99 protein-coding genes and 3 tRNA genes (2 of these 102 only partly in view) are annotated in these 115343 nt (G+C 52.6%); 58 read left to right on the plus strand and 44 right to left on the minus strand.

All coding sequences use genetic code 11. The annotated features are described in order from the left end of the window. On the minus strand, positions 1-506 hold the 5' portion of the coding sequence (locus H2508_RS03345; protein WP_182168959.1) for an SDR family NAD(P)-dependent oxidoreductase. It extends 262 nt beyond the left edge of the window; 506 of the gene's 768 nt are visible here — the first part of the coding sequence; its start codon is at positions 504-506; its stop codon lies beyond the left edge, outside the window. Positions 507-669: 163 nt separating this feature from the next. On the opposite strand from H2508_RS03345, the gene H2508_RS03350 reads away from it, so the two are divergent. After that, positions 670-1113 carry a universal stress protein gene (locus tag H2508_RS03350; RefSeq protein ID WP_182168960.1) on the plus strand — a complete coding sequence of 148 codons (444 nt, stop codon included), beginning with the start codon at positions 670-672 and terminating at the stop codon, positions 1111-1113. 57 nt (positions 1114-1170) lie between these two features. Here H2508_RS03350 and H2508_RS03355 read toward each other — a convergent pair whose 3' ends face one another. The 7 genes from H2508_RS03355 to xrtH all read right to left on the minus strand — a co-directional run bounded on the left by H2508_RS03355 (position 1171) and on the right by xrtH (position 8615). Continuing rightward, the gene (locus H2508_RS03355; RefSeq protein WP_182168961.1) at positions 1171-2634 is read right to left on the minus strand and encodes an SLC13 family permease; all 1464 of its coding nucleotides are present in this window, start codon (positions 2632-2634) and stop codon (positions 1171-1173) included. Between the two features lie 62 nt (positions 2635-2696). Beyond that, the gene (locus tag H2508_RS03360; RefSeq protein WP_182168962.1) at positions 2697-3707 is read right to left on the minus strand and encodes a hypothetical protein; all 1011 of its coding nucleotides are present in this window, start codon (positions 3705-3707) and stop codon (positions 2697-2699) included. A 121-nt stretch (positions 3708-3828) separates the two neighbouring features. Next, positions 3829-4698: a hypothetical protein gene (locus tag H2508_RS03365; protein ID WP_182168963.1), complete on the minus strand. Its 870-nt coding sequence runs from the start codon at positions 4696-4698 to the stop codon at positions 3829-3831. Positions 4699-4790: 92 nt separating this feature from the next. Next, complete coding sequence (locus tag H2508_RS03370) at positions 4791-6245, minus strand: cryptochrome/photolyase family protein (RefSeq protein ID WP_182168964.1); 1455 nt, start codon at positions 6243-6245, stop codon at positions 4791-4793. Positions 6246-6363: 118 nt separating this feature from the next. After that, positions 6364-7380 (minus strand): YbgA family protein, encoded by a 1017-nt coding sequence (locus tag H2508_RS03375; RefSeq protein ID WP_182168965.1) that lies wholly within the window; start codon positions 7378-7380, stop codon positions 6364-6366. A gap of 96 nt (positions 7381-7476) precedes the next feature. Next, on the minus strand, positions 7477-8121 hold the full coding sequence (locus H2508_RS03380; protein WP_182168966.1) for an exosortase H-associated membrane protein: 645 nt from the start codon (positions 8119-8121) through the stop codon (positions 7477-7479). Next, on the minus strand, positions 8118-8615 hold the full coding sequence (gene xrtH / locus H2508_RS03385) for an exosortase H (protein WP_182168967.1): 498 nt from the start codon (positions 8613-8615) through the stop codon (positions 8118-8120). The genes H2508_RS03380 and xrtH overlap by 4 nt, the downstream gene beginning before the upstream one ends. A gap of 75 nt (positions 8616-8690) precedes the next feature. On the opposite strand from xrtH, the gene H2508_RS03390 reads away from it, so the two are divergent. Both H2508_RS03390 and H2508_RS03395 read left to right on the plus strand, forming a co-directional pair. Next, positions 8691-8858 carry a hypothetical protein gene (locus H2508_RS03390; protein WP_182168968.1) on the plus strand — a complete coding sequence of 56 codons (168 nt, stop codon included), beginning with the start codon at positions 8691-8693 and terminating at the stop codon, positions 8856-8858. Continuing rightward, positions 8855-9334 (plus strand): LEA type 2 family protein, encoded by a 480-nt coding sequence (locus H2508_RS03395; RefSeq protein WP_182168969.1) that lies wholly within the window; start codon positions 8855-8857, stop codon positions 9332-9334. The genes H2508_RS03390 and H2508_RS03395 overlap by 4 nt, the downstream gene beginning before the upstream one ends. A gap of 13 nt (positions 9335-9347) precedes the next feature. Here the strand turns inward: H2508_RS03395 and H2508_RS03400 are convergent, their stop codons facing one another. After that, positions 9348-10706 (minus strand): sodium-dependent transporter, encoded by a 1359-nt coding sequence (locus tag H2508_RS03400; protein ID WP_182168970.1) that lies wholly within the window; start codon positions 10704-10706, stop codon positions 9348-9350. 67 nt (positions 10707-10773) lie between these two features. Then, a complete protein-coding gene (locus H2508_RS03405) occupies positions 10774-13977 on the minus strand; it encodes an AsmA family protein (protein WP_182168971.1) in 3204 nt (1067 codons plus the stop codon). 121 nt (positions 13978-14098) lie between these two features. On the opposite strand from H2508_RS03405, the gene H2508_RS03410 reads away from it, so the two are divergent. Both H2508_RS03410 and H2508_RS03415 read left to right on the plus strand, forming a co-directional pair. Further along, positions 14099-14186, plus strand: a tRNA-Leu gene (locus H2508_RS03410). 431 nt (positions 14187-14617) lie between these two features. Further along, entirely contained in the window at positions 14618-16270 is a 1653-nt protein-coding gene (locus H2508_RS03415) for a hypothetical protein (protein ID WP_182168972.1), read from the plus strand. 79 nt (positions 16271-16349) lie between these two features. Here the strand turns inward: H2508_RS03415 and H2508_RS03420 are convergent, their stop codons facing one another. The 4 genes from H2508_RS03420 to H2508_RS03435 all read right to left on the minus strand — a co-directional run bounded on the left by H2508_RS03420 (position 16350) and on the right by H2508_RS03435 (position 19928). Beyond that, the gene (locus H2508_RS03420; RefSeq protein WP_182168973.1) at positions 16350-17822 is read right to left on the minus strand and encodes an FAD-dependent oxidoreductase; all 1473 of its coding nucleotides are present in this window, start codon (positions 17820-17822) and stop codon (positions 16350-16352) included. A gap of 363 nt (positions 17823-18185) precedes the next feature. Then, positions 18186-19172 carry a diaminopimelate dehydrogenase gene (locus tag H2508_RS03425; RefSeq protein WP_182168974.1) on the minus strand — a complete coding sequence of 329 codons (987 nt, stop codon included), beginning with the start codon at positions 19170-19172 and terminating at the stop codon, positions 18186-18188. Between the two features lie 151 nt (positions 19173-19323). Beyond that, a complete protein-coding gene (locus tag H2508_RS03430; RefSeq protein ID WP_182168975.1) occupies positions 19324-19536 on the minus strand; it encodes a DUF3565 domain-containing protein in 213 nt (70 codons plus the stop codon). Positions 19537-19619: 83 nt separating this feature from the next. Continuing rightward, positions 19620-19928 (minus strand): hexameric tyrosine-coordinated heme protein, encoded by a 309-nt coding sequence (locus H2508_RS03435; protein ID WP_220463566.1) that lies wholly within the window; start codon positions 19926-19928, stop codon positions 19620-19622. A gap of 352 nt (positions 19929-20280) precedes the next feature. Between H2508_RS03435 and H2508_RS03440 the strand changes: the two genes are divergently transcribed. From H2508_RS03440 to H2508_RS03465, 6 genes are all read left to right on the plus strand, one after another. Further along, positions 20281-20970, plus strand: coding sequence for a DUF3348 family protein (locus tag H2508_RS03440; RefSeq protein WP_182168976.1), 690 nt, complete (start codon positions 20281-20283; stop codon positions 20968-20970). Beyond that, the gene (locus tag H2508_RS03445) at positions 20967-23648 is read left to right on the plus strand and encodes a coiled-coil domain-containing protein (protein WP_182168977.1); all 2682 of its coding nucleotides are present in this window, start codon (positions 20967-20969) and stop codon (positions 23646-23648) included. The genes H2508_RS03440 and H2508_RS03445 overlap by 4 nt, the downstream gene beginning before the upstream one ends. Then, positions 23648-24280 carry an OmpA family protein gene (locus H2508_RS03450; RefSeq protein ID WP_182168978.1) on the plus strand — a complete coding sequence of 211 codons (633 nt, stop codon included), beginning with the start codon at positions 23648-23650 and terminating at the stop codon, positions 24278-24280. The genes H2508_RS03445 and H2508_RS03450 overlap by 1 nt, the downstream gene beginning before the upstream one ends. A 9-nt stretch (positions 24281-24289) precedes the next feature. Beyond that, positions 24290-25096 (plus strand): DUF2894 domain-containing protein, encoded by an 807-nt coding sequence (locus H2508_RS03455; RefSeq protein ID WP_182168979.1) that lies wholly within the window; start codon positions 24290-24292, stop codon positions 25094-25096. Between the two features lie 100 nt (positions 25097-25196). After that, complete coding sequence (locus tag H2508_RS03460; protein WP_235964787.1) at positions 25197-25826, plus strand: dUTP diphosphatase; 630 nt, start codon at positions 25197-25199, stop codon at positions 25824-25826. A gap of 3 nt (positions 25827-25829) precedes the next feature. Then, positions 25830-26732 (plus strand): hypothetical protein, encoded by a 903-nt coding sequence (locus tag H2508_RS03465; RefSeq protein WP_182168980.1) that lies wholly within the window; start codon positions 25830-25832, stop codon positions 26730-26732. Here the strand turns inward: H2508_RS03465 and trmA are convergent. The 9 genes from trmA to rne all read right to left on the minus strand — a co-directional run bounded on the left by trmA (position 26729) and on the right by rne (position 34403). Continuing rightward, positions 26729-27832, minus strand: a complete 1104-nt coding sequence (trmA, locus tag H2508_RS03470; protein ID WP_182168981.1) for a tRNA (uridine(54)-C5)-methyltransferase TrmA — start codon at positions 27830-27832, stop codon at positions 26729-26731. The genes H2508_RS03465 and trmA overlap by 4 nt on opposite strands. Beyond that, entirely contained in the window at positions 27822-28835 is a 1014-nt protein-coding gene (locus H2508_RS03475; RefSeq protein WP_182168982.1) for a glycosyl transferase family protein, read from the minus strand. Before H2508_RS03475 ends, trmA begins: the two co-directional genes overlap by 11 nt. Before the next feature lie 26 nt (positions 28836-28861). After that, a complete protein-coding gene (locus H2508_RS03480; RefSeq protein ID WP_182168983.1) occupies positions 28862-29182 on the minus strand; it encodes a TusE/DsrC/DsvC family sulfur relay protein in 321 nt (106 codons plus the stop codon). A gap of 12 nt (positions 29183-29194) precedes the next feature. After that, a complete protein-coding gene (tusB, locus tag H2508_RS03485; protein WP_182168984.1) occupies positions 29195-29488 on the minus strand; it encodes a sulfurtransferase complex subunit TusB in 294 nt (97 codons plus the stop codon). A 1-nt stretch (position 29489) separates the two neighbouring features. Next, entirely contained in the window at positions 29490-29855 is a 366-nt protein-coding gene (gene tusC, locus H2508_RS03490; protein WP_182168985.1) for a sulfurtransferase complex subunit TusC, read from the minus strand. Beyond that, positions 29852-30250: a sulfurtransferase complex subunit TusD gene (gene tusD, locus H2508_RS03495; RefSeq protein ID WP_182168986.1), complete on the minus strand. Its 399-nt coding sequence runs from the start codon at positions 30248-30250 to the stop codon at positions 29852-29854. Before tusD ends, tusC begins: the two co-directional genes overlap by 4 nt. Before the next feature lie 72 nt (positions 30251-30322). Next, the gene (locus tag H2508_RS03500; RefSeq protein WP_182168987.1) at positions 30323-31006 is read right to left on the minus strand and encodes a Bax inhibitor-1/YccA family protein; all 684 of its coding nucleotides are present in this window, start codon (positions 31004-31006) and stop codon (positions 30323-30325) included. A 179-nt stretch (positions 31007-31185) separates the two neighbouring features. After that, positions 31186-31275: transfer RNA gene (locus tag H2508_RS03505), tRNA-Ser, on the minus strand. Between the two features lie 116 nt (positions 31276-31391). Continuing rightward, positions 31392-34403, minus strand: a complete 3012-nt coding sequence (gene rne / locus H2508_RS03510) for a ribonuclease E (RefSeq protein WP_182168988.1) — start codon at positions 34401-34403, stop codon at positions 31392-31394. A 585-nt stretch (positions 34404-34988) separates the two neighbouring features. Here rne and rluC point away from each other — a divergent pair. Then, positions 34989-35945: a 23S rRNA pseudouridine(955/2504/2580) synthase RluC gene (rluC, locus tag H2508_RS03515; RefSeq protein WP_182168989.1), complete on the plus strand. Its 957-nt coding sequence runs from the start codon at positions 34989-34991 to the stop codon at positions 35943-35945. A gap of 6 nt (positions 35946-35951) precedes the next feature. Continuing rightward, positions 35952-36599, plus strand: coding sequence for an HAD family hydrolase (locus tag H2508_RS03520; protein ID WP_182168990.1), 648 nt, complete (start codon positions 35952-35954; stop codon positions 36597-36599). On the opposite strand, the gene H2508_RS03525 is transcribed toward H2508_RS03520, so the two are convergent. Beyond that, positions 36596-37174, minus strand: a complete 579-nt coding sequence (locus H2508_RS03525; protein WP_328799303.1) for a Maf family protein — start codon at positions 37172-37174, stop codon at positions 36596-36598. The two genes, H2508_RS03520 and H2508_RS03525, sit on opposite strands and share 4 nt — an antisense overlap. 104 nt (positions 37175-37278) lie before the next feature. Between H2508_RS03525 and H2508_RS03530 the strand changes: the two genes are divergently transcribed. The 22 genes from H2508_RS03530 to H2508_RS03635 all read left to right on the plus strand — a co-directional run bounded on the left by H2508_RS03530 (position 37279) and on the right by H2508_RS03635 (position 59028). After that, positions 37279-37818, plus strand: coding sequence for a YceD family protein (locus H2508_RS03530; RefSeq protein WP_182168991.1), 540 nt, complete (start codon positions 37279-37281; stop codon positions 37816-37818). A 3-nt stretch (positions 37819-37821) separates the two neighbouring features. Further along, entirely contained in the window at positions 37822-38004 is a 183-nt protein-coding gene (rpmF, locus tag H2508_RS03535) for a 50S ribosomal protein L32 (RefSeq protein ID WP_182168992.1), read from the plus strand. A 253-nt stretch (positions 38005-38257) separates the two neighbouring features. Then, on the plus strand, positions 38258-39211 hold the full coding sequence (gene fabD / locus H2508_RS03540) for an ACP S-malonyltransferase (protein ID WP_182168993.1): 954 nt from the start codon (positions 38258-38260) through the stop codon (positions 39209-39211). Between the two features lie 17 nt (positions 39212-39228). Next, complete coding sequence (fabG, locus tag H2508_RS03545) at positions 39229-39972, plus strand: 3-oxoacyl-ACP reductase FabG (RefSeq protein WP_182168994.1); 744 nt, start codon at positions 39229-39231, stop codon at positions 39970-39972. 146 nt (positions 39973-40118) lie between these two features. Further along, positions 40119-40355, plus strand: coding sequence for an acyl carrier protein (gene acpP, locus H2508_RS03550; protein ID WP_182168995.1), 237 nt, complete (start codon positions 40119-40121; stop codon positions 40353-40355). Positions 40356-40454: 99 nt separating this feature from the next. Continuing rightward, on the plus strand, positions 40455-41696 hold the full coding sequence (gene fabF / locus H2508_RS03555) for a beta-ketoacyl-ACP synthase II (RefSeq protein WP_182168996.1): 1242 nt from the start codon (positions 40455-40457) through the stop codon (positions 41694-41696). An 11-nt stretch (positions 41697-41707) separates the two neighbouring features. After that, positions 41708-42556, plus strand: coding sequence for an aminodeoxychorismate lyase (pabC, locus tag H2508_RS03560; RefSeq protein WP_182168997.1), 849 nt, complete (start codon positions 41708-41710; stop codon positions 42554-42556). Then, complete coding sequence (gene mltG, locus H2508_RS03565; RefSeq protein ID WP_182168998.1) at positions 42553-43596, plus strand: endolytic transglycosylase MltG; 1044 nt, start codon at positions 42553-42555, stop codon at positions 43594-43596. Before pabC ends, mltG begins: the two co-directional genes overlap by 4 nt. After that, a complete protein-coding gene (gene tmk, locus H2508_RS03570) occupies positions 43596-44252 on the plus strand; it encodes a dTMP kinase (protein WP_182168999.1) in 657 nt (218 codons plus the stop codon). Before mltG ends, tmk begins: the two co-directional genes overlap by 1 nt. Further along, entirely contained in the window at positions 44249-45259 is a 1011-nt protein-coding gene (gene holB / locus H2508_RS03575) for a DNA polymerase III subunit delta' (protein WP_182169000.1), read from the plus strand. The genes tmk and holB overlap by 4 nt, the downstream gene beginning before the upstream one ends. After that, a complete protein-coding gene (locus H2508_RS03580; protein WP_182169001.1) occupies positions 45256-45609 on the plus strand; it encodes a PilZ domain-containing protein in 354 nt (117 codons plus the stop codon). The genes holB and H2508_RS03580 overlap by 4 nt, the downstream gene beginning before the upstream one ends. A 324-nt stretch (positions 45610-45933) precedes the next feature. Then, a complete protein-coding gene (locus H2508_RS03585; protein WP_182169002.1) occupies positions 45934-47010 on the plus strand; it encodes a beta-N-acetylglucosaminidase domain-containing protein in 1077 nt (358 codons plus the stop codon). 3 nt (positions 47011-47013) lie between these two features. Then, positions 47014-48309, plus strand: coding sequence for a hypothetical protein (locus H2508_RS03590; RefSeq protein ID WP_182169003.1), 1296 nt, complete (start codon positions 47014-47016; stop codon positions 48307-48309). Positions 48310-48471: 162 nt separating this feature from the next. After that, positions 48472-48556: transfer RNA gene (locus H2508_RS03595), tRNA-Leu, on the plus strand. 92 nt (positions 48557-48648) lie between these two features. Further along, a complete protein-coding gene (gene tig / locus H2508_RS03600; protein WP_182169004.1) occupies positions 48649-49971 on the plus strand; it encodes a trigger factor in 1323 nt (440 codons plus the stop codon). A 74-nt stretch (positions 49972-50045) separates the two neighbouring features. Next, the gene (gene clpP / locus H2508_RS03605) at positions 50046-50687 is read left to right on the plus strand and encodes an ATP-dependent Clp endopeptidase proteolytic subunit ClpP (RefSeq protein ID WP_182169005.1); all 642 of its coding nucleotides are present in this window, start codon (positions 50046-50048) and stop codon (positions 50685-50687) included. Positions 50688-50799: 112 nt separating this feature from the next. Further along, on the plus strand, positions 50800-52089 hold the full coding sequence (gene clpX / locus H2508_RS03610) for an ATP-dependent Clp protease ATP-binding subunit ClpX (protein WP_182169006.1): 1290 nt from the start codon (positions 50800-50802) through the stop codon (positions 52087-52089). Positions 52090-52239: 150 nt separating this feature from the next. Continuing rightward, on the plus strand, positions 52240-54651 hold the full coding sequence (gene lon, locus H2508_RS03615) for an endopeptidase La (protein ID WP_182169007.1): 2412 nt from the start codon (positions 52240-52242) through the stop codon (positions 54649-54651). 216 nt (positions 54652-54867) lie between these two features. Beyond that, complete coding sequence (locus H2508_RS03620) at positions 54868-55143, plus strand: HU family DNA-binding protein (protein ID WP_182169008.1); 276 nt, start codon at positions 54868-54870, stop codon at positions 55141-55143. 123 nt (positions 55144-55266) lie between these two features. Next, positions 55267-57147: a SurA N-terminal domain-containing protein gene (locus tag H2508_RS03625; protein ID WP_182169009.1), complete on the plus strand. Its 1881-nt coding sequence runs from the start codon at positions 55267-55269 to the stop codon at positions 57145-57147. 72 nt (positions 57148-57219) lie between these two features. Then, positions 57220-58422 (plus strand): phosphoglycerate dehydrogenase, encoded by a 1203-nt coding sequence (locus H2508_RS03630; RefSeq protein WP_182169010.1) that lies wholly within the window; start codon positions 57220-57222, stop codon positions 58420-58422. A gap of 51 nt (positions 58423-58473) precedes the next feature. Beyond that, positions 58474-59028, plus strand: coding sequence for a DUF1285 domain-containing protein (locus H2508_RS03635; protein ID WP_182169011.1), 555 nt, complete (start codon positions 58474-58476; stop codon positions 59026-59028). A 60-nt stretch (positions 59029-59088) separates the two neighbouring features. On the opposite strand, the gene H2508_RS03640 is transcribed toward H2508_RS03635, so the two are convergent. Then, positions 59089-60741 (minus strand): electron transfer flavoprotein-ubiquinone oxidoreductase, encoded by a 1653-nt coding sequence (locus H2508_RS03640; RefSeq protein WP_182169012.1) that lies wholly within the window; start codon positions 60739-60741, stop codon positions 59089-59091. A 301-nt stretch (positions 60742-61042) separates the two neighbouring features. On the opposite strand from H2508_RS03640, the gene H2508_RS03645 reads away from it, so the two are divergent. Then, positions 61043-61792 (plus strand): electron transfer flavoprotein subunit beta/FixA family protein, encoded by a 750-nt coding sequence (locus H2508_RS03645; protein WP_182169013.1) that lies wholly within the window; start codon positions 61043-61045, stop codon positions 61790-61792. Then, positions 61792-62721: an electron transfer flavoprotein subunit alpha/FixB family protein gene (locus H2508_RS03650; protein WP_182169014.1), complete on the plus strand. Its 930-nt coding sequence runs from the start codon at positions 61792-61794 to the stop codon at positions 62719-62721. The genes H2508_RS03645 and H2508_RS03650 overlap by 1 nt, the downstream gene beginning before the upstream one ends. A gap of 212 nt (positions 62722-62933) precedes the next feature. Here the strand turns inward: H2508_RS03650 and H2508_RS03655 are convergent, their stop codons facing one another. Then, positions 62934-63200, minus strand: coding sequence for an Lrp/AsnC family transcriptional regulator (locus tag H2508_RS03655; protein ID WP_182170753.1), 267 nt, complete (start codon positions 63198-63200; stop codon positions 62934-62936). 3 nt (positions 63201-63203) lie between these two features. Between H2508_RS03655 and H2508_RS03660 the strand changes: the two genes are divergently transcribed. Next, positions 63204-63950 carry an aminotransferase class V-fold PLP-dependent enzyme gene (locus tag H2508_RS03660; protein ID WP_182169015.1) on the plus strand — a complete coding sequence of 249 codons (747 nt, stop codon included), beginning with the start codon at positions 63204-63206 and terminating at the stop codon, positions 63948-63950. A gap of 100 nt (positions 63951-64050) precedes the next feature. Here the strand turns inward: H2508_RS03660 and H2508_RS03665 are convergent, their stop codons facing one another. Both H2508_RS03665 and H2508_RS03670 read right to left on the minus strand, forming a co-directional pair. Further along, entirely contained in the window at positions 64051-64521 is a 471-nt protein-coding gene (locus tag H2508_RS03665; RefSeq protein ID WP_182169016.1) for a DUF934 domain-containing protein, read from the minus strand. After that, complete coding sequence (locus H2508_RS03670) at positions 64505-66169, minus strand: nitrite/sulfite reductase (RefSeq protein WP_182169017.1); 1665 nt, start codon at positions 66167-66169, stop codon at positions 64505-64507. Before H2508_RS03670 ends, H2508_RS03665 begins: the two co-directional genes overlap by 17 nt. A 345-nt stretch (positions 66170-66514) precedes the next feature. On the opposite strand from H2508_RS03670, the gene H2508_RS14860 reads away from it, so the two are divergent. Continuing rightward, on the plus strand, positions 66515-66631 hold the full coding sequence (locus H2508_RS14860; protein ID WP_220463567.1) for a methionine synthase: 117 nt from the start codon (positions 66515-66517) through the stop codon (positions 66629-66631). 39 nt (positions 66632-66670) lie between these two features. On the opposite strand, the gene H2508_RS03675 is transcribed toward H2508_RS14860, so the two are convergent. Together H2508_RS03675 and metH are read right to left on the minus strand one after the other, a co-directional pair. Beyond that, positions 66671-66913 carry a DUF2970 domain-containing protein gene (locus H2508_RS03675; RefSeq protein ID WP_220463568.1) on the minus strand — a complete coding sequence of 81 codons (243 nt, stop codon included), beginning with the start codon at positions 66911-66913 and terminating at the stop codon, positions 66671-66673. 10 nt (positions 66914-66923) lie between these two features. Then, a complete protein-coding gene (gene metH / locus H2508_RS03680) occupies positions 66924-70613 on the minus strand; it encodes a methionine synthase (protein ID WP_182169018.1) in 3690 nt (1229 codons plus the stop codon). Between the two features lie 197 nt (positions 70614-70810). Here metH and nfuA point away from each other — a divergent pair, with 197 nt between their 5' ends. Continuing rightward, positions 70811-71386 (plus strand): Fe-S biogenesis protein NfuA, encoded by a 576-nt coding sequence (gene nfuA / locus H2508_RS03685; protein WP_182169019.1) that lies wholly within the window; start codon positions 70811-70813, stop codon positions 71384-71386. Between the two features lie 102 nt (positions 71387-71488). On the opposite strand, the gene H2508_RS03690 is transcribed toward nfuA, so the two are convergent. After that, on the minus strand, positions 71489-72562 hold the full coding sequence (locus tag H2508_RS03690; RefSeq protein ID WP_182169020.1) for a 3-deoxy-7-phosphoheptulonate synthase: 1074 nt from the start codon (positions 72560-72562) through the stop codon (positions 71489-71491). Between the two features lie 167 nt (positions 72563-72729). On the opposite strand from H2508_RS03690, the gene H2508_RS03695 reads away from it, so the two are divergent. Next, a complete protein-coding gene (locus tag H2508_RS03695) occupies positions 72730-75447 on the plus strand; it encodes a PD-(D/E)XK nuclease family protein (RefSeq protein WP_328799332.1) in 2718 nt (905 codons plus the stop codon). Beyond that, on the plus strand, positions 75444-78794 hold the full coding sequence (locus tag H2508_RS03700; protein WP_182169022.1) for a UvrD-helicase domain-containing protein: 3351 nt from the start codon (positions 75444-75446) through the stop codon (positions 78792-78794). The genes H2508_RS03695 and H2508_RS03700 overlap by 4 nt, the downstream gene beginning before the upstream one ends. 68 nt (positions 78795-78862) lie before the next feature. Here H2508_RS03700 and H2508_RS03705 read toward each other — a convergent pair whose 3' ends face one another. From H2508_RS03705 to gloB, 3 genes are all read right to left on the minus strand, one after another. Continuing rightward, entirely contained in the window at positions 78863-80020 is a 1158-nt protein-coding gene (locus H2508_RS03705) for a methyltransferase (RefSeq protein WP_182169023.1), read from the minus strand. A gap of 3 nt (positions 80021-80023) precedes the next feature. After that, positions 80024-81331, minus strand: a complete 1308-nt coding sequence (locus H2508_RS03710; protein WP_328799305.1) for a LysM peptidoglycan-binding domain-containing protein — start codon at positions 81329-81331, stop codon at positions 80024-80026. A gap of 133 nt (positions 81332-81464) precedes the next feature. Then, positions 81465-82244 (minus strand): hydroxyacylglutathione hydrolase, encoded by a 780-nt coding sequence (gene gloB, locus H2508_RS03715; RefSeq protein ID WP_182169025.1) that lies wholly within the window; start codon positions 82242-82244, stop codon positions 81465-81467. Positions 82245-82359: 115 nt separating this feature from the next. Between gloB and H2508_RS03720 the strand changes: the two genes are divergently transcribed. Genes H2508_RS03720 through dnaQ form a run of 3 tightly spaced genes read left to right on the plus strand, consistent with a single transcriptional unit; the run spans position 82360 to position 84280 of the window. Continuing rightward, the gene (locus H2508_RS03720; protein ID WP_182169026.1) at positions 82360-83115 is read left to right on the plus strand and encodes a class I SAM-dependent methyltransferase; all 756 of its coding nucleotides are present in this window, start codon (positions 82360-82362) and stop codon (positions 83113-83115) included. After that, positions 83112-83555 carry a ribonuclease HI gene (gene rnhA / locus H2508_RS03725; RefSeq protein ID WP_182169027.1) on the plus strand — a complete coding sequence of 148 codons (444 nt, stop codon included), beginning with the start codon at positions 83112-83114 and terminating at the stop codon, positions 83553-83555. Before H2508_RS03720 ends, rnhA begins: the two co-directional genes overlap by 4 nt. Continuing rightward, a complete protein-coding gene (dnaQ, locus tag H2508_RS03730; protein WP_182169028.1) occupies positions 83552-84280 on the plus strand; it encodes a DNA polymerase III subunit epsilon in 729 nt (242 codons plus the stop codon). The genes rnhA and dnaQ overlap by 4 nt, the downstream gene beginning before the upstream one ends. Before the next feature lie 124 nt (positions 84281-84404). Here dnaQ and nhaB read toward each other — a convergent pair whose 3' ends face one another. Continuing rightward, the gene (gene nhaB, locus H2508_RS03735) at positions 84405-85913 is read right to left on the minus strand and encodes a sodium/proton antiporter NhaB (protein WP_182169029.1); all 1509 of its coding nucleotides are present in this window, start codon (positions 85911-85913) and stop codon (positions 84405-84407) included. A gap of 169 nt (positions 85914-86082) precedes the next feature. Between nhaB and nudC the strand changes: the two genes are divergently transcribed. Together nudC and sohB are read left to right on the plus strand one after the other, a co-directional pair. Beyond that, on the plus strand, positions 86083-86907 hold the full coding sequence (nudC, locus tag H2508_RS03740) for an NAD(+) diphosphatase (protein ID WP_182169030.1): 825 nt from the start codon (positions 86083-86085) through the stop codon (positions 86905-86907). Positions 86908-86922: 15 nt separating this feature from the next. Further along, a complete protein-coding gene (gene sohB, locus H2508_RS03745) occupies positions 86923-87993 on the plus strand; it encodes a protease SohB (protein ID WP_182169031.1) in 1071 nt (356 codons plus the stop codon). A gap of 76 nt (positions 87994-88069) precedes the next feature. On the opposite strand, the gene H2508_RS03750 is transcribed toward sohB, so the two are convergent. Beyond that, on the minus strand, positions 88070-90370 hold the full coding sequence (locus H2508_RS03750; RefSeq protein WP_328799306.1) for a fatty acid cis/trans isomerase: 2301 nt from the start codon (positions 90368-90370) through the stop codon (positions 88070-88072). Beyond that, positions 90348-90566: a hypothetical protein gene (locus H2508_RS03755; RefSeq protein WP_182169032.1), complete on the minus strand. Its 219-nt coding sequence runs from the start codon at positions 90564-90566 to the stop codon at positions 90348-90350. The genes H2508_RS03750 and H2508_RS03755 overlap by 23 nt, the downstream gene beginning before the upstream one ends. A 72-nt stretch (positions 90567-90638) precedes the next feature. Here H2508_RS03755 and H2508_RS03760 point away from each other — a divergent pair, with 72 nt between their 5' ends. The 6 genes from H2508_RS03760 to H2508_RS03785 all read left to right on the plus strand — a co-directional run bounded on the left by H2508_RS03760 (position 90639) and on the right by H2508_RS03785 (position 97449). Continuing rightward, complete coding sequence (locus H2508_RS03760) at positions 90639-91265, plus strand: trimeric intracellular cation channel family protein (protein ID WP_182169033.1); 627 nt, start codon at positions 90639-90641, stop codon at positions 91263-91265. 73 nt (positions 91266-91338) lie between these two features. After that, entirely contained in the window at positions 91339-92487 is a 1149-nt protein-coding gene (locus tag H2508_RS03765) for an exonuclease SbcCD subunit D (protein ID WP_182169034.1), read from the plus strand. Next, the gene (locus H2508_RS03770; protein WP_182169035.1) at positions 92484-95579 is read left to right on the plus strand and encodes an AAA family ATPase; all 3096 of its coding nucleotides are present in this window, start codon (positions 92484-92486) and stop codon (positions 95577-95579) included. Before H2508_RS03765 ends, H2508_RS03770 begins: the two co-directional genes overlap by 4 nt. Positions 95580-95603: 24 nt before the next feature. After that, entirely contained in the window at positions 95604-96278 is a 675-nt protein-coding gene (locus H2508_RS03775; RefSeq protein WP_182169036.1) for a DNA-3-methyladenine glycosylase I, read from the plus strand. A 51-nt stretch (positions 96279-96329) separates the two neighbouring features. Continuing rightward, a complete protein-coding gene (locus H2508_RS03780) occupies positions 96330-97259 on the plus strand; it encodes a phytanoyl-CoA dioxygenase family protein (protein ID WP_182169037.1) in 930 nt (309 codons plus the stop codon). A 31-nt stretch (positions 97260-97290) separates the two neighbouring features. Continuing rightward, positions 97291-97449 carry a YqaE/Pmp3 family membrane protein gene (locus tag H2508_RS03785; RefSeq protein WP_182169038.1) on the plus strand — a complete coding sequence of 53 codons (159 nt, stop codon included), beginning with the start codon at positions 97291-97293 and terminating at the stop codon, positions 97447-97449. A gap of 108 nt (positions 97450-97557) precedes the next feature. Here the strand turns inward: H2508_RS03785 and H2508_RS03790 are convergent, their stop codons facing one another. The 3 genes from H2508_RS03790 to H2508_RS03800 all read right to left on the minus strand — a co-directional run bounded on the left by H2508_RS03790 (position 97558) and on the right by H2508_RS03800 (position 104933). Then, entirely contained in the window at positions 97558-99810 is a 2253-nt protein-coding gene (locus H2508_RS03790) for a TonB-dependent receptor (RefSeq protein WP_182169039.1), read from the minus strand. A 335-nt stretch (positions 99811-100145) separates the two neighbouring features. After that, entirely contained in the window at positions 100146-102401 is a 2256-nt protein-coding gene (locus H2508_RS03795) for a TonB-dependent receptor (RefSeq protein ID WP_182169040.1), read from the minus strand. A gap of 279 nt (positions 102402-102680) precedes the next feature. Next, positions 102681-104933: a TonB-dependent receptor gene (locus H2508_RS03800; protein ID WP_182169041.1), complete on the minus strand. Its 2253-nt coding sequence runs from the start codon at positions 104931-104933 to the stop codon at positions 102681-102683. 342 nt (positions 104934-105275) lie between these two features. On the opposite strand from H2508_RS03800, the gene H2508_RS03805 reads away from it, so the two are divergent. From H2508_RS03805 to H2508_RS03815, 3 genes are all read left to right on the plus strand, one after another. Continuing rightward, complete coding sequence (locus H2508_RS03805) at positions 105276-105719, plus strand: MarR family winged helix-turn-helix transcriptional regulator (protein WP_182169042.1); 444 nt, start codon at positions 105276-105278, stop codon at positions 105717-105719. Positions 105720-105966: 247 nt separating this feature from the next. Next, positions 105967-107073 carry a Rieske 2Fe-2S domain-containing protein gene (locus H2508_RS03810; protein WP_182169043.1) on the plus strand — a complete coding sequence of 369 codons (1107 nt, stop codon included), beginning with the start codon at positions 105967-105969 and terminating at the stop codon, positions 107071-107073. A 350-nt stretch (positions 107074-107423) separates the two neighbouring features. Continuing rightward, complete coding sequence (locus tag H2508_RS03815; protein WP_182169044.1) at positions 107424-109724, plus strand: heavy metal translocating P-type ATPase; 2301 nt, start codon at positions 107424-107426, stop codon at positions 109722-109724. 175 nt (positions 109725-109899) lie between these two features. Here H2508_RS03815 and H2508_RS03820 read toward each other — a convergent pair whose 3' ends face one another. The 4 genes from H2508_RS03820 to H2508_RS03835 are packed head-to-tail and all read right to left on the minus strand — an operon-like array spanning position 109900 to position 113512. Further along, positions 109900-110460: a c-type cytochrome gene (locus H2508_RS03820; RefSeq protein ID WP_182169045.1), complete on the minus strand. Its 561-nt coding sequence runs from the start codon at positions 110458-110460 to the stop codon at positions 109900-109902. An 18-nt stretch (positions 110461-110478) separates the two neighbouring features. Beyond that, on the minus strand, positions 110479-110778 hold the full coding sequence (locus H2508_RS03825; RefSeq protein ID WP_182169046.1) for a hypothetical protein: 300 nt from the start codon (positions 110776-110778) through the stop codon (positions 110479-110481). A 53-nt stretch (positions 110779-110831) separates the two neighbouring features. Continuing rightward, a complete protein-coding gene (locus H2508_RS03830; protein ID WP_235964798.1) occupies positions 110832-111707 on the minus strand; it encodes a copper resistance protein B in 876 nt (291 codons plus the stop codon). Continuing rightward, positions 111704-113512, minus strand: coding sequence for a copper resistance system multicopper oxidase (locus H2508_RS03835; protein ID WP_182169047.1), 1809 nt, complete (start codon positions 113510-113512; stop codon positions 111704-111706). Before H2508_RS03835 ends, H2508_RS03830 begins: the two co-directional genes overlap by 4 nt. 174 nt (positions 113513-113686) lie before the next feature. Between H2508_RS03835 and H2508_RS03840 the strand changes: the two genes are divergently transcribed. Further along, the gene (locus H2508_RS03840; RefSeq protein ID WP_182169048.1) at positions 113687-114364 is read left to right on the plus strand and encodes a heavy metal response regulator transcription factor; all 678 of its coding nucleotides are present in this window, start codon (positions 113687-113689) and stop codon (positions 114362-114364) included. Positions 114365-114387: 23 nt separating this feature from the next. Then, positions 114388-115343 carry the 5' portion of a heavy metal sensor histidine kinase gene (locus H2508_RS03845; protein ID WP_182169049.1) on the plus strand. It continues 496 nt past the right edge of the window, so the window shows 956 of its 1452 coding nt (coding positions 1-956); it begins with the start codon at positions 114388-114390; the stop codon falls past the right edge of the window.

The raw sequence follows: 115343 nt of genomic DNA on the forward strand, positions 1-115343 counted from the left end.
GCTGCTTTGGTAATTGAATACAAAGCCGCGCCATTGCCGTCGTATTGGAAGGCCATGACCGAGGAGATGTTGACAATTTTGCCTGGCATTTTAGCTTCAATCAGTGGTCGAGCGAATTCATTAGACAAAATATAGGCACTGCGCAGGTTACTATCGAGCAGGTTGTCGATAAATTCTGTCGACATCTTAATGGCTCGTTGGCCATCTGGGATACCAGCATTATTGATTAAGATATTGGGCTGGCCCAAGGCCGCTGTAACCGTGGGAATAATGTTTTTGAGTTGTTCGGCATCGCGTACATCGAGAGTAAAGGCTTGGGCTTGGCCACCTTCGGCTGTGATTTCAGCAACCACCTGCTCCAGTTTATCGCGTCGTCGCGCCGTGCAGGCCACCTTGGCTCCACAGGCGGCTAGCACTTTGGCAAAACGCTGTCCCAGGCCGGAGGATGCTCCGGTCACAATTGCGGTGTGGCCACTTAAGTCGATAGAAAAATTTACAGTGCTCATAAAGAGGTGTCCTTATGTTGTTATTGGCACAGCATGCCCTAATAGATAAGCGAGGGACAAGTTTGACTGATTGCTGTTAGAGCTACCAAAAATGCTTATGCTAAAGCATACTTAGCTAAGTCTGTCTTATTAGACGCTTATGTGTAGATATAAGGAGTGTATCGTGTACGACTCAATATTAGTGGCGGTCGATGGCTCAGAGGAAGGCAAGAAAGCCTTAAAACTAGCATGCACATTAGCCCGTCAAGAAAACGCCCAGCTGCATATATTGCATGTACCGGAGCCTTTGTACTACCCAACAACCATGGTTTGGGGCATTGGCCCAGTAATGCCAATGTATGATGATCGCAGCGAGCTAGAAGCAGCCGCTAAGAAAATCATTGAAGGTGCTGCAGCCCATGCTCGCGAGCTTGGCATTGAAAAGGTTCAAGCTGAAGTGATTCAGGGCGATCCTGCGCGCACCATTATGACTCAGGCCGAAACCCTCAATGTTGACACTATCGTTATGGGTAGCCGCGGCTTGGGTAATTTGAGTGGCTTTATCATGGGCAGTGTTTCACACAAGGTTAGCAATAGTGCCAAGTGCGGCGTGATTGTAGTGCGCTGAGGCCTTACTGCGAGGGTAGGGCGACAAGCCAGAGGCTGCCCATTTATGTCCTAGCTTCTACAGGGTGAAAATAAAGTCCATGAAGAGGTAAGACATCAGTGTAACTACCACAATCCCTAGGATATTGAGCACAAAGCCGGTCTGGATCATGTCTGATATTTTGATATGGCCGCTGGAGAACACAATAGCGTTGGGCGGTGTTGCCACTGGCATCATAAAAGCACAGCTAGTGGCAATGGCTGCAGGAACCGTTAGCAGCAGCGGTGAGGCCTCTTGAGATAGCGCCAGAGCTCCCAGCAGTGGCAGAAAAGCAGCAGCAGTCGCTGTGTTGCTAGTGACCTCAGTGAGAAAAATTAGCACGCTGACAATGACTATAAGCAGAACGAGCAGCGACATTGTGCCTGTGGCTGCGATAGTAGTGGCTATCCAGTCTGCTAGGCCCGAGCTGCTGATAACACTGGCCATGGCAAGGCCGCCACCGAACAAAAGAAGAATGCCCCAGGGAAGCTTTTCAGCACTTTGCCAGTCAAGAACAAAGCTTTGTTGACGCAGGTTAACGGGAATCATAAACATTGTGATAGCTGCCGCGATGGCAATGCCAGTGTCACTCAGCCAGGGCATTAAACTAGCTGAAAGCAGCGGTCGAAAAATCCACGCACAGGCGGTTAGCACAAATATACTCGCGACAATTTTTTCCCCGCGGCTCATTTGTCCCATTTCGGCCAGCTCAGCTTGTATCACTAGAGCGGAGTTCTGTTGGTCGCCTAGTCCAAAATCCTTGCGGCTTAGCCACCACCAGGTAAACACCAGCATTAGCGACGCCACTGGGATTCCCAATAGCATCCACTGGGCAAACCCCACAGATAGGCCATGAGTGTCATTGAGGTAGGCGGCCAATAAAGCATTGGGCGGCGTACCGATTAAGGTGGCAATGCCACCGATGTTGGCGGCATAGGCTATGGCTAGTAGTAGTGCCGTGGCATAGCGCTGGATATTTTGTGGCTCGCTTTTGCCTATCATCGCAATGACCGACAAAGCGATGGGTAGCATCATAATGGCTGTGGCCGTATTACTGACCCACATGCTCAGAAAGGCAGTAGCCATTATAAAACCTGCAATCTGCCGTTTAGGTTCATAGCCAACAGCGCTAAGGGTGAGTAGTGCGATACGGCGGTGTAATTTCCAGCGTTGCATCGCTAAACCCAAGGTAAATCCGCCAAGAAACAGGAAGATAATCGGATGGGCGTAAGAAGATGTTGCCTCCGAAATACTGCCAAGACCGAGGCTGGGCACCAGTACGATCGGTAACAGCGCTGTAGCTGGGATAGGAATGGCTTCGCTTGACCACCAAGTGGCCATGATCAGCATAAGGCCTAAGGCTGACCATGCTTCGGGGGACATCGTCCCAGGTGGATCTGTAAACAGTGTTAAAAGTAAAAAGCCTAGGCCGAGGAACAAGCCAATCAGGCGACTTTTAGGGAAGCCAGCCGCAACGTGCTTGTTCTGTAGCAGTTCAGACATGGGGAATGTATTGCCTCGTTTAAAGCGCTATTTAAGACGAGGCAATGCTCCTCAGTCTAGCGTTAAGAAGTTGTGGCGATGCCAGTTTCTGTAATGGGTGTTGGATTGGGGTCTTCCATTTTCAAATACCCGTCTAGCTCTCCACGAATTTCTGGAATGATATCTTCACTGTGGGTAATTCGCATGTAGAAAATAGAAAAATAGATGACTTTTACCGATGTAGTGATTCGCTCCAGTATCGCGCTGCCAAGCTTACCTAGCCAGAGCACTATAAATAAGGGCAGTAAAGAAAAGTGCAGATTTGTTGGGAGATAACCATAATCCTGCACATTAAAGGTTTTTACCAAGTCACCGACATAAAACGGCGTGACTGCATCACCTAGCATCAGTCCTAAGCACAGCGCTAACACAATCAAGGCAAAGTAAACAAAACCCATAATTGAACCGACTGCCCGAGCAGCGATATCGATACCGAAAACACCTACTAGGGTCTCGGGTACGTTTTGCTGCAGTGTTTTCATCCGCGCGATACCGTCTTTTATTCCGTAAGCATCGACGGCGGCGGAGGGCAGCAGGTAGTGGTTGAGTAAGTCCCAAACCTCTTCAATGCCCTTCATTAAAAAGCGCAGTAGGCCGCTGCTCTTGTCATTGTTTTTACTTAGCAGTATCAGCCCGGATACCAGCATGTCGATCAGAGCGATACGGCGCACAGTGGCGCTGAGCTCGGCGACCCTAGCACCGGCCTCATCAGCGCTGCGCTGACGGCCCTGTAGGGTCTCGCTGACCAGCCAGCTTTGTCGCATTTCTTGTCGAGTGTAATAGAAGTGTTTATAGAGAAACATTGAGGCCGCAGAGAGCAGTAAGATGATGGCTAGACTTTTAACGCCCAGCACTACGGCTAAAATGCCAAGAAAAAACAGGTTGCTCATGATCAGCGCATAGACAGTCATTCGGGCCCATGGGCGAATAATGCCGGGATCCTTACCGACCAGTGTAAAAGTGTGTTTTAAGAGATAGCCAAGCTGGCTTAGGCGGTCTTTAAAATTAGGCTGCTTTAGCTGCTGTTTCACCATGCTGAGTCATGGGCTCCTTATGCCTAGGAAGCTACTTTATTATTGGCCTTAAGATTTGGTCGCAGCTGCTGGCCGCTAGCTAAAGTATTAGTAGCGGCCAGAGCGGACTATCTCAAAATACTTACTTACCGAAGAGCTTATTGATGGCTTCGCCGACAGCCTTGCCCACTGCTTCACCAGCAGAAGGTTCTTCTTTATCACTAGTAGGCTGCTTTTTCTCGGCTTTGTCTTGGTCGCCGCCAAAAATCGCCCCCAATATACCGCCCTCAGAATCATCAGAGCCCTGAATCCCACCGAAGGCTTCGCTTAACATGCCGCCAAGATCTGTGGGCTGAGCCGGTAACACAAAGCGCTGTGGGTCGACTTTGGTGTCTTTGAGTGAGCGCAGTTCCATGTCTTGACCATAGCGCAAGACACCTTTATTTAAGGCGCTCAGCTGGTCCTGGAGGTTTTCACCAGCCTTCATCTGTTTTTTGAAGGTATCTTTATCCAGTGAGTTGGCCAGGGTCATTGCCATGTTCTGAATGGCATCGCGGAAGCCACGGGCTAGTGCGTTGTCCGACAGCACCATATCTGCACGCTGTTCCTCGCCCTCGTGGTCGATGTAGTGCAGTTCATAGACCTCGCCCTTTATGCCAGCCAGTGTTTCACTTTTGCCGGTGGCTTTCAGGGAAATCACCTTAGTCTCAACGGTACTAGGGGTGGCACTTTCAGCCATGCTGCCAAACATCTTCATGGCAGAGCTCATATCAAAAACCATTGGCTGCCCGTCACTGTCTGTGACGACATACATTTTGTTGTCGCGCATCAGCATGTAACCCTGATCGCTTTGACCAGAATTAATCCGTAGCATGTTGCCTTCGTATTCAAAGGTCATGACATCACCTTCAGAAGTGACGACCTCAGCAATATCTGCGTAAGCAATACTATGACAGAGACTCATCGTGGCAAGTGCAATGCCAGCAGTTAAGGATTTAAGTGGCGTTGGCATATAGAACTCCTTTAGTTCAATGCAGGTTGTTTGTACTTATGTTCAGCAGCTAGTATCGGCCTTATTGAAAGCTATTTCCAGCATACGAAAAATCAAAGATTGAATGACTCGCGCGCGACAGCATAGGCGGAAAGGGCCTGCTCCCTAGCGCTGCTGTGCTCGACTATAGGCAGAGGGTAGTTTTCACCTAAGACTAACCCCGCTTGTTCTAGTACCTTAGCAGGTGCTTTAGAAGGCTGGTGAAGATACTTGTTGGGCAGCCCAGCGAGTTCAGGAACCCAGCGGCGAATATAGTCACCTTGTGGGTCAAATTTTTCCCCTTGAGTCGTGGGGTTGAAGATACGAAAGTAAGGAGAGGCATCGGCGCCGCTGCCAGCCACCCACTGCCAGCCACTGGCGTTGTTGGCTAAGTTGGCATCGACCAAACAGTCCCAAAACCAGCGTTCGCCTAAGCGCCAGTGCAGCCGCAAGTGTTTGGTCAAGAACGAGGCCACTATCATTCGAAGCCGGTTGTGCATATAGCCGCTCTGCCACAATTCGCGCATACCGGCGTCAACCATTGGGTAGCCTGTTTGGCCTTGTTGCCAAGCCTGAAGTGCAGTGGGATTACTCTCCCAGGGGAAGTGAGCAAACTGCGCCTTGAAGGGCTCCTGCGGTAGTTGCGGAAAAAAGTGCAATAGATGGTGACTAAATTCCCGCCAAGCCAACTCACTGAGAAACTTATTGCTCTGCTCAAGCAAACTGTGCTCTTGGGCTACTTTAGCCTTTGTGGCATGCCAGACCATGCGCGGTGATATTTCACCGAAACTCAAATGTGCTGAGAGTAAGCTAGTGCCTACTTGTGCCGGGATGTCTCGTGCATCTTGGTAATCATCGATGGCAGCATTTAGAAACTGCTGTAGCCGCTGCGCAGCGCCTTCAGCACCCGGTTGCCAGAGTGTTTCCCATCCCGCTGCCCAGTTGGGGCTGTCGGGCAAAAGTTGCCAATCTGTCAAAGTATCAGATGCCAAGCCCGTCCTAAGGCTCTGAGGGGCTTTTGGCAGTCCTAAGGGCAGTGCTGGTTCGGGGCCGCTGCGGCAGCGGCGCCAGAATGCGGTGAAAACCTTAAAGGGGCCGCCAGCTTGGGTCAGTATGCTGCCCGGTTCAAACAAGAGGCTGCCAGCAAAGCGTTTAAAGCTAATTGCCCTGTATTGAAACAAGTGATGCAGATCTTGTTCAAGCGCTGCCGCCCAGGGCTCGTACTGACGGCTGCAAAAAACCGCATCGGCGCCAGTCTCATCACAGAGCTTGGGCAGCAGCGTTTTAGCCGAGCCCCTTCGCAGTATCAGTTCAGTGCCGTAATGCTGCTTAAGCTCTTTATTTAAAGCACTCAGGCTGTGATGTAGCCACCAGCGGCTGGCTTGTCCCAAGCGCCACTGGCTAGGACTTTCATCGTCTAAAATATACACTGGGATAAGCGCTTTTCCGCTGGCAATGGCAGCGTCTAAGCCCGGGTTGTCTTTTAGTCGCAGGTCTTGCCTGAACCAAAATATAATCGCTTCATTCATTGCCTAAGGCTGCCTTTTGCTAGTAGATAAACTCACTGCTGTCATAGCTTAGATGATACTCCTAGGTACTTGGCGGGAGCTTTTATCAAGCTGGCAGGGGCTTGAACTGGGTTAATGCTTAGAGCTCGTTGCGTAGCTTTAGCTGATCGGGGTAGGGCTGCATAAACACCTGCTGCTCAATGTAGCGGTTGGGGTTATTAGCAAAGTGATGTTTCAGCATAGTGATTGGCACGATCAGCGGAACCTCACCCACACGGTATTGATCGATCAGACTGCTCAAGCGCTGGCGCTCGGCAGTTCCTAATTGCTTTCTGAGGTAGCCCGCCAGATGAAATAGCACATTACTGTGTGAACGCTGGGTTGCTCTTTCACTTAATGCCGCCATCAAGCCGGCAATAAATTCCTCGGCCAATGTATCAATGTCCTGCTTGCCGGCGTCGGCGAGTAGGCGTCCTAGTATTTTGTAACTAGGGATATGATGTGCCATGACAAGGTATTTATAGCGGCTGTAAAAAGCGACTAAACGCTGCGCAGTTAAGCCTTGGCGGCACAGAGTTTGCCAGTCATGGTAGGTATAGACTCGAGTCACAAAGCTTTCCCGCAAGCCGGGGTCATTCAAACGACCGTCATCCTCAAGGGGCAGCAGTGGCTGTGCTTGGCTCAGCGCGCTAGCAAAAATTCCGCGGGTATCTGTGGCGACACTGTGTCCGTTAGCTAAATAGCGTTTGACCCGGTCATAGCCACAGCTTGGGCTACCTTTCACCAAAATATAACCGCTGAGATCTGGATTTTTGGCGATAAGCTCGGCGCCATAGCGGGCTAAGCGCTCGGTATAATCCTGTTGCTGGGTGGCCACATCGAGGGCGCGTACACTGTCAGCTTCGCTGCCTACTAAGTGGATTGGCGGCCGGGGGATTCCCATACCAATACCCACTTCCGGGCAAAATGAACGGGTGTCAAAGGCCTCCATCAAGGCGCGAACATGCTCGTTAGCATTTTTACTTTGGCCGTTATAACGGACTTCTTGACCAGTTAGGCAGGCGCCAATGCCCACTATCGGCTTGTTGTTTGCGGGCTTGTCGGCTATCGCTTTAGCGGACTTTTGCGGTGGGCTGTTGTGTGGCAACTCAGTCATGGTCATGTGTTCAAGGTGAGGCAGATAGACGTTAGCCTTGTCTTGAGACGAGTGCAAGGTGGTAAATTGAGGGCTCTAGCTGAAAGAGCCCTAGCTTTAGTCCTGTTCTTTCTGCTGCTTGTTTGCCGCTGTTGCTGCGGGGCCATAATAAGCCCAGATACGCTGCAATAGCGCAGAGTCTCGAGCCATCCACATCCACAACAAGACCGGTGCCAGTGTGGGCACGATCAAGGTATTGAGTTGATACAGAATTGCCACCACGGGTGGTGGGGGTAGGGGGACTGTGCTTGCGCTATACAAGGTATCGCCCAAGCCTAGCATCAGGTTCTTCAGGCTAATACTGATCAAGCCGATCGTCATTAATAACCATAGAATTAACACACCGCGGCTGAGGCGCTCCAGGGGTTGACTGACCCGTGAGGCAAACAAGAGGGCGGCGAAAAATGGAATAGAGAATGACAGCAAGCGAGTGTCTACGGGAAAGGCCATCTGATAGCCGGCTTGCACGGCGGGAACGATTCGACCATCTTCCATATCGCCAAACTGAGAGACAACTAGTAAGCGCGTGCCATCGAGGCTTACGCTGTTAACAAGCTCTGGCAGCCCCCATTCCAGCAGGATTTTACTGAGATAAAAGGCTGGGGCAGCTGGTAGGGCACCACTGGCATACCACAAGCCGAAACAGGGCACCATGACCACAAGCACCCAGGCCATATAACGATAGGGGGAAGATTCACTCATGTCGCAGTGGGCAGTGGCTGCCGGTTGAGATAACGCAAATAAATCAAGAACACGATTAATACGTCGAGCATAATCAACACCGGCCAAAGGTAGAGGTGGGTGAAGGTAAATACTGTTTCGCTCCACTGACCGAGATAAAACAGGCTGATTATTCGGCCAATGTTTAGTACTTGAATGGTAAAAAAGCCCAGCACAATAGCGCTGACACGCTGCTTCCAGTTAGCGGGAAAGGCGAGGATCCCGGCGATTAAAACAATAGCTGCTTCGACACCGTTACACCCGGCTTCTATAGACACCGCAAAGCGATTTACAGTGTGCTCGATAATCCGACCATAAGCGATAACATCGGCATCGAAGGGTAAAATTAATGCGGCACTCAAAGTAGCCAGAGCAGCGGTAAAGGGTTGAATCACCTGCTCTTGAACTGGCTGCAGCATTTCCACGGTGAACAAGGTCACCAGTGTCAGTAAGAAAATTAAAATAAACTTTTTCATAGCAGTAGTATTATGGTTTAGCAGTGCTTCACTTGGAAGTGCTCTAGTTCACAGTTTACGGGAGTTGAGCTGATTATGACACGGACCGGTCGAACTATCGGTATAGTATTGACCCTTGCTATGTTTGTATTTAGCGCTTGGATGTACCTGCGTACTTCCGATTGGGTAGCACTGATCTTTGCTATTGGCAGTTTTGGCTATGCCATCGTATTTCTTAAAGTCACACCAGGGAGTAAACCATGAATTCTCTTGGCAGCATGGCATGGCGCGTAGCCAGATTTCCACTATTGCTGATAGCAGTACTAAGTTTAAGTGCTTGCGCCACTTTATTTGCCGACATAGACCCGCCAAAAGTGTCAGTGGACAGCGTGCGTTCCTTGCCGAATGCGGAGGGTGGGCCGCGCTTTGAGATTACGCTGCGCATTGCTAACCCCAATAAGCAGGCACTAAATATCACGGGTATTAGTTACGCAGTGGATTTACTGGGCCGTGAACTGGTGAGTGGGGTAAGCAATGATATCCCCCGGATTGCTGCCTATTCAGAGCAGAAGGTAAAACTGGAGGCAGGGGTCAATTTGCTTCAAGTGCTGCGCTTAATCACAGAATTAGGGCAGACAAGCACTGACAACCTAGATTACCGTTTCTCAGCTAAAATTGATTTTGCTGGCTTGATGCCCACTTTGCGAGTGAGTGAGAAGGGCAGCCTGTCGCTCAATTAAGGGCGCTGGCGTCTTAGCCAGCTCCCCACAGTGATTGAGCGAAGATCGCTAAAATAATCACCGGACAGACAACGCGCACATACAGCGGCCATATCTTCCAGAAGGTACTGTGCTCAGCGCCGGCATTGCCTTTTTGCAGTTCTTGCAGGACCTGATCGCGGCGCCATACCCAACCGGCATAGATACAAAACATAAAACCTAAGAGAGGCTGGCTGTAGCGAGTGGTCACTGTGACCACTAGGCCAAAGAGCTCGCCAAAATTCAGCAAAATCACTGTGCTAATGCCGGTGATGGCTAAGCCAATTAAGACCACAGCAAGTTTGCGGCTGACACCATGTTCTTCAATGGTATAGGCCACCGGTACCTCCAGCATGGAAATAGAGGAGGTTAGCGCGGCAATACTCATCAGGAAGAAGAAGGTAAAGGATACCACTATGCCCGCTATGCCCATGGTTTGAAACAGCTCTGGGAGCACGGTAAAGATCAAGGTGTCTTCGGAGATAAGACCGCCGCTGGCGTTAAAAATCTCTACGCCATTATTCAGCGCAACGTACATCGCCGGCAATACCAAAAAGCCAGCCATCACTGCGATAGAAATATCGACTAAGGTAACCATTCCCCCGAGTACTGGCAGGTTTTCGCGGTCGGATATATAGGAGCCATAGATCAGCATCGTACCTACGCCCAAAGAAAGCGAGAAGAAGGCAGCGCCCAAGGCTTTAATAATCAGGGATGGCGATAGGGCTCGGTCAAAATCGGGTAGGAGATAGATTTTCAGGCCCGTGGCGGCTCCCTCTAGTGTCAGCACATAGCCCACTAGAATCAGTAGCGTAATTAGCAAGATGGGCATCAAGCGACTAGACCAGCGCTCAATACCTTGCTGCACACCCTCAGAAATAATGCCGATAGTGAGTGCCATGAAAAGCATCATAAACAGAAGATTGCGACTAAAACTGAAGCTAGTTAGCCAGCTGGCGAGAGCATCCATAGCGAGTAACTCGGCCACTGAGCCGAGGCAGTGGGCGATCATCCAACCCGCTACAATGGCGTAGAAACTGAGAATCAAACTGGCCACCACTAAACCGATGATGCCAGTGCCAGCGCCAATGCGCCGGCTCAGACTGCCCGGTGAAATTAAACGCAGGGCAGTCACCGCATTGCCATGGGCATGGCGACCAATAATCAGTTCGGCCATCAGTGCAGGATAGGCCAGTGTAAAGGCCAAAACTAAATAGACTAGGAGAAATGCTGCACCGCCGTTGCTAGCGGCCTGGGTAGGAAAACCCCAGATGTTCCCAAGACCTACTGCGCTGCCTGCTGCAGCCATAATAAAACCAAAGCGTGAGCTGAACTCGCCCCGAGTTGAAGCCATAAATAATGCCCGTTTGCGTTGTTATTGCGCCAGCGAGTGTAACTGAAGCGCTTGTGTGACGGCCAGTTTAATTGCCTAAGCTGGCCTGGCAGGGGCGTTTACCTTTTTGTTTATCCGCTTTAATGCCAAAGAGTTTGAGGGCTAGCTCGGGGATCAGCATCAGCGCTTCTGCAGAGGCGTTAGCGGTTGTCATTATGGGCGATACGCTAGTTTTAGGGCTTTTCATCGGGCCGCGCAAGGATACAGAGGAGGGGATTTGTACTAAGCGGTTTTTAGAGCGCGGAGTGAGCGTGATATCCAGCCGTTGACGCACTAAATCTAGCTCACCCTCTCCCTTAGCTATCATGCGTGGCGATTCAACATATAAGTTGTCAGTCTTTGCCACACCTGATTTCACTGCGAACTGAGCCATCGTGCAGTCTACATAGGTTGAGCGCTCCAAGGCGGCACCGGAGAACATCCAGGCCAGTAAGTCGGTTGCTAATACATCATAGGCTGCGCCTTCGATCACCGCGTCTTCAAGTGCTAAGGCTAAACTGCCGTCAAGGGATTCAATCCACTGCTGTCCGGTAATGCCTCGGGATGTTAAGCCGCCCCGTATGTTTAACACACCCTCGACATCGCTATCGATATCAAAGTCGCGTATCAAGCGCACCATATCAATGGCTAGGGCCTGGCCACCAATACTGATGGCAGCAGGTTGTGCTTGTAGGTCAATGATGCCGCGAAATTCCGCCAGAGCATGCTCGTAATTGACGTTGAGCTCACGTAGCAAGTATTGGCCATTGCTACCGATGATCTCTAACTCTAGGCCTTGGATTTGGCTTTGTTCACCTCGTATCCCACCAAGATCTAGGCTCAGATCGATAGGGTAGCTGGGCAGTCGCTCGATCAAGGCTTCCAGTGGGTTGCGCTTTTCGCTGGCGGGCACCTGCTCTTTAACTTTGTTGGGGTCCGCTGCTTGTATGCCAAGGTCTGTTAACCAAAGTAGGGGGGAGCTGAGCGCCAAGCTAAGCCCTGTGATTGCCTTATTCTTGTGTTTAATTTCATTGTGTAGCTGCCACTGCGTGCCACCAGTGACGGCAGAGACCTCAGTCACTATGTTCTCAGTGCCAGCTTTGCTCTGCAGTCGAGCGCTGAAACTAGGGATGGCCCGGCCGCTGATATTTTTAATGAACTGTTGATCCTCGCTGTAGGCACTTAGTTCAACATTGCCATTAGGAATTCCGCCAAGGTCATCAAGATGGCCTTTAGCGTGCATCATGAAGCTATCATTGTCATGGCTATCGAGCATGATGTCATGCAAGTTCCAGCGCTTACCATCTTGGATCAACTGGCCACTGCCGCTTAGGCTGCCTAGCGGTCCCTGATAGGGAAAGTTATCAATGTAGGTGTGGACTAGGGTAGCCGTATCAACATGCGAAAATTGCAGCGCTAGCGAAGTGCCGCTGAAGGCCAGTAAGTCATTAATTTTGCCACTGGCTTGCAGTTGAAGCTGTTGGCTGTTGATGCTTAGCGCAATGTCCTGCAGTGAATAGCGCTGCTTGTTTTGGCGGATATTAGCGCTGGCCCTAACTTGCCCCATTACGGGAACAGCCAGTTCCAAATACTGAGACAGGGCACTGCTGTCACTCATGCTGCCATTGAGCTTAGCCTGAAGGCCTTCGATCAGCCATTGCTCGCGGTGATTCACTGTGGCCTTGAGCTGGGCCAAGTTGAGCTGCAGATCGCTGCCCTGAATCTCTATATCCGCATCACTGATTTGCAGCGAATCGCCACTGCCATTGATTGAAGCCTGCCCATGGAGCTGATGTTCAGGGGGGAGGCTCAGTTTTAGCCATTGGTTAATTTGATCTAAAGAGGGCGCCTCTACTTGCCACTGGCTTTTTAGCCCTGAGATTGAGGCAAGGCTAATGGGGGGCCTAAGATCAATCAGCTCTATGCCACCGCTCACAGTGAGATGAGACTGGGCAGGGTCCCCCAAACGACCTTGCACTGCCTCGAGCTGAAGTGCATCGGCGTTGCCACTGAGGAGACCCTCGAGCTGCCAGGGGCCAGGCTCAAAGGGCAGTTCGCCAAGCCATTGACTGAGCACCCCAAGCTTGGGGCCATGGAGCTTGATTTGAACTTGATTGCCCCCGGTATTGCTCTTTCCCGATAGGGCACCAGGCGCCAGGCTGCCAGATACACTGAGCTCCAAACCTGCCTCATGCAGCGTTGTCAGCTCAAACTGACTGACAGCGATATTATCCAATGGGCCGCTGACACTCAGGCGGGCATTCGCTGTGCCCAATGAAGATAGGTCTAAGTCGATCCAGTTGACTATATAGCCTAGCTCAGCCAAGTGTCCTTCGGCCTCAAGGTTCAGCATCGTGTGCTCAGGGCTCTGGTAGCTAAAGTCACCAGTGGCGGTAAGAGAATAAGCGGGTGGGTTATAGAGCATGAACTGAGCATCACTTAGCTCGTAGCCCTGACTATCCCCCTGTAAGCGACCCTGTAACTGTAATGAGCCTTGCACCGCGGGTGCATCTTCAATCCCCGCTAGTAGCTTTTCGATGTCGGGAATTGCGGCGCTGAGGGAAAAGTCATAACTAAAGGTCTCTATGCCCCCTTTGAGCTCACCTTCCAATATTGCTAAGCGAGAACTTTCTGTGGCATGAAACTCGCCGCGTAATTCGATGCCCTGAAAACCTTCCTCGCTGCGCATGGCGTAGAGATAAAGCCTGAGATCTAGGGGCTCGCCTTCATAGTCGGCTGCCGCAGTTAAACGATATTTATCGGAGGCAATACGCTCTCCATCGATGTTTTTAAGAGGGAAAATACGCGTATCAGCGCCATGGGTAATCAGGTGTAGTGAGCCTACTTGCAGCTTGGCCGGTAGCCACTTTAAGTGGCGTAGCCAGTTTGAGGGGCTGGGATCCTCCGTCTCATCTTGTTGGGCGATGTAGATGATGACACTGCCAGCTTGCAGTGCAGAGCCCTGCAGTCGCTGCCAGAGCATCTGCCAGAGGTTTATACGGGCATTGAAATCCAAGATGGATAAGAGGGGCGCGCCCTTACTACCGTCTTGATAGAGGTGAATTTGTTTAGCAGTGATCCGCCCCTGCTGTATATCGAGCACAGGCTCGCGCAAGTCCAGATGGAGTAGCGTGAAGTCGTCCACTAGCCATTCAACCGTGCGCAGTAGTCTATCTGGCGAATGCAGCAGTAAATAAGAGCCCAGCGCAGTGCCCAAAACCAGCAATAACAACACAGATAACAATACGCGCATCGGCTACTCGAAGGGCCTAAATGAGACTTCAAAGTGTATCATGTGAGAGATTGCTTGCCCCGAGCCCATATGACTGTGTTATTATGCGCCGCCTCGTTAGTCGAGACCTTCCCCATACCCTGCCCGGATGGTGAAATTGGTAGACACAGGAGACTTAAAATCTCCCGCCTATTGCTGGCGTGCCGGTTCGATTCCGGCTCCGGGCACCATATAAATCAATAGCTTACAGCTTAATAGTGATTTTCAGGTATTTGCTAAACATTATTTATGTAGCAAATATCTAGCCATTTACGAAGATTGGCTCTGTGCCATAAACACGGAATGAGCGTTCATCCCTCCCGCTTGATAATGCCATTCCGCCCGCAGAGAGTCAGTACCCTCAAGCGCTAGTGCTCAAGCCCCTAAAACTATTAATTATCCCATGTGGCCTCTCACGAAAAATTAACACATGAGCCGATCAGTTTATAATTTTATGACTCTTGCGATTTATTGACGAAGCGAAATCAGTTCATATAGTATCCATACAAAAGTATACAACTGTATACCTTTGTGGCTATCCTAGTCCCTCACTAGACCTGATCAGGCTCTTAGTCTCGACACATTTGAGCAAAAACAATAAGTAAAGGATCAAAGCGATACTATGAATAAAAATGCGATCGATACAAACACTAAAAAGAAAGGGCTGTCTTATTTAAGGCTGTCTATAGCCTGCTTATGTGCTCCGCTAGTATCCCTATCTTCAGCCTTCGCTCTGGACGAGTCCGCTGAAAAGGATGCCCAGGCCTTTTGTACAACCTTAAAAAAAATAAATGATGGGGGTATTGATACACGTGGTCTGCCGGAGCTCGATGGTCATGCCAAAGTTTTAAAAGCATTATTAGATGTATCTCCGGCTGCTATTCAAAAGGATATGCAGCAATTTCATGATGCTTTTGAGGCTTGGGCTGCAGCGGTTGACGGCAAAAGACCTATGATCAAAACATTCGCTGAGTTAAGTGACCCTTCTTTAGCCGGCGCGGAAGGGCGGGTCGGTGATTTCATAGCAGCTGAGTGTGGGCTGAGTTTAGAAGGCAGTAGTTATAATGTTTCTGCGATACCGGCGACACAAACGATCTGCCCAGCTTGGCCTCGGATCGGCAACCCAGAGACATTCAATCATTTTCCAAATTTACCGGACATAGCCGGCGCTAATTACTTCAGCAATAACTTTCTAATTTCCGCTAGCGCTGAGGTAGCACAGCCTGGGCTTTTTGTGGTTGAGCCGGGAGGATGGGTTGAGTTTCATGGCCAATACCCGCGTTCTAGATATTTCGCCTATCACCCGAATGATATGGATCTAAATAACCTGCCAACGCTTGTTGATAAGGATATAGATCCCGATGCGGGCAGTGTTAATCCCTACCGCCAAGTGCCGACCGAAAGTGATGAGCTGTATTACACGGCTAAGTATGTTTTTGGGCCTCCACCTACCAACCCAGAGCCTAATACGCGATACGTTGGGGTCAAGAAAGATGGTAAAAGCCCTAATCATTACGTCAGTAATTTGTTGCGCTTATATGCCTCGGATATTGGTGATGGAGCCAACTCCGGCGGGGTACCACTTCCCGCAGTCACTATTTATAACGCCGCAGGAGAGGTAACGCAGCAATTTGATGAATGCGATCTTTATGCCAACGGCGGTATGAGCGTCAAATCGGATTTAAAGTATCCCCATTTGCCGATTGCTGATCACCGTGCAAATAAGGATGGCTACTGGAGTACCTCATCTAACTTTGAAGCGCCTTCCGATACCTTAGCGAACGCCGACGTGCAGTACCTCAGCACTGTCTACAGTAAGCGTTTTGGTGATATCCATGTGCTAAGAGCGAAATACTTATCGGCACCTGACACCAGATCAGGTGTGCCCGTCAGCTCACCGGACTTTGATGTTAGGTTGTATTCTATTTGTACTTATAATATTTGGGCTGGGCACGCGATTGACTGCATGCTTGACTCGGAATTAAGCGTGGACGAGGAGGGTTATTACACCCTAGTTATCTCTGATGAAATAAATCGCCCTGAAAACTTGCAGCAACAAAAGGCGACATGGATCGACTCAGGTGGTTTTCTTGATGGCCAGCTCACCTATCGCTATGTCTATCGAGATAACCCAATAGTTCAGGATATTATCAATGGCGTAAAAGGAGCAGAGATTCCAGCTAGCAGCGCTGAGTTTATTCCCGAGTCTATCGCTTGTACTAAGGAGCGCTTTGAAGATGGCGGATGGAAGGCTTGCTTTGATAACGAGGAATGAAATACAGCCTTAAAGCAAAACTGAGCCGGCATGCCATGCATGCCGGCTCAACCACAATAAAACACAGCTTCTATGCAATCTAAACGGGCGGCTCGTTGCGGCTTGTCTGAGAAGCACTAATCCCAGCTTGGCGACCAAAGAAGGTGGCGTCGGCAACTGACATGCCACTTGCGTAGCCTTCACCTGTGCGCGGTATACCTGATGCGGTGCGCCCTGCTGCGTAGAGCCCCTCAATTACTTCACGCTCAGCGGTCAGCACTTCGCCAGTGGGTAGAGTATCGAGCCCCCCTAAGGTGAAGCATGTTGGTTTCAGTGTTGCCAAGCTGTAATCGACTAGTGCAAAGGGTGGGGTGACTAGGGGAGCAAGCCAGTCAGCGCTTTTGTGGAAGAGGGGGTCAACACCTTGCTCTGCATGCTGGTTATAGTAGGCGACAGTGTGTTGTAAAGAGCCTTCAGGTAAGCCCGACTCCCGCTCAAGTTCTTCAACCGTTTCTCCTACCGCGATGATTTCAGTGGTTTCGTGGTAGTCGGGGCGGCTGTAGTACTTGTTGTCGATGAACATATAAGCTTTTTGGTTGGTCTGCCTGGCCGCATAGTCGCCCAGACGAGCAAGGTAGATATCTTCGTTAATAAAACGCTGCCCTTGTTCGTTAACGAAAATGCCGTAAGTGAGATCCGAGGGTGGATAGTGAGCTATTCCGACAAAAGCCTGGCCCATGTGAATCGCGTTGCCACCCGCGGCAATGCCCATCAGAATACCATCACCGCGATCTCCCGGATTACCGTGGCGAGTACAGATCGATTCCAGCTGCGGGATGTGCTGCTTGGTCATGCTCTCATTCATGATGAAGCCGCCCATTGCCAGAATGACGCCTTGCCGCGCATAAACGGCCTGCACTTTGTTATCAATTTTTACTAAAAGACCGCAAATGCGCTTGTTTTCATCTTGGATAAGACTGAGCACACGGGCGTCGTATTTAATATCGGCCCCGGATTCAACAACGTTTCTCATCAAATGACCCATCAGTACCTTGCCGCCGTCATGGTCGGCATCGGCAGGTAGGTGGCCTCGTGGAATTGCTTGTGCCTGCTGGTTAAAGGGATAAGCCCTCTCGTTGCCAGTGTACTGCAGCGAATCACCTGTCATGGCAACGACATCACGGCCTGGGTAGAAGCCGCGCTTATAGGGAACCCCTAGGCCTTCAGCCCAATCAAAGTGCTCAGCAGCACCGTCAACAAACTTTCTGACTCTAGCTTCGTCGGCATATTTGCCGAAACAGGCCATTAAATAGTTATAGAAATTCTCAGTGCTATCTTCAAAACCAAGTTCTTGTTGTAACTTGGTGCCACCATTACCGCCTAGATACATTTCACAAGCAGAGAGTGCCGTGGAGCCACCGCCACTAGAAAATCGCTCGAAGATCATGACCTCTGAACCTGCACGTCGCGCTTCAAGTGCAGCCGATGCCCCAGCTCCGCCGTAACCACAAACAGCAACATCCGTTATAAAGTCAAAGTGTTCAATCTGCTCAAGCTTTACTACGCGATCCATGAAAAGCACTCTCCAAGATAGGCCATGTTTAGAACAGCCAAAGCACAGCAGCTGTTCCAGTAAGGCAACACACTACAGTTGCTTAGCAATGTTTTCTAGAGCGGTTCAGTATGGAATGGTAAACGATCGGCAGGCGGGGAAAGACTAGTATAAGACTTTAGTATTTATCCCGCGCCTGTTGTTGTTACAGCCTGAGATAGGCCTCAGCAGCACTCGATAATGCTATCTAGGCCTTATTGGCCTGATGCTTTATTCCCATTGATTGCAGCTCAAAAGCTTAGCCCCTCTGGAGGGGCTATGCTCTGTGCACTGAGCTGCCACTGTGTGGATCCAGTCTGGGTATGACTGTTTGACTCTATGAGCTTAGAGTAGCTCTTTGCGCAATTGTGCTGGGTCTTTGGGGGACAGCAAGCCTGGTGCAATATCAAAGACGGTTCTTGCGCCCACTTCGCCAGAGCTGGCCAGGCGGTGTACGGCGCGGGTATAGGCGACTAGTACGCTGGCGGTGAACTCGGGGTTGCTGCCAAGGGCCAGTGAGTACTCGATCGTTTGTTTGTTGCCCTCACCGGTCAGACCGCTGCGAATCACAAAGCCGCCGTGGGGCATGCTGCTGTGCTCTTTGTCGAAGGTCGCTTCATCGATGAAGTTGACGGTGGTGTCATAATCCGCGAAGTAGTCGGGCATGGTCACGATGCTATTGCGTACGGTCTCTGCGTCTGCATCGTCTTTGAGTACTACGAAACACTCGCGCTTATGTTTTTCACGGGTACTTAAAGTGGGCTGTTCACCACTGCGGACACGAGCAATAGCTTCTTCAGAGGGCAGGGTGTATTGCACGCCTCTTTTCACGCCGGGCACGCGGCGCACGGCATCAGAGTGCCCTTGGCTTAAGCCTTTACCCCAAAAGGTGTATGTTTCGCCTTCGGGCAAGATGCTTTCGCCAAATAAACGGTTGAGTGAAAACACACCGGGATCCCAGCCGCCAGAGAGCATAGCAAGGTGCCCTGATTGCCGGGCTGCTTTATCGAGCGCGGCGTGGTGCTCATTCACTTTGGCGTGGGTGTCAAAGCTATCTACCGTATTAAAGAACTGGGCTAAGTAAGGCCCTTGCTCTGGTAAATCGCTTTTTGAACCGCCGCAGAGGATCATGACATCAACAGCGTCTTGGTATTGTTCAATATCAGCCATTGGGTAGACGGGTACTTTGGAATCGAGTAGCTCTACTGTACTGGGCTCACGGCGACTGAATACTCCGACCAATTGCATGTCTGGATTTTGCTTCAGTGCAGCTTCAACTCCGCGCCCTAAATTTCCATAACCGGCAATGGCTACCCTGATTTGCTGAGACATATCGATTTATCCTTTAACACGTTAAAAAAACTAATAAGAGTAGGGCAGCTTATGATGAAAAATGCTGCCCCTGCAGCTTGCTGCATATAGCTAGCTGAGATGTTTACTGTAGACTAATTTGCTGTTGGCCAGCCCGGCATAGAGGCCTAGTTTAGGTGTCTAGCGTATCTGGAGCAGCCCCTTGATCGCACTTCTTACACTCCAATTGGTAGCCAAGCATATTCTGGCGACCAAGTTCTGACTCGATCCACGGGCGGTTCTCCCAAGGGGGCCTATGTCTGAGGTGCTGGAAATGACCGCAGAGCAGCTCTACAAACCAGTCATCCTGCAGATCTTTATGGAAACGAGTGATGGGCTGCTTCATATCCTCCCTTATTGCTAAGCTAAATAAGCCTGCTGCAGTGGCTGTAAAACCAGGTAACAGGCCTCAATAAAGCATTTAAAAGCCTAGCGCCAATAGTTGTTCGCAATGGCGATGGTTTGAAACTCCAGAGCTACCAGCTCAGCGGCCTGCATTAATAACTCGGCGTCGTCTTGATAGTCTTGCCGTACAGCTTGTTTGATCGCCGAATCACGCTGAATTGCGCCAATGGTTTTTCTTACCATTGTGATGGCTAATTGCCGGCCTTCAAGGGGCGTCGCAGTGATCAGACTAGGCATATAGTCATCGCTTTTCTGCTCCTCGGCAGCCTGAACGTTCTGTAAAAGGCCAATGGATAAAAAAGCTACCAACATAAGTTTTACTAGCTGCTGCATAATTATTCTCCTGAAGCCTTCTTCGATAATCGAGTGGCGAGCTAGGCTAAAAGCATTGCTTGCTGGGCTCGCAAACGAAATTTTACCCTCTTATCTTTCTCCATGTAACGTTTGCAGGCAAAAGTCCTTGCTCAGGGCTGTTAGTCATCTTGGCTCAGGGCTGTTTGTCAGCCTGATTCGGGCGCCTAGAGTGACTTTTACTCAGCTAAAGCCCTACTTGCCATAGGCCCTTTACCCACTGTATAGTGCGGCGATTATTCTTCCCCTTGCCTTTCTTAAAACTCTAGCTAAATCAATGGATTAGCTGTTTTATTTAATGTGGGTGAGCCGTGGATTTTACCTGCATTTGCCAATGACCCGTGTAGCGCCTTCAGTCACATTCGTTCTGCCGCGCCTAGTTAGCCTGCTTGCTGAGCATACGGCTGCTCAGGGTGGGGTGTCGCACTCGCAGTTTGCCCGTCGCTTGGGTGATTTGATCGACCTCAGCAACTCAGTCGCTTTGTCGGAAACACTGAGCTTATTGGGCAAGCAGGAATTTATTGCAGTCGATGATCACAGCGCTGGCGGGCGAGAAGACTTTTTGCGTGTTAGGGCGGCAATGATTTCAGCGGTATTGCGCAGCTTATTTCCCGGCAGTGGTGCGACGCGGATCCGCTGGCCAAAAGTCACCGACGGCGAGGCGCCACAAGCCCAGGCCTACAGAAAATTTTATGCTGCCCACCAGGGGGAAATGGAAGCGAGAGTGCGAGGGTTGCAGGAAAGGGTACGCGATACGGCTTCTGGCTTATCGCCAGAGCTGCTTAAACTGGCCAGCCTAGATGCGGCGGTTGGCGATAGCTTACTGGCTCATAGCCGACGCTTGTTTGCCAGCATCCCGGCCTTAGTCGCAGACCGTTTTGAAGCCCTCGAATCTCCCGCTGCGCTTGATACCACTTTTCGTAGCGAGGTTCAGGCACTTTTGCTGGCGGAAATCGAAGCGCGTTTACTGCCTGTGCAAGGGCTTATTGAAGCTATGGACGAATTAACAGACAGAGCATTATGATCAATAAAATTCTTTTTTCTGTGGTCAGCCTACTGGGCGCAGTGGCCATTATTTGGATGGCCGCTAGTTTTTTTGGTGGCCATAGTCTGGCCCTTGCTGTCACCCTAATTATTGGCCTTGCCTACGCCTTGGGGATTGCCGAGCAGTTGAGGTTTCGCCGCGCCACTGCCAAGCTTGAGGTCGCGCTGCAGTCGCCACCGCCGGTCGATAGCTCTGAGTCTGGCGCTCTAGAGGCCTGGTTGCCTCGTGTAGAGCCTTCATTACAGTATCCTGTGCGCTTGCGTGTCAGCGGGGAGCGAGTGTTGCTGCCAGCGCCTGTCCTTACGCCTTATTTGCTTGGCCTGCTGGTCATGCTGGGTTTGTTAGGTACCTTCTTTGGCATGGTCGATACACTGTCTGGGGCGGTACTGGCACTGCAGGGTAAGACCGATCTGGCCACCATACGTGCTGGTCTTACTGCCCCGATCGCTGGCCTAGGGGTGGCATTTGGCACCTCAGTTGCTGGTGTGGCCGCTTCAGCCATGCTGGGGCTAGGCGCTACTTTGAGCCGCCGTGAACGCTTGTTAGTGGTCAATCAACTGGATGCTTACGCCCATCGTTTCTTTGCTCAGTACAATGTAGCGAGCCGCCGCAACTTAGCCTTCGAGGCAATGCAGGCCCAAGCAGCAGCACTACCGACTATTGTCGATAGATTGGATGATTTGGCCGATAAGCTTGGCGCGATGAATGCCGATCTAGGCGATCGTTTAGTCAGCGGCCAGCAAGCTTTTCATGACAGTGCCAGCCAGGAATATCGCCAGTTGGCGCGCTCGGTGGGCAGCTCTTTGGAGCAAAGTCTAAGTCAAAGTGCTAGCTTGGCTGGCGAAAGCATGCGCCCCGTGCTGGAAAGCGCGATGCAAAGCTTCAACGACAATACCCTCAAAGTTCATGCTCAGTTAAGCGAACTTAGCGCTCAGCAAAGTGCCGCCTCCACTCAACAAAATGCCGAGGCAGTGGAACAGATTCAAGCACTGATCGCAGCAGGCATAGCGCAACAACAGGCCAGCCAGCGCCAGGGGATAGCTGAGTTCGAGCAGGCGCTTGCCGGCACTGCCAAGCAGTTGAGCGCAGTTAGCTCAGAGATCCAACAAGTGTTTGCTGAAGGGCATAGCCAGCAGCAAGCCAGTCAGCGCCAAAGCTTGCTAGATTTCGGCCAGGCTTTAAGTACTACAGCCGAACAATTAACTGCCGCGACGGACAACATTCAACAGCTAGTGGCCGCTGGTGTCGAGCAGCAGCAGGCCATTCAGAGTCAAAGTATTGTTGATTTCAAAGCGGCTTTGGATGGCACAGCGCAGCAGCTAAACAGCAGTACGGCGGAGATTCAGCACTTAATTGCAGAGGGCCTCAGCCAGCAACAAGCGAGCCAGCGCCAAAGTATTAGCGATTTTGATCAAAGCTTAACTCGTACAGCAGAACAGCTGATCGCCGCCACCGCTAGCATTCAACAAGTGGTAACTGAGGGTGTGGCGCAGCAGCAAGCTAGCCAGCGCGAGAGTATTGCCAGTTTTGATCAGTCGCTCAGCGCAACGGTAGCGCAACTGAGCGATGCGGCGCGTGAGATACAAGATAGTGTGAGCTTGCTCATCACAGAACAGCATCGCAGTCAGCTTGATGTCACAGAGCGCTTTGAGCAGAACTTAAAAGCGGGTGCCGAGCACTTACTCGAGAGCAGTTCCAAAGTACAGGACTTGGCGGCACAGTCCTTCAGTCAGCAGCAGCAGAGTCAGCAGCAAAGCGCCCAACAGTTTGAACAGCACTTAAGTAATACAGTAGCAGAACTCGGCGAAGTCACTCGCCACTTAGCAGAAGCTCAGCTGATCAAGATAGCTGAACTCTTGGCTGCTTCGGAGCAGTTGCTAGAGGCAAGGATGGCTTCTGAGTCGGGCTGGCTGGAGCAACACTCTGAGCGAATGGAGCAACTGAGCGCGGCACTTAGCACTGAGCTTGCGCAATTGCGTGCCGACGAAGCACTCCGTGCTAATGCTGCGCTAGAGCGTTTGGCCAACTTAGAGTCCAGCGTTGCCAAGCACCTGAGCCAACTGGGCAGCGAACTCGAAGCGCCGATGACCCGATTGATTGAAACGGCGTCTGAAACGCCTCGCGCGGCAGCCGAGGTGATCGCGCAGCTACGGCAAGAGCTGTCCAAGGGCATAGAGCGCGATAACCAGCTATTGGAAGAGCGACAGTTAGTGCTCGAGCGTTTACAAGCTCTACTGGGCTCACTTGAAAGCAGCTCTGACAGCCAGCGCGATGCAGTACAGCAGATGCTAGAGTCCTCAGCTTCAGCTTTACAGGATTTGGGTGAGCGTTTTGGTACGCAGGTCGATGAAGGTATCGCTAGGATTTCTGGGCTCAGCGGAGATATGGCCGGCAGCGCCGCAGAAGTGGCCAGTCTCGGAGAGGCTTTCCATCTGGCGGTAGAGCAATTTGGCGAGTCGAATCAGGCTTTGATTGACAGCTTAGATCGCATTGAGCAAGCCATGGATCAGTCTGCTACGCGCAGCGATGAGCAGTTGGCCTACTATGTGGCACAGGCCCGCGAAATCATTGACCACAGCATGCTGTCACAAAAAGAAATTATCGAAGAGCTGCGTCATTTGGGCCGTCAACAGCAGCTGTTTGAGGCTGATGCCTGATGGAAGAGCTGCAGCACTACGAGGATGCCCCCGCGCCCCCAGTGTGGCCAATATTTGGCGATTTGATGGCGGGTTTAGTGGGGGTTTTTGTACTCATTCTGATTTGGGTCGTCGGCTACCAAGTGGAGCTGACCCGCAGTTTAGAGCAGGAAACTGAACGCCGTCAGGTGGAAGAGCAGCGCCGTGGAGCCCTAGAAGAAGCTCTAGCGGGGCCACTTGCCAGCGGTAGGATCTCCTTAAGTCATGGCCGCATTGGGATCAGTGGCAGCGTGCTCTTTGCCTTGAACTCGGATCAACTGCAGCCCGAAGGTCGGGAGTTATTGAGCACTCTGGTAGAGCCCTTACAAGTTTATTTGGGTGAGCGAGACGAGCTGCTGATGGTCAGTGGTTTCACCGACAGTCTGCCTATCCAGAAGGGCAACCTGCATTTTAGCGATAACTGGGAACTCTCGGCACAGCGTGCTCTAACCGTGACCCGCGCACTGATAGAGGAGGGCATGCCTGCTGCGCTACTCTTTGCCTCGGCCTTTGGCGAACAGCAACCTGTGGCGGCCAATGACAATGAGGCCGGTAGGGCCCAAAATCGCCGTGTCGAGATAGCGCCTGTGCCACGCAATACGGCTAGCAACTAGGTTGATCCGGTGACCGAGCAAACACGCAACAGCGAAGTTAAGGAAACAGAGCCCGTTTTGCTGCTGCCTAGTGAGATTGAGATCCCTGAACTTGATAAGACAGATGTGCAGAGCTTGTCGGCCCTAATCGTTAGCTTGCGAGAGCGCGGCTTACAAGCCTTTGCACCCATCCGTTTTGCAGCTATCCAGGCTCTTGTGAAGCGCCTCGAGCAGGCTGGTGATCAAGCCGCGTTGAGCAGTCGTTTGCAAAGCCAGGCAGTCACTGGGCTCAATGATTATATTCAAGGCTTGCTGGATACTCGCGAGCAAGTCCAAAGCCAATTTACTGAACTCTTGCAGCGCTTCCCTGAAGCTGAGAGCGAGCTGCGCCGTACTGCCTGTACTTTTGATCAGCGAGCCTTGCAGCGGCTGCAGCGACGCCTGGAACGTCAGCGATCTAGCGGGCCACTGGCCCAGCTGACTGCTGAGTTAAGCGAGTTATCCGAGCTGGCTACTGGTCTGCCTAGCAGTGAGGGCTTTAGTACTGACCTGCAGGCGCAAGAGAAGCAGCTATTAGCGGAGTATCAAGCGGCTTCACTGCCCCGGGCTGAGCTGCGTTCCGCGCAACGTTACCGCCAAGCGATGCTCAGAGTGGGGGCCGAGCAGCTAGTGAATCAAGCGCAAGCACAGTTACCCGCTGACTCTGGGCCGCTCAATCCGCAGCGCTTAGCCACCCGCTCCATCACCCTTATGCATCAACTCTCTGCGAGCTATACGGCGCGCTTTGTGTCTTACATCGATACCTTGTTTTACTTGGAGTCACAACCCAAAGACTAAGGAAGAGCTGACAGCAATTTCTATTGACTGCTATGCTTGGCAGCATGCATAACAGGCGCTAGGGCGCTTCAAGTCAGCATCAATCAATTGAGGATTTCACTTGCAACAAGCACTAGAAACCATGCTCGCGATGCAGCATCGGATGAATACACGAATACATGAGCAGTGGGTGGATCAGAACTTTGCTTGGTATCGGGCAATCTGGATTGAGTGTGCCGAATTGCTGGAACACTACGGTTATAAGTGGTGGAAAAAACAGGATCCAGACTTGGCCCAAGTGCAGCTGGAAGTGATCGATATCTGGCATTTTGGTATGTCAGCCCTATTGGGTACTGGTCGCAGTCAAAGTGATATCGCCGCTGATATTGCATCCCAAGTGGCTGAGTATCAGTATCGCCAGCTAGCAGTTCCTGAGGCGACAGAGACTCTGGCTCAACACGCACTTGAAACGAAGAGCTTTTCAGCTGAGCACTTTTGGGAGCTGATGCTGGCCTCGGGTTTGGATTTTGAGCAACTCTACAGTGCTTATGTGGGCAAGAATGTACTGAACTTCTTCCGTCAGGATCACGGTTATCAGGAGGGTCTCTACCAAAAGAATTGGGATGGCCGCGAAGATAACGAACATTTAGTGGAAGTGGTTGAGAGCTTAGATAAAAGTGCTGATGATTTTGCCGAGCAGATTTACGCTGCTTTGGCTTCCCGCTATAGCAAGCTCTGCGCTGTCAGCTAAGCCATGAGCGGCGATGACGATAAGTTTCTATCCACTACCGCCTTGGCCCGCGAGTTAGAGCTGCCGGTGCAGCAGTTGTTTGTGACGCTGCGCGATTATGGCTGGATCGAGCGCCGAGCAGAGGCCTGGCTGTTAACGAGTAAAGGCGAATACGAAGGTGGCCTGTATCGTGATAGCCGCCGTTTTGGTCGCTATATCGTGTGGCCGAAAACGCTCATACAGCACCCACTGCTCAGTGCCATTGAGTCTAATCAGCGCATCACCGCAGCTTCACTGAGGCGTTTTTATCCCAGTTTGCACCCGCGGCATATCAACCGTGCCTTGGCAGAGCTGGGCCTGCAAACCCACAGCCTCTTAGGGTGGGAGTTAACTCCACTGGGCCAGCGCTGGGGCGGTCAGCAGGCGGAGAGTGAAAATAGCGGAGCATTTTTTGTCACCTGGCCCCATGAAATTGTCGATCACCCAGTGGTCAGGCGGGAGTTGTCACGGCTAGCCTTTGGCAGTGAAGCTGAACTGCCTCAGTCGGAGGAGGGGGAGCAGGATTTGTTTTCCTCTGCCAGCAACGGCGGCCATGACGACGTGCTTGGTATGGACGGGCACCAGTTACAGTCCAGCTTAGAGCGCCGCGTTTGCGACTGGTTGTATTTGGCCCAGTTGGCCCATGCCCATCGTCGCTTACTGCCCTGTGAAGAGGCCATACAGGCTGATTTTTATTTGCCCCAAGGCCATATCTATATCGATTGCTGGAGTGATGATGCAGCGCCGGGAGAGCTCAGCCTGCGAATGCGCCGGCGTGAACTTTATCAAGAACTCGATTTGCGCTTTATCGAAATTAACCAAAAGGACGAGCCCCGCTTAGATGAAGTACTGGTGCGCGCCCTGTTGAAATTTGGTATCCGCTGTTAACTCAATTGCTTTTGGCGCAGTAATACGCCGCATTCCATGTGGTGGGTATAAGGGAACTGGTCAAACAAAGCAAAGCGCTCTATTTCATGGGTCTTGCAGAGTGTAGCTAAGTTATCCGCCAAGCTTTGGGGGTTACAGGAGATATACAAAATGTGCTCGAACTGCGCCACCATGGCCGTAGTTGCAGGATCAAGGCCAGCCCGTGGTGGGTCGACAAACACCGTGCGTAAATCGTAACTGCCCAGCGCTTGCGGCAAGTCTGCTAGGCGTCTAAATTCCCGAGTACCTGCTATGGCTTGGCTGACTTCCTCCGCGGAAAGGCGAATCATCTGCACATTCTCAATGCCATTACGTTCGAGGTTCCAGCGCGCTGCACGAATAGATGTTTTAGACAGCTCAGTGGCTATCACCTGATCAAAGTGCTGGGCCAGTGGTAAAGTGAAGTTACCGTTACCGCAGTACAGCTCAAGCAGATCACCACTCAGTGCAGCCGTTGCATCTAGCGCCCACTCCAACATTTGAATGTTCAGCTGGGCATTCGGTTGGGTGAAGGCCTGCTCATACTGACGATAATAAAACTCCCTTCCTGCTACCGGCAGTATCTCTGTAACATAATCTTGCCTTGGAACCAGTTTCTGCTTACGCGAGCGTCCTACGATATGGATACCGAGTTGGCTGGCAAGCTCTGTCGCTTGCTCCAGCCAAGCTTCATCTAATTTGCGGTGATAGACCAAGGTGATGAGTGTGTCACCAGACAAGGTGCTGAGAAACTCCACTTGGAATATCTTGTGACGCAGCAGGGGCTCACTTTGCAGGTGTTTAAGCAATACAGGCATCAATGACTGAATGGCTTCACAGGCAATGGGAAACTGTGTAATCACGATGGGTGTTTTGGGCTCGCCGGGCCTAAACATCACATAGTGCAGTTCATCGCCTTGATGCCAGAGGCGGAACTCAGCTCGCATCCGAAAAGCGCTGGGCGCAGAGGGGAAAATACTGGCTTCGGGTGGCTGGTAGGCTGCCAGTAAGTTTTGTACCACTTCGACTTTATCAGCCAATAATTGCTCATACTGTTCCGGGGCGAAGTTACTAAGTGGCACGGGCTAATGTCTCCTGTTTGCGGTTTTGCCAAAGTTCTTTGGCACGCGCCATGGCGCTCTGGTTTGATAGTGAAGGCTCTAGTAATAAGAGTGCTGCGGCGGTAGTCGAGAGGGTGGCCAATAAACCGTAGGCTTCCTCGCGCTGCTCCAGCCATAGTGCCTGAAGGGGTTCAACCGATGGCTGCGCTACCGCTGCTGCTCGCTCTGTTAATGTTCTAGGCAGTTCTCTGCTCAGCGGCTGGCCGTTAAATTGCAGCATTAGCCGGGTATCGGCATGGGGCCTGATTTCCACCTCACCGCTGTCACCTTTAAATACCAGAGAACTGTGTTGCTCGAGTAAGGCATCACAGTCCTGGTGGAGCAGCGCATATGCTGGGTGGAAAATACTCTGGATGCTCGCTGGGGCCTGCAGTGGATTGAGCATGCGGGTCAAAGTGTTGACCGGGGAGCGCAGGCCCAGCAAAGGTTTTAGCTGCAGCAAATCGTACAGTGCCGAAGAGAACTTGTTCAGAGCTAGATAACTAAAGTTTTGCTCAGCTAGCTGCTGCTCGACATCTTGCCAGTTTTGCGCAGTGCTAAGTCCCAATTGCTGTAGGGCATCGCCGGTATAGAGTCGGCCGGGCGTGTGGCCACCCGCGCCGTGAATGAACACGCGATAGCCAGCCTCAGCCAGTAATAGCATCGACAAAATATACCAGGGATGCTGGTGTTTTTTGCCGGCGTAGCTCGACCAATCAAGCTCAGCTGAAATACTCGCAGGAGGGCTTATCATTGTGTCGCGGCAAGCCTCTACAAAGCCGGCGAGTTCAGCCGCAGATTCTTCCTTAACCCGCAGCAACATCAGGAAAGCACCTAGCTGCAAGGGCTCAACAGCATCCTTGAGGATCATGCTAAAGGCTTCCCTTGCTTCACTTTGGGTCAGCGAGCGAGAGCCACTTTTGCCTTTTCCTAAGATGCGGACATAAGCTGCGAAAGGGTGCTCCGCTGAGACCGTTTCAGACATGAGGGACGAGCTCCTGTAGTGCTGGATTAGAGACAGTTATCGGGCTTGGGTAGGCCAGCCAGTTTGCTGCCTAATTTGGCCGGCGAGCCGGGGAACAGTTTAAGCAGGTAAAGGCTAGTTCCTTTATCCTTGCCCAGCTTTTGCGCGCTGTACTTTACCAGTGCACGCATGGCGGGCGATGAGTCAAACTGGGCGTAATAGTCCCGAAGTAAATACAGTATTTCCCAGTGCGCGGCCTCCAGTTGGATATTTTCGCTAGCAGCTATTTGTTCAGCCACATCCGGCGACCATTGATTGATATCGCGCAGAAAGCCTTCTGGGTCAAATGCAGTATCGGGCAGTAGCATCGATGATTCGCTTTAATACCAAGCTTGCTGGCTGGGGAAGCGCTCTGAAAGCTCGACAAAGCCGTCATAATCCAAGGGCTTAAAGCATTCTGCTAAACGCTTTTCTAGGCCCGATGCACGGGCGTCGGGCTCTAGTATGTAGAGTTCGGCGCCACTGTTTTGCAGTGCTTTTGCCGCTTCTGTGTCCTTAATGGCGCCATACACACCATCGCCAAGTAAGAGCAGTGCATCTTGTGGCCCGAGCATACGCAGGCACTGGGCGAAGGCGCTTTGATTTGGCGTGGCATTTAAGGTGTGCAGGGGCATCTTAAAAACTCAAAATGTGATCGTGATCGGCCAGCATTTGGCGCATCGCAGGATCATCTAGCAAAATGACATCGATGGCTAAATCATGACTTGTGAGGCCGTATTCTAGCAAAGCTGTCTGATCGACAAATACCTGATCGATATCGTAAAGGGGCAGAGACTCAAGAACCCGGCCGTGGCTCCGAGTGCCGACAGCACTGGCATCTTGATCGGAGACTAATTGCAGCACAGCATCGCCCATAAACAGCAAGCTAGGAGCTTGCTCAAAAGCCGCTGCCGCCAGTGCGGCATCCACTGCGGCACGGGCTAGGCTGCCACCGTAGGGTGCATGGCGGGTCAGCAAAAGCACTTTCTTTGTCTGCGTCATGAGGGGCCGCCAAAGGTCAGCAATCTATCCACCTCAGCAGTGGCTTCAACCAATAGCCCAAGGCCGCCCAGGCTGAAAGCTGGGTGAAGGGTCTGTGCTTGGCGTTCATAACGCGCCGCCTCACTAGCATCCAGCAAGCCGCGTTTTAGCGCAGAGCTGATACAGAGGACTAGGTCGAGATTGTGACGCTCGCCTAATTCGGCCCAGAGCGCTACGGGGTCGGCTTCGCCCTGAGGATATACCGATGTTGCCAGGCCTGAACTAGTGCCTTGGTCAAGAAAGAACACACGGTGAATTTTATGACCACGAGCCAGTGCTGCTTCAGCGAAGCGCAATGCACTCAGATTGCTGAGGCCAGAAGCCGGGGAGGCCAATACCAACAGCGCGTAATTCACCGGCACTCGCCTTGGGGCAGAAACAAAAAACCCCGGTGCTTGGCACCGGGGTTCGGGGTAGCGCGCTGAGTCTTAGTCATCGCCAAAGGCAGTGAGCAGGCTCAACATGTGAATGAACAGGTTGTAAATGCTCAAGTACAGAGAGATTGTAGCGCGAATGTAGTTAGTTTCACCGCCGTTAATGATACGGCTGGTATCAAAGAGGATCAGGCCAGACATGATCATCACCACTGCTGCAGAGATGGTCAGTGACAGTGCTGGTATGTTGAGGAAAATGTTAGCAATCATTGCTACCACTGCCACAAGCAGACCAACCATCAAAAAGCCACCCATGTAAGAGAAATCCTTACGGGTAGTCAGTGCGTAGGCTGAAAGGCCAAAGAACACGACAGCGGTACCACCAAGGGCTTGCATCACTAAGGCTGGACCGCCGGGCATGCCAGCATAGTAGTTCAGCATGGGCCCAAGAGAGGCGCCCATTACACCAGTGAAGGCGAAGATAGCCACTAGACCTTTGCTGCTATCAGCCATCTTATTGACGACAAATAACAGGCCAAAGCCAACCAGCGATAAGATCAGCGCGGCGCCTTGGGGCAGGCCCATCGCCATTGAAATACCAGCAGTTAATGCGCTAAAGGCCAGTGTTAGGCCCAGCAGCATGTAAGTGTTTTTCAGTACCTTATTCGTGCTTACCACCGAGCCTATCCCAGCGGCATTTGCATTGTACTCGTTCCGGTACATCGGATTGTTTTGCATTACATACTCCATAGTGCACGGCACATCATGTGCTTCATGTGATTAGACACATAATAAGGGCGAAGTTTCCAAATTCCAACTGATATCGGAATTAGCCCATGCTTTAGAGGCTAAAGTGGAGGATTTGTTGCGCAAGGCAAAAAAAACGGGCTCCTAGATATCTAGGAGCCCGTTGTAGATGGCGGTGGGCCAGGGATTCGAACCCCGGGGAGGGATAAACCTCCAACGGTTTTCAAGACCGCCGCTTTCGACCACTCAGCCAGCCCACCTAAAACTTTTGTCACTCTTGCACTGCGCTCAGCAGCGAAGAAGGCGGCATTATACAGCGATGTAAAAAGGACACAAGAGCTCTTGGCCACTTGTGCCCTAGAACTTTACATTTTTTTTAGGATTGCGCCGGCAGCTCGCTTTCCTCAGCAGCATCTTGTTCTTTCAGCTCAGCTACTGGCGCTGTTTCTGTTGCCGGAGTTGCTGCTGTGCTAGGCGCGGGACCTCGGGGGTCATTACTGGCTCGCAGGGTCACGCGGCCACTGGGTTTAGCCGGTGGCGCAATCACATCGCTGAACAAAACCGGGTGGCTAGTGGTAATTGCCACCTCAGTGACCGGTTTAGCTGCGACACGTGGGTCGTTAGTAGCCCGGCCATCAGCGGTCAGTCCCCTTGCTGCAGCGGCTTGACTACTGGCTGGCTCAGGAGCACTAGTTGCTGCTTTCGCTTCAGCTTCAGCTTCAGTCTCAGTCTCAGTCTCAGGGCTAGTATCTGCCACTGGCTGCTCTGCACTTGCTGTTGCGCTGAGCTTAGTAGCGGATTCAGCCTTGGCCTGCGCCGCTGTTTCGCTAGGAGCTGTTTGTTCTTGCTCTGAAGTAGCAGCGGGGGCTTCTGTAGCTGTCGGCTCAGGCTGTTCAGGCTGTTCAGGCTGTTCAGTCGGCGCAGTGCTGGCAGCTGTTTCTTTAGCTGGCTCTGTCGCTTGCTCGGCTTTCTGCTCGGCATTTGTTGCGCCAGTGGGCTCTTGCTGAGCAACCTTAGCTGGAGCGCTGTGACCTAGCGCTGCGGCCGCTGCTTGGCTACTTGCAGGGCTGACCGTCTCAGCACTCGCTGAGCTAGGCTTGGCCTCATCGTCAGTGGTGCTCTTCGCAGAGACCTTGCTTTGCTCGTCAGTACTGACTGCAGAGGACTGCGTCGCCGCATCATCAGCGGGGCGCGGTCCACGGTTGCGGCGACGGCGACGCGGTTCGCCACGCTGGTCACTGGGTCGCTTGCGAGGTTGATCACCATTAGAGGAGTCATCGCGGCTAGTAGCTTGTTCGGTGCTTGCTACTTCCTCAGTGTTTTGCTTTTGGCTGTCAGAGCTGTCGCGCTCTGGGCGACGGCGGCGCTGCTGATTGCGACCATTGCGCTCCTCTTTGCGGGACTCTTGCTTAGTATCCTGATCGCGCTCAGCTAAGCTTGATTCGGTATTGAGGGCTTTTTGCTGGTTTCCGTTCTGCTCGCGCTCTTCGCCATTGCGGTTGCGGTTCTTACCACCACGGCGACGGTTATTGCGATTGCGGTTACCCTGGGGCTTGTTTTCGCGCTCGTTGTCATCTGCGCGCTTAGAGCCTTTTGAGTTCTTGGCTTCTGACTTTTTCTTTTTCTCAGGAGCTGCAGCTGCAGTGCCAAATAGGGCTGCCATCAAACGAGCAAAGAGGCCTTGTTTGGCTTTCTTTTTGCCCTTGTGGTGTTTCTTGCCTTTAGCTTTAGGCGATTTTTTCTGTGCTTTAGCTTCTGCGTCAGTGTTGTTAGATTCTGGTGCCGGAATGCTGCGTTTAACGCCTTTCACTAGGGCTTCTTGCTGTGGCAGAGCCGCTGAGTGAGTGTCAGATATCTGATCGGTTTCGGGCACGGTGATATCTATTTTATAGCTGGCCGCTTCGCCTTCAACCTCGTCGTCGCGTAAGCGCTGTACTTCAAAGTGGGGCGTTTCAAGGTTCGGGTTAGGAATCACCAAGACCCGGGACTTAGTGAGTTGTTCAACTTCACTCAAGGCCAGGCGCTTTTCGTTCAGCAGGTAGGCGGCAACGTCCACCGGTACAATCGCGCGAACTTCCGCACTGCGCTCTTTGCTGGCTTCTTCGGCTAGCAAGCGCAGTATAGAGAGTGCCAGTGATTTGGTGTCGCGAATGGTGCCTTGACCAGTACAGCGCGGGCAGACGATTGCGCTGGTTTCACCAAGCGATGGGCGCAAGCGCTGGCGCGACATCTCAAGCAAGCCAAAGCGTGAAATACGACCTACCTGAACGCGGGCTCGGTCGATTTCTAGGGCGTCGCGCATGCGGTTTTCAACGGCGCGCTGATTGCGTGCCGCAAGCATGTCAATAAAGTCGATGACCACCAAGCCGCCCATATCGCGCAAACGCAATTGGCGGGCGATTTCGTCGGCTGCTTCGAGGTTGGTTTGTAAAGCGGTGTCTTCGATGTCGCTACCGCGGGTAGCTCGGGCCGAGTTAATGTCAATTGAAACCAGCGCTTCGGTGGGGTCAATGACGATGGAGCCGCCTGAGGGCAGGCGCACTTCACGCTGGAAGGCGGTTTCGATTTGGCTTTCGATCTGGAAGCGGTTGAATAGCGGGATGGCATCTTCATAGCGACGGATGCGGTCTTTGTACTGCGGCATGACCATGCTGACAAAGTCGATGGCTTGGGCAAAGGCATCGTCAGAGTCGATCAATACTTGGTCGACATCATCGCGCAGATAGTCGCGGATGGCGCGGATGATTACGTTGCTTTCTTGGTAGAGCAGCACGGGTGCCTTTACCTTGGTGCTGGCATCGGCAATGGACTGCCAAAGTTGCAGTAGGTAGTTGAGGTCCCACTGTAACTCCTCGGAGTTGCGACCTACTGCTGCGGTGCGGGTGATAACACCCATGCCATTGGGAATTTCAAGGGTTGATAGGGCGTCGCGCAATTCGCTGCGCTCTTCACCTTCGATGCGACGTGAGATACCGCCGGCGCGAGGGTTATTAGGCATCAATACAATGTAGCGACCGGCTAAGCTGATAAATGTGGTAAGGGCTGCACCTTTATTGCCACGCTCTTCCTTATCTACCTGAACAATAACCTCGGTGCCTTCTTTAACGACATCCTTGATCTTCATCCGACCATCGACGGCGCCGGGGTCGCGGTAGAAATATTCTCGGGCAATTTCTTTTAGGGGGAGGAAGCCGTGACGCTCAGCGCCGAAGTCGACAAAGGCTGCTTCCAAACTGGGCTCAACGCGGGTGATTTTACCTTTGTAGACGTTGGATTTTTTTTGCAGACGGGTACGGTTTTCGATGTCCAGATCGTAGAGACGTTGGCCGTCGACCAGCGCAACGCGCAACTCTTCTGGTTGAGTTGCATTGATAAGCATTTTCTTCATAGTGCCATATACCTGATTCGCGCAGGTCTGGCGGGGCTTAAGATCAGCTGTACAGCCGGCAATTGCCGGGCATATGGTGGGCCGACAGGGTGGCAGCGAGATTTCCAATTTATGGCTGCCAAGCCTGTGGCACTACGCGATACGTTCAGGTGTTCATGTATCATCCCGCGCCGCAGGGCGGCCGGTCAGCATTGAGGCGGTTAGCTACTAGCGCTGAACCTGCCTTTTTGGTAGTGTCGCAGCACCTGAACCCTGCGACTACGCTGTGATATTCCGTAAACTGATTCTGTGTCCCGGCAGACGCACTGCGCGGTTTAAATTATGTCGCTTCGCGGGATTGTTCGGCAGCAGGTGTGTTGTATCACCCGTTCATCGAGCTCGCGTCGACATCCCTTACAGATGTGTGGTGTTTACTGACGGAGCCGTGCAATTCATCGGCAGGCCCTACCTTCGCCAGTGGCTTGTCGATTCCCCAATCAATCGTTGTCTTGACAGAGGGCGGCCACACGGTGGCGACTATAACAGCACTTTATAAGTGCTTCAATTGTAAAAATTTTTCCCTTTCGAGACCAGCAGGAGCAGCACTTGAGCGAAAAAGACCAATCCCAGCCAGCAGTAGCGGTGAGCTGGCTTGAAATTAGCGAGGAAGATGCTGGTCAGCGTTTAGATAACTACTTGCTGCGAGTGCTCAAGGGAGTGCCAAAAACCCGTATTTACCGCGGTCTGCGCAAAGGTGAATTTCGGGTCAATAAGGGGCGGGTCAAGGCTGATTACCGTATTAAAAGCGGCGATGTGCTACGCCTACCGCCGATACGCACTCCGGCGGCGGGTGAAGTGCCTGTTGTACCTGGCTTTTGGCTGGAGCAGCTTCGGCAGCGGGTGGTTTATGAGGATCCGGGGCTCTTAGTGCTCGACAAGCCTTCCGGTCTGGCGGTGCACGGAGGCAGCGGGCTTAACTTTGGCTTAATTGAGTGTTTGCGCCAGTTGCGCCCCGAAGATCGCCGCTTGGAGTTGGTCCACCGCCTAGATCGCGATACTTCGGGCCTGATCATGGTCGCGCGCAAGCCGGCCGTCCTACGTGAGCTGCATCAGCTATTGCGTAGCGACAAGGTCGATAAGCGCTACCTGGCCTTAGTGGCGGGTAAGTGGCCGCGAACTTTAAAGCTTGTTGATGCGCCGCTGGAGAAAAATATCGTGCAATCTGGCGAGCGCATGGTGCGCGTGTCTAAAGAGGGCAAGCGTTCGCTGACCGAGTTCTCTGTGGTGGAGCGCTTTAAGGAGGCAACCTTGGTCGAGGCCAAGCCCATCACTGGCCGCACGCACCAAATCCGAGTGCACGCTCAGCACGCCGGCTTTCCCTTGTTGGGCGATCCAAAATACAGCGATGCGAAAAGTGAGGCGCTGTGTCAAAAGCTGGGGCTAAAGCGGCTCTTTCTGCACGCTTGGTCGTTGCGCTTTAGCTTGCCCGATAGTGGCCGTTTGGCCCTTCAGGCAACTCTGGATGACGACCTAGAATTTATATTAAACCTACTTCGTAAGTAATTGATAATGATTGTTATATTTGACTGGGATGGCACCCTATGCGACTCCATAGACGGCATTGTGCAAGCGATGCAGGCGGCCGCCCAGGAGCTGTCTATAGAGTCGCCAGAAGTCGATGCGGTGCGCAATATTGTCGGCCTGGGCTTACCCCAGGCTGTGCAGCGCTTGTTTCCAGATAAGAGCGAAGCGGGCAGGTTGGCTTTGGCCGAAGCCTATTCACGGCAATATATAGCAGCGACTGCTGAGCCAGTAAGGCTCTTCGACGGTGCGCGGGAGATGCTGGAGAATTTGCGGCAATCGGGTTTTGAGTTAGCTGTGGCCACCGGTAAGAGTCGTCGCGGTCTAAATCGAGTACTCGCCGGTCTGGCCATGGAAGATTATTTTGATGCGACCCGCTGTGCCGATGAGACTAAATCTAAGCCTGACCCACTGATGCTGCGCGAGATTCTGGCTGAGCGTGGCTTTGCAGCCGAGCAAGCCTGGATGGTAGGGGATAGTGAATATGATTTGGCGATGGCAGCCAAGCTCGGCATGCCTTCGGTAGGGGTCAGTTTTGGGGTGCATTCGCCCGAGCGCCTGCGCCAACACAACCCTCGGCATCTGCTTGATGAGCTCGGCGAACTGCCTGAGTTATTGCTCAGCGCTAGAGCTTAAGCCAGGACAGGGTGCCCGGCGCGCTCTAGCATCTTGGTCAGGGCTATTAATGGCAGCCCTTCTAGGCTGGTAGGGTCATCCCCAGATAGGCGCTCAAATAAGGCGATCCCTAAGCTTTCCCATTTGAAGCTACCGGCGCAATCGTAGGGGCGGTCGCGCTGTAGATAGTGCTCGATTGCTGTATCGCTCAGCTGGCGAAAGCTGACGCTGAAGGGCTCGACATGATGGAGCGCCAAGTTGGGAGCGAGCATTGCGATAGCGGTATGGAATACCACCGTGTTGCCGCTACAGGCCTTGAGTTGAGTCCTGGCGCGCTCGTGGTTGCCAGGTTTGCCCAGCAGCTGTCCTTGTAGGGAGGCCACTTGATCGCTACCAATGACAGTGGCTTCGGGATGAAGCTTGGCCACCGCCCGCGCTTTTTCATCGGCCAGTCGCTCTGCAAGTGAAGCGGGTGTTTCGCCAGCCTTGGCTTGCTCATCTATGCCAGGCGCAAGGCAGCTAAAGGGCAGGCCTAGGCGTTCTAATAAGCGTTTGCGGTAGGGTGAGGTGGAGGCGAGTATTAATGTCTTCATCATTGATTGGGCTCAGTGCGTGCGGGGCCTGTGAAAAATCACCTTAATAGGCTGTATTTTAAAGATGTTTTTGACAAAGTCCCATTCCGACCCTATGATGCGCGCCTATGTTGACTGAGCCCCTCCCGACAACGCTGGATATCCGCAAAGCGGCAGCGCGTGGCGTGAGTATCAGTGGGGTGTTAAAACCGCTTGAATTACAACGTTTCCGGGCTTTACTGGCCGCGGATGACGGTGTTATTGAAGCGTTTTTGGCGTTTTCCAAAGACGATGAAGGCCGTTTCCTGATCGAGGTGACGACAGACGCACAGGTGATTGTGACTTGTCAGCGCTGTCTTGACCCGATGCCAACCCGCCTGCAAACCAGCCATGTGCTGGCTGTGGTTTGGTCGGATGAACAGGCGCGCAATCTTCCGCGACACTTGGAGCCACTGATCCTTGAGGAGGAAGCCGGCGAGCTGTGGGAGCTGGTGGAAGACGAACTCGTACTGGGTTTGCCTCCTTACAATTACCACGAGCGCAAAGATTGTAATGAGGTATTGGTGGACCTTGCCGCTGCCGAGCCAGAAATGGCACCGGAAGAAGAGAGGCCCAACCCCTTTGATGTGCTGGCGCAATTAAAGCCCAGCGAGAAAAATCAGGAGTAAATCATGGCTGTTCAAAAGAGCAAAAAAACCCGTTCGCGTCGCGGCATGCGTCGTTCACACGATTCCCTGCCGACTAACACGCTGAGCGTGGATCAGACTTCTGGTGAAACCCACCTGCGTCACCACGTCACTGCAGACGGCTTTTATCGCGGCAAGAAAGTCGTAGATACTGGCAACGACGACTAAGCGAATTCGATCCTGACGTTCTGAAAGGCGCCAGGTTTGTTCGACACGGTACATCGCACCGCTGCTCGAATAAGCGGGGTTGGCTCTTGCTGTCCCCGCATTTCCCTCCAGGCAGTGCTGTATGCACTGTCAACTTTGCTTTCTCCGTCTTATAGATTATCGCCGCCCCGATCCATTGGACCGGCGCATCTTCCTGCCTGCAGGATTGCCGCTTTCGGGTTCGCTGCGGCTGTTACTGAACAGGGTTGACGCTATGACTACTCCATCCGCTTTTATATTTCCAGGCCAAGGCTCGCAAAAAGTCGGCATGTTGGCCGATGCTTACGCTGCATTCACAGCAGTGCGCGACACTTTTGAAGAGGCCTCCACTGCTTTGGGCTACGACCTATGGGACCTAGTCCAGAACGGCGAGCAGGAAGCGCTCAACATGACCGCTACCACCCAGCCGGTACTGCTGACATCAAGTGTCGCTTTATGGCGTGCTTGGTTGGAGCAGGGCGGGGCACAGCCGGCAGTCATGGCCGGACATAGTCTGGGTGAATTTAGCGCCTTAGTTTGCGCCCAGTCGCTGGGTTTTGCTGACGCTGTGCAACTGGTTCGCCAGCGCGGTGAGTTTATGCAGACGGCAGTGCCGGTGGGCGAGGGCGCCATGGCCGCTATTATTGGTTTGGACGATGCAGCTATCGTTGCCACTTGTGCAGAAGTGGTCGCATCAGGTGCAGGTGAAGTTGCAGCAGTCAACTTTAACTCCCCAGGTCAGGTGGTGATTGCTGGCCATACTGCAGCTGTTGATGCCGCGATCGCAGCACTCAAGGAGGCGGGGGCAAAGCGCGCCATGCCACTGCCAGTGAGCGCCCCTTTCCATACCTCATTGATGAAGCCAGCCGGTGAGCGATTGGCGCAGGCCATGGCTGGTCTGAGCATTGCAGCACCGACCATTCCGGTTATTCATAATGTGCACGCAGAGGCGGAGCAGGACCCGGAGCGCATCAGAGAGCTTCTGGTGCAACAAATCTATAGTCCGGTACAGTGGACAGCCTGTGTGGCTAGCATTGTCTCCCGTGGTATCACAGAGATGGTAGAGTGTGGGCCAGGCAAAGTGCTGAGCGGCCTGAATCGCCGTATTGATAAGTCCTTGAACAGCCACTCACTCGAGGACCCAGAAGCACTGCAGGCGACTAAGCTTGCTTTGACTGGTCAGAAATAATAAGGAGTCAAATTGGTATGGCGGAAGAACAGAAAGTCGCCTTAGTCACCGGTGCCAGTCGTGGCATTGGTCGCAGTATTGCCGAGCGCCTAGCGGCTGATGGTTTTATTGTAGTTGGTACAGCTACCAGTGATAATGGGGCCCAAGCGATTTCCTCTTACCTGCAGGCCGCGGGTAACTCTGGATGCGGCATGACACTAGATGTTTCAAGTGACGACAGTGTGAGCGCGGTGCTAAAGAGCTTGACAGAACAATACTCGGCGCCTTTGGTATTGGTTAACAATGCCGGTATTACCCGTGACAACCTGCTGATGCGCATGAAAGCGGATGAGTGGAGCGATGTCATCGATACAAACCTCAACTCATTATATCGAGTGAGTAAGGCCTGCCTGCGGGGCATGACCAAAGCGCGCTGGGGTCGTATTGTTAACATTACTTCAGTGGTAGGCTCTATGGGTAATATGGGGCAGAGCAATTACGCCGCAAGCAAGGCCGGTGCCGAGGGTTTTACTCGCGCACTCGCTCGTGAGCTGGGTTCCCGCGCTGTGACAGTTAACAGTGTGGCCCCCGGTTTTATCGATACTGACATGACCCGTGAGCTCTCAGATGAGCAGCGTGATTTAATGTTGGGCCAAATTCCCTTGGGGCGTTTGGGTCAACCGGAAGAAATTGCCGCCTTGGTTGGATTCTTGTGTAGTGATGTAGCAGGCTACATTACAGGCGAGACTCTTCATATCAATGGTGGTATGTATATGGCGTAAGCCAAGGAACCTTTGTACAATCATGGCGCGGCGCAACGCGTCTAAAACGAAAGAACTTCTTACTGGCTTGAAAAACAGAGTAAAATCAGTCGTTCAGCCGGTTTGTTGGTTTGATTAAGCACTAAACTCAGGAGTGACCTAATATCATGAGCAGTATTGAAGAACGCGTTAAGAAGATCGTTGCAGAGCAACTTGGCGTCAAAGAAGAAGAAGTACAGACAGAAGCCTCCTTCGTAGAAGACCTGGGTGCAGACTCATTGGATACTGTCGAACTGGTTATGGCGCTGGAAGAAGAATTCGAAACTGAAATTCCAGACGAAGAAGCTGAAAAGATCACCACTGTGAAGTTGGCGATTGATTACATCAGCGAAAACCTCGCCTGATATTTCCACACTGTACCGAAAAGCCGTTTCTATTTAACATAGAGCGGCTTTTTCTCGTTATAGCACCACCCGATTAAATTTTACTAAGGAGCTTGCGCCGTGAATGGCAGAAGAGTAGTTGTCACAGGCCTTGGCATGGTGAGTCCCCTCGGGCTGACTGTTGAAGATACCTGGCAGAATATTCTCGCGGGCAAGAGCGGAGCCGCTACGATTGAGGCTTTTGATGTTTCCGCGTACTCCACCCAATTTAGTGCTAGTGTCAAAAACTTTGACCCGAGCCCTTATTTGGCGGCCAAAGAATCTCGCAAGATGGATGTCTTTGTGCAATACGGCATGGCTGCCGGTATTCAGGCCATGGAAGACGCAGGCCTAGAAATTACTGAGGCTAACGCTGCCCGAGTAGGAGCTGCGATAGGCTCCGGTATCGGTGGCATTGGCCAGATAGAAAAAAACACTGAAATAGTACGCACATCAGGGCCGCGTAAAATCTCACCCTTCTTTGTACCCGGTTCAATTATCAACATGATTGCCGGTAACCTGTCGGTGAAATACAACATGCAGGGACCAAACTTAGCCATTGTGACCGCCTGTACCAGTGGCACGCACAATATTGGCCTCGGCGCGCGCCTTATTGCCCAAGGTGATGCCGATGCCATGCTGGTCGGCGGTGCTGAGATGGCGACCACACCAGTAGGTTTGGGTGGCTTTGCCGCAGCCAGAGCACTTTCCACGCGCAACGACGATCCAGCCGCGGCCTCGCGTCCCTGGGATAAAGACCGCGATGGTTTTGTGCTCGGTGATGGTGCTGGCGTGATGCTGCTCGAAGATTATGAATCGGCCAAAGCTCGCGGGGCTAAAATTTATGCCGAGCTGAGCGGTTTTGGTATGAGCGGTGATGCTTTCCACATGACGCTGCCGCCAGAAGATGGCCGCGGCGCCGCTGCCGCCATGCGCAACGCGATTCACGATTCAAAAATACCGGTGGATCAAATCGATTACATCAACGCCCATGGCACCTCGACTCATGCTGGCGATAAGGCTGAAAGCGAAGCCATCAAGTCGGTGATGGGCGCAGCAGCCGAGCAGGTAGCGGTTAGCTCAACTAAGTCGATGATTGGTCACTTACTCGGTGCAGCAGGCGCTGTAGAGGCCATTTTCTCAGTGCTGGCACTGCGCGACCAAGTGGCGCCACCAACGATCAACCTCGATAATCCCGACGAGGGCTGCGATCTCAACTACGTGCCTCATAACGCACAAGAGCGCATCATTCGCAATGTGCTGTCTAACTCTTTTGGTTTTGGTGGTACCAACGGTTCACTCTTGTTCAGCAGGCTTGACTGACTGCGCCCCCAGTGCCTCAGGATGAAGTGATTTGGGTCGATGGCGAGCGCTCAGCAAGCTTGCCATTGCCCGACCGCGGCCTGTCTTTTGGCGATGGCCTGTTTGAAACACTACTCATTGTCAATGGCAGATCGCCTTGGCTGGATTACCATCGCCAGCGCCTCGAAGCTGGCTTGGCTGCTCTGCACTTTCCCGCCTTGGGTAGTACTTTTGATGAGGCCGTGGCGCTTGCCCTAAGCAGCCTGGCCCCTCAAGCTGTCGCGGCGCTGCGCATCACCGTGACCCGCGGTAGCGGACCGCGGGGTTATCAAGCCCCCAGTCCAACAGTGCCGCGCTTGGTGGCTCAACTGAGCAGCCTGTCCCTCGACCCCTTTACTTGTCCAGCGCCGGCAAAGCTGGCGGTATCCTCGCTAAGGCTGGCCTCACAGCCACTACTGGCAGGAATCAAACACCTCAATCGTCTCGAACAGGTCTTGGCGACCCGGGAGTTTCGTGCGCAGAATGTCGATGAGGCAGTGATGTGCAATCAACAAGGGCAGGTGGTATCGGTGGTGGCGGGCAATCTCTTTGCGGTTGTCAAAGGTGAGTTATACACGCCAAGCCTGCAGGATTGCGGTGTGAGCGGTACTCGCCGCAGGGCTCTTATAGAGCGCTGGGCACCGCGTTTAGGTTTAACAGTTCATCAGCAAGCGCTGTCATTGGAGCAGTGCTTAGATGCCGATGAGTTGCTGTTTTGTAATAGCCTGCAAGGCCTTCGTGCGGTGGCGCAGCTGGGGGCGAAATGCTGGGGGGAGCATCCTCTTAGCCAGGCCCTGCAACAGCAATACCTGGCGGATTTGCAGCAGAGCGTGGGCTTATGAAACGCGTATTATTGTGGTTCTTAGTGATCTGTAGCTTATTGGCGCTGCTGTTAACGGCCCTGGGTTTTGAGCTAAAGCGGCGCTGGGAGCAGCCTCTAGCCATTAGCGAAGAGGGCTTGTTGTTTGAGCTAAAACAAGGCGACAGCCTCAATAGTGTCGCCCATCGCCTAGTGGATCAAGGGCTGCTTGACCAGCCCTACATGCTGACTCTCTATGGCCGACTTACTGGCCTCGATAGCCGTTTGCAGCGCGGTGAATATCTGTTGCCCCATGGGCTAAAGCAAGCCGAACTGCTCGAGCTCTTGCTAAGTGGCAACGTGGTGCAGTATCAAGTGACCATCCCTGAAGGTCTGACCCTAAGGCAAGCTTTAGAATTATTGGCTAGGCAAGAGTCTTTAGAGCGCAGCCTTGATGGTCTGGAAGATGGAAGGATTGCAGCCCTCACTAAAAATTACCCCAGCCCTGAGGGCTTGTTTTTACCAGAAACCTATCGCTATGTTCGCGGCGATAGTGATTGGAATATTCTACAGCGCGCCTTTGCTGCGATGCAGCGTTTGTTGGCTGAAGAGTGGCAGGATAGAGATGATGAACTGCCACTGGCAAGCCCCTACGAAGCCTTAGTGCTGGCTTCTATCATTGAGCGCGAGACCGGCGTAGCGAGTGAGCGCGGGGAAATAGCCGGTGTGTTTGTGCGCCGTTTGAATAAGGGCATGCGCCTGCAAACTGATCCCACAGTGATTTATGGCCTGGGCAGCGAGTTTGACGGCAACTTGCGTCGAAGTCATTTGCGGGACGAGGAAAACCCTTACAACACCTATCGTCATCACGGCTTGCCACCGTCGCCTATCGCCTTACCCGGTGCTGCAGCAATACATGCAGCATTGCACCCTAAGGATGGCGATACTCTGTTTTTTGTTGCCCGGGGAGATGGCAGCCATGTATTTAGTGCCACCCTTGATGCCCACCAGCGAGCCGTGCGTAAATATCAGCTGCGCCGTCGTGCCGATTATCGTTCCACACCACAGCCAGAGGTAAAGTAGTGCCAAATCAAGCACCGCCCAGAGGACTATTTATCACCGTAGAAGGCGGAGAGGGCGTGGGCAAATCGACCAATATTGAATACCTTCGGCGCTACCTTGTAGAGCATGGAGTGGATTTAGTGGTCAGTCGCGAGCCCGGCGGTACGGCTATGGCAGAAGATATTCGCCAAGTCTTGATCAGCTCACGAACTGAGCCAGTGGCTGCTATGACAGAATTGCTGTTGATATTTGCAGCGCGGGCGCAGCACATTGAAACAGTGATTGAGCCAGCTTTGGCCCGTGGGCAGTGGGTGCTATGTGATCGTTTTACTGATGCTACTTACGCTTATCAGGCCGGCGGCCGTGGGATGGACCCAGAACTCATCCGCCATCTAGAACAGCTTGTACAGGGAGACTTGCGCCCCGACATCACCTTGCTACTGGATGCTACAGTTGCTGTTGGTATGGAGCGGGCTAGAGATCGCGGCGCCCTCGATCGCTTTGAGCAAGAGCAATTAGAGTTTTTCGAGCGCGTGCGCTCAACCTACCTGCAATTGGCCCGAGAGAGTAGCGGTCGCTACCGAATTATTGACGCCAACCAAGACTTAGCACAAGTACAACAGCAGTTGCATGGAGTTTGTGAAGAGCTACTGGATTGCTGGGGTGTAAGGCAGTGATAGAGCTGAACGCGCTGCCCGTAATTAGTGCGCCACTGCCCTGGCAGAGTGATGCCTGGTCACAATGTCTTCAGCAATTGGAACAGGGGCGTTTCCCCCATGCTTTACTTATTTCTGGCGCCCCGGGTATCGGTAAGTCGCGCTTTGCCCTCGCTTTGGCCCGACTGCTGCTATGCCACCGTCCCAATGCGGGGCACAACTGCGGCGAATGTCCCGCCTGCGAGCATAGCCGGCAAGGCACTCACGGTGATTTTCGCTGGGTGCAGGCAGAGGGTGATAGCCGGGTAATCAAGGTTGATCAGATCCGCGATGCCATTAACTTTGCCCAATGGACTGCGGGTTTTGGTCAGCGCAAAGTGCTGGTGCTGGCGCCAGCCGACGACATGAACATCAATTCGGCCAACGCCTTACTGAAATCCCTGGAAGAGCCCGCTGCTAACACCCATATGATTCTCGTTTGCCAGCGCCTTCATGGCGTACCGGCAACGGTTCGCTCGCGCTGTCAGTTACTGAAGTTGCCCTTGCCTGAGGCTGCACTCAGCTTGGACTGGCTCGATCAAGTTACCGGTGATCGACAGAGCAGTAGCGCGCTACTTAAGATTGCCGAACAGCGCCCCCTGCAAGCTGAGCAATTATACCGCGAGGCCGGTGCTGAAGGGGCGCTGCAACAGGAAGATGCCCTGACTGCTTTGGTTGAGCATCGCATGAGCGTAGCTGAAGTCCACAAGGTGTTGGGTGAAGTGCCGCCCCCTGAGTTGTTGATTGTATTGCTGAGTTTTGTCGAGCGATGGATTAAAAATATGGACGCAGCAAGCTTAGCCGCATCTGGGCGAAGCGCCTTTGCCTTACTCGATAGCTTGCGTCTGCAGCAGGTGGCGGTAGCCGGAGGCTCCAACCCGAACCGGCAACTGTTCACTGAGTCACTACTTATTCGCCTGCGGCGAGAGTTGGGCCCTGCACAAAGCAATGCTAAGATGCCGCGAAATCGGAGGGCCATGACCAAATGAATGACCAAGTTCGCCATAGCCGCAATGGCATTCTCTCGCTGACTATCAAAGACCCCGCGGTACTGTATTCAGCCTATATGCCATTTTTGACCCATGGCGGTCTCTTCGTGCCGACTAATAATAGCTATCAGTTGGGTGACGAGGTATTTATGCTGCTCAGCCTGCTTGACGAATCGGAAAAAATTCCTGTCTCCGGCAAGGTGGTCTGGGTGACCCCGAGAGGCGCTCAGGGTAATCGCGTGGCGGGAATTGGTGTGCAGTTCTCCGAGGAAGACGCCGAGCTCAACCTTAAAATTGAAAACCATTTAGCGGGTACTTCGGGCTCAGCGCGTCCGACACATAGCATGTAGCTTGGAGTTGGACATTGTTAATGCGCTTAATGTTTAACTTTAAGATAAGGCTCTAAGCTATTGATATTATGTTATTGCGCATGAAAAAATGGGTCCCGGGGAGGGACCCAATAAGACCATTAGGAGTGAAACATTAGGAATTGCTTCCTTAAAGGAACATTGGGTGTGCTCCTTGCAGTCACCCGATAGTGCTAGGGGATAGGTAACTGCACCCTTAGTATGGCCTATAAGTGGTAATTTTCCATAGTTTCACAGCCAATTCTTAGTATGTTTGGCTATAAGAGTATGCTTTTTTATGCCAAACCGTAGTCTAGCTGGGCAAAAATGATGAAACGGTCAGCAGTGATCCTGCCTCAGGGTGATTTTCTTTGCGGCATTGTCGAGGGCTATTACGGCCGCACTTGGTCCCATCAAGATCGCCTTGATTACGCGCAGTTTCTGCCCCAACTTGGCCTCAACAGCTTTCTCTACTGTCCCAAAAGTGACCCTTATTTACGCAAGCAGTGGTTTGCGCACTGGCCTCTAGCCCAGTGGCAGCAGTTGCTCGAGCTGTCGGCAAAGTATCGTGAGCAGGGGCTGCTTTTCGGTTTGGGTTTATCGCCTTTTGAGTTGTACCGACACTACGGTGCAAAGGAGCGGCAGCAGTTAAAGGACAAGGTTCAGCGAATCCAGGAGCTGCATCCGTCACTGTTGGCCCTGCTGTTCGATGATATGCCCGGCGCTGTGGTGGATTTAGCCGAGCGACAGGCGGAGATTATTGCCGATGTGCAAGCTTGGGCACCTGAGTTACGTCTCTTGATGTGCCCGACCTATTACTCTACTGATCCAGTGTTAGAGAAACACTTCGGGCCAATGCCAGCTGAGTATTGGTCCCGTTTAGGCACTTTGCTAGCAGAGCAGGTGGAGGTCTTTTGGACTGGCCCCAAAGTGTGCTCTGAATCTATTAGCTGTGCCGATTTAGTCGTTATTCAGGCAGCTTTTGGCCGCCCTGTAACACTCTGGGATAACTATCCAGTAAACGATGGGGCAGTGCGCAGCGATAAGTTGTATTTGGAACCTCTGAGTCAGCGCAGCCCGAAGATAAACCAGCATCTGGCGGGGCACTTTTGCAACCCGATGAATCAAGCGCAGTTGTCACTGCCCGCCCTGCGCGGTCTAGCAGAGCTTTACAGCAATCAACTGCCGCAAGACCTTGAAGCTCAGTTGCTCGGTGAAGAATTATGGCGGCAACTGGCCCAGGATCGACATGCCTTTCAGTACGGTGGCTTGTCGGGTTTGGGTGAGCTGCGCCGCCAGGAGCTAAGCTCCCGTTACGCTCGCTTTACTGGGCCGGCAGCCGCTGAACTGGTCAGCTGGCTGCAGGGTGAATATACTTTCGATCCTGCTTGCCTTACGGACTGAGTCTTGAACCACCCGCTTCAAAGTACCGATTACCTTCACTATCGCAAAGGCCAGCCACTGACTTGTCTGCAGCAGTGGCGAGAGCAGGGCGGGGAGGGCTTGTTGGTAGTCGATTTCCAGCTTCAGCAGTACTGGCTGCCCGACGCGCCGGCACTGCCCTTAAGCGCTATTTATCTGTGGTCTCAGCAGCGCCTATCAGTTTCTGTCACTGATCAGCAGTTGGTAGATCCAGGTGGGCTCGACGCGGCAGCGCTTTATGATTATTGGTCTGAGCGCTGTGGTTTTGGCTGCTTTGTACCCGGCCAGCCAATGAATTTGCAGCCAGTCTATATAGCCAAACCATGGGGGCAGGAAATCTGGTATACCGGTGTCGAAGAGCGGGGCGTCTGTGCCTTTGCTGATGCTGGCAAAGCAACAGCGATACCCTGGCTGCAGGCAGTGATGCCTGATGCGGCCGCCGGTCCTGCCGATCAAGCCTTAGTGCTACTGAAAATTCTCGATCCCTCACCTGAACCCGTAATAGGCGACTTATACTTCGAGCTACATGAAGAAAAACGCGAAGTTTATGTGGTCACTGAGGTCGACAAGAGCGCTTGGCCCGATGGAGTTGGCGCCATACGCTATGGCTTTGACCCCCAGTATCGCCGCCAGTTTGACTCCGATGCGCAGTTCAAAGCGGCCTACGTCAAAGCGGTGAAAGACTACGAGCGAGTGCGGCGTCAGCTCGATGCGCTGCCCGCCGCTGAAGCGGCACCCGAGACCCTGCAGCAGGCTGAGCGGACTAAGCGCCAGGCCATGAATCGCTTTACTTACCTGCGCCCGCTGCGTGTCGGCGATGTGGTCAAAGTGCCTTTACGCCTGCCGCATTCACTGCAGCACGGTGTGCGCACCATTGAATTTCAAACCCCAGTGTATGAGCGTAAAATTCTTTCTTTTGCGCAGCAGGTCTTAACCCAAGATCACTGGGATACAGATCAGGCGGCAGCTATTATGGACTTGGAGCCGCCAGCCGAAGAAGCCTTTGAATGCTTGCAGAAGGGCCCTGGCTTGATAGTTGAGCGCATTGTTGATTTTGATGACTTTGAAGTTAGGCGCATTACGCTTGAAGCTGCTGCAACAATCGAGGATTTAGCAGTACCGGACTACGGCGTAGCGATGGTGGTAGCTGGGCAGGCCGAGTTAAATGAAGCACAATACCCTGCTGGCAGTGCGCTGTTTATGCCGGGGCAGAGGGCTTTTTACCGTCTCAGTTGTGCCGCCAAAGAGCCTCTGGTGTTTTTGTTGGCTTTACCTCGCTAACAAGGCTTGAACAGCACCGAAGCTTGTGGAATAATCTGCGCCCTTGTAATTGTTCCCTGCAGTGGGTTGTGCGGATTCTTATCCGTAGCAATCAATCGTTTAGCGAGCTTTGTTAAGTTAAAGTCTGAACGAGTTCCAAGGACAAGCAGGCAGTTTACAAATGCGGAAGTGGCGAAATTGGTATACGCGCTGGATTTAGGTTCCAGTGCCGCAAGGCGTGAGAGTTCGAGTCTCTCCTTCCGCACCATATTATATAACGGCGCGACACCTCATCAGGTCGTCGCTCGATCGCCAAGGGCGCAAGGCGCCCAAACCCTATCGGATTTATGAGGAACTACCATGCAGGTGTCTATTGAAACGACTTCAGGTCTCGAACGTCGTTTAACCGTCGGTGTACCCGCCGAGCGCGTCGACAGTGAAGTTGATTCGCGGCTGCAAAAAGCGGCTGGTAATGTACGCCTCCCGGGCTTCCGTCCCGGTAAAGTACCGATGAAGGTGATGCGCCAGCGCTTTGGTGCAGGTATGCGCCAGGAAGTTCTGGGCGAAGTCATGAGCCAATCTTTCCAAGAAGCTGTGGTCCAAGAAAACTTGCGTCCTGCTGGGCAGCCAAACATTGAGCCCAAAAACCTCGAACCAGGTCAAGATCTGGAGTACATCGCGACTTTTGAAGTGTTCCCTGAGGTTGAAGTCGTTGAAATGCAGGGTTTTGACGTTGAGAAGCCTGTTGCTGAAGTAACAGATGAAGATGTCGACCAAATCATCGAAGTATTCCGCAAGCAGCAGGGCAGCTGGGACGAAGTTGAGCGCGCCGCTGCTGAAGGCGACAAGGTCAACATTGATTACACTGGCACCAAAGATGGTGAAGCCTTTGACGGCGGCAGTGCTGAAGGCAGCGATCTGGAGTTGGGTTCAGGCCGCATGATTCCTGGCTTTGAAGATGGCATTGTTGGCATGAAGGCTGGAGAAGAAAAAACTCTGGCACTGAGTTTCCCCGATGATTACCACAACGAAGACCTTAAAGGTGCTGCGGTTGAGTTTGCTATCAAACTGAACTCTGTCACAGCGTTGACTCCCGCAGAGCTCAATGAAGATCTGTTCAAGCTCTACGGTGTGGAAGAGGGCGGTGAAGAGCAGTTCCGTAAAGAAGTGCGTGAAAACATGCACCGCGAACTGAAAAATGCCGTTGAGAACAAGGTGAAGCAGCAAGTCATGGACGCCGTGATCGAAGCTCACGAGTCACTGGAAGTGCCCAAAGCCTTGATTGCTCAGGAAGTTGATGTGCTGCGCAACCAAATGTTCCAACAGTTTGGCGGTGCCGCAGGGCAAAACCTGGACCTTAAGTCACTGTTGCCAGATGATATGTTCAGTGAAAACGCCGAACGCCGCGTTAAACTGGGCCTGTTGTTGTCAGAAATGGTTAGCAAGTTTGAACTAAAGGCCGATGCCGACAAGGTTCGCGCCACTATTGAAGACATGGCCTCGACTTACCAGGAGCCAGAAGAGGTGGTCAACTGGTACTATTCAAACCAGGAGCAGCTCGCATCGGTTGAATCCAAGGTTTTGGAAGATGCAGTGGTTGAAAAACTACTCGATAGCGCCCAAGTAACTGAGAAGGAGTGCAGCTATCAGGAGGCAATTGGCCAAGCCCAACAGCCCGCCTGATATCACGCCTCCCCTGGGGCGGCCGCTAGGGCCGCCTCATCACATTGATAATTTATAGACGGGGACGCGACCTCATGCCATACCAGATCAACGGCAATAGCCAAAATACCATCACCAATCTGGGCCTTGTTCCCATGGTGGTTGAACAAACCTCCAGAGGTGAGCGGTCTTACGATATCTACTCGCGTCTTCTTAAAGAACGCGTCATTTTTGCAGTAGGGCAGGTGGAAGACCACATGGCCAACCTCATCGTGGCCCAGCTGCTGTTCCTTGAGTCAGAAAACCCTGACAAGGATATTCACCTCTACATCAACTCACCGGGTGGCTCAGTCACCGCCGGTTTGTCGATTTATGACACCATGCAGTTTATTAAGCCCGATGTGAGCACCATGTGTATTGGCCAAGCGGCTTCTATGGGCGCTTTCCTGCTGAGCGGCGGCGCAAAAGGTAAGAGATTCTGCCTGCCCAACGCTCGCACCATGATTCACCAGCCCAGTGGCGGTGCCCATGGTCAGGCGACGGATATTGATATTCACGCCCGGGAAATCCTGATTATCCGTGAGCGTCTCAACCGTTTAATGGCTGAGCACACCGGACAGGACCTAGAAACCATTGAGCGCGATACCGAGCGTGACCGCTTTATGGATGCCGAGCAGAGCAAGGCTTACGGCCTGATCGACGAGGTGGTAACCCGTCGTGTCCCGGCTGCTAAGTAGCTCGCATAAGCGCGGGGAAGTGGATGCTGGGCTTGCAAAGCGAGCCGAAAAACATCATCTTAAGACTGTAGAGCAACACGAAGTAACCTTAGGAAGTACATAGGTCGATTGAATGAGTGACGAAACCACCAAATCCGGCGACGATGGCGGTAAGCTGCTGTACTGCTCTTTTTGCGGTAAAAGTCAGCATGAAGTCCGCAAGCTGATTGCCGGCCCGTCGGTGTTTATTTGCGATGAATGTGTCGATCTTTGTAACGATATAATTCGCGAAGAAGTACAAGAAAGCGACGATGAGTCCAAACAGGACCACTTGCCGGTACCACAGGAAATCAATGCCATTCTCGATGAGTATGTGATTGGTCAACAGCGCGCTAAAAAAGTGCTCGCTGTTGCCGTTTACAACCATTACAAGCGCCTGCGATACGGTCAGAGCCGCGGCGATGAAGTAGAGCTTGGCAAAAGTAATATCTTGCTGGTCGGTCCCACAGGTAGTGGTAAAACGCTATTGGCTGAGACCTTGGCAAGGTTGTTGGATGTGCCTTTCACTATTGCTGACGCAACCACGCTGACCGAAGCGGGTTATGTTGGTGAGGATGTTGAAAACATCATCCAGAAGCTGCTGCAGAAGTGCGATTACGATGTCGAAAAAGCCCAGGTTGGGATTGTTTACATCGATGAGATCGATAAGATTTCTCGCAAGTCAGACAACCCCTCTATCACCCGTGACGTTTCCGGGGAGGGCGTGCAGCAGGCACTGCTGAAGCTTATTGAGGGCACAGTTGCCTCGGTGCCCCCACAGGGTGGCCGCAAGCATCCCCAGCAGGAGTTTTTGCAGGTTGATACCTCCAATATCCTCTTTATTTGTGGCGGCGCCTTTGCCGGCTTAGATAAAGTGATTCGCAATCGCTCGGAAAAAGGCGGCATCGGCTTTGGTGCTGAGGTCAAGAGCAAGGACGAGTCTCGCAATGTGGGCGAGCTCCTATCTGACCTAGAGCCTGAGGATCTGGTGCAATATGGCTTGATTCCCGAATTTGTCGGTCGTCTGCCGGTGATTGCCACACTGGAAGAACTCGATGTACCCGCACTGGTACAGATTCTTACTGAGCCGAAAAACTCACTGACCAAGCAGTACAGCAAACTGTTTGAAATGGAGGGTGTTGAGGTGGACTTCCGCGAAGATGGCCTGCGGGCGATTGCGGAACGTGCCATGGAACGTAAGACCGGTGCTCGTGGCCTGCGCTCCATATTGGAAGGGGTGCTGCTAGATACCATGTACAACATTCCTTCCCGTGACGATGTGAGCAAGGTAGTGATCGATGAGTCGGTCATTCGCGGCGACTCTGAGCCGCTGCTGGTTTACCAGCACAACGACAGCGCCCGCGCTGCATCCACAGACGAGTAAGTTTTTGTCCTCTCTACAAATGCCCGCAGTTCTCGCTGCGGGCATTTGTGTTTGCCTATCTGATCACTGCCAGTTGCCACTTGAATATACTTCTGGCGACCTCATATATAATGTAAGTGTTAGCCTGATTCCCCCAACCCGGAGATAACTATGGGTTCTTCCTCTGTCATCCAACTTCCCCTTTTGCCATTGCGCGATGTGGTGGTATATCCACACATGGTTCTACCGCTGTTTGTGGGCCGTGAGAAGTCCATCGAAGCGCTGGAAGATGCAATGGCCAGTGACAAGCAAGTCCTACTCGTTGCTCAGCGTAATCCTGGTGACGATAATCCCGGCGCTGATGATATCTACCAAGTCGGTACCGTCTCTAATATTTTACAGCTGCTCAAATTGCCCGATGGCACCATCAAGGTCTTAGTTGAGGGCGCCTACCGCGCTGTCGTTGACAGTGTCGATGACGAGGGCGCATTTACCCTCGCTGGGGTGCGAGAAATCGAAAGTGATGAGCTGGACGAGGAGGAGAGTGAAGCCCTGATACGCTCGACTGTGAGTCAGTTCGAAAAGTATGTGAATCTGAGCAAGAAAGTGCCAGCAGAGGTGCTGACTTCGCTCAGCGGTATCGATGAGGCGGGGCGCCTAGCTGATACGATTGCGGCGCACATGAGCGTCGATCTTGAAGAGAAGCAAAACATCCTGGAGATGGGCGATATTCGCGGCCGTCTCGAGCACTTGATGGGCTTAATGGAAGCTGAGATCGATCTGTTTCAGGTCGAAAAACGCATCCGTGGGCGAGTCAAAAAGCAAATGGAGAAGAGCCAGCGTGAGTACTATCTGAACGAGCAAATGAAGGCGATTCAGAAAGAGCTCGGTGATATGGATGAAGCGCCCAACGAGCTCGATGAGCTACAAACGCGGATCAATGAGGCCAAGATGCCCGAAGAAGCGCGGGAAAAAGCTGAGAGTGAGTTGGGCAAGCTGAAAATGATGTCACCGATGTCTGCCGAAGCCTCGGTGGTGCGCAGCTATATCGACTGGATGGTCAGTGTGCCTTGGGCCAAGCGCAGTAAAGTCAAACATGACCTAGACCGTGCCACCAAGATTCTCAATGAAGATCACTACGGCCTGGAGGAAGTGAAAGACCGTATCCTCGAGTACTTGGCGGTGCAAAAGCGCGTGCGCAAAGTGAAGGGCCCTGTGCTGTGCTTGGTGGGCCCACCTGGAGTTGGTAAAACCTCGTTGGGTGAGTCACTAGCTCGCGCTACTAACCGAAAGTTTGTCCGTATGGCCCTAGGTGGCGTGCGCGATGAAGCTGAAATACGCGGTCACCGCCGCACCTATATTGGCTCTATGCCCGGTAAGCTGCTACAAAAAATGGCCAAGGCGGGTGTTCGCAACCCCTTATTCCTGCTCGATGAAATCGATAAAATGGGCATGGACCACCGTGGCGATCCCGCTTCGGCGATGCTTGAGGTGTTAGACCCCGAGCAGAACCACGCTTTTAACGACCATTATTTGGAAGTGGACTACGATCTTTCCGATGTGATGTTCGTGTGTACTTCAAACACCATGAATATCCCTGGCCCCTTGCTCGATCGCATGGAAGTGATTCGCATACCGGGCTACACCGAAGACGAGAAGCTCAACATCGCAGCCCGTTACTTAATCCCCAAGCAGATTAAGCAAAACGGACTTAAGAAAGGCGAAATTGAGATCCTCGAAGAGGCTGTTCTGGATATTATCCGTTATTACACCCGTGAAGCTGGGGTCCGTGCCTTGGAGCGTGAAATCGCTAAAGTCTGTCGCAAGATGGTCAAGGCCTTCGCCTTGGGCGAGGCCGAAGGCAACGCCCAAGTGACTTCTGAGATGCTGCCCGACTTGCTCGGTGTGCGGAAGTTTAACTACGGTATCGCCGAAGAAGACAACAAAATTGGCCAAGTGACTGGATTGGCTTGGACCTCTGTCGGTGGTGAGCTGTTGACCATTGAAGCGGTCTCGGTAGCCGGCAAGGGTCGCCATGTGCAGACCGGTTCGCTCGGCGATGTGATGCAGGAGTCGATACAGGCTGCCACAACCGTGGTGCGCAGTCGCTCCCAGGTTTTAGGCATCAACGCTAGCTATCACGAGAAGCACGATGTGCACATTCACGTGCCTGAAGGTGCCACACCCAAAGATGGCCCCAGTGCAGGTATCGCGATGTGCACTGCCTTGGTCTCAGTGTGTACAGGAATTCCAGTCCGCGCCGATGTGGCAATGACTGGTGAGATCACCCTGCGCGGTGAAGTTCTGCCCATTGGCGGCTTAAAAGAAAAGCTCTTAGCAGCGCGACGCGGCGGTATTAAAACCGTGATCATTCCAAAAGAAAATGAGCGTGACCTGAAAGAAGTGCCGGACAATATCAAAGAGCACTTAGAAATTCGCGCGGTCAAATGGATTGATGAAGTGTTGGCCATTGCGCTTGAGTTCATGCCTGAGGCGCTCAGCGATGAGGACTACTTGGCGGGAACAATCGCAGCGGCTGATGAGGACGATAAAGATGAGCAAAGCCGTATTAATACGCATTAATACGGGGCTTCAGGTTGACCCTTATCAATCCTCTGGTATAAAGTCATCCGTCTGAATGCGTGGTCTTGCCGCGGCTCCCTCAGTTGCTGAAGTAGCGCTTTAGCTGAGCTGTGCTGAGATCGACATGCAGTGTCATCACAGTATTCTGAATTATCCGCGGATGAACCGCGGATTGTAGAAATTAAAACACCACATATAACTTCCAAGGGGATAAGTGTGAACAAAACCGAACTTATTGATGCAATTGCAGCCGCCGCCGATTTACCTAAAGCTTCAGCCGGTCGCGCACTGGATGCCGTTATTGAGAGCATCACAGATGCCCTAGCCAAGGGTGATCAAGTTTCCTTGGTTGGCTTTGGTACTTTTTCTGTTAAGCCGCGTGCCGCTCGCGAAGGCCGCAACCCGCAAACCGGTGCCACTATTCAGATTAAAGCCTCTAATGTTCCAGGCTTTAAAGCTGGTAAAGCACTCAAAGACGCGGTTAACCCCTAAGTCGTCAGCTTAGGCCGCAACAAGACGTCACGCAAAGGCGCACTGACGGACCTGACTGATTAAAAAGAGCGCACATACGGTGCGCTTTTTTTTATCTAAAAGACCTATACGGATTCATCCCCCATGCTCCAGAACATTCGCTCTAATATTCAGGGCACCACGACCAAAATCGTGGTGTGGCTTATTGCTATCTCCTTCGCCTTCTTTGGCATTGAGTCTATTCTATTGGGCGGCGGCAGCTCCGGCGTTGCCGAGGTCAATGGCGAAGACATCAGCGCGATGGAAGTGCAGCAGATGGTTAACACCCAAAAGCGCCAGCTGATTAGCATGCTCGGTGAAGATATTGACCCGGCCATGCTCGATGATCAGCGCCTGAGTGCACAGGCGATTCAGAGTATTATTAATCGGCGTCTATTGATGCAGTCTGCTGATGATATGAATCTAACTATTTCGGAGCTCGAAGTAGGGCGTGTAGTTGGCGCTATGGAGCAGTTCTATTTGAACGGCCGTTTTTCTCCTGAAGTCTACAAGAGCACCTTGGCGCAAGCGGGTTTCACGCCCAGCTCATTCAAACAGGGACTCAAACAAGACTTACTGGTTAATCAATTGCGCAGCGGTTTGGCGGGCAGTGAATTTGCAACGCCTGCTGAGTTAGCTCTGACGGCTGAAATAGCTGCAGAGCAGCGCGATGTTCGCTATTTGACTATTCCTCTGGCAAGCGTCAAAACCGATATTGAGGTCACAGAAGAGCAAATCCAAGCGTATTACGAAAGCAATCAAGCTGAATTTTATAGCCCCGAAAGCGTGGTACTGAACTATATCGAGCTGCAAGCGGACGATTTCCGCGCGCCGGTTGATGAAGAAGAATTGCTGTCGATGTTTGAGCAAGAAAAAAACAGCTATCAGTACCAAACCGAAAATCGCGTGTCGCATATCTTGCTTACCCAATCAGATGATGAGTCTGATCAGGACTATGCCGAGCGCATTGCAACACTGCAGTCGGCCCTTGATAGCGGCCAGGACTTTGCTGAACTGGCCGAGCAGTACTCTGACGATATTGCCTCGGCCAGTAGCGGTGGTGATCTGGGTTTCAGCAGTGGCGACGCCTTCCCTGAGGAAATGGAATCGGCAATTGCTGCCTTAGCAACCAATACGGTTTCATCAGCAGTACAGACTGAAGCAGGTACACACTTTATTGTGGTCACTGAGCGCCGCGAAGCTGAGAGTGTCACTTTAGAAGAGCTGCGTCCTGAACTTGAGCAGCGCCTACAAGACCAAGCAGCTGCAGCGACTCTGCTGAGCACAGTTGAAACCCTGCGCGACAAAGTTTTTAACGCACAGGATCTGAATGGCCCGGCTAAAGACCTTGAGCTAGAGGTGCAAACCAGTGAGCCCCTTAGCCGCGATCAAGCCGCGGGCTTGTTTTCAAAGCCCGCCGTGCTGTCGGCTATTTTCTCTGAAGATGTATTGGATTTGGGCCATAACAGTGAAGTTATTGAGCTCAGCCCACAGCATTTTATTGTGTTGCGCGTACAGAAACACAATCAACCTGAACTGCAAGCTCTGCCGGTGGTGCGCGATAGCATCATCGCGGCTATCACCGATCAGACCGCCCGCGAACGAGTCACTGAGAAAGCCCAGCAAGCACTTGCTAGCATCCGCTCAGGACAGTCTGTGGAAGAGACTGCCAAAGCTTCTGGCTATGAGTGGCAGGTAGAGATCGGCGCTCAGCGCAGTGGCAGTATGCTGCCCCCAGCACTGGCACAGCGGGTGTTCCGCCTAGCGGCTCCAGCTGATGGCGAAAGCGTGGTTGATTTTACCCTCAATGCTCAGGGTGATGCCGAAGTCTTTGAGCTGTCACGTGTCACAGCGGGCAGTTACAGCGCTTTAGCCCCGCAGCAGCAGCAAGGTCTGCAGCAGCAAATTGCGCTTGAATACAGCAACTTGCTGCAGCAAGAGTTCCAGCAAAAACTGCGCAACGACGCTGACATCGTTATTTATTAATCATAGCCGCAGTGCTGCTCCCCATTGGGCGGCACTGCGATCACGACCAATACATCGAGGTAATCTAGAAGCATGGCAAAACGTATTCTCAAGCTCAATCAAATTTCACTACTTGGCTTGGACCGACTGCCCCGTGATGAATACGAAATTGCCAGCGAGTTTGCCCAGCCTGACGCAATTTTGTTGCGCAGTCACAAACTGCAGGCAGAGGATATCGCTGATTCAGTCTTAGCTATCGCACGTGCCGGTGCCGGGGTAAACAATATTCCCGTTGACAGCTGTACCGCGCGCGGCATCCCCGTTTTTAACACACCAGGCGCCAATGCTAACGCAGTTAAAGAGCTGGTTGCGGTCGGCTTGTTGCTGGGTTCCCGCGGTATTATTGAGGGCTCAGAGTATGTCGCTACACTTAAAACACTGCGCGACAAAGCTGAACTTAACCAGACCCTTGAAGCGCAAAAGAAACGCTTTAAAGGCAATGAGCTAACTGGCAAAACACTGGGTGTTGTAGGCCTGGGTGCGATCGGCTCGATGGTGGCTGAAATGGCACTGACTTTGGGTATGGAAGTGGTTGGCTATGACCCAGCGCTGTCAGTGGATGCTGCCTGGCGTCTGCCCCGTGAGGTGCGCAAAGCAGACACACTATCGGCTTTATTCTCGCGCAGTGATTACATCACCTTACACCTGCCTGTATTGGAGTCGACGATCGGTATGATTAATGCCGATCTATTCGCCGTCATGCAGCCTCACGCTTGCCTGCTTAACTTCGCCCGCCAAGAAATTGTCGATGAAGAAGCTTTGGTTGCGGCTCTTGATGAACGCAAACTGCGTAAATACATCGCAGATTTCCCCTCGCCAGATTTGATCGGTCGCAGCGATGTAATCCTTACGCCCCATATTGGTGCCAGCACCGATGAGGCGGAGGACAACTGCGCCATTATGGCCGCCGATCAACTGCGCGACTTCCTAGAGAGTGGCAACATCCGCAACTCGGTTAACTTTCCCGCCCTGCACCTTGAGCGTGTCAGTGGTTACCGTTTAGCGGTCACCAATACTAACGTGCCGCGCATTCTGGGCAGCATATTAGCCCTGCTGGCAGAGCAGAATATTAACGTAGTGGATATGCTCAACAAGAGTCGCGATGAAATTGCTTACAACCTCATCGATATCGACACCTTGCCACCGGAATCACTGCTAGAGCAGATGCGCCAACTTGAGGGCGTGGTGAATGTACGTCTAATCGGTAACGGCAAGCCCGCTAAGGACGCAGGCTAAGTCTAAGCGGGCTATACTGTGCTGTTCTTAGAGCAGCACAGGCAAAGTCCCATGGCCGATAACAATCCGCAAGAGCAGGCGCTAGCGGCGCTTGTCGCACAACTTCCCAAAAAACGCAATTTTGATAGCCCGCCACTGCAGCTCTGGGATCCCCCCCTGTCTGGCGATATCGATATTGTCATTCGCAGCGATGGTAGCTGGTGGCATGAGGGCAGTGAGATTCGGCGTCCAGCAATCGTGCGAGTATTCGCCAGCATTCTGCGTCGCGAAGCTGACGGTGATTACTACTTGGTCACTCCCGCTGAAAAATGGCGGATCAAGGTCGATGCTCACCCCTTACTTATTGTCGATTTCGAGCGCTCGGAGAGTGACTCTGGCACAGCGCTTATTAAGGCTTGCTTAAATACTGGCAAGCAATATCCCTTGGATAAAGATCATCCCTTATTTCTTGAGCCCGAACAGGACAAGGTTGCAGGCATTGCCTTGCCACATGGTCTGAGTGCCTTATGCAGCCGCAGCGCGTGGTATCGCTTAGTTGAGGATGCCGAGGAAGAGGCGGGCGTACTGGGTGTTCGCAGCGCCGGTATTTTCTGGCCACTACAGTAGGAGATTATGTATCACAAGCTGGATATAAAAACGGCCCCGATGGGGCCGTTTTTATTGCGCTTACATATTGGGGTAGGTGGGACCACCAAAGCCTTCAGGTGTCACCCAAGTAATGTTTTGGGCAGGATCCTTAATATCGCAGGTTTTACAGTGCACACAGTTCTGCGCATTGATCTGGAAGCGCTTGCCATTTTGGTCTTCAACAACTTCGTAAACGCCAGCGGGACAATAACGCTGAGCAGGCTCATCGTACATTGGCAAGTTTTGTGTTATCGGGATATCTGCATCCTTTAGAGTCAGGTGGCAGGGCTGATCTTCTTCGTGGTTAGTGTTTGATAAGAACACTGAAGAGAGACGGTCGAAGCTGATCACGTTGTCCGGCTTGGGATACTCAGGACGCTGTGACTCTGATGCTGGCTTGAGCGTGGCATAATCAGGTACTGGATCACTCAGCGTGAAGGGCAGTTTGCCGCCAAAGATATTCTGATCAATCCACACCATGGCTGAGCCCAGCAGGGTGCCAAATTTGTGCATAAAGCCAGAGAAGTTACGCGAGCGATATAGTTCATCGTGCAACCACGAGCCCTCTACCTTGGTGGCGTAGCTCTGCAGGTCAGCTGGTGCTGATTCACCCTGGGCCAAAGCTTCAACAACGGCTTCTGCAGCTAACATGCCGCTCTTCATCGCGGTGTGGTTACCCTTGATCTTAACGCCGTTCAAGGTGCCTGCATCACAGCCAATCAACAAACCACCGGGGAAGTGCATTTTTGGCAGCGAGTTAAGGCCGCCTTTAGTCAGCGCTCGCGCACCGTAGCTGATGCGAGTAGCACCCTCGAGGGTGCTCAGAGTTTCGGGGTGGTGCTTCCAGCGCTGGAACTCCTGGAAGGGGCTCATATGAGGGTTGCTGTAATTCAAGTCGGTAATCAAACCGAGGTAAACTTGGTTGTTCTCGGCGTGATATAGGAAGGCACCGCCACTGGAGCCAGTCTCGCTAAGCGGCCAACCGAGGCCGTGAACGACCAGACCTTCCTGGTGTTTCTCTGGGGCAATTTCCCAAATTTCTTTAATCCCCAAACCGTAGTGCTGAGGATCTTTGCCTTCATCAAGGCCAAACTTTGCGATTAGCTGCTTGCCTAAGTGGCCGCGACAGCCTTCAGCAAAGAGGGTGTACTTGGCATGCAGTTCCATACCAGGCATGTAGCTCGCTTTGTGCTCACCCGTGGCGCTAACGCCCATATCGCCGGTGGCAATACCTTTGACGCTGCCATCTTCGCTATACAGCACTTCAGCGGCAGCGAAACCGGGGTACACTTCAACGCCCAGTCCCTCAGCCTGCTCAGCCAGCCAGCGGCAAATATTGCCCATTGAAACAATGTAGTTGCCATCGTTATGGGTCGGCTTGGGGATCATGAAGTTGGGCAGTTTGATCGCTTTTTTAGCGCTGGTGTAAAAGAAGAAGCGGTCTTCAGTCACTGGAGTGGGCAGCGGCGCGCCAAGTTCTTTCCAATTGGGGAAAAGTTCGTTTAATGCGCGTGGCTCAAGTACAGCGCCGGAGAGCGTATGGGCGCCCACTTCGGAGCCTTTTTCCACCACACAAACGGTGATTTCTTGCTGTTTTTCCTGAGCCAGTTGCATGATGCGACAAGCGGCAGATAGTCCCGCGGGGCCAGCTCCGACAATGACTACATCAAATTCCATCGATTCGCGTTCCACAACACTGTCCTCTTTCCTGTACGACTAGGTACTTGGGTGGCAGCCGACGCGACGAGGGTCGACCGTTAGAAAGGGCGCAAGTATATAATTTTCAAAGATAAAAAACTATAAATGTAGCCAATAAGGGCTCAGTTAATTGACTTGCATTGTGCTGTACAGAGCGAGTTACAGCTATTGACCTGCAGTGGTAATGGCGGCAGAATGTTCGGCCGTTATTGTACGGGGTCTGTCACAGTCGGCCTTTCAGTCGTCTTACGTCGCCCTGAAATCCACCATAACTTCTTACTCTGTTGGAGAATCCATGAAGGTTCTTGTTGCTGTTAAGCGCGTAGTTGACCACAACGTCAAAGTCCGCGCCAAAGCCGATGGTAGTGATGTTGACCTGAATAACGTCAAGATGGCTATCAACCCGTTCTGTGAAATCGCCGTTGAAGAGGCTGTGCGCCTCAAAGAAGCTGGTGTGGCTTCAGAAATCATCGCTGTATCTGTTGGCGACAAAGCCTGCCAGGAGCAGATTCGCACGGCACTTGCTCTAGGTGCTGATCGCGGTATCCAGATTGAGACTGAAGGCGCTGTTGAGCCACTAGTCGTCGCCAAATTGCTGAAAGGCGTTGTTGAAAAAGAACAGCCTCAGTTAGTTATCCTTGGCAAGCAGTCCATCGACGGCGACAACAACCAAACTGGTCAGATGCTTGGTGCACTGGCCAATATGGGCCAAGGTACTTTTGCTTCAGAAGTAAAAGTTGATGGCGACCATGTCAGCGTCACCCGTGAAGTTGACGGTGGTTTGCAGACTGTTAAGTTGAAGCTGCCTGCAATTGTCACCACTGACTTGCGCTTGAATGAGCCGCGTTACGCCTCTTTGCCTAACATTATGAAGGCCAAGAAAAAGCAGTTGGACGTCTACACTCCAGCTGATCTCGGCGTAGAAATCACCTCTCACCTAACTCAACTGCGCGTTGAGCCACCTGCAGAGCGTCAAGCAGGTATCAAAGTTGAGAGCGTAGCGCAGCTGGTCGATAAACTGAAAAATGAGGCGAAGGTAATCTGATGAGTACACTGGTTATTGCAGAACACGACAACAGTAGCCTTAACGGCTCTACACTCAACGCAGTAGCTGCAGCCCAAGCGATGGGTGCAGACATCGATATGCTAGTCGCTGGCGCCAACTGTGGCGCAGTTGCTGAGCAAGCTGCCGCTGTTCCTGGTATCGGCAAAGTACTGCTTGCTGACAATGCTGCATACGAGCATCAACTGGCCGAGAACCTGGGCCTGCTGATCGCGGAAGTCGGTGCCAACTACGACAACATTGTTGCGGCTGCTACTACTAGCGGCAAAAACACTATGCCTCGCGTTGCAGCACTGCTCAACGTGGCTCAGATCTCTGACATCTTGTCCGTTGAGTCTGCCGACACCTTCAAGCGCCCAGTCTATGCCGGTAACGTAATCGCTACTGTACAAACCTCTGATGCTAAAAAAGTCATCACTGTGCGTACCACTGCTTTTGATCCGGCTCCGGCAGAAGGTGGTTCCGCCACTATCGAAGCGATTGATGCCGTTCACGATGCAGGTCTCTCGACCTTCGTTGGTGAAGAAATTGCCGCATCTGACCGCCCAGACCTGACCGCTGCTCCGGTTGTTATTTCCGGTGGCCGCGGTATGCAAAACGGTGAGAACTTTAAACTGCTTGATGGCATTGCTGACAAACTCGGCGCCGCTATCGGTGCTTCGCGCGCGGCAGTAGATGCTGGTTTTGTACCCAACGACATGCAGGTCGGCCAGACCGGTAAGATCGTTGCTCCTGATCTGTACATTGCTGTAGGCATCTCCGGTGCGATCCAGCACTTGGCGGGCATGAAGGACTCCAAGGTGATTGTAGCGATCAACAAAGACGAAGATGCACCTATCTTCCAAGTCGCTGATTATGGCCTTGTAGCTGACCTGTTTGACGCTCTGCCTGAGCTTGAAGCTGCTCTGTAAGGCATTTCATAGCTCCCGCAAATAGCGGGGTGCAACATCAAAGCCGACCTCGTGTCGGCTTTTTTGTATCCGTAAATCTTCGCATAATGCTCAGCTTGCGACCCTTCCTTGATCAGGCGCCGGGCTTTAACGGGTGCTTTGTGCTGCACTTAAAAAAATAGCGGCTGATGCTCTAAGTTCGCTGAGTAAACGAAGTGGATCAAGCTAGAGGCCTAAAGCGGCAGCTCGCTTGTGTATTTGATTTCCTCCATCACAAAGCCTGCGCTTACATCAAATAGGTCGGCCTTAATTAATTGTTGATACAGTCGGTCGTAGTCGGGCATATCTTTAACGATGGCTTTGAGCAGGTAGTCGGTTTCTCCTCCCATGCGATAAACCTCCTGAACCCCCGGAATCTTATCGACCACCGCTTTAAACTTGCTCGCCCATTTTTCATTGTGCTGATTGGTTTTAATCGAGATAAATACTCTCAGTGACAGCCCATGTTTAAATTAAAGCAAGAAGTCGGCGCTCGAGAAATTGAGCAGCGCGAGAAGGATTTCATTGAGCGCGCTATGCTGCGCTTTGAGGCTTGTCCTGAGCTTGAGGTTTTAGGCAATACGGAGGCCGATCGCTTAGCGATAATATCCCTGCGCTTTAAGCACGGCAACAAGGACCTCCATTACGGCTTTGTCGCCTCCCTACTGAATGATCTGTTCGGCATTCAAGTCCGCGGTGGCTGCTCCTGCGCCGGTCCTTACGCTCACAGTTTACTGGGCATGAGCAGGGACTATAGCAAAGCAATTGAAGCGGCAGTCGAACAGGGCACTATGATTTTGCGCCCCGGTTGGCTCCGGCTTAATTTCAATTACTTTATTGCTGAACCTGAGTTTGAGTACCTCCTGCGAGCTGTCGAGCTCGTAGCACAGCACGGCTGGCGGCTCTTGCCTTACTACCACTTTGACCCTGCGGCGTCTGTTTGGCGCTTTCAGGGGCAGGCTAAGCCAGCCTTGGGATCGCTGCCGCAAACACTTGCTGATTATATGGACAGCTCAAACACAGCAGATCATCCGACCTTCGATCTCGCGACACTTGCTAAGCAGGCAGAGAGTGAGTTGTGTAAAGCTGATCGCAAGGGCACCAGATCAAGGCTTGAGTTAGGCGCTGAGAACGAGGATCTGCGCTGGTTCCTCCTGCCGCAAGAGGCGAGTGCTATGTTGGAGCTAATGACTGCGCCGAAACTGGTATAAATGAGCAAAGGCCCGATCAGGCCCTATCGAACATTGACCATTGGTTGAGCCGGCGCAGATGCTGCGCCGGGGATCAGGACTGCTAAGGAAAGGGCTTAGCCTAACTGCGCCGGCGGAACAGTGGTAGGGGATGGCTGATGGAAGCTTGATAGTGCACGCTAAAGTCCTCGAGACTTTTGATAGCGGCCTCTAGCTGTGACTCGTCTTCTAACTGAAAAGCATCGAAGCCAACCCGGCTTAGGTAGTGCAGTTGATCGCGGATGAAGGCACCAACAGCACGCAACTCGCCCTGATAGCCGTTTTCACGCAACTCGCGGGCGTAAGAAAAGCCGCGACCGTCGGTGAATACTGGGAAGTTGACTGCAATCAGCTCTATCTCCTGCAGGTGTGGCAGCAAGCTATGGACATCGTCACCGGGCTCCAACTGCACAGCAGATCCCGCCTTATCATCGAGCGCCTGCCACTGAGCTAGGGTACAGATCACACCTTCTGAGACAGTTTCTGCATCGGGCTGCGGTGCTTTCCAGCGTTCGTCGTTAACAATTTCAGCGCCCTTAATCAGCTTTGGCATACACTCGCTCCTTAAAGGGAGTAATTCCCACACGCTTATAGGTATCAAGGAAGCTTTCTTCCTCTGTTCGCAGATCTACATAAGTAGAGAGAATCTTTTCAATGACCTCGGGCATATCATCCTGCTTAAATGAGGGACCCAATATTTTACCTAAAGAAGCATCTTTATATTGGTTGCCACCCAGTGATACTTGGTAAAACTCCTCACCTTTTTTATCGACGCCTAAGATGCCAATTTGACCAATATGGTGATGACCACAGGCATTCATACAGCCACTTATGTTTAGTTCTAGTGGGCCGAGGTCGTAGATATAATCCAAGTCGTCAAAGCGCGCTTGAATAGCTTCCGCTACTGGTAAGGATTTGGCGTTTGCCAGCGAGCAATAGTCGCCGCCAGGACAGGCGATGATATCGGTCAAATAACCAATGTTGGCAGTCGCTAAGCCGGCCGCTTGGAGTTCTTGCCACAGAGCGTAGAGATCTTGCTGGCGCACATCCGCCAGTACCATATTTTGCTGGTGGGTAGTGCGAGCCTGGCCAAAGCTGTATTTGTCAGCTAGATCGGCGATTAACTCAAGCTGTCGGTCACTCACATCACCCGGTGCATCGCCAGTGCGCTTCAACGAGAGCGTGACTGCCTGGTAGCCGGGGATGCGATGCTCGACAGTGTTGCGCTTCAGCCAGTTGCCAAAGATTGGGTCGCGTTCAGCTTGAGCCGCTAAAGCAGCTTCAGCACTGGAACCATCAATCGTTTCGTAGGCGGGGTCGGTAAAGAAAGACTTTGCCTGCTCAATAGCATCTTCGGGTAGGGTAGAGGGGCCATCTTTTAGCGTTAGCCACTCTTTCTCCACTGCCTCGCGGAAAGCTTCAACACCCATAGCTTTCACTAAGATCTTAATGCGAGCTTTAAATTTATTGTCACGACGGCCATGCAGGTTATAAACCCGCAGTATCGCTTCAAGATAAGTCAGCAAGTGCCGCTTCTCAATCCACTCGGTAATGACCGACGCGATCATTGGTGTGCGACCTAAGCCGCCGCCAGCGAGGACTTTAAAGCCAATAACGCCTTCTTCGTTAGGCACTAGCTCCACGCCAATATCGTGAGAGTGGATGGTGGCGCGGTCTTCCAAGCTGCCGCAAACGGCAATTTTGAACTTCCGTGGCAGGAAGGCAAACTCTGGGTGGAAGGTGCTCCACTGGCGAATGATTTCACAGTAGGGGCGCGGGTCTTCGATTTCGTCACGGGCAACACCGGCAAACTCGTCAGAGGTGGTGTTGCGAATACAGTTGCCGCTGGTCTGGATGGCGTGCATCTGTACATTGGCCAGTTCTTCTAGAATATCGGGTACTTCTTCTAGCTGCGGCCAGTTCAACTGAAAGTTTTGACGCGTAGTGACGTGGGCGTAGCCCTTGTCATAGTGGCGAGTAATATGAGCAAGTTTACGCAACTGCGCTGAGTTTAGCAGGCCGTAGGGCACAGCAATACGCATCATCGGCGCCAAACGCTGCACATACAGGCCATTCTGTAGGCGTAACGGCAAAAACTGCTCTTCGGTCAACTGGCCATCGAGGTAGCGGCGTGTCTGATCGCGGAATTGCGTGACACGCTGGTCTACTATTCGCTGGTCATAATCATCATAAACGTACATCTAGAGATCCTGTCACCACAGTGCTGCTCAAAAATAAGGGCGCTACCTTACCAGAAAAGACCTTGGGTTAATTATTCATTATTTTCATAAGGTTAGAACTGATCGAGCGGCGAGCCGTGGCAGCTTATTGCGCAACGGATTACGAGCTCAAAGGCAGCGATCTTTTTTCGGTCGCAGTTGTACTGTTCTGTTAAATTAAGAGTTCAAACATCTGTATTTGCCGTGCTGGCAAGCTAAAATTACGATAGTGATCGTGGCGGCCGCGCCCAGTGGCTAGTTTTTCTCACTCGCTGCTATAATGGACGACGCTTATCCTAAACCTAAAATACTTATAAGGAAGATATCATGTCCGATCAGTCCAAGCAGAGCAGCGACGGCGCAGCTGACGCCATCGCCGCAGTTGCAATCATCAGTATTGTAGTGCTCAGTCTTTATCTCTGGTTGTCTGGCATGCCGAGCTAAAGCAGCTCTGGAGCAGCTCAATACGGCGGACTAGTTAAGTTAGCTACCCGCAGTGCTGACTACCAGTTTCACAATGGTGAACAGGGTAGCGACAAATACTGTAGTCAGTATCACACCTGCCAAGAGAAACGCGCCAAACTTACCACGTTTGAAATCGCGCTCACGGTTGCGACTACTTTGCACTCCAAAACCCGCGGCAAGAATGCTGCCTACTACCTCTGTGGTAGAGACTTTATCTTCCGTGGGTTGCTGGATCTGTTGATCTTGTCCTGCTTGCCCCATTGCCACCCTCTTATCCATTTAGGTTCGGTGATAACCAGCGCGCCATATCCTCAACTTTAACTCCTTTGCGGCTGGCCAGATCTTCAACCTGATCATAGCCTATTTTACCCACTGCGAAATAGCGTGATTCCGGGTGAGAAAAATACCAGCCACTGACAGCTGATGCCGGTAGCATCGCATAGTTATCCGATAAGCTCACACCGGTTGCTGCGGTGGCATCAAGCAAATTAAATAAAATACCTTTTTCCGTGTGATCGGGGCAGGCGGGATAGCCAGGTGCCGGCCGAATACCTTGGTAGCGCTCGCGGATCAGTGACTCATTATCCAAGTTTTCATCTGCTGCATAGCCCCAAAGCTCTCGTCGCACTTCGCGGTGCAAATACTCGGCAAAGGCTTCTGCCAGCCGGTCTGCTAATGCTTTTAGCAAAATGCTGTTGTAGTCATCGTGATTAGCCTCATAGGCTTGGGCCCGCTCGGCCACACCGTGTCCGGTGGTCACACAAAAACCACCGATATAATCGGATAAACCGCTGTTCTGAGGCGCCACATAATCAGCCAGACAGAAATTGGCTTCGCCGCTGGGCTTTTCCATTTGCTGACGCAGGTGATGCAGGGTGGCCAGTTCTTCACTGCGACTTTCATCACTAAATACCACTACATCGTCGCCGCGGCGCTCAGCCGGCCAAAAACCAACCACCCCTTTTGCCTGAAGCCAGTTCTCTTCCAGCATTTTTTTTAGCATATCTTGAGCGTCAGCGAACAGTTCGCGAGCCTGTGCACCTACTTTATCGTCCTTGAGAATGGCAGGGTACTTGCCGGCCAGTTCCCAGGAGATAAAAAAGGGCGTCCAATCGATCAGCTCGACAAGCTTTTGCAGTGGCACATTGTCAAACACTCGGGTGCCGATAAAACTCGGCTTGGGCGGTGTATAGTTATCCCAATCTAGTTCTGGTCCTTTATTTGCCGCTTCGGCGTAGGGCAGGGTACGGGTGCGCGGCTTGCGGTTTGCCACCCGCTCACGCACTACCTTGTACTCCGCTTGCAGCTTGTCAATGAACGCGGCTTTGTCCTCGCTAAGTAATTGCGAAGCGACAGAAACGCTGCGCGAAGCATCGGGTACATAAACGACCTGATCATTACTGTAGCTGGGTTCGATCTTCACTGCGGTGTGAGCTTTGGAAGTCGTGGCGCCGCCGATTAACAGCGGGATCTGAAAATCATTGCGCTGCATCTCACTGGCCACATAGATCATCTCATCTAGAGATGGCGTAATCAGGCCAGACAGACCAATCATGTCGACCTTTTCTTCTTTAGCAACGCGCAGAATCTCTTCGCAATGCACCATTACGCCGAGGTCGATCACCTCGTAATTGTTGCACTGCAGCACCACACCGACGATGTTCTTGCCGATATCGTGGACATCGCCTTTCACCGTAGCCATTAATATCTTGCCGTTGGTTTGGTTGCTGTCGACTTTTTCAGCCTCAATAAAAGGCTGCAAATAGGCGACCGCCTGTTTCATCACCCGAGCGCTTTTAACCACTTGCGGCAAAAACATTTTGCCCTCAGCAAAGAGGTCACCCACGACGTTCATGCCGTCCATCAGTGGGCCTTCAATGGCTTGAATAGGGCGCTCGTAAGCTTGTCTGGCCTCCTCAGCATCCTCGATAATAAAAGTGTTAATACCTTTCACTAGAGCGTATTCAAGGCGCTTAACAACGTCTTGTTCACGCCAGCTGAGGTCTTCTTTGCGTGCTTCCTGAGTGCCGCTATCGCGATACCTATCGGCGATGTCCAGTAGGTTTTCAGTGGCCTCTGGGCGTCGGTTGAGGATTACATCTTCCACTGCCTCACGTAACTCGGCTGGTAGTTCGTCATATACAGCCAGTTGTGAGGCGTTAACGATACCCATGTCCATGCCGGCGCGAATCGCGTGGTACAAGAACACCGAGTTGATCGCTTCGCGCACCACGTTGTTGCCGCGGAAGGAAAAGGACACGTTAGAAACACCGCCAGAAACGAGCACTCCTGGCAGGTTTTGTTTGATGAAACGGGTGCCTTCAATAAAGTCCATGGCGTAGTTATTGTGCTCTTCTATCCCGGTGCCTACGGCAAAGATATTGGGGTCGAAGATAATATCCGATGGATTAAAGCCGACGGTGTTCACCAGCAGGTCGTAGCAACGGCGGCAAATTTCTTTACGTCGCTCGAGGTTGTCAGCCTGGCCGTCTTCGTCGAAGGCCATCACCACCACGGCGGCGCCGTAGCGGCGGCACAGCCGTGCTTGCTCCAGGAACTCTTCTTCACCAGCTTTTAAACTGATTGAGTTCACCACGGGTTTACCCTGAATACACTTCAGGCCCGCCTCGATGACGTTCCAGCGCGAGGAGTCGACCATGATCGGCACCCGAGAGATATCTGGTTCCGAAGCTACCAAGTTGAGGAAGGTGACCATGGCTTTTTCGGCATCGAGCATGCCTTCATCCATATTCACATCAATAATCTGCGCGCCATCTTCTACCTGAATGCGAGCCACTTGCAGGGCGGTATCGTAATCGCCGTCTAGCACCAGACGCTTAAAGCGCGCTGAGCCAGTGACGTTACAGCGTTCACCGACGTTCACAAACAAGCTATCGGCAGTGATGTTGAAAGGTTCTAAGCCACTGAGTCGGCAGGCTGGGGGCACTTGGGGCAGGCTGCGGGGGGCAACGCCTTCTACGGCTTTAGCAATGGCGCGGATGTGGTCGGGTGTGGTGCCGCAGCAACCACCGGCCAAGTTCAGTAGGCCGCGCTGGGCAAATCCTCGAAAATCATCATGCATGTCATCGGGAGTTTCGTCGTACTCGCCGAAGGCGTTGGGTAAACCGGCATTTAAGTGGGCGCTAAAGTAGCAGCTCGCTACATTAGAAAGCTCTTCAAGAAATGGGCGTATCTCCTTGAATCTTCTGCCACAATTACTGCCAACTATAAGGGGGTTGGCGTGGGCGACAGCATTCCAGAAGGCCTCGGGGCTCTGCCCGGACAGCACCCGGCCGCTGGTGTCGGGAAATGTCACCGAGATCATCAGCGGCAGCTCTTGGCCGAGCTCTTCAAACACGCCTTGCACTGCAAAAATCGCTGCCTTGGCATTGAGAGTGTCGAAAATGGTCTCGATCATGAGCAAGTCGGCACCGCCTTCAATCAAGGCTCGGGCCGCCGCTGAGTAATCAGCGACCAGTTGATCGAAGTGGACGTTGCGGGCACCAGGGTCGTTCACATCTGGCGAAATAGATGCCGTGCGCGGTGTTGGACCAAGTACGCCGGCGACAAAGCGCGGCTTATCGGGCGTCTGCGCGCTGAACTCGTCAGCGACTCGGCGGGCAATTTGAGCACCAGCCAAGTTCAGTTCGGCGGCGAGGTCTTGCATGTTGTAGTCGCCTTGGGCGACTGCAGTGCTGTTAAAGGTGTTGGTGCTGATAATGTCAGCGCCGGCTGCCAAAAACTCGCCGTGGATGCGGGTGATCAGATCCGGGCGAGTTAAGGACAATAGGTCATTGTTGCCTTTGAGATCTGAGGGGAAGTCGGCAAAGCGCTCACCGCGGTAGCCTGCATCGCTTAAGCCCTGAGCCTGGATCATAGTGCCCATTGCTCCGTCTAGCATCATGATTCGCTCTTTCAATCCCTGTTCAATGAGCGTGCGGGAGGACGGACGACTGGACATAGTTTTCCCCTGTCAGTTACAGCAAATAGAGTGTTTAGCTTGTATAAAATGTTGGACCGGAGGGCTTGGGATGCCTCGGCGGCGCACATTCTAGCAGAATGCATGCCCATATGGGCGTCCAAACTCAAACACTTCTCGTACAATTGGGCTCAAAGTGTTAGAATACCTGACCAATTTACTGGGAAATGAGCTGTACTATGGTGACCATTACTGAATCTGCCCAAGAATACCTCGCGGAGCTCCTGTCAAAGCAGGAAGACGCACTGGGCGTCAGGGTATTCATCAACCAGCCGGGAACGGCCCGCGCAGAAACTTGCATTGCCTATTGCCGTGAAGGCGATTTGGAAGAAAACGACGAAAAACACGAATATGGCAGCATCACCGCCTGGTTTGACGGGCGCAGCCTGCCATATTTAGAAGACGCCTTGGTCGATTATTCCAAGGATCGTATGGGTGGCCAGTTAACTATCAAGGCCCCCAACGCCAAACTGCCTCGGGTGGATGAAAACAGTCCACTTGAAGACCGCATCAACTATGTCCTCTACAACGAAGTGAATCCGGCCTTAGCCGCTCACGGAGGCGAGGTGAGCTTGGTTGAGGTGACTGAAGATCAGTTCGCGATTTTGCGCTTCGGTGGTGGCTGTCAGGGCTGCGGCATGGTTGATCAAACACTCAAAGGCGGTGTTGAAAAAACGCTTCTGGAGCAGCTGCCACAACTTAAGGGTGTGCGCGATATGACAGACCACTCAGATCGCTCGCAAGCTTATTACTAAGTTCTCTGAGCATTGCTTATCACAGTGCCAACATAAAGGCCGGGCTAATTGCCCGGCCTTTTGCTTTTATCCCTAAGCTGAAAGGATAAGCTGCTGCCAGCCTTATCCGCGACGTGTTGGCAGGATATCTTTGAGTTTGTCACGCGCAGTGCGAAGGCATTCTGCGGTGGTATCCCAGTCGATGCAGCCATCAGTTACCGAGACGCCGTACTCCAGATCCTCTAAGTTCTCCGGAATCGACTGATTACCCGCCTTCAGGTTGCTCTCGATCATCAATCCGACAATCGACTTATTGCCAGAAATAATTTGGCTAACCACATCCTCTACTACCAGCGTTTGTAACTCCGGCTGCTTATTGGAGTTGGCGTGGCTGCAGTCGACCATGATGTTCAGCGGCGCCTTTGCCTTGTTCAGGGCCTCCTCACAGAGCGCAATGTTCACTGAGTCGTAGTTGGGGCCTGAACTACCGCCGCGCAAAACTACGTGGCCATAGCGATTACCCTTGGTGGTATAAACCGATACCCGTCCCTGGTGGTTAATACCTAAGAAGCGGTGGGGCTTAGACACTGAGTTCAGTGCGTTAGTCGCCACGGTAAGGCAGCCGTCAGTGCCATTTTTAAAACCAACGGCGCAGGATAGGCCGCTGGCCATTTCCCGGTGTGTTTGCGACTCTGTAGTGCGCGCGCCGATCGCAGACCAGCTGATAAGATCTTGCAAGTACTGGGGCGAAATAGGGTCCAGCGCTTCGGTGGATGTGGGCAGTCCCAGCTCTAGAATATCCAGCAGCAGTTTACGCCCTATATGCAAACCCTCTTCTATTTTGAAGGTGTCATTTAGGTGAGGGTCGTTAATTAAACCTTTCCAGCCCACTGTGGTGCGCGGCTTTTCAAAATAAACCCGCATGACAATATACAAAGTATCGGAGAGCTCATCGGCCAGTGCCTTCAATCGGCGGGCATAGTCCAGCGCCGCTTCGGGATCATGAATAGAGCAGGGGCCGACCACCACAAACATGCGTGGGTCCTTGCCATCAAGAATATCCCAAAGCACCTGGCGGCTCTCTGCCACCTTGGCTCTCACCGCGTCGCTCATCGGCAGCGCGGTCTTCAGTTGTTCCGGTGTCACCAACAAATCTTGTGAGGCGACGTTGATATTGTGTACTGCCATATTGCTCATTGCTACTTACCTGCTAGAGTGGATCCCTCGCGCCCAGCCAAATCAATTAAGGCCACACTTCATGTGCAACGGCTCTGGAGAAAGATGGCGCGATATTCTATAGCAGCCAGCATACTTTGGATAGACAGACAAGCTCCCGCAATCAAATTGAGGCCATATAATTGAGCGTGATAGCAACTCGCCCCCTATACAACATCGAGCAATTACAGGGCTATATAGAGCAGGGTTATCAACTGTTGACACCAAACCTGCGCTTGGCACGCCGGATTAAAGCCGAGTGGGATCGCAGTCAAGCTGCCAGTGGCGCCCGTGTTTGGCGCCCTCTGGCGGTACGGCCACTAGAGCAGTGGCTGTACCAGCAGTGGCTATCGCGCAGTCTCAGTCGGCCCTCACTGCGACGGATACCCATAGGGCAGGGCCAAGCGCTAGCCCTGTGGCGTCAAATTATTCGCAATCAAATTGAACACAGCGGCTTACAACTCCTGCAGCCCGATGCTGCGGCTGCGATGGCAGAGCAGGCCCGCGGAAACTTATTGCGCTGGCAAATTTCGCTGCAGCAAGAGGCCATCGCTGCAGAGTTTGCTCTCGATCAAGATTGCGCGACCTTCCTGCAGTGGTGCCAGGCCTTTGAGGCGGCTCTGGAGGAGAGGGGCTTAGCAACCACTCTCGACGCGATCGCCATGCTGGCCCAAGATGGCTCGCATAAACCAACTGTTAAAGCTTTATTGCTGGATTTTGACGAGGTCGCCCCGCTGTTTCGCCACTGCCTTGCACAGCTCTGTAGCGACGTAGAAGAGTTGCAAGCCGCTGCCGAGCAGGCCAGCTTGCAGGCCTTCGCCTTTGCCGATCAGCGCAGTGAGCTGTTGAGCATAGCGCGCTGGATTCGCCACTTACATCAAGCCGAGCCCAACGCAGCGATTGGCGTGGTTCTGGGCGATATGCGCGCCGATCGCTCCCATTTGGAATACCTGCTGCGGCGCGAGTTTGATTGCCTCAATGAGAATTACGCCCAGTTACCGGTCAACTTTTCTACCGGCTGGCCACTGGCGGAAGTACCCTTGGTGCGCGATGCCCTATTAGCACTGAACATGAGCCGCAATCAGCTGAATGTGAATGAGCTGCTCAGCTTGCTGCGCTCCCGCTTTGTGAACCTGCCCGACAAGCATTCAGCCCTAGGCCAGAAATTTATTGTGCGCCTCTTTGATCAAGGTTTAGAGCAGATGCCGGCGGCCACAGTGCGCAACTTGGCCTGCCAAGTCACACTAGGAGAGCAGCGCGGCTTAGCCCTAGGCGAAATACTACAATGCATTGCCCAGCGCCGTGAACTAGGTCAGCGTATGCGCCCATCCCAGTGGCTTGAGCACTTTGATGCTGTGCTACAACTCTGGGCTTGGCCGGGGCCTAGCAGTCTCGATTCACTCGAATATCAGCAGCTTGAACAGTGGCAGAGCATGCTCGAAAGTTACGCCGCTTACGATATGGTTTGTGATCACTTAGATTTACCGGGCGCTCTAAAGCTGTTGGCGCAGTGCTGTGCAGAGACCATGTTTCAAGCCCAAACCAGCGATAGCTCAATTCAGGTGTTGGGCCCCCTTGAGGCTGCCGGCCTCAGTTTCGATCACCTCTGGCTGGCGGGGATGCAGGCCAGTCAGTGGCCGGCCCCGGCGCGGCCTAATCCCTTGCTGCCGATGGCATTACAGCGCCGCTGTGGCATGCCCCACGCCAGCGCGGAGCGGGAATGGGACTACAGCAGTAAATTGCTCGCCCAATATCGCCGCAGTAGCGGGCAGCTCTACGCTAGCTACAGCCGTGAGCTCAATGGCGCACCAGAGCTGCCCAGTGCACTGCTCAATGACTTTGAGTGGGGCGATATGCCAGTGCCCGATGCACTGCCTGAGCAATGGCTCAAGATCTGGGAGCAGCGCGACATGGAATTTCTTGAGGATCACCAAGCGCCTGCCGTGTCTGAGCTCGAGCTGTCCAGTATAAAAGGCGGTAGTGGCTTAATCGAAGATCAGTCAAATTGCGCCTTTCGCGCTTTTGCCAAGCGTCGTCTCTCGGTTCAAAGCTTGTCAGAGCCCAGTTTGGCGCTGAGTGCGAGTGAGCGGGGCGTAGTGATGCACGATGCGCTCTATGCCCTGTGGGGCGAGTTAGGCAGTGCTAAAGGCCTGCTGGCTGTGGATGATGCTAAACAGGCTGAGATCATCGAGCGTGCGGTGGCGGCTGCCGTTGCCGCTGTGCCAGAGTCACGGCGCAGCGCCGTCGGTGAAGCTTATCTTGCCCAGGAGAGCGCTTATCTGGCTCAGTTACTGTCCGAATGGCTAGAAGTAGAGCGAGAGCGCGCCGACTTTGTCGTTAGCGCCCGTGAACAAGAGGCCAGTTTTGAGCTCAAGGGTTTACCGATGACACTGCGTGTCGACCGCATCGATACACTCGCTGATGGCTCGCAGATGATCATCGACTATAAATCGAGCCCTTGCAGTAAAAGTAGCTGGCTCGGTGAGCGACCAAGCCAGCCGCAATTACCACTCTACGGCATGGTCAGTACTGAAGCAGTTGGGGCGCTGGCCTTTGCTCAAGTGCGACCCCGTGAATGCCAGTACACCGGCATTGGTGATAGCGAAGCAGCTGATGCGGCTAAAGGCATTGAGGTCGACATAGCCAAGGCCATGCGTGGCAAAGCGCCCTGTCAGGATTGGCAGGATTTACGCAGTTATTGGCAGGACTGTTTAGAGCGCTTAGCTGAAGACTTTCTCAGTGGCGCTGCGATGGTAGACCCCCAGCCAAACAGTTGCACATGGTGCGGCCTGCAGGCCTTGTGCCGGGTAGGCGCTGCCTACCTAGAGATCGACGAAGATGCACTTGATGATGGGCAAGAACTATGACGATTGTTGATGCGGTGCAGCGGGAGGCGGCGCTCAACCCCCTTAAAAGCTTTTGTGTCAGTGCACCAGCTGGCTCCGGAAAAACTGAACTGCTGATTCAGCGATTCTTGGCCTTACTCGCCAGGGTGCAACGCCCCGAGCAAGTCCTTGCCATCACTTTTACCCGCAAGGCAGCGGCGGAGATGCGCGAGCGGGTAGTGCAAGCCCTGCAAGAGGCGCAAGCAGGACTGCCTTGTAGCAGCGACCATCAACAACGGACCCGAGACCTAGCGCTTGCGGCCCTAGAGCGGGACCGCGAGCAAGCTTGGCGATTACTGCACAACACTGCACGGCTCAATATCCGCACCATCGACGGTTTTTGCGCCGCTCTCACTCGGCAAATGCCGGTGTTGAGTGCCTTTGGTGCACAAGCAACGGCAGTGGATGATGCCGTCCCGCTCTATGCTGAAGCGGTGGCCGAGTTATTTGCCATGACTGAGGGTGAGCATCCGGTTAAAACTGACCTAAGAGCCCTAATGCTGCACTTTGACAACCGCTGGAACCGCCTCAGTGAGCTGCTGCAGGGCTTGCTTGCACGCCGCGATCAGTGGTTGTCATACATTCATGTGCGTCACTCACCCGAGGCCGCAGAGCAAAGGCTGCTGCAAACCGTAGAAGGTGTTGTTTGCGAAACCCTTGCCCAGCTGCGCCAGCAGTTTGGCGCCCGTCTCTCGGCACTTTACGATCTGCGCTGTTTTAGTGCGCAGAACCTAGGTGAAGCAGAACCTCGTCACGCTGGTGATAGCCTAGAAGACCTGCCTGAGTGGCGAGCTCTGCGCCATATGTTATTGACCAAAGATGGCAGCAAATGGCGCTCTAGATTCACGGTTAAAGAAGGTTTCCCGCCGGGTAATGGTCGAAATAAGGAACAAAAGGAGGCGCTGCAAGAGATTATCAGTGAACTGAGCGCTGACGATGGCCTGCGCCAGGCTTTACTTGAAGTCGATGTCCTGCCTGAGATCGAAGGCAATAGCACCAGCTGGCAATTAGTACTGCATCTGAGCAATGTGCTGCCTGTTCTCGCCGCTCAGTTGCTGTTGGTGTTCGAGCGCCACGGCAAGGTTGATCACAGCCAGGTTGCCCAGTCGGCTCTGCAGGCTCTGGGTGATGATGATTACCCAACAGATCTCGCCTTGCGTTTGGATTATCAACTAGAGCATATTTTAATTGATGAATTCCAAGACACCGCTATTACACAATTTGAGCTGCTGCGCCGCCTAACCCGAGGTTGGGCTGAGCACAATGAGGCCAACCCCGGCGCGCCACGCAGTTTTCTAATTGTTGGCGATGGTATGCAATCCATCTACGGCTTCCGCGATGCCAACGTCAGTCTCTTCTTGCAGGCCCGCGACCATGGTTTTAATGGCGTGCTGCCGGAGTATCTTGAATTACAAGCTAACTTCCGCTCAGAGGCCGGCGTGGTCGACTGGGTTAACCAAACCTTCTCTCAAGTTTTTCCCCAAGAAGATAATATTGCTCGCGGCGAAGTCAGTTTTAGTGCGGCCACTGCGGTTAAGCCAGTGGGTAGCGATCCCGCTGTCAGGCTTCAGGTTTTTCATGGCGATGAAGCAGAGCAAGCAGAAGTTGCCTTTGTCTGTGATGGCGTAGCCGAGGCCCTGACGGCATCTAATGATGGCAGCATCGCAGTACTTGGCCGCAGTCGTCCCCAGCTGCAGGGTATTGTGGCAGGACTGCGTGAGCGCGGTATCGCCTTTGCTGCTCAAGATATGGACCGTCTCGAGCACTCGCCGGTGGTGCTCGACTTAATGACCCTCGTACGAGCGCTCTCGAATCGAGCAGACCGAGTGGCCTGGATGGCAGTATTGCGTGCCCCTTGGTGCGGCTTGAGTTTAGCTGACTTACTGAGCCTCGCTAGGGCTGATGATAATGGACGCTATCAAGATCTACTCACCCTCTGTGGCGAGCCAGCAGTGGTACAAGCTTTATCTGAGGATGGCCGCAAGCGCTTGAGCGCTCTGCGTAGCGCGATGAACTGGGCGATTGCCCGTCGCGACCGACTGTCGCAAAGGGCCTGGCTGGAGCAGTTATGGCTGCGCCTAGATGGGCCTGCCACCGTCGCTGAGAAAGCGGCCTTGGCAGATGCCCAACGTTTTTTTGAGCTGATCGAGCAGGGCGAGCTGGAAGGGCGCAACTTTGATCTGCCTTGGCTACAAACGCAAGTGGCTAAACTCTACGCCAACGCGGGTGATCCCGATGCCCGTGTACAGTTAATGACTTTGCATAAAGCAAAAGGACTAGAGTTTGATCATGTCTTTATTCCAGCCTTAGCCCGCAAGTCTGGTAACGATTCGCGGCCCCTAATGCTCTGGGATGAATTTGGCGACGATCAAGGGCAGCGCAGTTTTCTGCTAGCTGCTGATGATCACAGTAAAAAGGGTGAGCCCGGCGTTTACAATTACCTAGCGCAGCGACGCAAGCGCAAGACTCAACTGGAAAACACCCGACTCTTATATGTCGGTGCGACCCGTGCGATCAAGCAATTAGTACTAAGTGCAACGCTGAAGGTCGACGCGAAAACTGACAGCCTTAAAGCGCCTACTGAGAACACCTTGTTGGCCTGTATATGGCCGGCGGTGAAAGAGCAGGCGCAGATTGTCGAAGTCGCCGATGGCATGCCTCAGCAGCACAATGAAGTAAGTTGGCCCTTATTACAGCGCTTAGTCATAGCTACAGAAGTCAGTGAAGCAGCGCCGCTGGAGCAGAGGGCCAGCGATAACAGCAACCGGCCAGCGCCTCTCGCCAATAGTCTGGAGCGGCATAGCGGGACAGTCGTGCACCAAGCACTGGAAGTGCTAGCGCAACGCTCAGACTTACCCCGGGAGCCCTCAGAGGACGATTTCAGTTTGTGGCGCTGGTCTCTCGCTTGCCTCGGCCTAGAAGGTGCAGTGCTAGAACAAGCTTTTGAACGGGTTAAGGCTTCGGTCAGCCAAACCTTAGCCGATGAGCAAGCGGGGCGCTGGCTTCTCAGCTCCCAACATAAAGAGGCAGCTTGTGAATTGGCCCTTACGCAAGTCAGCGCTGAAGGGGAGATCAAAGACATTGTCATCGATCGAACCTTTATTGATCCCCTAGAGGGAACACGCTGGGTCGTGGATTACAAAACCAGTGAGCCGGCTGAAGGGCAGTCCTTGGCTGAATTTATGGCCCATGAGGCGCAGCGTTATCAAAAGCAGCTGCTGACTTATCGCGACGCGCTCTCTGAGCTCGGCCCTGAACCTCTGCGCTGTGCACTGTACTTTACTGCACTCGCTGAGCTGCACCCGGTCGAGCTGCCACCGCCGGCATAAAGCTGCCGCTTTTGGACCCCGATACTGCTAGCTATACTGGCAGGGCCTAGTGTTTTGCGAGAGTGGTTTTAGGCTCTGCCAGCCGGCGCTGCCAGTGGTCGCGAAGCCAGCCACACGGTGAATTTATTGTTCGCGGCGAACTTTTCCAGCGCGGCAAAACGGCGTTTGAGTCCCGCTTGATAATTGAGATGTCGGTTCGCCACTAAGCATAGCTTGCCCTCACTACTCACTTGCTTAGCGGCCTGGCTCAGCAGGCGGCGGCCAGCAAAGTCATCAACGGTATGCTGCAAATGAAAGGGCGGGTTACACAGTATCAAGTCCGCTTTGGCGCCGCGATAGTGCTTCAGGCCATCACCGTGATGAAACTCACAGCGCGCTAAAGCCTGTGGCTGCAAGTGCTCTAAGTTCTCTCGCGCCGAAGCTACCGCCATGGCCGATTCATCACAAAACACCAGCTCTTGAGCAAGGCCTGCATCAAGAGCAGCAAGGCCAAGCACGCCGTTGCCACAGGCTAAGTCAATTAGCCGAGAAACAGGCGCTAAGCGCTGTAACTGAGCAATCAGTAATTCGCTACCGCGGTCTAATTGTTCGCGACTAAAAACGTTTGGCAGAGCTCTAAGCTCGGCGTTTAAGGCCTGGCAGTAATACTGCGACCACTGGGCCTTTGCCTCGTGCCGAAGCCCGTCAATAGTGGCAGAAAATAGCCGCGCTTTTCGGCGGCCGCGGTGGCGCTCAGTAGGGCCTATATAGCGCTCAATAATAGCGGCGGTTTGGGGTGAGAGGTGCTTGTCCATCCCGCCAATGACTAATCGCGTTCCGGGGGCCAAGGTCGTCGCCAAGCAAGCTAGTTGGTACTCGAAGTAGGCCAGCTGCTTGGGCACTCGCATCAGCACTATGCTGGCGGTGGCGGGAGGTGGCTCTGTGCTCCAAATCACCTGGCACTCCGGTAGCCGGTTGCGTGCTAAGTTGTCCCGCAGGGCTCTGACACTGAGCGCTGAATCACTCCACATCCAGGCAGCTTTAAGGGCGGTAGTTAATGCGCCGTGTTCATCATTAACTACCAAAGTGGTCGCGGGGGAGGCTGGCTCAGCCGCAAAAGCCTCAAGCAACAGGCTGTCGGCCGCGCACCAAGCATTCAGTGTGTCATTTGGCCTACGGGGATAGCGCTGTAGTTCAAAACAGCCAAAGGGCGTTTCAAACTGCGCTGCGGGCTGTACAGAGCTCATGCTTCAGCTATCGCGCCCTAAGTAGAGTGTCAGTTGCTGCCCGGGGCGCAGATAAGCGCGAGGATCTAGGGAGTTCCACCTGATAATATCATCGATAGAGACCTTAAAACGGCCCGCGATACGGTACAGAGAGTCACCGCGACGCACTCGATAATCGTGGCTTTGAGGGCTCTGTGCCAGCGCAGCACCCCAAGTCGAACCCTGTGGAATGAGCAGGGTATCGCCAGCGCGAATAAAGCTGCCGCGTAATTTGTTGACCTCTTTAATCATCGCCACTTGGGTATCAAATCTACGGGCAATACTGACTAAGTTGTCGCCTTGGCGAATGCGGTAATGCTGCCACTGCAGGCGGTCACTTGGGCTGAGATTGGCAAGGCCGTTTTCAAAAGCTTCCAGCGAGTCTACCGGCACCAGTAGTTCAGCCTGTGAGGGGGCCGTTGCCCAGCGCAATTGGCCGGGGTTAAGTGAGCGCAGTAAGTTTTCATCGACGCCGGCAAGCTCAGCAGCTTTGGCCAGTTCGATCTGACCACTGGTGCTGGCAATCGCAAATGCCGGGGCGTTAGTTACCGGCGGCAGATCGGCCTCGTATTGTTCTGGCTTATCAATAATCGAGGCCAGGGCCAGCAGCTTGGGCACATAATTTTTCGTTTCACGGGGTAAATTAAGGGACCAATAATCGGTGTCCTTATCGCGGCGCCTATTGCTCTTAATGGCGCGCATAACACGGCCTTTACCTGAGTTATAGGCGGCCAGTGCCAGTAGCCAGTCGCCATCAAAACTGGCTTGTAATTCCTCTAAGTAATCTAAGGCAACCCGGGTGGAGTCCCGCAGATCACGGCGACCGTCATACCACCAATTATTGGTTAAGCCGAGGTGTCGGCCAGTGGCAGGCATAATCTGCCACAAGCCAGCGGCGTGTTGCGGAGAGTTGGCAAAGGGGTCCATGGTGCTTTCGACTAGCGGCAGCAAGGCCAGCTCGATGGGCATACCTCGGGCTTCAACTTCTTCTACTATGTAGTGCAGATAGAGCTCTGAGCGAGCAGCGATCACATCGAGGTAATTGCTTTGCGCTAAGAAACGTTCTCGGGCAGCAACAATTTCTGGTTTTTCCTCATAGTCCTGCCAGCTCAATTGTGAGCGCAGGCGCTGCCATAGGTCATCGGGTTGTTCATCGAACAGGTCACTGTCTACTACGCGCAGCTCTGAGCTCGACACCAGATCGAGCCTTGTTTCTGAGTCATCTATGGCGCTAGTCACCAGGTCTTTACTGTCGATGAGCTCACTGCCTTCAGCGCCCTCTATGTTTCCCACAGCAGGCTTGTCTTGCGCTGGCATAGTCTGACAGGCAGCCAAGAAGGCGACCGTAGAAAATACTGTAAATAAGGTTCTTAACTGTTTGAAAATCAAAAGAAATCTTCTGTGTTATTAGTGCTAAATAAAGGCTTTAAAAAGTATCTTTCCAAGCGCGTACAGTAGCGAAAACCTCAGCTCCTGAGCTACCTTCTAGGCGCCCCTGGGCTTTGAGAGAGGCCTGTAGTTCGGCAGTTTGACAGCGTAGAAATGGGTTAGTTGCCAACTCCTCAGCCAGCAGCGAGGGCACTGTCGCTTGGCCTAAATCACGCAGGCGCTGGGCCTTCTGTTGACGCTCAATGAGCGCTGCATTATCCGGCTCAACCGCACGGGCAAATTCCAGATTAGCCAAAGTGTATTCATGGGCGCAGTAAACTAAGGTATCGGCAGGCAAATCCGCTAGGAGCTGCAAGGAGCGGTGCATCACCTCAGCAGTGCCTTCGAACATCCGGCCACAGCCACCGGCAAAGAGAGTATCGCCACAAAATAGCAGTGGCGCGCTAGCCGAATCACTGGGCTGATGAAAGTAAGCAATGTGATCCATGGTGTGACCGGGTACTTCAAGGACGCTAAAACTATGTCCGAGTACCTCAATCTTGTCACCGGCGCTGAGGCGCTGACTAATACTGCCGATTTCTGGATTGTGAGGGCCCCACACCGGCACTGCTTGCTCGGCCAACAAGTCTTCTACGCCACCCACATGGTCAAAGTGATGGTGGGTGATGAGAATCCCTGTCAGGCTCAGGCCTTGCTCAGAGAGCACTTTGAGCACCGGCTCAGCGTCGCCGGGGTCAACCACAACGGCCTGCCCGGAGCGCTCCAGTAGCCAGATGTAATTGTCATTGAATGCCGGAATAGCTGATATTGAAAGCATAGTGAACCGTACAATTGATCAAGAAATACAGTACCATGATTGATACTGAAAACAGCCTTTAGAGGCCTCGGATGGACTTTATTCGTTCAAGCCGGGCACAGAGTTTAACGAGATTTTGACTGAACTGGAAACCTGGTATCAGACTGACAACGGACGCTACTTGTTAGAGCTGATTAAAGAGCAGCTGGCGGAGCCGCTAGATACTGCTTTTGGCTACCATTTGGCTCAGGTAGCTGTGACCCGTATGCACCCGCTCTACGATGCCAGCCGGGTGAGAAATCGCGTCTATGTGGCGGCGCAAAGTGGTGCTGCGGTAACTTTGCAAGCCGAATCAGACCAGCTGCCGCTAGCTAGCGACAGCGTCGACGTCATCATTGCGCACCATAATTTAGAATTCAGCGATAATCCACACCAAGCCTTGCGTGAATTGCATCGGGCCTTAACACCTCACGGCCACTTATTTATTATTGCTTTTAACCCCTGGAGCTTGACTGGCTTAAATGCCGCTTTACGGGCCCGAATGGGCCACCGATTGTGGCGTCATCGTCAGCCTCTCTCAACCGGGCGCTTGAGCGATTGGCTCAATATCTTGGGCTTTGAGCCCCAGCAAACGCTGCAGTGCTATGCTCTGCCACCTTTTGGTGGGCAGGGCATGAGAGCCTCAATAAAATCTGTTAATAAATGGTGTGTTAGCCGTGGCCTACCAATAGGTGGTCTGTTTATTATGCATGCCATTAAACAAGTACCTGCTTGCATCAACAGACCTATATTGCGCAGCAGGCGTGGCCGTCTGATCGGTCTTGCAGTGCCGCAATCGGTCTCGTCACCGCGAGCCTCAGCCACAGCGCGCAAAGGAGATGATACTGCGTGAAGGAAGTAGAAATTTTTACCGATGGCGCTTGCCGCGGCAACCCCGGACCCGGTGGTTGGGGCGCCTTATTACGTTTTAATGGCAATGAACGCGAACTATTTGGCGGCGAAGCTAATACCACCAATAATCGCATGGAGTTGCGGGCCGCCATCGAGGCCCTGCGCGCATTGAAAGAACCCTGCGCAGTGAACCTGACCACCGATTCGGTATATGTGCGCGATGGCATCACCAAGTGGCTCGATAACTGGAAAATTAAAGGCTGGAAAACCGCCGCCCGCAAACCCGTTAAAAACGAAGATCTGTGGCGCGCACTGGACGAACAAAATCAACGCCATAAAGTTAAGTGGCACTGGGTTAAAGGCCATAGCGGTCACCGAGAAAATGAAATTGCCGACCAATTAGCCAACCGTGGCATTGATCAACTGGAGCCTAGTTCATGAGGCAGATTGTTCTAGATACCGAAACTACTGGCCTGGAAGTTAGCCAAGGTCACCGTATTATCGAAATAGGCTGTGTGGAGTTAGTTAACCGCCGTTTGACTGGCAATCATTACCACCAGTACATCAATCCTGAGCGCGAGGTCGAGCAAGGCGCGATCGAAGTGCACGGTATCACCAACGAGTTTCTAGCTGATAAACCCGTCTTTTCCCAAATAGCGGCTGAGTTTGTTGACTATATCGCGGGAGCCGAATTAATCATTCATAACGCGCCCTTTGATATCGGCTTTCTCAACGCCGAATTACAGCGATTAGATGCCGGCTATGAGGATGTCGATAAGACTTGCTCAATTATCGACACCTTAGTGATGGCCAGGTCCAAACACCCGGGTCAGCGCAACAGCCTCGACGCTCTCTGCGCTCGTTACATGGTCGATAACTCCCAGCGTGAGCTGCACGGGGCCTTGCTAGACTCCGAGATTCTAGCAGATGTTTACCTGCTGCTGACTGGCGGCCAAACGGCGCTATCACTGTCCGATCACGACAGCTCTAACAGCTCGGGAACTAGCCTGGGGGAACGCCTGCGACGGCTGCCTGCAGATCGCATGCCGCTGCCCATCACTGAGCCCTCAGCAGATGAACTCGCTGCTGAACAAGCGCTCTTTGAGACAATGGCAGCTGGCAATGGCGGCACTGTGCTGTGGCGTGAGATGTTCGGTAGTAAGTAAGTGGCGCCTTAGCAATAAGGCTGAAACGCAAAGAATAGCGAGCAGACGAGGGTAGAGTAGAACTTAGCGCTGATAAGCCCAGTGCCTCCCCGCCACAGCGAGGGACACTGGACAACATGCGAGCTTAGATAAACATTGCTACGCAGGCAAAGCCCACACCGCCCAGAACGAGGGTGTAGGGGAACGCCATAATGACCATGCGGCCATAGGACAAGCGGATCAGCGGTGCCAGGGCCGAAGTCAACAAGAACAGGAAAGCGGCCTGACCGTTAGGGGTTGCCACACTGGGCAAGTTGGTTCCGGTGTTAATGGCCACTGCCAAGTGGTCAAACTCTTCCCGAGAAATTGAGCCCGCATCAAAAGCGGCCTTAATCTCATTGATATACACCGTGGCCACAAACACGTTATCGCTGATCATCGACAGCAAGCCGTTGGCCAAGAAGAACATGGAAGGGCGCACATCGGCATCCATGGCCAGCACGCGATCAATGACCGGAGTGAAGAGGTGCTGCTCGTGAATCACCGCAACGATGGCGAAGAACACAACCAGCAGGGCCGTAAAGGGCAGAGCTTCCTCAAAAGCTGGCCCAATCTGATGCTCATCAATCACACCGTTAAAGGCTGTCAACAACACAATAATCAGCAGACCGACTAAGCCCACCGCTGCCAAGTGAAAAGCTAGGGCCAGAACAAGGATCACAGCAACCGCGCCTTGCACCATGAGTCGGGCATTGGAGCGGGGATCGCGCTGCTTTTCCTGCTGGGCCGAGTAAGCCTCTAGCACAGCTCTAACATTGTTTGGTAGCTTGCTGCCATAACCGAACTTACCACTCATTTCGAGCAGTACGCAGGTGAGCAAGCCACAGGCTAGCACTGGCATGGTCACTGGTGCCATCACCACAACAAACTGAGCGAAACTCCAGCCTGCCACAGTGGCAATCAATAAGTTCTGTGGTTCACCAACCAGTGTACAAACACCGCCCAGTGCCGTACCAACAGCACCGTGCATCAGCAGGCTACGCAAAAAAGCGCGGAACGCTTCTAAGTCTTCGCGGTTACTTTCCTGCACCGTGTTGTCATCGGCATGGTCATGCACCTCCTCCTGAGCCATCAGTTTGCCAGAAGCGACCTTGTGATAGACCGCATAGAAACCAACACCAACGCTAATCAATACTGCGGTGACTGTCAGGGCGTCGAGGAAAGCCGACAACACAGCAGACACCAAGCAGAACAGTAGTGACAGAGCTACTTTTGACTTTACTCGCAATAAGATTTTGGTGAATACAAATAGCAGCAGCTCTTTCATGAAGTAGATGCCGGCGACCATGAACATCAACAGTAAAATCACTTCAAAGTTGGCGGCGGCTTCGTTGTAAACACTTTCCGGTGAAGCCATTCCCAGCAGTATTGCTTCAATCGCAATGAGCCCACCGGGCTGTAATGGATAGCAGCGCAGTGCCAGCGCTAGGGTAAAAATGAACTCCCCAATCAACACCCAGCCAGTGGCAAAAGGCCCTATAACATATAACAGCAGAGGATTGAGTAGCAAAAACGCCACAATAGTTCGTTTGTACCACTCAGGGGAACTACCTAAGAAGTTGCGCCAAATGGCGGTGCCCATTGATTCAGTCATAGCCTGTTTACAGCCCGTTGTTAAAATTTCAGCTGGACATTCTACGTTATTATTTGGCCCTAAAGTAAGCTTTACGGAAACGATTAAGGCTGCTATAGCTTAGTGAGCTTGCTCGCCGCAGGTGGCGAGCATACTATAGCCGCTCATTTTCAGGCATATCACTAGCACTATGTTCCGACCGGATAACTTAGCTCCAGCGCGCCCGGAGCAAGCACTCGCCATCGCTTTTCAGCAGGGGGAACTGATCAGCGACCTGCGCTCAGCCCAGGGCTGCTTATTACCGCTGGACTTAATAGGCGAAGCCGCTTGGATTGTTATCCGCGAGCAATTTCTAGGCTATTGGCATGAACAAGCCTGTTATGCCCTTGAGATAGATCCAGCGATCGATTTAGACCCCATGCGCTTTACCCGGGGTAACTTGTACCAGATTCTCGGCCAGCAAGAAGACGCGGTCTTTAACTTGGTTGGACGGGCAGCCCAATTATTAGCCTGGGAAAAGGAGCACCAGTTTTGCGGCTCCTGCGGGCGTCCCACAGAGCTCGATTCTGCTGAACGGGCCATGCGCTGCCGCCACTGCCGAAGCTTTAATTACCCCCGCATCTCACCCTGTATTATCGTGTTGGTGACCCGCGGAGAAGAGCTCTTACTGGCGCGCAATACTAACTTCCCCTACGAAATGTATAGTACTCTAGCCGGCTTTATTGAGGCCGGTGAAACCCCTGAGGAAACTCTAATTCGGGAAGTGCGTGAAGAGGTCAGCCTCGAGGTATGCAATATTCGCTATTTCCGTTCCCAGTCATGGCCTTTTCCCAATCAGTTGATGCTGGGCTTTTTTGCCGATTACGCTGGCGGTGATATTGTCTGCGACCTCACAGAAATTGCTGACGCGCAGTGGTTCCATTATCGCGACTTACCCACTGTGCCCCCAGCGCACTCCGTTGCCGGTCAGTTGATCCGGCATCAAGTAGCCCTTCTCACCCAACAACATACTTAAGTAGTGGAGTTATTCTTGGAATTTATTGCTCAATACGGGCTGTTTTTAGCGCAAGCAGTCACTATCGTCGTCGCTTTACTGGTAGTTCTTACTGCCATCGTTTCCCTCGGTCATCGCCAGAAGGGGCAGCCCGATGGGCACATCGAAATCCGTCATATCAACGATCGCTACAAAGATATGGCCGATGTGATTCGCCAACATGTGATTGATAAAAACACCTTCAAGCTGGAACAAAAAGCCGCACGCAAAGCGGCCAAGCAAAAGTCCAAAGCCGATAAAAAGGCAGCTCGCAGCGCTGATAAAAAAGGGCAGGGCAGCCAAGCCTGCCCCAGCAAGCCACGGCTTTTTACGCTGTCTTTTGACGGCGACATGAACGCCGGAGCCACCGAAAACCTACGCGAGGAAATCTCGGCTGTGCTGTCACAGACCAAAGAGGGCGATGCTATTTTGTTAAAGCTTGAAAGCCCCGGCGGCCTGGTGCATAGCTACGGTTTGGCAGCGAGCCAGTTGCAGCGCATTAAAGATGCCGGAGTTCCTCTGACCATTGCCGTCGATAAGGTAGCTGCCAGTGGTGGCTACATGATGGCCTGTCTGGCCGATCGCATCCTCGCTGCACCCTTTGCTGTGATTGGCTCCATTGGCGTGCTCGCCCAGATTCCTAACTTTCACCGCCTGCTCAAAAAGCACGATATCGACTACGAGTTGCTCACCGCAGGTGAGTACAAACGGACCATGACCATGTTTGGTGAGAACACCGACAAGGCCCGTGAAAAGTTTAGCCAAGATCTAGAGTTGACCCACGAGCTGTTCAAATCCTTTGTCAAAGAAGCGCGTCCAAGCTTAGATATCGACAAAGTAGCCACTGGAGAAGTTTGGTACGGCCGCAACGCACTGCAGGAGGGCCTGGTGGATGAAATTGGCACCAGTGACGCCTTTATTCAGCAGCGCCTTGCTGACTGGGAGATCTATGAAGTGCGCTACCTTCAGAAAAAACAGTGGCAGGAAAAGCTTGGCATGGCCGCCGAAAGCACCCTCGAGCGCAGCATTCAAAAACTTTGGCAGCGCAGCCGTAGTCCCTTAGTGTAAGTGCCACCAAGGCACAAAGCCCGACCCCATATCGCTAGGCAAGGCCCCGACAATACAGGGCCTTGCCTAGCACTTGTCACTCATTGCCGAGATAGCGGTTGTAATCAAACAGACCGTTGTGAATCGGGTCAGCGCTGCGATGTTTGTTGTGAAGCTTGTCACTGAGCTGCCAAAACCAAGGCGCGTTGCGACTCACCGCGTAGCGCTCACGGAAGGCCTGCCAGTCTTGTTGACTGCTGAGTGTGGTCAAATCCGCCGCAAATGAGGGCAGCTGCTTTTCATGCACTTGGAAAAACAGGTTGGGATGCTCACCAATAAAACCACTGACAATGCTCAACTCATCCTCGGCCGGAATACGGCGGTATTCCTCCAAGAACAGCAGGGCAATATTGCTGTAAGAGGAATCCCGCAAAATGCTGTAAACCTCGTCCCGCTCATTGCCAATAACATTGAGAAAGCTGACCTGGGGCAGGTAGCTATTGTGTTCGCCAATGCTATACACCAAGCGATCTAAAGCCTCGCGGATTTGTCCTGAGGCCTGCTGCCGGTAGTCGTAGTGCAGGGCCTTGGCACCGTGGATACGCTCGCGCATTAAACCCAAAAGCTCTGCTTTAGGATACTCAGTACTAAATGCTATGTCCGGCTCGCGCTCTTGGACTAGGCGGCTTTTGGCAAAGACATGCTCTTTGGCAAAACCTGGGGCATCGCGATACCAATACTCTCGTAAACGCAAGCGGTGCTCTGACGGTAGATAGAGCAAAAAGTTTAGCTCACCCTCCATGCGCAAAAAGTCCATATACAAACGGGACTCAAGTTGATGCGCCACCGCGCCATAGACATCAAAGCCTGCTACCAATAGGTAGTGAATACGCTCTAGCAGCGAGTAACTGATAAGCCAGGCTGTCTTGGGCGTCTCACCCACCATACCTTTCACCACTGAAGCCGTATCGAAATGGCGGAAGATAGTCAGCGAGGCATTGTCATTATTGCCATCGCCATCCCAAATGCTTTCTACATTGATTTTGCGGCCCGTGCGCTCGAGATTGTCAAGCATATGACGCGCTTTGGCCTTTTGGTAGCGATCGTGTGAGCGGGCATAGCTGCGCCAGGTCAGAATATCAATCGCGGTGCCCGTTTTACTGATCGGAAGGCGTAAATTATCACTCTCGCGGGCCAAAAAGGCTGCATCGAGCTCTGGGTCGATGGCCTCTGGGTCGGCAAACATAACCCAGAAACGGTCTTCAATGACGTTCAGGGCGACCTGGCCTCGACACACGGGGCCTTTGATGAAGTTCATAATAGTGAATTGGGCTTCGCGCAACAAAAAGCGGTAGCGAGCTCGCACCGGAATATCGACAAAACTTTTGAAAGGGTTAGCTGCAATTGTGGGCTCATAACTGGGCAGTTGTTGCACGCTGTACTCAGGCTCAAGAAAGTTTTGCTCATACCAGGCCCGGCGTTTGCTATCGAAGCGATAGGCCAAGTGGCTTTTGCCCAGTGGCGTAATCGGCATCTCTTGTAAACGGTAATAGACCCGATCAACTTTGGGGGCGTCATAAGGGCGGCGAGTGCTGATCAAGTCGATGGCTTGGCCCGGGGGAGTCGCCGAGCGCACTAAGCGAAACCAGCGTGGATTGGCGTCTTCGCGTAAATACAGAGTAGCTAGGAACAAGTGCTCGTAAAGATAGCGCGACATCAAGCGCTGCTTCAGACTATCGCCGTTAAGAAAAGCTTCCCAGCGATGCAGCTCTGCTTGCAGGTAGTCGTCCAAGGCTGCTCTAGGGGCCGGCGTTGCTCCATTTTTTAGCCAGTCCACCATCACTTGGTGCTCTTCAGGATTAAGGCCGGGCAGGCCATAGGGCATGCCCCAGAGAGGATATTGTTCAGCGAAACGATCAAATTCATCTTGCTTGGGGCACTGCTGCTCACGGTGCAGTGAAAAATCAAAGCTCTCGGCAAGAGGACCCTTGGCGGGCAGTGGCTGCTGCTGTTTCAGGGCCAGCATGCGATACATCAAGCCATCTTCAGGCTTGTGTTGGTCAGTAACTGAATAAAAACCCTGTTCGCGCCACTCTTCAACACTGTGCCCATCGTCAAAAAGGCGCGTCAGATCAGCAGCTAACAGGCGCGTTCCGTCATACACCAGCGCTTTGTTGGCGCCGCGCTCAAGGCCTTGCTGGGCTTCGAGTTTGAGCTGGCAGGGCGCATCATAGCAACCATGACAGACCATGCAGCGGGTCTCAAGTAAGTGATTTGCTGCCGCGGCGGTATTGTGCTGCTGCGTTGCTGAGCTGTGACCGAGAGTGGCGAAGAAAAAGCTGGCCAAAAACAGCAAGCCAGGTGAAATAATAAGCTTAATCGCGCTCGTTTTGATCACAGTTGCCCCTTACAATGATGGCTCGATTAATCAGCCCTTCTTGATCGCCGTCACTGTCGGCAAGTACCGCAGCACTGACGTCTTTTTGCTGACAGCCATCGTCTGCACTATTTTCTTGGGTTAACCAGGCCAGCGCAGCGACGATCGTAATCACAGCAACAGAGCCGACAACTGTTAAGATTAAGGGGGATTTCATAAACCGCGTGTTCCATAACTTACTTTGTCCGCGAATCATAGCACGCGCCGCCAGTGAAGGAGATGCCAAGGAATGAACCTGGCGACTACTATCTATACCTTTGATTTGCTCGGCGTGGCAGTCTTTGCCATCACCGGAGCACTGGCTGCTGCGGAGCGTCGCATGGATATTCTGACCTTTGTTTTATTTGGTACGCTCACTGGCGTCGGCGGCGGTACTCTGCGGGATGTTTTATTACATACCGACCATATTTTTTGGATTGTCGATACCACTTATCTCTGGGCATGCCTCGCAGCGTCGATAGCGACATGGTTCCTAGCCCATCGCTTTGAGTCCCGGCGTCAATTGCTATTGTGGGCCGACGCGATGGGCTTAGCGCTATTTAGCGTGCTGGGTACTCAGAAGGCCCTAGCCTGGAACGCACCAGTGATCGTGGCCATTGGCATGGGCATGATGACAGCTAGTTTTGGCTCACTGCTGCGTGACACTTTGATCGGGCGCCCGCCAGTCATACTGAACCCTGAAATTTATGGCACCGCCGCACTGCTTGGTGCCAGCAGCTTCGTTTTGCTCAATGCCTTCTCGATATCTGCGCCAGTGGCTTTACCGCTGTCTATTGCAGCGGCATTTTTATTGCGCGCTGCAGCACTGCTCTACGATTTACGTCTGCCAAAGTATCAGCAGCGAAGCAAATCCTGAATTGGCCGCCAAGCCATGCCCCTGCGGTGATATGATTCGCTCTTAACTTTTTGGCTTTTTGCGGAGCGTACAATTGCGTTTGTTACACACCTCTGACTGGCATTTGGGTCGCCAACTCCACGGAGTTTCTCTGCTGGAAGATCAGGCCCATGTGCTGCAACAAATTGTTGAAATCGTGCGCGAAGAGGCCGTCGATGTGGTGGCCATTGCCGGCGATATTTACGATCGATCAGTGCCCCCAGCCGAGGCGGTGTCCCTGATGGGAGAGTTTCTGCGCAGTCTCTGCCTAGAGCTACAACGCCAAGTGCTGGTGATTGCCGGCAACCATGACAGTCCAGAGCGCCTCGGATTTGCTGCCGAACTGTTTAGCGATGCCGGCTTACATATTGCCGGGCCACTGCAGTCCGATATCAAGCCTATTACACTGCGCTTCGCTGAACACGACTATGACTTTTTTGCCCTGCCTTATGCCGGCCCAGCAACGGTGCGACAAGCTCTCGGCGCCCAGGTAAGCACTCACGAAGAGGCCATGGCAGCCTTGCTTGAGCGCGCCCAAGCCCAGCGCACAGCAGGGCGCCCAAGTATTGTACTGGCCCACTGTTTTGTCGACGGCGCTAGCGAGAGTGAGTCGGAGCGACCGCTGTCCATGGGTGGAGCCGACCGGGTTCCCGCCTCCCTATTTATGCCCTACACCTATGCCGCCCTAGGCCACTTGCACGGCCGTCAATTTCAAGGGGCGCCACATATTCGCTACAGTGGCTCAATTCTTAAGTATTCATTCTCAGAGGTGAATCACAACAAATCCGTGACCTTGGTGGATATCTCTGCGAGCGGGGAGATTGAGATTGATGAGCGGCCACTCAAGCCCTTGCGCAATCTCCGCATCCTTGAGGGGCAGTTAGAAGAGCTGTTAGAGCAGGGCGCTAGTGACCCGCACTTTGAAGATTTTATTGGTGTCCGATTGAGCGACAGCGGGGCACTGTTGGATGTTATGGGCAAACTGCGCAGAGTTTATCCCAATGCCTTACAAGCGCAATTTGCCGCACGTGAACAACTCGATCACAGTGCGCCGTTAGCGAGTCGCGAGATGCTACAAAAATCGCAGCTGGAATTATTCAGCGAGTTTTTCCAAGAGGTGCAAGGCGACGCACTGTCGGATGAGCAGAAAGATTACTTGCTCAGCGTGCTCGATAGCTTAGATCAAGAGGAGGGCAACCCGTGAGACCGCTGACCCTAAGGATGCAAGCTTTCGGCCCCTTTGCTGCCACTGAGGAAATTAATTTTGCCGACCTTGGCAATGCACCTTTGTTCCTGATCAATGGTCCTACTGGATCCGGCAAGACCACAATTTTAGATGCCATTTGCTACGCCCTCTATGGCAGCACAACAGGTGCTGAGCGCGAAGCGGCTCAAATGCGCTGCCAGCACAGTCCTCCCGAGCTGCTCACCGAAGTGAGCCTGAGTTTCGCCCTCGGTCGGCATCGCTATCAAATTACCCGCAGTCCTGACCAGCTGCGCCCCAAGCAGCGCGGGGAGGGTCTCACCGAGCATAAGTCGCGGGCTGAACTGTATCGTCTAGGCGAGGATGGCAGCACCGAGTCAGGCAGCTTGTTGGTGGAACAAAAGGTGCTGGATGCTAATCGCTATATCAAAGATATTATCGGCATGAGCGCTGAGCAGTTCCGCCAAGTGATGGTGTTACCGCAAGGACAGTTTCGCAAATTATTACTGGCAAGCTCACAGGAGCGGGAAAGTATTTTTCAATCCCTATTCCAGACTGGTATCTACAAGCGTATTGAAGAGCGCCTGAAACAATCAGCCGCTTCGATCCGACGCGACCATGAAGATGGACTAACTCTGCTCCGCGGCATTCTCAGTTCCGGCGAAGTGGAGGATGAAAAAAGTTTATTAGCCGAGCTGCAGCAGCGCCAACAAGACTTAAGCCTTGCTGAACAGGACTATCAAAGCCTTTATCAGCAGTGGCAGCAAGCCGAGCGCCAGCTGACTAAAGCCAAGCAGCTTGAGGCCACCCTGGCACGCCTAAAAACTGCCCAGCAAAGCCGCGATCAACTCGAGTCACAAGCCGCCAGCGTCCAACAGCAGCGCCAGCAAGTCAAATTGGCCCAAGCAGCCCAGCTGATTGAGCCGGTTTTACTGCGCCTACAGGAAAGTACTGAAGCGCTGACTAAGGCAGAGCAAAAACTCAGCACAGCCAGGGCCGAGCTGGCCAGCGCTAAACAGACCAAAAGCAATGCCGCTGAGCTGCTAGCAGCTGAACAAGCGCGCCAGCCAGAACGCGAAGCTCTGAAAAGCACATTGAACGACCTGCGGCGCTATGTGCCACGTTTGGAGGTCCTGCAAGCGGCCCGTGAAGCACTAAGAGCCCAGCAGGAAGCATTAGATACCTGTCAGCGCGAACAGCGCAGGGCCCAGCAGCAGCTCGATAGTCTGCGCGATGAAGAGCTTGCCGTGTTAGCCGAGATTGAAAATTTGCGTGGCAAGGTCGAGCGTGCCACGGGTCTTGAGCTGCAAATTGCACGGTGCAAGCAAGCAGTGGAGCAGGCTCAGGCACTGGAGCGGCTACAGGCCCAGTTACAAAGCCTCCAGCAACAGCTGATTAAAAGTGAACAACAAAAACAACAGCAGCACGCGCAGGTCGAGGAGGAGGATCGCAAACTTCGTCAGCTGCGTCGCGCCTGGCACCTCGGTCAGGCACGTGTGTTGGCTGACAGCCTCCAAGAGGGCCAGCCCTGTCCAGTCTGTGGCAGTGAGTCGCATCCCGCACCGGCCACGGAGACAGGAGATAAAGGTCAAAGCGATTGGCTCGAGACGCCCGACGAGGAGATACTTGAAGCACAAGAGCGCTGCTTACAAAGTGCCCAGCAAAAACTCAGTGAATGTGAGCGGGAGCTGGCCAGTTTAGGCAGCCAGCAGCAAGCGCAGGAACAACAGCAACAGCAACTGCTTGACAAGTTCGATGGCCAAGCAGCACCTGAAAGTGAGAGCTTAAGGGCTGAGCTGAAAGCCTTGCAGCAGGACTTGCGCCAGCGTGAGCAGCACAGTCAATTACTCGCTGCGGCAGAACAGCGGCAGAAATCACTCAAACAAGCGCTGAGTGAAGCCGAGCAAGCCCTAGGTAATAACGCCACTAAAGAATCTGAGGCCCGGGTCGCCTTGACCCAGAAGAGCTCACAAGTTGCGCATCTGGAGGACGAGCTCCCTGAAGATTACCGAGAACAGGGTCAGCTGGCAGCGGCTTTAAAAGAGAGCGAAGCCAGACTGCAGGCAATGGAAAGCGCTTGGCAAAAAGCGGAGACGGATTTTGCTGAAGCTGACCGAAAGCAGGAAGGCGCTCAGGCCACTGAAAAGGCCCTTAGCCAAACACTACAACAGCAGCGCGAAAGGCAGCAAGGCTCGCAGGAGGGCTTCAAGCAGGCACTGGCTGAGAGCCCCTTTGCCAGCGAGCAAGAGCGCAGTGCCGCCGCCATGGAGCGCCAGGAGCTGGAGAAGCTCCAGCGTAAAGTGGAAGACTACGACGCCGCTGTGAGTCAAATCCGTACCACCGTAGAGACCCTAGAACAGGAAACCCAAGGGCGAGAGCTGGCAGATGTTCAGGTCTTAAGTGGCGCGGAATTAAGCGCACGTGAACAACGTGATGCCGCGCAACTAGCGCTACAAAACCAGCGCCAGCGGCTCAACACACTGGAGTCCACTCAAGCTAAGCTACAAGCTCAGCGAAAGGCCAATCAGGCTCTGGAGCAGCGCTACCAAGTGGTCGGCACCTTAGCCGATGTCGCGACCGGCAGTACTGGCGCCAAAATCAGCTTGCAGCGCTATGTACTAGGGGTGCTCTTAGATGATGTCTTGGTGCAGGCCAGTTTACGCCTGTCTAAAATGTCGGGCGGTCGCTATCAGCTGATTCGCAAACTCGACGCCAATAAAGGGCGGCGCGCCGCCGGTTTGGACCTAGAAGTTCACGACGACTTCAGCGGCAGTGCTCGGCCAGTGGCGACCTTATCTGGCGGTGAAAGCTTTATGGCTGCACTGTCCTTGGCCCTGGGCTTATCGGATGTGGTGCAGTCCCAGACCGGCGGCATTGCGCTGGACACATTGTTTGTCGACGAAGGCTTTGGCTCGCTCGATAGCGAAGCGTTGGAACTTGCCATAAACACCTTGATGGAACTGCAAAAGGCGGGGCGCATGGTCGGCATTATTTCCCACGTCAGCGAGCTGAAAGAGCAAATGGATCTGCGCATTGACCTGCAGGGCGGCCGCGAGGGCAGCAGCCTGCGCATTGTCTCGCCCTTCAAGTAAGTCTGTTTGAGCGGAGAGGAGAATATGGACAGTTTTGCCACTATTCATCAGCGCGCGCTGGAGCGCTTGGGCGGTGAAGCCGCCTTAGCCAAACGCTTACCAGTGGTCAAAAGTCCACAACAACTGCGCAGTACTCAGGATGATCGCTGGCTGGCAGAAATGACCCGCTGTGTGTTTCAGGCCGGCTTTGTGTGGCGGGTGGTCAATCAAAAGTGGGAGGGTTTTGAAGAGGTATTTTTCGGCTTCCCACCAGAGAAGATCGTCCTGCTCAGTCCCGAGCAAATTGACCGTTTTAGCCAAAACCCACTGATTATTCGCAACCGGCAAAAAGTGATCGCGGTGCAGCACAACGCGCGCTACCTTGTGGAAATGGCTCGGCAGTGGGGCAGTTTTGGCAAGTTCGTCGCCCAGTGGCCCGAAGATGATCACATTGGACTGTTTGCTCATCTGAAAAAACATGGCAGTCGACTGGGCGGCATGACCGGGCAGCGAGTGCTGCGCAATATGGGCCGCGATACTTTTATCATCACCGGCGATGTGCGCCGCTGCTTACAAGCTAGCGGTTTGGATATTGCCGACAACCCCAGCTCCAAGCGCGACCTCAGTCGTATCCAGAAACGCTTCAATGACTGGCAGCAAAGTAGTGGCCTGCCTTACGCTCACTTAAGTATTATCTGTGCCTGCTCCATAGACACTTAGCCAGACTTCAATCACCACTCGTAACGAATTGATAAGAGACCAATCACCGATATGTCTAAAACTGCGCCCCTGATTGAATCCTCACCAGAGGAAGGCCAACAACTACTCAAAGAACGCTTTGATGACTACGGCTATTTGTATTTTCCGCGCTATGTCGCCGAGCGGGCCTGTAGGCTTATGCTGCAGTCATTTTTAGACTGTCTTGAGCCCCATGTGACTTTCGATCAGCGCAACCAGCGGCCAATCTTAGCGGGTCAGCCTTTTTTTGAGACCGATCCAATATGGGATCAGGTGTACCCAAAAATGCAGTCACTGCAGTCTTTCCATGAGTTTTTTCATCAAGCAGAGTTGCAGCAGCTGATGCAGATACTCGCTGGGGAGCAAGTCTTTGTCTACCCGATGAAGATGGCGCGCATTGCCACGCCCCGCAAGCTCGGCTACGAAACACCGCCGCATCAGGATGCCCACTCCCATCAGGCGGGTCCAAGTATGGCAGGTATCTGGGTAGCGCTGCATGATGTGGAGGAGGGCATGGGGCGCTTGCAGCTACTGCCTGGCTCTCATCGGCGTGGTGTGCGCAAGGTCTTTAGTGCTGAGGGAGTCGGTGGCGTACAGTGTGAAATTTATCCTGATGAGCAGCTCTGGCATGTCTCAGATATCGAGCAGGGCGGGGTGATCTTATTTCAATCCTGCTGTGTTCACCGGGCCGAGCCCAATACTTCAAAAGAAAGTGTGCGGATTAGCATTGATACGCGTTTTTGCGATTACGCTGCGCCCGTATTTGTCAGCAACCTAGAGCCTCATCACGCTTGGCGAATTGATGGTTTCGACTGGACCAGCATCTATCGGGGCTGGGATAAGAGCGATTTGCAGTATTACTGGAAAGATTATCCCAATATTATTTCAGAACTATGGGTATACCCAGAAAGCGATAGCGATTACCCTCTAGGGGAAGGGAAAACTGCTCAGTCTCTAAACTGACAATTCCTGTTGCAACTAAAGGAGAGTACTTATGGATTTAATACGTATCTTACTATCCATTCTATTGCCACCATTGGGTGTGTTTCTGCAGGTGGGTATCGGCGGGCATTTTTGGCTCAATATCTTACTGACTCTGTGTGGCTACATACCGGGTATTGTTCACGCCGTGTGGATTATTGCTAAACGCTAAGACCACTAGATAAAGTAACCCTTTTCTATAGCGCACACGTCAAATCCCTGTAGCCAAAACAACTACGCCCCGCATTAGCGGGGCGTAGTGATTAAGCTCTCTCGGGGATTAGTATTCGTAAATCAGATCAATCCCGTAAGTTGCCGGTTCAGCCCAGCTCACTGCGGAGAAGGTGAAACCAGCGGGCCCAAGCGGTGTTGCTACTGGTGCTCCGCCACTACCGATTACGTGCTGACGGTACTCTTTGTCGAAGATGTTACGTCCCCACAAAGCGACTGTCGCAGTATCGCCACGCGGCAGATCAAACACAAAGCCTAGACGCGCATCAAACAAACCATAGCTCGGACGTGAGTAAAACTCGCGGCCCGCTACAGCGCGACCAGCAGGTGCTGAGTCATAGACTTCTGACTGGAAGCTGTAGTTCACAGTTGCGTTAGCTTCCATTGAAGCGGTACGCCAGAAGGTATAATCCGCGGTCAGGTTCAAGCTTCTTTTCGGCGCGTAGGGCAGTACAAAGAGCTGCTTGATGTCTTCGCCAACCTGGTAGGGAGACAAGGGGTTCATTGCCGGGTCGAAGATCGAACCACTGGTTGCAATTACCTCATCAAACTTCGGGTCGAGGTGAGCGTAATCAAACTGCAGCATAAGATCGGGAGTTGGCATCACAGTTACCGACAACTCCGCCCCTTGCACAGTAGCCTCACCAGCGTTGTAAGACTGAATCAGTGACTGGTCGTAGGCGTCTGATACGAAAGCCAATTGCATATCAGTGAACTCACTGTAGAACAGCGCAGCGTTCACTCGCACGCGGCGATCCCACCACTCAGACTTTAAGCCCAGCTCATAGGTAGTCACTTCTTCAGGGTCAAAAGTCTGCTCAAAAGTGCCAGGAGCTGAACCTTCAGAGGAGCCACCTGCCTTATAACCGGTGGAGACCTTGGCATAGGTGCTCAGTTCATCGTTCCACAGGAAGTTAGCGGTAAATGAAGGGTCAAACTGCTCAAAGCTCTGGTCGTTACTCGCATTGCTTTCTAGGGCAAAGCCATTCACTAAGAAGTCACGTGTGGCTTCACGCTCATCTTCTGTGTAGCGACCACCCAGCGTTAGCTCAAGGCGATTATCTAATACTGGCGGTGTCCAGGTTACCTGAGAATAGATGGCCTGAGACTTCGCGATAGAGGTTACATCGCGGTCTTTATCAACGATCATGCCACCCACTGGGGTGAGGTCGGTGACGTAGTTTTGGTAGTGATCGCTGGTCTCTTTGAAGTAGTAAAGACCCACAATGTACTCAAGGTTGTTACCCACATCACCAATAAATTGCAGCTCTTGCGAGTACTGACGGTTGCCGACGCGGTCAAAGGAGTAGGCTGGAATGGTGAAGGATTCGGCGTAGTTTTGATAGCCGTCATAATCCAGCTCGCGATAGCCAGTTAAAGACTTAATGGTCAGCGCTTCTGTTGCATCCCAAGTTAAGGTCAGGCCATGGCCTTCAAATTCAGAATCACTGCGCTTGAGGTCAAAGGGTCGGTAAGTCTTACCCGTTGGCTTTTTGCCGGTGATATAGCCCGGGTACAAACCAGTGTCGATACTACTCTGGTAATACATTGGTGAAGACTCAAGAGTGCCGGTCTCCATCGAGTAATCAACAGTAAAGTTTTCCGCTGCATCCCAGCGCAGCGCGAGGCGACCACCTAACTGATCGTTCAGACCAAAGTCCGCGCCACCAGCGTTTTTCACGTAACCATCTTGGTTGCGCTTCATCACTGTCAGCTTAGCGGCTAAGTCACCAACCGCCGGCAAATCTACCGTAGTCAAACTGCGGAAGTAATCGCGGCTACCAAATGACAAGGTCTGCTTAAAGCCAAACTCACCTGTTGGTTTTGCCGTGATCAGGTTGACCGCACCACCGGTGGTGTTGCGACCGTAAAGTGTGCCCTGAGGGCCGCGCAGCACTTCCACACGCTCTAGGCCGGCCAGGTCAAAGAGTGCACCCTGTGGTCGAGAAATATAGAGGCCATCGATGTACAGACCCACCGAACCATCACTGGTTACCTGCATCGGGTCAGAGACACCTTGACCACGCATATACAGAATCAAAAGATCGGAAGAGGGGTAAGGAGTCTGCGACAGAGTCGGCATTGATTTAACGATATCGTCGTAATCGAGGATGCCACGTTTTTCCATGTCATTACTGGTCAGTGCAGAGATCGCGATCGGCGTTTCTTGGAGATTTTCCGTTCGCTTCTGTGCGGTGACCACGACTTCTTCGATTTGAGCTTGGGCGCTACCAGCGATGGCAGTTAGGACGGCCAATGGCAAAACGGCACGACGCAAACCCATACCTAAAGATTTATTCATAAACATTCCCTAAAAAAAGTTGAAGCTGTAGTACAGCCGCACGGGCTGGTTTCAACGTATGTAACAGGACACACGATTTTGTGCGCTCGAATACTAGCCCTTATAGAGTAAAGAAGCCAGCCAACAGAGCAGAACTTACTGATCTCAAGCCCCCGCAGGGAGTAAAATTTGTCGATTAAATAGTTTTTCTGCTGAAAGTTGCCCGGGCAACTGAGCTTAATAGCGGGCCTTTAAGGAGCTAAGCTGGCTACTTTAAAGCCGCTAATACGCTAGGCAGGAAGGAAAGTTAGGAGAGTTGCGACCCGCCCTAGTGGCGGGCCGCAAGAGCAGAGTTATTAATACTCGTAGATTAAATCAATACCATAAGTGGCTGGCTCAGCCCAGGTCTCTGCCGCAGAAGTGAAACCCGCGGGCCCCAGTGGTGTGGGCACAGCTGCGCCACCACTACCGGTAACCTGCATGCGATATTCCTTATCCAGCACATTGCGTCCCCACAGGGCTACTGTTGCAGTGTTGCCGCGGGGCAGATCGAACACAAAACCTATGCGAGCATCGAGCAAGCCATAGCTCGGACGGGAGTAAAAATGGCGATTTGGCACACCCGGACCAGCTGGCGCTGAGTCATAAACCTTCGATTGGAAAGTGTAGTTCAGGGTAGCATTGGCCTCCATTGAGCCAGTGCGCCAGAAGGAGTAATCCGCCGTCAAGCTCAGACTATCTTGCGGTGCATAAGGCAGCACAAAAAGGTCTTTGATGTTATCGCCCACTTGGTAAGGAGACAGAGGGTTCATTGCCGGGTCAAAAATTGAGCCGGCACTGGTAATCACCTTATCAAACTCAGGGTCTAGGTAGGCATAGTCAAACTGGAACATCAGGTCGGGCGTTGGCATTAAGATCACTGACAGCTCAGCCCCTTTTACCGTCGCTTCACCGGCATTATAAGACTGGATTACCGACTGGTCGTAGGGGTCCGACACAAAGGCCAGCTGCATATCGGTGAACTCACTGTAGAACAGCGCAGTGTTGACTCGCAACCGACGGTCCCACCACTCAGACTTTAAGCCAAGTTCATAGGTAGTGACTTCTTCGGGGTCAAAGGTTTGCACAAAGTTACCCGGCGCAGAACCCTCTGATGAACCGCCCGCTTTGTAGCCTGTAGAAACCTTGGCGTAGGTGCTGAGCTCATCATTCCAGATAAAGTTGGCTGTGAACGAGGGGTCAAAGCGGTAGAAACTCTGGTCGTTGCGGGCATTGATCTCTAAAGGATAGCCGTTGACCAAAAAGTCGCGGCTCGCATCGCGCTCATCTTCCGTGTAGCGGCCGCCAAGTGTCAGCTCTAAGCGATTATCCAGAACAGGTGGGGTCCAGGTGACCTGCGAGTAAATGGCCTGGGATTTTGCCGTAGAGGTCACATCACGATCTTTATCAACCAAGATATCGCCCACTGGACGCAAATCGGTGACGTAGTTCTGGTAGTGATCACTGGTCTCTTTGAAGTAGTACAAACCGACGATATATTCGAGTTCATTACCGATATCGCCGATGAACTGCAACTCTTGCGAGAACTGGCGGTTTTCTACCTGGTCGTAGGAATGTGCCGGTACAAAAAATGCCTCAGCGTAATTTTGGTAGGCATCAAAGTTCAGTTCGCGATAACCAGTCAAAGACTTGATGGTCAGCGAATCGCTGGCTTCCCAGGTCAAAGTCAGACCATGGCCTTCAAAATCTGATTCAGTGCGTTTTAAGTCAATCGGGCGGTAAGTCTTGCCTGTGGGCTTGCTCGCATTGATATAACCGGGGTAGAGGAAGCTCAGATCATCGGTGCTCTGATAGTAAACCGGGGTCGATTCGAGGGTGCCGGTCTCCATCGAGTAATCCACCGTCAGGTCATCAGAGGCATCCCAGCGCAAGGCCAGGCGGCCACCCAGCTGATCGTTTAAACCGTAATCAGCGCCGCCGGAGTTCTTAACATAGCCGTCTTGATTGCGCTTCATCACGGTTAGTTTAGCCGCCACATCACCCACTTCTGGCAAATCAACCGTGGTCAGGCTACGGAAGTAATCACGACTACCAAATGACAGTGATTGCTTAAAACCAAACTCGCCAGTGGGCTTAGCAGTAATCAAGTTAACCGCACCACCGGTAGTGTTGCGACCGTAGAGTGTGCCCTGAGGGCCGCGCAATACTTCCACACGCTCTAGGCCGGCCAGGTCAAATAGCGCGCCCTGTGGCCGAGAAATATAGAGGCCATCGATGTACAGACCCACCGAACCATCACTGGTTACCTGCATCGGATCAGAGACACCTTGACCGCGCATATAAAGAATTAATAGATCGGAAGAGGGGTAGGGAGTCTGCGACAGGGTCGGCATCGATTTAACGATATCGTCGTAGTCGAGGATGCCGCGTTTTTCCATGTCGTTACTGGTCAGCGCTGAGATCGCAATAGGCGTTTCTTGCAAGTTCTCTGAACGCTTCTGTGCGGTGACAACGACCTCTTCAATTTGTGCTTGGGCACTGCCTGCAATCGCACTGAGTATTGCCAATGGCAAGACCGCACGGCGCAAACCCATCCCTAATGAATTGTTCATAGGTACCTCTGGATATGTTGAAATAAACCTGCAGAAAATGACGAATTTTAACGTTAAAAATATACGGTGCACGAATGTGCAATCGCAAATACTAGTCCTTAATAGCTAAATAATCCAGCCCATAGCGGATGAGCCGCCAAGTCGTAGTAGGTCATAGCAGGCAGAAGGAAGCGCGGAGAGAGCTTATTGCTTAAGACTTACACAGCAGCTAGCAATATATAGGAGGGTGTAATGAAGTATGACCCGCTGATTGCGGGTCATACAGAGTGGGGTGGTTGCTTAGTATTGGTAAACCAGATCAATACCGTAAGTTGCCGGCTCAGCCCAACTCGCAGCCGTGAAGGTAAAACCAGCGGGCCCAAGTGGCGTGGCAACTGATGCACCGCCGGTACCAATGACATGCTGACGGTACTCTTTATCGAGGATGTTGCGCCCCCACAGAGCCACTGTTGCGGTATCGCCACGTGGCAGGTCAAATACAAAACCGATACGCGCATCCAACAAACCGTAACTCGGCCGCGAGTAGAAGTCGCGATTAGGCACGGCGGGGCCAGCTGGCGCAGAGTCATAGACCTTTGACTGGAAGCTATAATTCAAGGTTGCATTGGCTTCCACTGAAGTGCTGCGCCAGAAAGTATAGTCGGCTGTCAGGTTGACGCTATCTTGTGGTGCATAAGGCAGTACAAATAGCTGCTTGATGTCATCTCCCACCTGATAGGGAGAAGAGGCGTTTACTGCAGGGTCAAAAATCGAGCCACTGGTGGCAATCACCTCATCAAACTTGGGATCAAGATAAGCGTAATCAAACTGCAGCATAAGGTCTGGAGTGGGCATCAAAATTACTGACAACTCAGCACCTTTTACCGTGGCTTCACCAGCGTTATAAGACTGAATCAAAGACAGGTCATAAGCGTCTGAGCCAAATGCCAACTGCATGTCGGTGAACTCACTGTAGAACAGGGCAGTGTTGACTCGCAGCCGACGATCCCACCACTCAGACTTTAAACCAAGCTCATAAGTAGTGACTTCCTCGGGGTCGAAGCTGAGCACAAAGTCGCCCGGTGCGCCGCCCTCGGATGAGCCACCAGCCTTATAGCCAGTGGATACCTTGGCATAGGTGCTCAGCTCATCATTCCAAATAAAGTTAGCGGTGAAAGATGGGTCGAACTGTTCGAAGCTTTGGTCGTTGCTGGCATTAAGCTCAATGGCAGTGCCGTTAACTAAATAGTCTCGCGTCCCTTCGCGCTCGTCTTCGGTGTAGCGCGCACCAAGGGTTAATTCTAAGCGGTTGTCCAATACCGGCGGCGTCCAAGTCACCTGTGAGTAGATGGCTTGAGACTTAGCAACCGAAGTCACGTCCCGATCCTTATCGGTAACACCGGCACCCACAGGAGTCAGATCAGTGAAGTAGTTCTGGAAGTGATCACTGCTTTCTTTGAAGTAATAAAGGCCCAAGATGTACTCGAAGTTATTACCAATATCCCCAATAAACTGTAATTCTTGTGAGAATTGACGGTTATCTATTTGGTCAAAGACGTAGGTCGGAATGGTGAAAGATTCCGCATAGTTTTGGTAGTTATCGAAGCGCAGTTCACGGTAACCAGTCAAAGACTTGACCGTAAGAGCATCAGAGGCTTCCCAAGTTAAGGTCAGTCCGTGACCTTCAAACTCCGAGTCACTGGGCTTTAATTCCATCGGACGATAGGTCTTACCGGTGGGCTTTTCGCCTGTGATATAGCCGGGGTACAAGCCGGTATCGATGGTGCTTTGATAGTAAATAGGCGAGGACTCCAAGGTGCCTGTTTCTAAGGAGTAATCCACCGTGAGATCCTCAGAGGCATCCCAGCGCAAGGCTAAACGTCCACCCAACTGATCGTTCAGACCAAAGTCCGCACCGCCAGCATTTTTAACATAGCCATCTTGATTGCGTTTTAACACTGTCAGCTTGGCTGCCACATCTTTGATCGCAGGTAGGTCTACAGTGGTCAGGCTGCGGAAGTAATCACGGCTGCCAAAAGACAGGCTCTGCTTAAAACCAAACTCGCCAGTGGGCTTGGCAGTGATTAGGTTTACGGCACCACCGGTGGTGTTACGTCCGTAGAGTGTGCCCTGAGGGCCGCGCAGGACCTCGACACGCTCTAGGCCGGCCAAGTCAAATAGTGCACCCTGTGGCCGTGAGATATACAGGCCGTCTATATACAGGCCCACCGAACCGTCGCTGGTTACCTGCATCGGGTCAGAGACACCTTGACCGCGCATATACAGAATTAACAGATCGGAGGAGGGGTAGGGAGTCTGCGACAGGGTCGGCATCGATTTGACGATATCGTCATAGTCGAGGATACCGCGCTTTTCCATGTCGTTACTGGTCAGCGCTGAGATCGCAATAGGCGTTTCCTGCAAATTCTCAGAGCGCTTCTGCGCTGTAACAACCACCTCTTCTATTTGAGCCTGTGCACTGTTGCTAATGGCCGATAGTATTGCCAAAGGCAATGCTGCACGACGCAAATTAGCGCCTAAAGACTTCTTCATGATACCTCCTTAAAAAGTCACTGATACCTGTTTTATAGCGCATGCCAAACTTAATGAGATGGTTTGCTATGAACCAGACGTGGATAGGGCCTGCAGGTCTAAGCATGCCCAAATTTTGGAGGCCGAATTCTAGATATTTGTCAAAAAACAAACCAGTGAGGGCATCAGTAGCCAATTATACTAATTTGAACCGCCAGCTAAAATACAGGCTCTTGCTAGAGCACAAACAGCAGCCCTTAATGCTCTAGGGAGCAACAAACAGGGCTTCATGAGAGCAACACAATTGAGATTTCCCCGCGCTCTAAGCTAAACTGCCGCCTCTTTAGGACAGCAGGAACCCCCATGGATCTCACTCAATCCATTAGCTTTCAACTGACGCGCTGTGGCTTGTTATTGCGACAGATGACCGCCAAACGCATGAAGCAATCGAGCACAGGCTTAACTCCAGAAGAGGCGACTCTGCTCAACCAACTATGGGATAAAGACCGTCAAACACTGAGTGAATTGGGCCAGTGGGCATTAAAAGGGGCTTCCACCGTTACTCGGCAGGTCGACAGTCTTGAGCGTAAGGGTTTTATTAAACGCGAGAATTCCCAGCAGGACCGGCGCAATGTATACGTTGTGCTGACAGAAAAGGGCAAAGCGATCGAACAAGAATTTCGTCACGACATTGGCCTCAGTAGCCTCGACGCGTCCATCCCAGGGATCAGCCCAGAAGAGCTGGCAATCACTTTATCCGTCATCCAGCGCGTGCGTGATTTCGCCGCCGCCGAGCTCAACGAATAAACACTCCGCAGTAGCTGCGTTTTACAACGAGCCCCGCCAAGCCTGATCAATTGTAGGCTTGGCGGGGCTTTTTTATGCCTAATCAAAAGCACATTAAATTTTTTACAGACACTTGCATTTGTTTGCATTATGCAAGTATTATTGAATTGCACTGTGGGGCTGTCCCTTAAAGATCTGGCTGCCTCCTGAAGGAAAGCATGCTAACAAGCCGCTTTATTAGCTAACGACGAGATGGATGATAAAGACAATGAATGCAGCAGTTCGTACACCATACAAAATTGAACAAAAAGTCTGGCCAGAGCGTTACGCGCGTGGCTGGCACGTTATTGGCACACCTGATCAATTCACTGATAAGCCACAAAGACTAGAGCACTTCGGAAAACGCTTGGTCGCTTATCGCGGTGATGATGGGGCAGTGCATGTCCTAGACTCCTACTGCCCACACATGGGTGCAGATTTGAGCAAAGGCACAGTCAATGGCAGCTCATTGGTCTGTCCCTTCCACTCATGGAGCTGGGGTGCTGATGGTGTTTGTGACCATATTCCCTACGCCAAAAAAATCCCCGACAAAGCGGTCATTGGCTCATGGCCAACACTTGAAAAAAACGGTCTGGTGATGGTTTGGAACGACCACGAAGGTAATCCACCCATCCCTGAGTACGAGCCAAAAGATTTAGAGGGCACCGGTACAGATCAGCAGTGGACGGACTGGGTTATGTCTCAGTTCACTATCAATACCCACTGCCGCGAACTAGTTGATAACATGGCTGACTGCGCTCACTTTGGCCCGGTGCATTACACTGACGTTAAATCATTTAGCAACGAGCAAGAAGGGCACACCTTTACCCAGTACATGGTTGGAGGCAACCCGCTATTGACCGAAGGCGAAGTGCTAATGACCACCATCGCGCACTATGAAGGCCCTGCTTATATGATCACTAAGCTGAACGGCATGATGGACGGGGCGCCAATGAAAGTGGACCTCTTAGTCAGCCACGTCCCTGTCAACACAGAGCAGTTCATCATTAACTTTGGCGTGCGTATGCTGAAAAACCCAGCACTCACAGAGGAGCAAAACCGAGAGATCGTTGATCAATATACCCAGCAGACGATCACATCCTTTGAGCAGGATGTTGAGATTTGGGATAATAAAATCTTGATCGAAAACCCCATTCTTTGCGATGGCGACGGTCCCGTGAACATGCTACGCAAATGGTACGATCAGTTTTATATGGATGTGGCCGATGTGCCCGAGCGTCTAACGGCGCACAAAACCCACACCACCCTCGAAGGGATTTCAGTAGAAGAGGCGATTGCAGCGAATGCAAACGCAGTGCGAGAGTCCGTCGCTTAAACTAAGCCTCCCAATACGGCACTCGCCGTTTAAGCAATTGAGCTTAAGCTCATTCGCAGATCCTTATCAGGGGGCAGGGCCGCAACTGCGGCCTTAGCCCCCGATATCCTCACAGCATCCAACAAGTCCTTTCGCAGCGAGCCTGACTACTGGACTGTTAGAGTGGTTGGGTACAACGTTTCGCTCTGTCTCACATGGCCGCTATATTCTACAACTAGAGAGGCTTGACTATGTGCTCTCATTCGCGATGCCGTCACAGATTGTTACAGTAAGAACAATAGATAGCGCAGGTGCTTCTACCATGATGCACTAAACTATATTGCGTAATGTTATGAAATGGGATGAAAACGATGAGTAAACACACAGCAAAAGACCCCGTGTGTGGTATGACTGTAGATCCACATACAACAAAATACCGCAAGGAGCATGGAGGTAAATCTTGGTATTTCTGTTCAAGCCACTGTGAGTCGAAATTTGCAGAAAACCCTAATAATTATTTAGGTGACAAGCCACAAGAGGTCGAGCCAGTGGTTGCTGGGAGCATTTATACCTGTCCTATGCACCCGGAGGTCCGTCAAGAAGGCCCCGGCGATTGCCCAATCTGCGGTATGGGGCTAGAGCCTGAGGAAATAAGCCTGAACGATGGGCCGTCGGAAGAACTAAGGGATATGACACGTCGGTTTTGGGTTGGTTTAGTCCTTGCGCTTCCCGTATTCCTACTGGAAATGGGTAGCCATATTATTAATATAGATCACCTATTATCACCACAGAACTCTAACTGGATTCAATTGGTACTGGCAACGCCTGTAGTGGCTTGGTGCGGCTGGCCATTCTTTCTACGCGCCTGGAATTCAGTGCTTACTCGCAACCTAAATATGTTCACGTTGATCGCCTTAGGTACCGGTGTCGCCCTAGTCTATAGTCTGGTGGCAACATTGCTTCCACAGGCTTTTCCTAACGCCTTTAGGCAGGCAGATGGTTCGGTAGCCGTATATTTTGAAGCTGCAGCCGTCATCGTGGTGCTGGTACTACTTGGGCAGATACTGGAGCTTCGTGCACGAGAGAAAACCTCTGGCGCAATCAGAGCCTTGTTGGATTTAGCCCCGGCCACGGCCAGAAAACTGGGTGAAGATGGTAACGAGTCCGATGTAGCTCTTGAGCAGGTTGTAGTGGGCGACCGCTTAAGAGTTAGACCTGGCGATAAGGTGCCCCTCGATGGCGAGGTGCTTGAAGGCCGTTCCAACGTTGATGAGTCCATGGTAACGGGTGAGCCACTCGCGGTGACCAAGCAGGCAGGTGATCAGGTGATTGGCGGCAGTATCAACCAACAGGGTAGCTTTATTATGCGTGCGGATAAAGTTGGCCGCGACACCATGCTATCGCAAATCGTACAAATGGTCGCGACTGCTCAGCGCAGTCGCGCACCGATTCAAGGCTTGGTGGATAAAGTCTCCAGTTGGTTTGTACCTGCAGTTATCGTTATTGCTGCAATTGCGTTTGTGGTCTGGTCGATTTACGGACCGACACCGCCGATGACATTCGGTCTTATCGTTGCGGTAAGCGTACTGATTATTGCTTGCCCCTGTGCGCTTGGCCTAGCGACGCCAATGTCTATTATGGTTGGTGTCGGACGAGGTGCCCAAAGCGGCATATTAATACGCAATGCCGAAGCACTTGAACGGATGGAAAAAGTAGACACAGTAGTGGTCGATAAAACCGGCACTTTAACTGAAGGTAAACCACAGGTAACCAAGCTGGTTCCATTCAACGGGCTCAACGACACGGAGCTTATGCGATATGCCGGTGGCTTGGAAAAAGGCAGTGAACACCCCTTAGCTCATGCCATTTTAGAAAAAGCAGCCAGCATGAACCTGACTTTGCCTGACGCAGAGGGCTTTGACTCTCCAAATGGTAAAGGTGTTATCGGCACAATCGATGGCAAGAAAATTCTTCTGGGCAACCGATTGCTGATGGAAAGTGAAAGCGTAGATACCACGAGTTTTGAGGAGCAAGCCGAACAGCTACGTAGCGATGGCGCAACCGTTATTTTTGCCGCCGTTCAAGGACAGGTCTGTGGTTTAATCGCCATTGCTGATCCGATTAAAGAAACTACCAAGCGTGCAATTACGGCTTTCCATGCAGAAGGCATGCGTGTGGTGATGCTGACCGGTGATAACCGAACCTCCGCAAAGGCCGTTGCGCGTAAACTGGATATTGATGAAGTAGAAGCAGAAGTACTTCCTGAGGACAAAGGCAAGTTCGTCCAGCGCCTAAAAGATGAGGGACATATTGTGGCAATGGCGGGAGATGGTGTGAATGATGCGCCAGCCCTAGCAACAGCGGATGTGGGAATTGCGATGGGCACAGGAACGGATGTTGCCATTGAGAGTGCCGGCATTACACTGCTACGCGGCGATCTAATGGGCATTGTCGAAGCACGGCAGCTGTCGATAGCAACTATGCATAATATTCGACAAAACCTATTTTTTGCTTTTGTCTATAACGCGGCCGGGATACCTGTAGCAGCCGGTGTGCTTTACCCGTTTTTCGGCATTCTTTTATCACCAATATTTGCCGCGGCGGCCATGTCACTGTCTTCCGTCAGCGTTATTATTAACGCACTGCGCTTACGAATGACCAAGCTTGGTTAATCAAATGACAAAGTTTGCTCTGCTATGAGGCTTGCTCGGAAAGGGGTGGATAATCACCACTTAGGGCAGGTTTCTCATATTATATAGAAAAACCCAGCCGTCTCTAAGAAATGAGAGGCGGCTGGCAAAGTTAGCCCAAATCTGAGCAGCTATCCTAGACCAATAGTCAGTGGCCCTATTCGTCAATACTGTTGTCGCGGGCCGACAATATTTGGTATTGCGCCGCTGAGAGCTCCGGCAAGCGTTGCAAAAAGGCCACCATACTCCAGATGCGCTCATCGTCGTGTCCCGGCCCCCAGGCTGGCATGCCAGAGGCTTTAATGCCGTGTTTGATAATCCAGAATTGGCGCTTCAATGCACCGTCGTGGTCAGCTCTACTGGCGTGATCATGGCCGTGTTCGGCAGCTGTTTCGCTCAAGTTTGGCGGGGTAGGGTAGAGGCCCAATGTGAAATCGCTCTCAGACATGCCAGGCTTCAAGTGACAACTCACGCACATGTCGTTGTAATCGGCCCCGCCTGACAGCAGGCGATTTGAATTATTGAGGTCACTGGGGATACTGAGGTCGCTGGCTGCGCGTGCAACGGAGTGTTCACGCAAGGTTTCCAGTAACCAGTAAGTCAGTGAATTGTGTCGTGTATCTGCACCTATGGGGTATACGCCGGAGTAAAGAAATAACCCTCCACCCACCAGTATCAACATACCTGTAAACACCAGGCTTTTTATATAGACTTTCATTTCTCCCCCGGCGGGTGATTAATGTTGGTGTTTTGGATCGTGATCATTACGGTCTTTTTGATGATCGTCGTGGGACTCGTCTGCACTGTTTTCATCATGATGCATGTTTTTCATGCACTGTTTCATCATGGCCTGCATCACCGGGTCGTCCATGTCCATTTTGTTGTGATCCATTTTACTGTGATCCATATTCTTCATGGCGCTGCAGTCAGGTTTTTCTGCATTTTTCATGTGTTCTTTGGGGTCATGGGCCTGGGCTGATACAGTGAAAGCCAGCGTTGAGAGTGCAATTGCAAAAGTGAGTGTTTTGATTTTCATTTGAGTATTCCTTTTTGAATGGATTGAACAGATCTGTGTTGGATAATCGATTGCTAAAACCAGAACCTCAGGCCCACGACAAATTGCGTGTCACTGATATCCAGACCGCCAGTGCGGCGATAGTCAGCCGTATCGCCATAGGTGTCTGACCAGTGGACACCCACATAGGGGGCGAACTGGCGGTTGAATTCATAGCGCAGCCGCAGGCCGATAGTCAGATCCGACAGGCCACTGCCAAGGCCGTTATCGGGGTCATCCTTGCCGTATAGATTCAGTTCCGCACGCGGCTGTAAGATCAATTTTTGGGTCAGTAACAATTCGTATTCCGCTTCGATAGCCAGAGCGGTACGCCCGCTTTCACCCAGGTATGCGGTGACATCCAGCTCAAACCAATACGGGGCCAGGCCTTGAACGCCGATCGCGAGCCACTGGCGGTTGCGACCTTCCTCGTATTGATCCAGGCGTATGCCCAGCTGTGTATCGAAGTAGGCATCGAGTGCGCGGCTCCAGAGTAAGTCGGTTTGACTCTCTTCCAGGCGCTCATCGCTAATCTCGCCTTCAGTTTTGACCACGACACGATTGTAGGTGGTGCCATACCAACCCTGTAAATCAAACACACCACTGTCAGTGCCTTCATGGTATTCAAAGCGATCCGCGATGATTGCCCAGAAGGCGTATTCGTCGGCCAGTTTCAATTGCCTGAGCCCGGGCTGTGTATAGGGACTTTCGGTGAGACTGTAACCATCGGAATAGGCGTGGGGGTCACGGGCATCATCGGGCGCACTGCCACCCTGCATTTGCATAGCTTGATGATTGCCCGCGCCATGATCCATTTGCGCCCATAAGTCCGGGGTATGCAATGGCGTGGCGACCACCATTATGCCGAGGGCTCTTTTAAAGCTGTTTCTGTTCATAAAACGGTTTCTCATGAGACCACCACCTCGCGGAACATACCCGCATCCATATGGAACAGAAGGTGGCAATGCCAGGCCCAGCGACCCAAATCATGTGGTGTGGTTAGAAAGCTGATGCGCTGTGCCGGCTGCACTGTAATCGTGTGACGGCGGACCAGCAGCTCTCCCTGATCAGTTTCCAGGTCGCTCCACATGCCATGCAGATGCATGGGGTGGGTCATCATTGTGTCGTTTTGCAGGATGATTCTGACGCGCTCCCCGTGGCGCAAGGACACCGGAGTACTTTTGCCAAACTCCAGACCGTCAAAGGACCAGCTGTAACGCTCCATATTACCCGTCAGGTGGAGCTCAATTTCTCTTGTGGGTGGGCGGTGGTCATCCAGCACACCATCTACAGATTTCAAATCTGTGAAGGTCAATACTCTGCGACCATTATTGCGTAGCCCGATGCCTGGGTCGTCGAGGTTGGTACGGGGCATATCCACGCGCATATCCACAGATGGCCCGTATTCAGTGCTGGCGTGGTTGACAGTTTTTGACGGTATGGCCAGTGGGTTGCGCACATCGTGCTGCTTATCATGCTTGCTGTGATCCATCGGCATAGCGCCGTGCTGGCTGTGGTCCATGCCTGAATGATCCATGCCGCCATCACCCATAGCACCACGGTCCATTGACCCATGACTCATGTCGCCCATCATATCGCCCATAGTCAACCACTCCACGGGGTCGACAGCTGGCACCGCAGCTGTTGCGCCCGGCTGTACCGACAAGGTACCGCGAGCATAACCACTGCGATCCATGCTTTGCGCAAAAATGGTATAGGCGTCCGCCTCTGGTTCGACTACAACATCATAGGTTTCGCCGGGGCCAAAACGAAACTCATCAACGGAAATGGGCTTTACATCCTGACCGTCAGCCTGCACTACGGATAGCTTTAAACCCGGGATACGCACGTCGTAATAGCTGTTACTGGCGGCGTTGATAAACCGTAGGCGGATGCGTTCACCTCGCTTGAATATACCGTTCCAGTTGCCAGCTGGCGTAGTGCCATTCATAAGGAAGGTTAACGTGGCTGCCGACAGGTCGTTCAAGTCGGTGGGGCTCATGCGCATCTCGTTCCACATCTGGCGTTTTTCCAGCGCCGCTTGGAAGCCCATTTTTGAAACATCGTGTGTGAAATCAAAGAATGTCGGCTGATTAAAGTTGTAGATATCGCTTTGTATCTTCAGTTTGCTAAAGGCGCGCATTGGGTCGTCATCAGTCCAGTCAGATAGCTGCACAATGTGCTCACGATCAGCCTTAATGCGTTCGCCATTGCGCGGCTCAATGATCAGCGCACCATACATGCCGGACATTTCCTGAAAACCAGAATGGCTGTGATACCAGTATGTGCCGCTCTGCTGCAATTTGAATTGATAGGTAAAGGTTTCGCCGGGCGCTATGCCTTTAAAGCTCAGTCCGGGCACACCGTCCATCTGGTAGGGCAAAATGATACCGTGCCAATGAATCGAGGTGTCAACGCTTAACCGGTTGGTTACCCGAATAGTCACTTCGTCGCCTTCTCGTAAACGCAGTGTTGGCGCTGGAATAGAGCCGTTAATTGTAGTCGCCATCCGTGTTACACCGGTAAAATTGACTGGCGTTTCAGCGACTACTAGGTCAATTTCACGACCGCTTAGAACCTGAGGCGATCCAAGTCGACTGGAGCCCTGCGGTGACCGGGCAAACCCAAGACCGGGGAGGGCGGTAAGTACACCGCCCGCCGCCAAGCCCTGCACGAAACGGCGCCGGGAGAGTGCAGTTAAAGGCAGTTTGTTCATGGTAAGACGTTTCCTATCTGTGTCGGGTCGATATTGACCATAAAGCATTCTGCCTGTCGCCAGGATGACGGGTTGATTACAAAGGTGTAATTTGTCTGTCATCTTATTGTTGGGTCTGGCTTGCTAGGCTTGCCAACCACTGGGGCGTAGACATATCAACAGGAGCAAAAACTAATGCGAATACTGGTCGTGGAAGATGAAGTCAAGACAGGTGACTACATCGCTCAGGGCCTGACTGAGGCCGGCTTTATGGTTGAGCTAGTGCGCAATGGCCTCGATGGCCACCACCTAGCCATGACAGAAACGTTCGACCTGATTATTCTGGATGTGATGCTCCCGGATGTTAATGGCTGGCGCATTGTACAGTCGCTTCGAGAAGCAGAGCGACAGACCCCAGTTATGTTTCTGTCTGCGCGAGATGACGTGGATGATCGGGTAAAGGGGTTGGAGCTGGGGGCCGATGACTATCTGATCAAGCCCTTTGCCTTCTCTGAACTCCTGGCCCGGATGCGCACCCTGTTGCGCAGAAGTGCTGTACAACCCATCCTCGATCAACTGCGTATTGCTGATCTGGTTCTTGATTTACCCAGACGAAGGGCGCAGCGTGCAGGCAAGAAAATTAATCTCAGCCACAAGGAATTTAGTTTACTGGAGTTACTGGCTCGCCATAGGGGAGAGGTGCTGCCGCGCTCCCTGATTGCCTCACAGGTATGGGATATGAACTTCGACTCCGACACCAACGTAATTGATGTCGCGATCCGTCGTCTGCGAGCAAAAATCGACGATGACTTTGCGCCCAAGTTAATACATACCGTGCGTGGTATGGGGTATACCCTGGATGTTGAAGATTAGACCAGTCAGAAGGGTGCACTGGCATGATTGAATCAGTCACATCAGCCTCTAAAACATCGACAGGCCGACGCCCACTCTCACTCACTACTCGGGTGACTGTGTTTGTCGCTTTGGCTATCGGCCTCAGCCTGTTGTTTATCAGCCACTTGATACTAAACGCGGTTCACCATCACTTTGCCGAGCAAGACGCCGAAGAGCTGCAGGTGATGACAAAGGCAATTCAGCGAGTGTTGCTTGCTAACTTAGAAGATTCGACGGATCTTGCTGAGGCCCTGTCCAAAGCTATTTCAGGACATCACGGGGTGTATTTTGAGGTACAGAATCAAGCTGGAAAAATACTCTATACCTCATTTGACGGCGGGGTATCCACCCAGGCGGTGGTTAGCGCAGATGCATCCACTATCGATCCAGCCAAGCTGCTGAGCTGGCGAATGAATGATACGACCTTGCGTGGAGCTGTCAGCCATATCACGGTTGCCGGCCAGGATTTTCGAGTGACGACGGCAATTGACATGGATTTCCATTTGCATTTCTTGAGGGGCTTCCGTCATAGCCTCTGGTTAATCATGTGCCTCGCCGGCTTGGTGACACTGTGCGCGGCCTGGCTCGGAGTGCGGCAGGGGCATGCACCGGTGCGCGAGCTAAGTGAAAATTTACGCACCATTCATGCCGATAGATTATCTGTGCGTCTCGACCCGGCGAATGTGCCGCTGGAGTTACAGTATTTAGTGAAATCGTTCAATTTTATGCTGGGTCGCCTGGAAGAGAGCTTTATCCGCCTAACGAATTTTTCTGCTGATATTGCCCATGAGCTGCGCACACCCCTGACCAATATTATTACCCAGACTCAAGTTGGGTTGAGTAAAGTCCGTAGCAAAGAGGAGTACAGGGAACTCCTGTATTCGAATCTGGAGGAGCAGGAGCGCTTGGCAAAAATGGTCAACGATATGCTCTGGCTGGCCAAGACTGACCGCGGGTT

The organism is Sediminihaliea albiluteola (genome assembly GCF_014077625.1).
In the GTDB taxonomy this organism is placed as follows: Bacteria; Pseudomonadota; Gammaproteobacteria; order Pseudomonadales; family Halieaceae; genus Sediminihaliea; species Sediminihaliea albiluteola.

Bases quoted from the DNA above. Each gene is read 5' to 3' on its own strand.
- H2508_RS03355 (WP_182168961.1), bottom strand. From the start codon at position 2,634: ATGTCTGAACTGCTACAGAACAAGCACGTTGCGGCTGGCTTCCCTAAA.
- H2508_RS03360 (WP_182168962.1), bottom strand. From the start codon at position 3,707: ATGGTGAAACAGCAGCTAAAGCAGCCTAATTTTAAAGACCGCCTAAGC.
- H2508_RS03365 (WP_182168963.1), bottom strand. From the start codon at position 4,698: ATGCCAACGCCACTTAAATCCTTAACTGCTGGCATTGCACTTGCCACG.
- H2508_RS03370 (WP_182168964.1), bottom strand. From the start codon at position 6,245: ATGAATGAAGCGATTATATTTTGGTTCAGGCAAGACCTGCGACTAAAA.
- H2508_RS03375 (WP_182168965.1), bottom strand. From the start codon at position 7,380: ATGACTGAGTTGCCACACAACAGCCCACCGCAAAAGTCCGCTAAAGCG.
- H2508_RS03380 (WP_182168966.1), bottom strand. From the start codon at position 8,121: ATGAGTGAATCTTCCCCCTATCGTTATATGGCCTGGGTGCTTGTGGTC.
- xrtH (WP_182168967.1), bottom strand. From the start codon at position 8,615: ATGAAAAAGTTTATTTTAATTTTCTTACTGACACTGGTGACCTTGTTC.
- H2508_RS03390 (WP_182168968.1), top strand. From the start codon at position 8,691: ATGACACGGACCGGTCGAACTATCGGTATAGTATTGACCCTTGCTATG.
- H2508_RS03395 (WP_182168969.1), top strand. From the start codon at position 8,855: ATGAATTCTCTTGGCAGCATGGCATGGCGCGTAGCCAGATTTCCACTA.
- H2508_RS03400 (WP_182168970.1), bottom strand. From the start codon at position 10,706: ATGGCTTCAACTCGGGGCGAGTTCAGCTCACGCTTTGGTTTTATTATG.
- H2508_RS03405 (WP_182168971.1), bottom strand. From the start codon at position 13,977: ATGCGCGTATTGTTATCTGTGTTGTTATTGCTGGTTTTGGGCACTGCG.
- H2508_RS03415 (WP_182168972.1), top strand. From the start codon at position 14,618: ATGAATAAAAATGCGATCGATACAAACACTAAAAAGAAAGGGCTGTCT.
- H2508_RS03420 (WP_182168973.1), bottom strand. From the start codon at position 17,822: ATGGATCGCGTAGTAAAGCTTGAGCAGATTGAACACTTTGACTTTATA.
- H2508_RS03425 (WP_182168974.1), bottom strand. From the start codon at position 19,172: ATGTCTCAGCAAATCAGGGTAGCCATTGCCGGTTATGGAAATTTAGGG.
- H2508_RS03430 (WP_182168975.1), bottom strand. From the start codon at position 19,536: ATGAAGCAGCCCATCACTCGTTTCCATAAAGATCTGCAGGATGACTGG.
- H2508_RS03435 (WP_220463566.1), bottom strand. From the start codon at position 19,928: ATGCAGCAGCTAGTAAAACTTATGTTGGTAGCTTTTTTATCCATTGGC.
- H2508_RS03440 (WP_182168976.1), top strand. From the start codon at position 20,281: ATGACCCGTGTAGCGCCTTCAGTCACATTCGTTCTGCCGCGCCTAGTT.
- H2508_RS03445 (WP_182168977.1), top strand. From the start codon at position 20,967: ATGATCAATAAAATTCTTTTTTCTGTGGTCAGCCTACTGGGCGCAGTG.
- H2508_RS03450 (WP_182168978.1), top strand. From the start codon at position 23,648: ATGGAAGAGCTGCAGCACTACGAGGATGCCCCCGCGCCCCCAGTGTGG.
- H2508_RS03465 (WP_182168980.1), top strand. From the start codon at position 25,830: ATGAGCGGCGATGACGATAAGTTTCTATCCACTACCGCCTTGGCCCGC.
- H2508_RS03475 (WP_182168982.1), bottom strand. From the start codon at position 28,835: ATGTCTGAAACGGTCTCAGCGGAGCACCCTTTCGCAGCTTATGTCCGC.
- H2508_RS03480 (WP_182168983.1), bottom strand. From the start codon at position 29,182: ATGCTACTGCCCGATACTGCATTTGACCCAGAAGGCTTTCTGCGCGAT.
- tusB (WP_182168984.1), bottom strand. From the start codon at position 29,488: ATGCCCCTGCACACCTTAAATGCCACGCCAAATCAAAGCGCCTTCGCC.
- tusC (WP_182168985.1), bottom strand. From the start codon at position 29,855: ATGACGCAGACAAAGAAAGTGCTTTTGCTGACCCGCCATGCACCCTAC.
- H2508_RS03500 (WP_182168987.1), bottom strand. From the start codon at position 31,006: ATGCAAAACAATCCGATGTACCGGAACGAGTACAATGCAAATGCCGCT.
- rne (WP_182168988.1), bottom strand. From the start codon at position 34,403: ATGAAGAAAATGCTTATCAATGCAACTCAACCAGAAGAGTTGCGCGTT.
- H2508_RS03520 (WP_182168990.1), top strand. From the start codon at position 35,952: ATGATTGTTATATTTGACTGGGATGGCACCCTATGCGACTCCATAGAC.
- H2508_RS03525 (WP_328799303.1), bottom strand. From the start codon at position 37,174: ATGATGAAGACATTAATACTCGCCTCCACCTCACCCTACCGCAAACGC.
- H2508_RS03530 (WP_182168991.1), top strand. From the start codon at position 37,279: ATGTTGACTGAGCCCCTCCCGACAACGCTGGATATCCGCAAAGCGGCA.
- rpmF (WP_182168992.1), top strand. From the start codon at position 37,822: ATGGCTGTTCAAAAGAGCAAAAAAACCCGTTCGCGTCGCGGCATGCGT.
- fabD (WP_182168993.1), top strand. From the start codon at position 38,258: ATGACTACTCCATCCGCTTTTATATTTCCAGGCCAAGGCTCGCAAAAA.
- fabG (WP_182168994.1), top strand. From the start codon at position 39,229: ATGGCGGAAGAACAGAAAGTCGCCTTAGTCACCGGTGCCAGTCGTGGC.
- acpP (WP_182168995.1), top strand. From the start codon at position 40,119: ATGAGCAGTATTGAAGAACGCGTTAAGAAGATCGTTGCAGAGCAACTT.
- mltG (WP_182168998.1), top strand. From the start codon at position 42,553: ATGAAACGCGTATTATTGTGGTTCTTAGTGATCTGTAGCTTATTGGCG.
- H2508_RS03580 (WP_182169001.1), top strand. From the start codon at position 45,256: ATGAATGACCAAGTTCGCCATAGCCGCAATGGCATTCTCTCGCTGACT.
- H2508_RS03585 (WP_182169002.1), top strand. From the start codon at position 45,934: ATGATGAAACGGTCAGCAGTGATCCTGCCTCAGGGTGATTTTCTTTGC.
- tig (WP_182169004.1), top strand. From the start codon at position 48,649: ATGCAGGTGTCTATTGAAACGACTTCAGGTCTCGAACGTCGTTTAACC.
- clpP (WP_182169005.1), top strand. From the start codon at position 50,046: ATGCCATACCAGATCAACGGCAATAGCCAAAATACCATCACCAATCTG.
- clpX (WP_182169006.1), top strand. From the start codon at position 50,800: ATGAGTGACGAAACCACCAAATCCGGCGACGATGGCGGTAAGCTGCTG.
- lon (WP_182169007.1), top strand. From the start codon at position 52,240: ATGGGTTCTTCCTCTGTCATCCAACTTCCCCTTTTGCCATTGCGCGAT.
- H2508_RS03625 (WP_182169009.1), top strand. From the start codon at position 55,267: ATGCTCCAGAACATTCGCTCTAATATTCAGGGCACCACGACCAAAATC.
- H2508_RS03630 (WP_182169010.1), top strand. From the start codon at position 57,220: ATGGCAAAACGTATTCTCAAGCTCAATCAAATTTCACTACTTGGCTTG.
- H2508_RS03635 (WP_182169011.1), top strand. From the start codon at position 58,474: ATGGCCGATAACAATCCGCAAGAGCAGGCGCTAGCGGCGCTTGTCGCA.
- H2508_RS03645 (WP_182169013.1), top strand. From the start codon at position 61,043: ATGAAGGTTCTTGTTGCTGTTAAGCGCGTAGTTGACCACAACGTCAAA.
- H2508_RS03650 (WP_182169014.1), top strand. From the start codon at position 61,792: ATGAGTACACTGGTTATTGCAGAACACGACAACAGTAGCCTTAACGGC.
- H2508_RS03660 (WP_182169015.1), top strand. From the start codon at position 63,204: ATGTTTAAATTAAAGCAAGAAGTCGGCGCTCGAGAAATTGAGCAGCGC.
- H2508_RS03665 (WP_182169016.1), bottom strand. From the start codon at position 64,521: ATGCCAAAGCTGATTAAGGGCGCTGAAATTGTTAACGACGAACGCTGG.
- H2508_RS03670 (WP_182169017.1), bottom strand. From the start codon at position 66,169: ATGTACGTTTATGATGATTATGACCAGCGAATAGTAGACCAGCGTGTC.
- H2508_RS14860 (WP_220463567.1), top strand. From the start codon at position 66,515: ATGTCCGATCAGTCCAAGCAGAGCAGCGACGGCGCAGCTGACGCCATC.
- H2508_RS03675 (WP_220463568.1), bottom strand. From the start codon at position 66,913: ATGGGGCAAGCAGGACAAGATCAACAGATCCAGCAACCCACGGAAGAT.
- metH (WP_182169018.1), bottom strand. From the start codon at position 70,613: ATGTCCAGTCGTCCGTCCTCCCGCACGCTCATTGAACAGGGATTGAAA.
- nfuA (WP_182169019.1), top strand. From the start codon at position 70,811: ATGGTGACCATTACTGAATCTGCCCAAGAATACCTCGCGGAGCTCCTG.
- H2508_RS03690 (WP_182169020.1), bottom strand. From the start codon at position 72,562: ATGAGCAATATGGCAGTACACAATATCAACGTCGCCTCACAAGATTTG.
- H2508_RS03700 (WP_182169022.1), top strand. From the start codon at position 75,444: ATGACGATTGTTGATGCGGTGCAGCGGGAGGCGGCGCTCAACCCCCTT.
- H2508_RS03705 (WP_182169023.1), bottom strand. From the start codon at position 80,020: ATGAGCTCTGTACAGCCCGCAGCGCAGTTTGAAACGCCCTTTGGCTGT.
- gloB (WP_182169025.1), bottom strand. From the start codon at position 82,244: ATGCTTTCAATATCAGCTATTCCGGCATTCAATGACAATTACATCTGG.
- dnaQ (WP_182169028.1), top strand. From the start codon at position 83,552: ATGAGGCAGATTGTTCTAGATACCGAAACTACTGGCCTGGAAGTTAGC.
- nhaB (WP_182169029.1), bottom strand. From the start codon at position 85,913: ATGACTGAATCAATGGGCACCGCCATTTGGCGCAACTTCTTAGGTAGT.
- nudC (WP_182169030.1), top strand. From the start codon at position 86,083: ATGTTCCGACCGGATAACTTAGCTCCAGCGCGCCCGGAGCAAGCACTC.
- H2508_RS03755 (WP_182169032.1), bottom strand. From the start codon at position 90,566: ATGAAATCCCCCTTAATCTTAACAGTTGTCGGCTCTGTTGCTGTGATT.
- H2508_RS03760 (WP_182169033.1), top strand. From the start codon at position 90,639: ATGAACCTGGCGACTACTATCTATACCTTTGATTTGCTCGGCGTGGCA.
- H2508_RS03775 (WP_182169036.1), top strand. From the start codon at position 95,604: ATGGACAGTTTTGCCACTATTCATCAGCGCGCGCTGGAGCGCTTGGGC.
- H2508_RS03780 (WP_182169037.1), top strand. From the start codon at position 96,330: ATGTCTAAAACTGCGCCCCTGATTGAATCCTCACCAGAGGAAGGCCAA.
- H2508_RS03785 (WP_182169038.1), top strand. From the start codon at position 97,291: ATGGATTTAATACGTATCTTACTATCCATTCTATTGCCACCATTGGGT.
- H2508_RS03790 (WP_182169039.1), bottom strand. From the start codon at position 99,810: ATGAATAAATCTTTAGGTATGGGTTTGCGTCGTGCCGTTTTGCCATTG.
- H2508_RS03795 (WP_182169040.1), bottom strand. From the start codon at position 102,401: ATGAACAATTCATTAGGGATGGGTTTGCGCCGTGCGGTCTTGCCATTG.
- H2508_RS03800 (WP_182169041.1), bottom strand. From the start codon at position 104,933: ATGAAGAAGTCTTTAGGCGCTAATTTGCGTCGTGCAGCATTGCCTTTG.
- H2508_RS03805 (WP_182169042.1), top strand. From the start codon at position 105,276: ATGGATCTCACTCAATCCATTAGCTTTCAACTGACGCGCTGTGGCTTG.
- H2508_RS03810 (WP_182169043.1), top strand. From the start codon at position 105,967: ATGAATGCAGCAGTTCGTACACCATACAAAATTGAACAAAAAGTCTGG.
- H2508_RS03815 (WP_182169044.1), top strand. From the start codon at position 107,424: ATGAGTAAACACACAGCAAAAGACCCCGTGTGTGGTATGACTGTAGAT.
- H2508_RS03820 (WP_182169045.1), bottom strand. From the start codon at position 110,460: ATGAAAGTCTATATAAAAAGCCTGGTGTTTACAGGTATGTTGATACTG.
- H2508_RS03825 (WP_182169046.1), bottom strand. From the start codon at position 110,778: ATGAAAATCAAAACACTCACTTTTGCAATTGCACTCTCAACGCTGGCT.
- H2508_RS03830 (WP_235964798.1), bottom strand. From the start codon at position 111,707: ATGAGAAACCGTTTTATGAACAGAAACAGCTTTAAAAGAGCCCTCGGC.
- H2508_RS03835 (WP_182169047.1), bottom strand. From the start codon at position 113,512: ATGAACAAACTGCCTTTAACTGCACTCTCCCGGCGCCGTTTCGTGCAG.
- H2508_RS03840 (WP_182169048.1), top strand. From the start codon at position 113,687: ATGCGAATACTGGTCGTGGAAGATGAAGTCAAGACAGGTGACTACATC.